This is a genomic window from Pseudomonas sp. OG7 (assembly GCF_014192825.1).
Classification (GTDB): Bacteria; Pseudomonadota; Gammaproteobacteria; order Pseudomonadales; family Pseudomonadaceae; genus Aquipseudomonas; species Aquipseudomonas monteilii.
The window spans coordinates 679,191-790,800 of sequence record NZ_JACHYK010000001.1; the positions used below are offsets into that span (position 1 = coordinate 679,191).

The 111,610-nt window shown below is 62.7% G+C and carries 107 protein-coding genes, 2 tRNA genes and 1 pseudogene (1 of these 110 running past the window's edge); 53 read left to right on the forward strand and 57 right to left on the reverse strand.

Annotated elements, in window-relative coordinates; translation table 11 throughout:
• From FHW75_RS03120 to FHW75_RS27075, 4 genes and pseudogenes are all read left to right on the forward strand, one after another.
• A protein-coding gene (locus tag FHW75_RS03120; protein ID WP_019097352.1) for an ATP phosphoribosyltransferase regulatory subunit crosses the window boundary here: on the forward strand, positions 1-612 show its 3' portion. Its footprint begins 576 nt before the window's first position; 612 of the gene's 1,188 nt are visible here — the last part of the coding sequence; its start codon lies beyond the left edge, outside the window; its stop codon occupies positions 610-612.
• A gap of 56 nt (positions 613-668) precedes the next feature.
• Positions 669-1,961: an adenylosuccinate synthase gene (locus FHW75_RS03125; RefSeq protein ID WP_016712316.1), complete on the forward strand. Its 1,293-nt coding sequence runs from the start codon at positions 669-671 to the stop codon at positions 1,959-1,961.
• 1,012 nt (positions 1,962-2,973) lie between these two features.
• A pseudogene (locus tag FHW75_RS27070) lies at positions 2,974-3,186 on the forward strand (methyl-accepting chemotaxis protein); the annotation flags it as partial.
• Positions 3,187-3,387: 201 nt separating this feature from the next.
• Entirely contained in the window at positions 3,388-4,092 is a 705-nt protein-coding gene (locus FHW75_RS27075; protein WP_371058791.1) for a methyl-accepting chemotaxis protein, read from the forward strand.
• 109 nt (positions 4,093-4,201) lie between these two features.
• Here the strand turns inward: FHW75_RS27075 and FHW75_RS03135 are convergent, their stop codons facing one another.
• The 4 genes from FHW75_RS03135 to FHW75_RS03150 all read right to left on the reverse strand — a co-directional run bounded on the left by FHW75_RS03135 (position 4,202) and on the right by FHW75_RS03150 (position 7,315).
• Positions 4,202-5,767, reverse strand: coding sequence for an iron ABC transporter permease (locus tag FHW75_RS03135; RefSeq protein WP_025752433.1), 1,566 nt, complete (start codon positions 5,765-5,767; stop codon positions 4,202-4,204).
• Positions 5,767-6,780, reverse strand: a complete 1,014-nt coding sequence (locus tag FHW75_RS03140) for an extracellular solute-binding protein (protein ID WP_025752435.1) — start codon at positions 6,778-6,780, stop codon at positions 5,767-5,769. The genes FHW75_RS03135 and FHW75_RS03140 overlap by 1 nt, the downstream gene beginning before the upstream one ends.
• Positions 6,781-7,054: 274 nt before the next feature.
• Positions 7,055-7,141: transfer RNA gene (locus FHW75_RS03145), tRNA-Leu, on the reverse strand.
• Between the two features lie 87 nt (positions 7,142-7,228).
• A tRNA-Leu gene (locus tag FHW75_RS03150) sits at positions 7,229-7,315 on the reverse strand.
• Positions 7,316-7,586: 271 nt separating this feature from the next.
• Between FHW75_RS03150 and rnr the strand changes: the two genes are divergently transcribed.
• The 7 genes from rnr to dnaB all read left to right on the forward strand — a co-directional run bounded on the left by rnr (position 7,587) and on the right by dnaB (position 14,782).
• On the forward strand, positions 7,587-10,172 hold the full coding sequence (gene rnr, locus FHW75_RS03155) for a ribonuclease R (protein WP_019098922.1): 2,586 nt from the start codon (positions 7,587-7,589) through the stop codon (positions 10,170-10,172).
• Positions 10,169-10,915 (forward strand): 23S rRNA (guanosine(2251)-2'-O)-methyltransferase RlmB, encoded by a 747-nt coding sequence (rlmB, locus tag FHW75_RS03160; RefSeq protein ID WP_016712311.1) that lies wholly within the window; start codon positions 10,169-10,171, stop codon positions 10,913-10,915. The genes rnr and rlmB overlap by 4 nt, the downstream gene beginning before the upstream one ends.
• 307 nt (positions 10,916-11,222) lie before the next feature.
• A complete protein-coding gene (gene rpsF, locus FHW75_RS03165) occupies positions 11,223-11,648 on the forward strand; it encodes a 30S ribosomal protein S6 (RefSeq protein ID WP_003249557.1) in 426 nt (141 codons plus the stop codon).
• Positions 11,649-11,676: 28 nt separating this feature from the next.
• Positions 11,677-11,907: a 30S ribosomal protein S18 gene (gene rpsR / locus FHW75_RS03170; RefSeq protein ID WP_003249563.1), complete on the forward strand. Its 231-nt coding sequence runs from the start codon at positions 11,677-11,679 to the stop codon at positions 11,905-11,907.
• A gap of 33 nt (positions 11,908-11,940) precedes the next feature.
• Positions 11,941-12,804: a hypothetical protein gene (locus FHW75_RS03175; RefSeq protein WP_019098921.1), complete on the forward strand. Its 864-nt coding sequence runs from the start codon at positions 11,941-11,943 to the stop codon at positions 12,802-12,804.
• Between the two features lie 20 nt (positions 12,805-12,824).
• Positions 12,825-13,271, forward strand: coding sequence for a 50S ribosomal protein L9 (gene rplI / locus FHW75_RS03180; RefSeq protein ID WP_003249568.1), 447 nt, complete (start codon positions 12,825-12,827; stop codon positions 13,269-13,271).
• 113 nt (positions 13,272-13,384) lie between these two features.
• Positions 13,385-14,782, forward strand: coding sequence for a replicative DNA helicase (gene dnaB / locus FHW75_RS03185; protein ID WP_025752446.1), 1,398 nt, complete (start codon positions 13,385-13,387; stop codon positions 14,780-14,782).
• A gap of 115 nt (positions 14,783-14,897) precedes the next feature.
• On the opposite strand, the gene FHW75_RS03190 is transcribed toward dnaB, so the two are convergent.
• Positions 14,898-16,565, reverse strand: coding sequence for an ATP-binding cassette domain-containing protein (locus FHW75_RS03190; protein WP_027614867.1), 1,668 nt, complete (start codon positions 16,563-16,565; stop codon positions 14,898-14,900).
• A 1-nt stretch (position 16,566) separates the two neighbouring features.
• Positions 16,567-17,721, reverse strand: a complete 1,155-nt coding sequence (locus FHW75_RS03195) for a YcaO-like family protein (protein ID WP_183673113.1) — start codon at positions 17,719-17,721, stop codon at positions 16,567-16,569.
• Between the two features lie 647 nt (positions 17,722-18,368).
• On the opposite strand from FHW75_RS03195, the gene FHW75_RS03200 reads away from it, so the two are divergent.
• Both FHW75_RS03200 and FHW75_RS03205 read left to right on the forward strand, forming a co-directional pair.
• Entirely contained in the window at positions 18,369-18,572 is a 204-nt protein-coding gene (locus tag FHW75_RS03200) for a DUF3077 domain-containing protein (RefSeq protein WP_025752451.1), read from the forward strand.
• Between the two features lie 247 nt (positions 18,573-18,819).
• Entirely contained in the window at positions 18,820-21,120 is a 2,301-nt protein-coding gene (locus FHW75_RS03205; RefSeq protein ID WP_025752453.1) for a YgiQ family radical SAM protein, read from the forward strand.
• 43 nt (positions 21,121-21,163) lie between these two features.
• On the opposite strand, the gene FHW75_RS03210 is transcribed toward FHW75_RS03205, so the two are convergent.
• The gene (locus FHW75_RS03210) at positions 21,164-21,751 is read right to left on the reverse strand and encodes a TIGR00730 family Rossman fold protein (RefSeq protein WP_025752455.1); all 588 of its coding nucleotides are present in this window, start codon (positions 21,749-21,751) and stop codon (positions 21,164-21,166) included.
• A gap of 349 nt (positions 21,752-22,100) precedes the next feature.
• Here FHW75_RS03210 and azu point away from each other — a divergent pair, with 349 nt between their 5' ends.
• Positions 22,101-22,550, forward strand: coding sequence for an azurin (gene azu / locus FHW75_RS03215; RefSeq protein WP_025752457.1), 450 nt, complete (start codon positions 22,101-22,103; stop codon positions 22,548-22,550).
• 33 nt (positions 22,551-22,583) lie between these two features.
• Here azu and nadE read toward each other — a convergent pair whose 3' ends face one another.
• Together nadE and pncB are read right to left on the reverse strand one after the other, a co-directional pair.
• On the reverse strand, positions 22,584-23,411 hold the full coding sequence (gene nadE / locus FHW75_RS03220; RefSeq protein WP_019098913.1) for an ammonia-dependent NAD(+) synthetase: 828 nt from the start codon (positions 23,409-23,411) through the stop codon (positions 22,584-22,586).
• Positions 23,412-23,414: 3 nt separating this feature from the next.
• Positions 23,415-24,620 carry a nicotinate phosphoribosyltransferase gene (gene pncB / locus FHW75_RS03225; RefSeq protein WP_019098912.1) on the reverse strand — a complete coding sequence of 402 codons (1,206 nt, stop codon included), beginning with the start codon at positions 24,618-24,620 and terminating at the stop codon, positions 23,415-23,417.
• 449 nt (positions 24,621-25,069) lie between these two features.
• Here pncB and FHW75_RS03230 point away from each other — a divergent pair, with 449 nt between their 5' ends.
• The 6 genes from FHW75_RS03230 to FHW75_RS03255 all read left to right on the forward strand — a co-directional run bounded on the left by FHW75_RS03230 (position 25,070) and on the right by FHW75_RS03255 (position 31,523).
• Positions 25,070-26,206 carry a branched-chain amino acid ABC transporter substrate-binding protein gene (locus FHW75_RS03230; protein ID WP_025752459.1) on the forward strand — a complete coding sequence of 379 codons (1,137 nt, stop codon included), beginning with the start codon at positions 25,070-25,072 and terminating at the stop codon, positions 26,204-26,206.
• Positions 26,207-26,360: 154 nt separating this feature from the next.
• A complete protein-coding gene (locus FHW75_RS03235; RefSeq protein ID WP_019098910.1) occupies positions 26,361-27,275 on the forward strand; it encodes an ABC transporter permease subunit in 915 nt (304 codons plus the stop codon).
• Positions 27,276-27,277: 2 nt separating this feature from the next.
• Positions 27,278-28,579, forward strand: coding sequence for a high-affinity branched-chain amino acid ABC transporter permease LivM (gene livM, locus FHW75_RS03240; RefSeq protein ID WP_016712245.1), 1,302 nt, complete (start codon positions 27,278-27,280; stop codon positions 28,577-28,579).
• The gene (locus FHW75_RS03245) at positions 28,576-29,451 is read left to right on the forward strand and encodes an ATP-binding cassette domain-containing protein (RefSeq protein ID WP_019098909.1); all 876 of its coding nucleotides are present in this window, start codon (positions 28,576-28,578) and stop codon (positions 29,449-29,451) included. The genes livM and FHW75_RS03245 overlap by 4 nt, the downstream gene beginning before the upstream one ends.
• Entirely contained in the window at positions 29,448-30,164 is a 717-nt protein-coding gene (locus tag FHW75_RS03250; RefSeq protein WP_016712243.1) for an ABC transporter ATP-binding protein, read from the forward strand. Before FHW75_RS03245 ends, FHW75_RS03250 begins: the two co-directional genes overlap by 4 nt.
• 591 nt (positions 30,165-30,755) lie before the next feature.
• Positions 30,756-31,523: an SDR family oxidoreductase gene (locus tag FHW75_RS03255; protein ID WP_016712242.1), complete on the forward strand. Its 768-nt coding sequence runs from the start codon at positions 30,756-30,758 to the stop codon at positions 31,521-31,523.
• Positions 31,524-31,604: 81 nt separating this feature from the next.
• On the opposite strand, the gene FHW75_RS03260 is transcribed toward FHW75_RS03255, so the two are convergent.
• From FHW75_RS03260 to FHW75_RS03270, 3 genes are all read right to left on the reverse strand, one after another.
• Positions 31,605-32,702 carry an AGE family epimerase/isomerase gene (locus FHW75_RS03260; RefSeq protein ID WP_025752464.1) on the reverse strand — a complete coding sequence of 366 codons (1,098 nt, stop codon included), beginning with the start codon at positions 32,700-32,702 and terminating at the stop codon, positions 31,605-31,607.
• A gap of 43 nt (positions 32,703-32,745) precedes the next feature.
• Positions 32,746-33,381, reverse strand: a complete 636-nt coding sequence (locus tag FHW75_RS03265; protein ID WP_019098907.1) for a TetR family transcriptional regulator — start codon at positions 33,379-33,381, stop codon at positions 32,746-32,748.
• A 121-nt stretch (positions 33,382-33,502) separates the two neighbouring features.
• Complete coding sequence (locus FHW75_RS03270) at positions 33,503-34,000, reverse strand: phage infection protein (protein WP_089229915.1); 498 nt, start codon at positions 33,998-34,000, stop codon at positions 33,503-33,505.
• Positions 34,001-34,342: 342 nt separating this feature from the next.
• Here FHW75_RS03270 and FHW75_RS03275 point away from each other — a divergent pair, with 342 nt between their 5' ends.
• Positions 34,343-36,409, forward strand: a complete 2,067-nt coding sequence (locus tag FHW75_RS03275) for an AsmA family protein (protein ID WP_183673115.1) — start codon at positions 34,343-34,345, stop codon at positions 36,407-36,409.
• A 66-nt stretch (positions 36,410-36,475) separates the two neighbouring features.
• Here FHW75_RS03275 and FHW75_RS03280 read toward each other — a convergent pair whose 3' ends face one another.
• Positions 36,476-37,006, reverse strand: a complete 531-nt coding sequence (locus FHW75_RS03280) for a bacterioferritin (protein WP_016712237.1) — start codon at positions 37,004-37,006, stop codon at positions 36,476-36,478.
• Positions 37,007-37,048: 42 nt separating this feature from the next.
• The gene (gene osmE, locus FHW75_RS03285) at positions 37,049-37,390 is read right to left on the reverse strand and encodes an osmotically-inducible lipoprotein OsmE (protein ID WP_016712236.1); all 342 of its coding nucleotides are present in this window, start codon (positions 37,388-37,390) and stop codon (positions 37,049-37,051) included.
• 123 nt (positions 37,391-37,513) lie between these two features.
• Here osmE and FHW75_RS03290 point away from each other — a divergent pair, with 123 nt between their 5' ends.
• The gene (locus FHW75_RS03290; RefSeq protein ID WP_020424232.1) at positions 37,514-38,404 is read left to right on the forward strand and encodes a triacylglycerol lipase; all 891 of its coding nucleotides are present in this window, start codon (positions 37,514-37,516) and stop codon (positions 38,402-38,404) included.
• On the opposite strand, the gene FHW75_RS03295 is transcribed toward FHW75_RS03290, so the two are convergent.
• Positions 38,401-39,273, reverse strand: coding sequence for a DMT family transporter (locus FHW75_RS03295; protein WP_019096785.1), 873 nt, complete (start codon positions 39,271-39,273; stop codon positions 38,401-38,403). The genes FHW75_RS03290 and FHW75_RS03295 overlap by 4 nt on opposite strands.
• A 124-nt stretch (positions 39,274-39,397) precedes the next feature.
• Between FHW75_RS03295 and FHW75_RS03300 the strand changes: the two genes are divergently transcribed.
• From FHW75_RS03300 to FHW75_RS03310, 3 genes are all read left to right on the forward strand, one after another.
• Positions 39,398-40,186 carry a helix-turn-helix transcriptional regulator gene (locus FHW75_RS03300; protein WP_183673117.1) on the forward strand — a complete coding sequence of 263 codons (789 nt, stop codon included), beginning with the start codon at positions 39,398-39,400 and terminating at the stop codon, positions 40,184-40,186.
• Positions 40,187-40,249: 63 nt separating this feature from the next.
• Entirely contained in the window at positions 40,250-40,537 is a 288-nt protein-coding gene (locus FHW75_RS03305) for a PsiF family protein (RefSeq protein WP_025754342.1), read from the forward strand.
• 70 nt (positions 40,538-40,607) lie between these two features.
• On the forward strand, positions 40,608-41,615 hold the full coding sequence (locus FHW75_RS03310; RefSeq protein ID WP_016712232.1) for an AI-2E family transporter: 1,008 nt from the start codon (positions 40,608-40,610) through the stop codon (positions 41,613-41,615).
• Positions 41,616-41,651: 36 nt separating this feature from the next.
• Here FHW75_RS03310 and FHW75_RS03315 read toward each other — a convergent pair whose 3' ends face one another.
• The gene (locus FHW75_RS03315; protein WP_016712231.1) at positions 41,652-42,923 is read right to left on the reverse strand and encodes an Hsp70 family protein; all 1,272 of its coding nucleotides are present in this window, start codon (positions 42,921-42,923) and stop codon (positions 41,652-41,654) included.
• Between the two features lie 164 nt (positions 42,924-43,087).
• On the opposite strand from FHW75_RS03315, the gene cbpA reads away from it, so the two are divergent.
• A complete protein-coding gene (cbpA, locus tag FHW75_RS03320) occupies positions 43,088-44,044 on the forward strand; it encodes a curved DNA-binding protein (RefSeq protein WP_019098567.1) in 957 nt (318 codons plus the stop codon).
• Between the two features lie 2 nt (positions 44,045-44,046).
• On the forward strand, positions 44,047-44,352 hold the full coding sequence (locus FHW75_RS03325) for a chaperone modulator CbpM (RefSeq protein WP_019098566.1): 306 nt from the start codon (positions 44,047-44,049) through the stop codon (positions 44,350-44,352).
• A gap of 68 nt (positions 44,353-44,420) precedes the next feature.
• Here FHW75_RS03325 and FHW75_RS03330 read toward each other — a convergent pair whose 3' ends face one another.
• The 17 genes from FHW75_RS03330 to cbiE form a co-directional block, all read right to left on the reverse strand.
• Positions 44,421-44,936 (reverse strand): GNAT family N-acetyltransferase, encoded by a 516-nt coding sequence (locus tag FHW75_RS03330; protein WP_019098565.1) that lies wholly within the window; start codon positions 44,934-44,936, stop codon positions 44,421-44,423.
• Positions 44,937-44,967: 31 nt separating this feature from the next.
• The gene (urtE, locus tag FHW75_RS03335; RefSeq protein WP_016712227.1) at positions 44,968-45,666 is read right to left on the reverse strand and encodes an urea ABC transporter ATP-binding subunit UrtE; all 699 of its coding nucleotides are present in this window, start codon (positions 45,664-45,666) and stop codon (positions 44,968-44,970) included.
• A 19-nt stretch (positions 45,667-45,685) separates the two neighbouring features.
• The gene (urtD, locus tag FHW75_RS03340; RefSeq protein WP_016712226.1) at positions 45,686-46,543 is read right to left on the reverse strand and encodes an urea ABC transporter ATP-binding protein UrtD; all 858 of its coding nucleotides are present in this window, start codon (positions 46,541-46,543) and stop codon (positions 45,686-45,688) included.
• Positions 46,540-47,619 (reverse strand): urea ABC transporter permease subunit UrtC, encoded by a 1,080-nt coding sequence (gene urtC / locus FHW75_RS03345; protein ID WP_019098563.1) that lies wholly within the window; start codon positions 47,617-47,619, stop codon positions 46,540-46,542. Before urtC ends, urtD begins: the two co-directional genes overlap by 4 nt.
• Positions 47,619-49,139 (reverse strand): urea ABC transporter permease subunit UrtB, encoded by a 1,521-nt coding sequence (gene urtB / locus FHW75_RS03350; protein ID WP_371105410.1) that lies wholly within the window; start codon positions 49,137-49,139, stop codon positions 47,619-47,621. Before urtB ends, urtC begins: the two co-directional genes overlap by 1 nt.
• A gap of 88 nt (positions 49,140-49,227) precedes the next feature.
• Positions 49,228-50,493, reverse strand: coding sequence for an urea ABC transporter substrate-binding protein (urtA, locus tag FHW75_RS03355; RefSeq protein WP_016712223.1), 1,266 nt, complete (start codon positions 50,491-50,493; stop codon positions 49,228-49,230).
• Positions 50,494-50,678: 185 nt separating this feature from the next.
• A complete protein-coding gene (cycA, locus tag FHW75_RS03360; RefSeq protein ID WP_183673119.1) occupies positions 50,679-52,085 on the reverse strand; it encodes a D-serine/D-alanine/glycine transporter in 1,407 nt (468 codons plus the stop codon).
• Between the two features lie 159 nt (positions 52,086-52,244).
• Positions 52,245-53,612 carry a PepSY domain-containing protein gene (locus FHW75_RS03365; RefSeq protein ID WP_183673121.1) on the reverse strand — a complete coding sequence of 456 codons (1,368 nt, stop codon included), beginning with the start codon at positions 53,610-53,612 and terminating at the stop codon, positions 52,245-52,247.
• Positions 53,613-53,670: 58 nt separating this feature from the next.
• A complete protein-coding gene (locus FHW75_RS03370; protein WP_027610059.1) occupies positions 53,671-55,737 on the reverse strand; it encodes a TonB-dependent copper receptor in 2,067 nt (688 codons plus the stop codon).
• Positions 55,738-55,803: 66 nt separating this feature from the next.
• Positions 55,804-56,235, reverse strand: a complete 432-nt coding sequence (locus FHW75_RS03375; RefSeq protein ID WP_016712219.1) for a DUF2946 domain-containing protein — start codon at positions 56,233-56,235, stop codon at positions 55,804-55,806.
• 22 nt (positions 56,236-56,257) lie between these two features.
• Entirely contained in the window at positions 56,258-56,743 is a 486-nt protein-coding gene (locus tag FHW75_RS03380) for a copper chaperone PCu(A)C (protein WP_019098902.1), read from the reverse strand.
• Positions 56,744-56,789: 46 nt separating this feature from the next.
• Positions 56,790-57,179, reverse strand: a complete 390-nt coding sequence (locus tag FHW75_RS03385) for a DUF2946 domain-containing protein (protein WP_019098903.1) — start codon at positions 57,177-57,179, stop codon at positions 56,790-56,792.
• Positions 57,180-57,324: 145 nt separating this feature from the next.
• On the reverse strand, positions 57,325-58,179 hold the full coding sequence (locus FHW75_RS03390; RefSeq protein WP_016712216.1) for an SPFH domain-containing protein: 855 nt from the start codon (positions 58,177-58,179) through the stop codon (positions 57,325-57,327).
• Positions 58,180-58,205: 26 nt separating this feature from the next.
• Positions 58,206-58,643 carry an NfeD family protein gene (locus FHW75_RS03395; RefSeq protein ID WP_016712215.1) on the reverse strand — a complete coding sequence of 146 codons (438 nt, stop codon included), beginning with the start codon at positions 58,641-58,643 and terminating at the stop codon, positions 58,206-58,208.
• A gap of 89 nt (positions 58,644-58,732) precedes the next feature.
• A complete protein-coding gene (locus FHW75_RS03400) occupies positions 58,733-59,452 on the reverse strand; it encodes a cobalt-precorrin-6A reductase (protein ID WP_019098904.1) in 720 nt (239 codons plus the stop codon).
• Positions 59,449-60,543: a cobalt-precorrin-5B (C(1))-methyltransferase gene (locus FHW75_RS03405; protein WP_183673123.1), complete on the reverse strand. Its 1,095-nt coding sequence runs from the start codon at positions 60,541-60,543 to the stop codon at positions 59,449-59,451. The genes FHW75_RS03400 and FHW75_RS03405 overlap by 4 nt, the downstream gene beginning before the upstream one ends.
• Positions 60,536-61,747, reverse strand: a complete 1,212-nt coding sequence (cbiE, locus tag FHW75_RS03410; RefSeq protein WP_183673126.1) for a precorrin-6y C5,15-methyltransferase (decarboxylating) subunit CbiE — start codon at positions 61,745-61,747, stop codon at positions 60,536-60,538. The genes FHW75_RS03405 and cbiE overlap by 8 nt, the downstream gene beginning before the upstream one ends.
• A 142-nt stretch (positions 61,748-61,889) precedes the next feature.
• Between cbiE and cobG the strand changes: the two genes are divergently transcribed.
• The 7 genes from cobG to FHW75_RS03445 all read left to right on the forward strand — a co-directional run bounded on the left by cobG (position 61,890) and on the right by FHW75_RS03445 (position 68,404).
• Positions 61,890-63,221 (forward strand): precorrin-3B synthase, encoded by a 1,332-nt coding sequence (gene cobG / locus FHW75_RS03415; protein WP_159266644.1) that lies wholly within the window; start codon positions 61,890-61,892, stop codon positions 63,219-63,221.
• Positions 63,214-63,840: a precorrin-8X methylmutase gene (locus FHW75_RS03420; protein WP_016489386.1), complete on the forward strand. Its 627-nt coding sequence runs from the start codon at positions 63,214-63,216 to the stop codon at positions 63,838-63,840. Before cobG ends, FHW75_RS03420 begins: the two co-directional genes overlap by 8 nt.
• Positions 63,837-64,571 (forward strand): precorrin-2 C(20)-methyltransferase, encoded by a 735-nt coding sequence (locus FHW75_RS03425; RefSeq protein WP_019099778.1) that lies wholly within the window; start codon positions 63,837-63,839, stop codon positions 64,569-64,571. Before FHW75_RS03420 ends, FHW75_RS03425 begins: the two co-directional genes overlap by 4 nt.
• A complete protein-coding gene (gene cobJ, locus FHW75_RS03430; protein ID WP_183673128.1) occupies positions 64,559-66,256 on the forward strand; it encodes a precorrin-3B C(17)-methyltransferase in 1,698 nt (565 codons plus the stop codon). Before FHW75_RS03425 ends, cobJ begins: the two co-directional genes overlap by 13 nt.
• A gap of 99 nt (positions 66,257-66,355) precedes the next feature.
• A complete protein-coding gene (locus FHW75_RS03435) occupies positions 66,356-67,045 on the forward strand; it encodes a hypothetical protein (protein ID WP_025754332.1) in 690 nt (229 codons plus the stop codon).
• Between the two features lie 62 nt (positions 67,046-67,107).
• Positions 67,108-67,794, forward strand: coding sequence for a hypothetical protein (locus tag FHW75_RS03440; RefSeq protein WP_019099781.1), 687 nt, complete (start codon positions 67,108-67,110; stop codon positions 67,792-67,794).
• On the forward strand, positions 67,781-68,404 hold the full coding sequence (locus FHW75_RS03445; protein ID WP_019099782.1) for a hypothetical protein: 624 nt from the start codon (positions 67,781-67,783) through the stop codon (positions 68,402-68,404). Before FHW75_RS03440 ends, FHW75_RS03445 begins: the two co-directional genes overlap by 14 nt.
• Here FHW75_RS03445 and FHW75_RS03450 read toward each other — a convergent pair.
• The 9 genes from FHW75_RS03450 to FHW75_RS03490 all read right to left on the reverse strand — a co-directional run bounded on the left by FHW75_RS03450 (position 68,401) and on the right by FHW75_RS03490 (position 79,458).
• Complete coding sequence (locus FHW75_RS03450) at positions 68,401-68,997, reverse strand: MarC family protein (RefSeq protein ID WP_183673130.1); 597 nt, start codon at positions 68,995-68,997, stop codon at positions 68,401-68,403. The genes FHW75_RS03445 and FHW75_RS03450 overlap by 4 nt on opposite strands.
• Positions 68,998-69,034: 37 nt before the next feature.
• Entirely contained in the window at positions 69,035-71,806 is a 2,772-nt protein-coding gene (locus FHW75_RS03455) for a hybrid sensor histidine kinase/response regulator (RefSeq protein WP_019099783.1), read from the reverse strand.
• A 135-nt stretch (positions 71,807-71,941) separates the two neighbouring features.
• A complete protein-coding gene (purD, locus tag FHW75_RS03460) occupies positions 71,942-73,237 on the reverse strand; it encodes a phosphoribosylamine--glycine ligase (RefSeq protein ID WP_019099784.1) in 1,296 nt (431 codons plus the stop codon).
• A 182-nt stretch (positions 73,238-73,419) separates the two neighbouring features.
• On the reverse strand, positions 73,420-75,027 hold the full coding sequence (gene purH / locus FHW75_RS03465) for a bifunctional phosphoribosylaminoimidazolecarboxamide formyltransferase/IMP cyclohydrolase (RefSeq protein ID WP_019099785.1): 1,608 nt from the start codon (positions 75,025-75,027) through the stop codon (positions 73,420-73,422).
• 81 nt (positions 75,028-75,108) lie between these two features.
• Complete coding sequence (gene fis / locus FHW75_RS03470) at positions 75,109-75,429, reverse strand: DNA-binding transcriptional regulator Fis (RefSeq protein WP_019099786.1); 321 nt, start codon at positions 75,427-75,429, stop codon at positions 75,109-75,111.
• The gene (dusB, locus tag FHW75_RS03475; RefSeq protein WP_019099787.1) at positions 75,426-76,439 is read right to left on the reverse strand and encodes a tRNA dihydrouridine synthase DusB; all 1,014 of its coding nucleotides are present in this window, start codon (positions 76,437-76,439) and stop codon (positions 75,426-75,428) included. The genes fis and dusB overlap by 4 nt, the downstream gene beginning before the upstream one ends.
• A 175-nt stretch (positions 76,440-76,614) precedes the next feature.
• Complete coding sequence (locus FHW75_RS03480; RefSeq protein ID WP_183673132.1) at positions 76,615-77,967, reverse strand: DUF3426 domain-containing protein; 1,353 nt, start codon at positions 77,965-77,967, stop codon at positions 76,615-76,617.
• Between the two features lie 42 nt (positions 77,968-78,009).
• A complete protein-coding gene (gene prmA / locus FHW75_RS03485) occupies positions 78,010-78,888 on the reverse strand; it encodes a 50S ribosomal protein L11 methyltransferase (protein ID WP_019099789.1) in 879 nt (292 codons plus the stop codon).
• 114 nt (positions 78,889-79,002) lie between these two features.
• Positions 79,003-79,458 carry a MaoC family dehydratase gene (locus FHW75_RS03490; protein WP_019099790.1) on the reverse strand — a complete coding sequence of 152 codons (456 nt, stop codon included), beginning with the start codon at positions 79,456-79,458 and terminating at the stop codon, positions 79,003-79,005.
• A gap of 143 nt (positions 79,459-79,601) precedes the next feature.
• Between FHW75_RS03490 and FHW75_RS03495 the strand changes: the two genes are divergently transcribed.
• From FHW75_RS03495 to FHW75_RS03505, 3 genes are read left to right on the forward strand one after another with little or no spacing between them, the layout of a single operon-like run.
• A complete protein-coding gene (locus tag FHW75_RS03495; protein WP_019099791.1) occupies positions 79,602-79,964 on the forward strand; it encodes a CidA/LrgA family protein in 363 nt (120 codons plus the stop codon).
• Complete coding sequence (locus tag FHW75_RS03500; RefSeq protein WP_025754329.1) at positions 79,961-80,677, forward strand: LrgB family protein; 717 nt, start codon at positions 79,961-79,963, stop codon at positions 80,675-80,677. The genes FHW75_RS03495 and FHW75_RS03500 overlap by 4 nt, the downstream gene beginning before the upstream one ends.
• Positions 80,678-80,686: 9 nt before the next feature.
• Complete coding sequence (locus FHW75_RS03505) at positions 80,687-81,277, forward strand: LON peptidase substrate-binding domain-containing protein (RefSeq protein ID WP_016712194.1); 591 nt, start codon at positions 80,687-80,689, stop codon at positions 81,275-81,277.
• 14 nt (positions 81,278-81,291) lie between these two features.
• Here FHW75_RS03505 and FHW75_RS03510 read toward each other — a convergent pair whose 3' ends face one another.
• The gene (locus FHW75_RS03510) at positions 81,292-82,608 is read right to left on the reverse strand and encodes a bifunctional DedA family/phosphatase PAP2 family protein (protein ID WP_089229913.1); all 1,317 of its coding nucleotides are present in this window, start codon (positions 82,606-82,608) and stop codon (positions 81,292-81,294) included.
• A gap of 2 nt (positions 82,609-82,610) precedes the next feature.
• Positions 82,611-83,279: a DNA-3-methyladenine glycosylase gene (locus FHW75_RS03515; protein ID WP_019099047.1), complete on the reverse strand. Its 669-nt coding sequence runs from the start codon at positions 83,277-83,279 to the stop codon at positions 82,611-82,613.
• Between the two features lie 295 nt (positions 83,280-83,574).
• On the opposite strand from FHW75_RS03515, the gene FHW75_RS03520 reads away from it, so the two are divergent.
• The 13 genes from FHW75_RS03520 (at position 83,575) to FHW75_RS03580 (ending at position 95,946) form a co-directional block, all read left to right on the forward strand.
• Positions 83,575-84,846, forward strand: a complete 1,272-nt coding sequence (locus FHW75_RS03520; RefSeq protein WP_025754326.1) for a glutamate-5-semialdehyde dehydrogenase — start codon at positions 83,575-83,577, stop codon at positions 84,844-84,846.
• Positions 84,815-85,507: a nicotinate-nucleotide adenylyltransferase gene (nadD, locus tag FHW75_RS03525; protein ID WP_019098025.1), complete on the forward strand. Its 693-nt coding sequence runs from the start codon at positions 84,815-84,817 to the stop codon at positions 85,505-85,507. The genes FHW75_RS03520 and nadD overlap by 32 nt, the downstream gene beginning before the upstream one ends.
• A 43-nt stretch (positions 85,508-85,550) precedes the next feature.
• On the forward strand, positions 85,551-85,970 hold the full coding sequence (gene rsfS / locus FHW75_RS03530; protein WP_016712189.1) for a ribosome silencing factor: 420 nt from the start codon (positions 85,551-85,553) through the stop codon (positions 85,968-85,970).
• A gap of 10 nt (positions 85,971-85,980) precedes the next feature.
• Entirely contained in the window at positions 85,981-86,448 is a 468-nt protein-coding gene (gene rlmH, locus FHW75_RS03535) for a 23S rRNA (pseudouridine(1915)-N(3))-methyltransferase RlmH (protein ID WP_003249722.1), read from the forward strand.
• A 16-nt stretch (positions 86,449-86,464) separates the two neighbouring features.
• Positions 86,465-88,354, forward strand: a complete 1,890-nt coding sequence (mrdA, locus tag FHW75_RS03540) for a penicillin-binding protein 2 (protein WP_089229912.1) — start codon at positions 86,465-86,467, stop codon at positions 88,352-88,354.
• A 38-nt stretch (positions 88,355-88,392) separates the two neighbouring features.
• A complete protein-coding gene (rodA, locus tag FHW75_RS03545; RefSeq protein WP_042131952.1) occupies positions 88,393-89,496 on the forward strand; it encodes a rod shape-determining protein RodA in 1,104 nt (367 codons plus the stop codon).
• A 17-nt stretch (positions 89,497-89,513) separates the two neighbouring features.
• Entirely contained in the window at positions 89,514-90,524 is a 1,011-nt protein-coding gene (gene mltB / locus FHW75_RS03550) for a lytic murein transglycosylase B (protein ID WP_025754323.1), read from the forward strand.
• On the forward strand, positions 90,524-91,525 hold the full coding sequence (locus tag FHW75_RS03555) for a septal ring lytic transglycosylase RlpA family protein (RefSeq protein WP_016712185.1): 1,002 nt from the start codon (positions 90,524-90,526) through the stop codon (positions 91,523-91,525). Before mltB ends, FHW75_RS03555 begins: the two co-directional genes overlap by 1 nt.
• Before the next feature lie 220 nt (positions 91,526-91,745).
• Positions 91,746-92,906 carry a D-alanyl-D-alanine carboxypeptidase family protein gene (locus tag FHW75_RS03560; RefSeq protein WP_016712184.1) on the forward strand — a complete coding sequence of 387 codons (1,161 nt, stop codon included), beginning with the start codon at positions 91,746-91,748 and terminating at the stop codon, positions 92,904-92,906.
• A gap of 73 nt (positions 92,907-92,979) precedes the next feature.
• A complete protein-coding gene (locus FHW75_RS03565) occupies positions 92,980-93,255 on the forward strand; it encodes a DUF493 domain-containing protein (RefSeq protein WP_003249736.1) in 276 nt (91 codons plus the stop codon).
• A complete protein-coding gene (gene lipB / locus FHW75_RS03570) occupies positions 93,255-93,902 on the forward strand; it encodes a lipoyl(octanoyl) transferase LipB (RefSeq protein WP_019098023.1) in 648 nt (215 codons plus the stop codon). Before FHW75_RS03565 ends, lipB begins: the two co-directional genes overlap by 1 nt.
• Before the next feature lie 2 nt (positions 93,903-93,904).
• Positions 93,905-94,921 (forward strand): lipoyl synthase, encoded by a 1,017-nt coding sequence (lipA, locus tag FHW75_RS03575; RefSeq protein ID WP_019098022.1) that lies wholly within the window; start codon positions 93,905-93,907, stop codon positions 94,919-94,921.
• A gap of 86 nt (positions 94,922-95,007) precedes the next feature.
• Positions 95,008-95,946 (forward strand): LD-carboxypeptidase, encoded by a 939-nt coding sequence (locus FHW75_RS03580; RefSeq protein WP_025754322.1) that lies wholly within the window; start codon positions 95,008-95,010, stop codon positions 95,944-95,946.
• Between the two features lie 36 nt (positions 95,947-95,982).
• Here the strand turns inward: FHW75_RS03580 and FHW75_RS03585 are convergent, their stop codons facing one another.
• The 5 genes from FHW75_RS03585 to leuS all read right to left on the reverse strand — a co-directional run bounded on the left by FHW75_RS03585 (position 95,983) and on the right by leuS (position 102,008).
• Positions 95,983-97,299, reverse strand: a complete 1,317-nt coding sequence (locus FHW75_RS03585) for a lytic murein transglycosylase (protein WP_019098020.1) — start codon at positions 97,297-97,299, stop codon at positions 95,983-95,985.
• 60 nt (positions 97,300-97,359) lie between these two features.
• Positions 97,360-97,524 (reverse strand): alternative ribosome rescue factor ArfA, encoded by a 165-nt coding sequence (arfA, locus tag FHW75_RS03590; protein WP_016712179.1) that lies wholly within the window; start codon positions 97,522-97,524, stop codon positions 97,360-97,362.
• Between the two features lie 132 nt (positions 97,525-97,656).
• A complete protein-coding gene (holA, locus tag FHW75_RS03595) occupies positions 97,657-98,694 on the reverse strand; it encodes a DNA polymerase III subunit delta (protein WP_183673134.1) in 1,038 nt (345 codons plus the stop codon).
• A gap of 40 nt (positions 98,695-98,734) precedes the next feature.
• On the reverse strand, positions 98,735-99,340 hold the full coding sequence (lptE, locus tag FHW75_RS03600; RefSeq protein WP_016712177.1) for an LPS assembly lipoprotein LptE: 606 nt from the start codon (positions 99,338-99,340) through the stop codon (positions 98,735-98,737).
• 61 nt (positions 99,341-99,401) lie between these two features.
• The gene (leuS, locus tag FHW75_RS03605; protein WP_019098018.1) at positions 99,402-102,008 is read right to left on the reverse strand and encodes a leucine--tRNA ligase; all 2,607 of its coding nucleotides are present in this window, start codon (positions 102,006-102,008) and stop codon (positions 99,402-99,404) included.
• A 229-nt stretch (positions 102,009-102,237) separates the two neighbouring features.
• Here leuS and FHW75_RS03610 point away from each other — a divergent pair, with 229 nt between their 5' ends.
• Together FHW75_RS03610 and FHW75_RS03615 are read left to right on the forward strand one after the other, a co-directional pair.
• Complete coding sequence (locus FHW75_RS03610; protein WP_019098017.1) at positions 102,238-102,552, forward strand: hypothetical protein; 315 nt, start codon at positions 102,238-102,240, stop codon at positions 102,550-102,552.
• Between the two features lie 135 nt (positions 102,553-102,687).
• A complete protein-coding gene (locus tag FHW75_RS03615) occupies positions 102,688-103,449 on the forward strand; it encodes a YdcF family protein (protein ID WP_027610063.1) in 762 nt (253 codons plus the stop codon).
• 64 nt (positions 103,450-103,513) lie between these two features.
• Here FHW75_RS03615 and lnt read toward each other — a convergent pair whose 3' ends face one another.
• The 4 genes from lnt to FHW75_RS03635 are packed head-to-tail and all read right to left on the reverse strand — an operon-like array spanning position 103,514 to position 107,369.
• Positions 103,514-105,031 carry an apolipoprotein N-acyltransferase gene (gene lnt, locus FHW75_RS03620; RefSeq protein WP_183673136.1) on the reverse strand — a complete coding sequence of 506 codons (1,518 nt, stop codon included), beginning with the start codon at positions 105,029-105,031 and terminating at the stop codon, positions 103,514-103,516.
• Positions 105,032-105,039: 8 nt separating this feature from the next.
• Positions 105,040-105,879 carry an HlyC/CorC family transporter gene (locus FHW75_RS03625; RefSeq protein ID WP_016712172.1) on the reverse strand — a complete coding sequence of 280 codons (840 nt, stop codon included), beginning with the start codon at positions 105,877-105,879 and terminating at the stop codon, positions 105,040-105,042.
• A 25-nt stretch (positions 105,880-105,904) separates the two neighbouring features.
• On the reverse strand, positions 105,905-106,378 hold the full coding sequence (ybeY, locus tag FHW75_RS03630) for an rRNA maturation RNase YbeY (protein ID WP_019098014.1): 474 nt from the start codon (positions 106,376-106,378) through the stop codon (positions 105,905-105,907).
• The gene (locus FHW75_RS03635; protein ID WP_016712170.1) at positions 106,371-107,369 is read right to left on the reverse strand and encodes a PhoH family protein; all 999 of its coding nucleotides are present in this window, start codon (positions 107,367-107,369) and stop codon (positions 106,371-106,373) included. The genes ybeY and FHW75_RS03635 overlap by 8 nt, the downstream gene beginning before the upstream one ends.
• Before the next feature lie 175 nt (positions 107,370-107,544).
• Between FHW75_RS03635 and FHW75_RS03640 the strand changes: the two genes are divergently transcribed.
• The gene (locus tag FHW75_RS03640) at positions 107,545-107,871 is read left to right on the forward strand and encodes a DUF1820 family protein (protein WP_016712169.1); all 327 of its coding nucleotides are present in this window, start codon (positions 107,545-107,547) and stop codon (positions 107,869-107,871) included.
• Between the two features lie 3 nt (positions 107,872-107,874).
• Here the strand turns inward: FHW75_RS03640 and FHW75_RS03645 are convergent, their stop codons facing one another.
• The 4 genes from FHW75_RS03645 to FHW75_RS03660 form a co-directional block, all read right to left on the reverse strand.
• Positions 107,875-108,420, reverse strand: a complete 546-nt coding sequence (locus FHW75_RS03645) for a tetratricopeptide repeat protein (RefSeq protein WP_016712168.1) — start codon at positions 108,418-108,420, stop codon at positions 107,875-107,877.
• 256 nt (positions 108,421-108,676) lie between these two features.
• Positions 108,677-109,960 (reverse strand): glutamate-1-semialdehyde 2,1-aminomutase, encoded by a 1,284-nt coding sequence (hemL, locus tag FHW75_RS03650; protein WP_019098013.1) that lies wholly within the window; start codon positions 109,958-109,960, stop codon positions 108,677-108,679.
• 16 nt (positions 109,961-109,976) lie between these two features.
• On the reverse strand, positions 109,977-110,600 hold the full coding sequence (thiE, locus tag FHW75_RS03655) for a thiamine phosphate synthase (protein ID WP_016712165.1): 624 nt from the start codon (positions 110,598-110,600) through the stop codon (positions 109,977-109,979).
• A 13-nt stretch (positions 110,601-110,613) separates the two neighbouring features.
• Positions 110,614-111,411: a hydroxymethylpyrimidine/phosphomethylpyrimidine kinase gene (locus FHW75_RS03660; protein ID WP_019098012.1), complete on the reverse strand. Its 798-nt coding sequence runs from the start codon at positions 111,409-111,411 to the stop codon at positions 110,614-110,616.
• Positions 111,412-111,610: the final 199 nt, after the last annotated feature.

Genomic DNA, 111,610 nt, shown 5'->3' on the forward strand with positions numbered 1-111,610 from the left:
AAGGCTGTCGATGAAGTGCAGGCGCTGACCGCCGACCTGCCGAAAGACCTGGGCAACATGCTGCGCGCCCTGGTCGAGCTGTGCGGTGGCCGTGAAGTGCTGGCCGAAGCCCGCGTGCGCCTGGGCCGTGCCCCGGCCAGCGTGCTGGCCGCGCTGGACGACCTGCTGGCGATCGCTGACCGCCTGGCGTCGCGCTACCCGGACCTGCCGCTGTACTTCGACCTCGGCGAATTGCGCGGTTACCACTATCACACGGGCGTGGTGTTCGCCGTGTTCGTACCGGGCGAAGGTCAGTCGATCGCCCAGGGCGGGCGTTACGACGACATCGGCGCCGACTTTGGCCGGGCGCGCCCGGCCACCGGTTTCTCCACGGATTTGAAGACCCTGGTCACACTGGGGCGAGCGGAGGTCGTATTGCCAGCGGGCGGCATCTGGATGCCGGACAGTGGTGATGCGGCCCTCTGGCAGCAAGTCTGCCAGTTGCGCAGCGAGGGCCAGCGTGTGGTCCAGGCCCTGCCTGGCCAGCCGTTGAGTGCTGCTCTCGAGGCGGATTGTGATCGGCAATTGATTCAGCAAGACGGGCGCTGGCAGGTTCTGCCGCTGGCCCAGTGAGTTTCTGCGTCGGCAACAGGCCGGCAACCAAGTTTGCGTGAATGAGGACCAATGTAATGGGTAAGAATGTCGTCGTCCTGGGCACCCAGTGGGGTGATGAGGGCAAAGGCAAGATCGTCGATCTGCTGACCGAACATGCTGCCGCCGTAGTGCGCTACCAGGGTGGCCACAACGCGGGTCACACCCTGGTGATCAACGGTGAAAAGACCGTTCTGCACCTGATTCCGTCCGGCATCCTGCGTGAAGGCGTACAGTGCCTGATCGGCAACGGCGTGGTCGTTGCCCCGGATGCCCTGATGCGTGAAATCACCAAGCTGGAAGAGAAGGGCGTACCGGTGCGCGAGCGCCTGCGCATCTCCCCGGCTGCGCCGCTGATCCTGTCGTACCACGTGGCCCTGGACCAGGCCCGCGAAAAAGCCCGTGGCGAAGCCAAGATCGGCACCACCGGCCGTGGCATCGGCCCTGCCTACGAAGACAAGGTTGCGCGCCGCGGCCTGCGCGTAGGCGACCTGTTCCACCGCGAGCGTTTCGCGGCCAAGCTGGGTGAGCTGCTGGACTACCACAACTTCCAGCTGGTGAACTACTACAAAGAGCCGGCCATCGACTTCCAGCAAACCCTGGACGAGTGCATGGCCTACGCTGAACAGCTCAAGCCGATGATGCTGGACGTCACCGCCGAACTGCACAACCTGCGCCGCGCTGGCAAGGACATCATGTTCGAAGGTGCCCAGGGCTCGCTGCTGGACATCGACCACGGTACCTACCCGTACGTCACCAGCTCCAACACCACCGCTGGCGGTATCTCCACCGGCTCCGGTGTTGGCCCGATGTACCTGGACTACATCCTGGGTATTACCAAGGCCTACACCACTCGCGTAGGTTCCGGTCCGTTCCCGACCGAACTGTTCGACGAAACCGGCGCTACCCTGGCCAAGCGTGGCCACGAGTTCGGTTCCACCACTGGCCGTGCCCGTCGTTGCGGCTGGTTCGATGCCGTGATCCTGCGTCGCGCCATCGACGTCAACAGCATCTCGGGCATCTGCCTGACCAAGCTGGACGTACTGGACGGCCTGGAAACCATCAACATCTGCGTTGGCTACAAGAACGAGAACGGTGCTGTCATCGACGCGCCGTCCGATGCCGACAGCTACATCGGCCTGGAGCCGGTGTACGAAGAGATGCCAGGCTGGAGCGAGTCGACCGTGGGCGTTAAAACCCTGGAAGAGCTGCCGGCCAACGCTCGCGCCTACATCAAGCGCATCGAAGACCTGATCGGCGCGCCGATCGACATCATTTCTACCGGCCCGGACCGCAACGAGACCATCGTGCTGCGCCATCCGTTCGCCTGATCTGCCCTCCAGGCTGATCTGACGCCGTGGCCCTGAAAGGGGCTGCGGCGTTTTCATTTCTGCGCCGAGCGAAAGCAGCTTACCACCTGGCTGAACCTTGGCGTTTATGCCTGCTGTCTCCGGCACAACCCTTGCTGTAAGAAGTTTCTGTAGATGCCATCAAAATAGTGGCGCCAGAAAACACGAGGGTTACACCGTGTCTGCCATCCTCTCACTGTTACGAAGCCGCCTTTTGCGGCCTGTGTTTGTTGCCCTTGGTATCGCTCTTTTGGTGCAGGTGCTGGTTGCCGTTGCGCTTACCCGAAGCACGGTCACTGCCCTGGAGGCCGACCTTGGCGAACGCCTGGGCAATGACAGCCGTCAGTTGGCCGGCGAACTGGAGCAAGCCGGGCAAGATGTGCGCTCGGGCCTGGACAGTCTGTCCAGCAGTACCCGTCAGCGCCTGAGCGCAGGGTTGTCGGCACGCCTGCAAAGCGAACAGCAGCAACTGCGCAGCACCCTGGAAAAGAACCTGAAGGACTCCGCCAACGATATGGCAGAGCTGCTGGCCTCGGTCGCCCCGCGTGCCATCTGGGACAACGATGTGCCGGTGCTCTCAGACTTTGCACGGCGTGCCCAGCGCAATCCCAACGTGCTGTTCGTGGTGTACGACGACGCCCAGGGCCAGCACCTCACCCGTTATCTGAACCGGCAAAACCCGATCAACCAGGCGTTGATGGAAAAAGGCCAGGGCGAGCGAGCGCTGGACAAAGTGATCGATGCAGCTCGGCGCGATCCTGCCGTTTATTTCGTCGAGGCTTCGATCAGCCCCAATGGCGCCGAAATCGGCAAGGTAGTGATGGGGGTTTCCACAGCGGGTATCGAGCAGGAACTGAAGGCGCTCGATCAGCGCTTCGCGGCCCTGATCGCCAGTGGCGAGCAACTGGTAGGTGACAGCCTGGTCGGTGCTGCCGCGGACAGCGGCAAAACCCTGCGTGAACGGCTGGAAAAAGCACAGGGCAGTGCTGCTGCCATGCAGGCCAACACCGCGCAAACCGTTCGCGATGCTGCCGGCGAGCTGCGCTGGCGCATTGGTCTGGGCCTGGTGCTGGTTGGCCTGGGCGTGTTGCTGGTGGTGGCCGTGGTGCTTGGTCGTCGTGTGCTGAGCAAGCTGCGCCTGCTGATTGCTGCCCTTGACGACCTGGCGGCAGGCGAGGGCGACCTGACCAAGCGTGTGCCACTCGACAGCCGGGACGAGATCGGCGACATGGCTTCGGCCGTGAACCGCTTTGTCGACAAGTTGCAACCGATCGTGCGCGAGGCGGGCGAGGTCGCCCAGCGTACCGGTGTGGAAATTGGCGCGATGGCCCAGCGTAATGCCGGTGCCGATGCTGCTGCTGCGCTGCAGCGTGACGAAGTGGCGGCCAGCCTGCGCGACCTTTCGAGCATGGCCGATGAAGCCCAGGCCGAAAGCCATGCGATGCAGGCAGCATTGAAACAGGTGGTGGATATCCGCCAGGCCACCGATGAAAACAGCCGCACCTCGACCCAGCTCGCAGGGCTGATCGAAAACCTGGCTGGCCAGGTAGAGACGGGCTCTCAGGTGATCGAGCGCCTGGCCAAGCAGAGTGAGCAGATCGAAGTAGTGCTGACGGTGATCCACGGCATCGCCGAGCAGACCAACCTGCTGGCGTTGAATGCGGCCATCGAAGCGGCCCGGGCCGGTGAGACCGGGCGCGGCTTTGCCGTGGTGGCTGATGAGGTGCGGGCGTTGGCGAGCAAGACGCAAAGCTCCACGGGGGATATCCAGGCGCATATCGCTGCGCTGCAGAAGGGCGCCAAGGAGGCCGTGGCGACGATCAGCCAGGCCGGTCTGAAGGCCAGCGAAGGGCTGCTGGTGCTGCGTGACAATGAGCGCCGTCAGCAGTCTGTGCAGGCGGCGGTGGAGCAGGTTCACGCAGCTATCGGCCTGGCTACCCGTGCGGCCGAGCAGCAGGCGAGCGGGGCGCAGGCGGTGCGTGGTCGGGTGGAGACTATCCATGCCCAGGCCGAGCGGTCGGCCGAAGTAGTGATGCAGACTACGGCCAGCAGCAAGGTGCTGGATGACCTGGCTGCGCAGTTGCGGGCGAGCCTGGGTCAGTTCAGGGCGTAACCCGGGCTTTGTGGGAGCGGGCGTGCCCGCTCCCGCAGGTATTACACAGGCCTTGAGGGCGGTGCTGTACCTGTGGGAGCTGGCTTGCCGGCGATGAGGGCTGCGAGGTTTATGCCTTGTTCAGGTACATCCGCGTGGTCAGCAGATAAACCGGCAGGCCTGACACCACGATCAGCAAGGCTGCATAGGGCGCCGCCGCCGCGAACTCGACGTTGGCCGTATGCGCCCACACCTCGGTAGCCAGGGTGGTCATCCCGGTCGGGCTGAGCAGCAGGGTAGCTGTCAGTTCTTTCATGGCATCCAGAAACACCAGCGCAAACGCTGCCGCCATGGCCGGGAAGATGATCGGCAAGGTCACCCGGCAGAATGCCGTGAAGCTGCTGGCACCCAAGGTGCGCGCGGCTTCCTCCAGTGATGGCGAGGCCTTGTTCAACGCAGTGCGCACCGGTGACTGCGCCAATGGCAGGAACAGCAGCGCATAAGCCAGCAGCAGCAACGCCGTGGTCTGGTACAGCGCCGGCACATAGTGCAGGGCGAAGAACACCAAGGTCAGTGCAATCACCAGGCCGGGCAGGGCGTGCAGCAGGTACGGCAAGCGTTCAGCCCAGATCGCCAGACGGCCTTTGTAGCGCACCACCAGGAAGCTGATCGGTAGCGCCAGCAGCACACAGAAACCGGCACCGCCAAGCGACACCGACAGCGAGGTGAACAGCGCCTTGGAGATGGCTCCCACCGGGAAGGCTGCCGACGAACCCACGCTCAGCCAGTAGCCGAGCATGGCCAGTGGGATACCGCTGCCCAGCACTGCCAGGGCCACGCAGAGTAGCTGCGCCGGTACGGCCCAGCCACGCAGTCGCACGGGCTGCGCGCGGCGTGCCACGCCCTGGCCGATGCGCACATGGCGGGCTTTGCCACGTACACGCAATTCCAGCCACAGCATCACCAGGCACATCGCCAACAGCACGGCAGACAGCATGGCCGCGTTGGCATTGCTGAATTCCAGTTCGAACTGCTGGTAGATCGCCGTGGTGAAGGTCTGCAGGCCGAGGATCGACAACGCACCGAACTCCACCAGCATGTGCAGGGCGATCAGCAGCGCTCCGCCGAGCATCGAGGGCCACAGCAGCGGCAAGGTGACCTTGATGAACACGCCCCAGCGGCTACAACCCAGGGTGCGCGCCGACTCCTCCAGCGAGGTGTCGAGGTTGCGCAGGGTGGCGGCCACCGGCAGGAACACCAATGGGTACTTGGACAGGGCCATGACCAGGATGGCCCCGCCCAGCCCTTCGAAGTCCGAGCTCAGCGACACCCAGGTGAAACTGCTGACGAACGACGGCACAGCGAAGGGCAGGCAAAGCACCACGCCCCACAGCCGGCGGCCAGCCAGGTTGCTGCGCTCCAGCAGCCAGGCCAGGGCCAGCCCGACCACCATGCAGGCCAATGTCACCCCGACCATCAGCATCAGGGTATTGCGCATCAGCCCCCAGACAAAGGGGCGCCACAGCAGGTGCAAGGCTTCACGCCAGCCGGCTTCCCAGGCTTTGATGGCGACATACAGCAGCGGCAGCAAGCTCATCGCCACCAGAAACAGCACAGGCAGCACCACCCAGATGGAGGGGCGCTTGCGGCGCGGTACGAAGCGTACCGGCGCCGGCTCGGACAGGGCGGCGGTCATCAGAGCAGGCCGACCTCGCGTTCAAGCTCGATGGCTTCCTCGGCATTGCCCAGGTCGGCTGGCGAGATTTTCGGCGGGCGCAGGTCCTCGAACGGCTTGAGGCCCCGGTCGGAAACCATGCCCTTGTGCAGCGGGTACTCGGCGGTGGTCTGGGTGATCACACGTTGGCCTTCTTCGCTGGCCATCCAGTTGAGCAGTGCCTGGGCTTCTTTCGGGTGCTTGCTGGCCTTGACCACAGCGGCGCCAGAGATGGTCACCAGGTTGCCGGCATCGCCATCTGCCAGGTAGTAGAGCTTGGTGTCGAGCTTGCCGCGTTCGCGCTCAAGTGCGTACCAGTAGTAGTTGTTCACCAGTACCGCAGCCACTTCACCTTTTTCCACGGCTTTGAGGGCGACCATGTTGTTGGTGTAGGTTTTGCCGAAGGCTTTCAGGCCGGTCAGCCATTCTTCGGTGGCTTCACGACCATGCATCTTCAGGATGGCCACGGCCTGCTCCTGGAATGCACCGCTGGTGGGTACGTAGCCGACGCGGCCTTCCCACTCAGGGTTGGCGAAGTCCATCACTGTGGTCGGCAGGTCTTTTTCATCGACCTTCTTCGGGTTGTACACCACGATGCGCGTGCGCGCGGTGATGCCCATCCAGGTGCCGTTGGCGCCCACATACTCCTTGGGCACCATGTTCGCGGTGGCGTCGTCGATCTTCGCCAGCAGGCCCAGTTCGCCCAGGTTGTTCAGGGGCGGGGACTCTTCGGTGTAGATGAGGTCGGCTGGCGAACGGTCGCCCTCCTCGATGATCTGGCTGGCCAGCTGGTTGCTGCTGCCCTTGCGGATATCGATGTGGATGCCGGTCTTGGCCTCGTAGGCCTTGGCGATGGCTTCGCCGATTTCCTTGTGCTGACCGTTGTACATGGTCAGGGTGACCGGTGCGTCTGCCATGGCGGCCGGAGCGCCGATGACCAGGCTCAGCACGGTGGCGGCCAAGGTACGCATCAGCGGTTGCGGGCGGATCGTCATGCGGGTACTTCCTCGCTTACGGCTACATATTTGGAAACAATGGTAAACGAAATCGTTTCTCAAGTGGCCGGGTGACGAGAAATTCATGGTCAGACCAAGGTGTAACAGTCTGAAGGTGTCAGGTATTTCACTACCCGGAAGGCCTGTGATGATTCTGTGGGAGCGGGCGTGCCCGCCAAGAGGGCGGCACAGGTTTGCACCTATGACCGAAAGAGGAGGGATACAAAAAACGCAGGCAAGAAAAAACCCACTAGCAAGCTAGTGGGTTTTTGTATGGTGCCCAGGAGAAGACTCGAACTTCCACGACCGTTAAGTCACTGATACCTGAAACCAGCGCGTCTACCAATTCCGCCACCTGGGCAAAGCTTTACATCATCTGCAGAAGGCGACTATTGTCAGCTTCACACAGCAGTAACAGATCCTTGGTCATCTATTACTTGAAAATATTTGGTGCCCAGGAGAAGACTCGAACTTCCACGGCCGTTAAGCCACTGATACCTGAAACCAGCGCGTCTACCAATTCCGCCACCTGGGCACACATTCGAGGTTACTTGATGCTTTACAGCGTCGTTCATCTCTACTACAACTTCGGGGTTGTCCGTCGTTGTGGTGCGCACTATACGGACGGTCCGGGGGGCTGTAAACCCCCCAAGCGAAAAAAATTTCAAAAAATTCAACTTGTTGATTCCGCAGGCCTATTCCTGTTCGCCGGAAGCGCCGGTGGGGCTGTCCAAGGCTGACATTTCCGGTTTCAATACGCCTATGCCAGAATTCATATCTATATACCCCAAGGTGAACCCCTTCTGATGGCCGATTGGCAATCCCTCGATCCCGAGGCCGCTCGCGAAGCGGAAAAATACGACAACCCTATCCCCAGCCGTGAGCTGATCCTGCAGCGCCTCGCCGACCGTGGCGAACCGGCCGCGCGTGAGGAGCTGGCGGCCGAGTTCGGTCTGTACGAAGAAGACCAGATCGAAGCCCTGCGCCGCCGCCTGCGTGCCATGGAGCGCGACGGCCAGCTTATCTATACCCGGCGTGGCACTTATGCCCCGGTAGACAAGCTGGACCTGATCTGTGGTCGCGTCTCCGGCCACCGCGATGGCTTCGGCTTCCTTATTCCCGATGACGGCAGCGAAGACCTGTTCCTCAGCCCGTCGCAGATGCGCCTGGTGTTCGACGGTGACCGCGGCCTGGCCCGTGTCTCTGGCGTCGACCGCCGTGGCCGCCGCGAAGGTGCGCTGGTCGAGGTCATCTCCCGTGCCCACGAAAGCGTGGTCGGCCGTTACTTCGAAGAAGGTGGCATTGGCTACGTAACCCCGGACAACCCGAAGATCCAGCAGGAAGTGCTAGTAACCGCCGGGCGTAACGGCGGCGCGAAGATCGGTCAGTTCGTCGAGATCAAGATCACCCACTGGCCAACCCCGCGCTTCCAGCCGCAAGGCGACGTGGTCGAGGTCATCGGCAACTACATGGCACCGGGCATGGAAATCGACGTTGCCTTGCGCAGCTACGACATTCCGCACGTCTGGCCTGATGCTGTCGTCAAGGAAGCGCGCAAGTTCCGCTCCGAAGTCGAAGAGAAGGACAAAGAGAAGCGCGTCGACCTGCGCCACCTGCCGTTCGTCACCATCGACGGTGAGGATGCTCGGGACTTCGACGACGCCGTCTACTGCGAACCGCTGGGCAAGCTGCGCCTGTTCTCCGGTGGCTGGCGCCTGTATGTGGCGATTGCCGACGTGTCCAGCTACGTTCGCCTGGGCTCGGCCCTGGACGTCGAGGCTCAGCAGCGCGGCAACTCGGTGTACTTCCCCGAGCGTGTAGTGCCGATGCTTCCCGAAGAGCTGTCCAACGGCCTGTGCTCGCTGAACCCGCACGTCGACCGTCTGGCCATGGTCTGTGAAATGACCATGAACAAAGCCGGCCAGATGGTCGACTACCAGTTCTACGAAGGCGTTATCCACTCCCACGCCCGCCTGACCTACAACAAGGTCAGCAGCATGCTCGAGCACGCCCGCACCCGCGAAGGCAAGGCGCTGCGCGAGGAATACAAGGAAGTCGTACCGGACCTGAAGAACCTGTACAACCTGTACAAGGTGCTGGTGGATGCCCGTCACACCCGTGGCGCCATCGACTTCGAAACGCAGGAAACCCGCATCATCTTCGGCGACCAGCGCAAGATCGCGGAAATCCGCCCGACCGTGCGCAACGATGCCCACAAGCTGATCGAGGAATGCATGCTGGCGGCCAACGTGGCCACCGCCGAGTTCCTGCAAAAGCACGGCGTGCCAGCCCTGTACCGCGTGCACGACGGCCCGCCGCCGGAGCGCCTGGAAAAGCTGCGCGCCTTCCTCGGTGAGCTGGGCCTGAGCCTGCACAAAGGCAAGGACCCTTCACCGAAGGATTACCAGGCCCTGCTGGCGAGCATCGCCGGGCGCCCGGACTTCCACCTGATCCAGACCGTGATGCTGCGTTCGCTGAGCCAGGCCGTGTACAGCACCGAGAACAATGGCCACTTCGGCCTGAACTACGAGGCGTACACCCACTTTACCTCGCCGATCCGCCGTTACCCGGACCTGCTGGTGCACCGCGCCATCCGCAGCATCATCCGTTCCAAGGTCGATACCCCGCACGTCAAGCGTGCTGGCGCCATGAGCATTCCCAAGGCGCGTATCTACCCGTACGACGAGAACACCCTGGAGCAGCTCGGCGAGCAGTGCTCGATGACCGAGCGTCGGGCCGACGAAGCTACCCGTGACGTGGTGAACTGGCTCAAGTGCGAGTTCATGAAGGATCGCGTGGGCGAGACCTTCCCGGGTGTGATCACCGCCGTGACCGGTTTCGGCCTGTTCGTCGAGCTGACCGACATTTACGTAGAGGGCCTGGTGCACGTCAGTGCGCTGCCGGGCGACTACTACCACTTCGACCCTGTGCACCACCGTCTGTCGGGCGAGCGCACCGGGCGCAGCTTCCGCCTGGGCGACACCATCGAAGTGAAGGTCATGCGTGTGGACCTGGACGAGCGCAAGATCGACTTCGAGGTGTCGGAAAAAACCCTCGCCGCACCGATCGGCCGCAAGCAGCGCGGCGCCGCGTCAGCAGCCGACAAGGTTGAACAGCAGCCGGTAACCGAAGCGAAAGCCACGCCTAAACCGCGTAGCCGCAAGAGCGAAACCGCTGAGGCGTACTTCCCGAAAGACGCCGTGCAGCGTAACGCCGAAGTGCGCAAGAGCCGCGAAATGAAAAAGGCGCTGATGAGCGAGGCACGCAGTGGCGGCCATGCCAGCAGCAAGTCGGACAAAGGTGGCAAGGCCTCCGGCTCCGGCAAGCCGACCAAGCACCGTAAAGGCCCGCCGAAGTCCGGTGCGCCACGCAAGAGCAAGAGCAAGTCATGAGTCAGCTGGAAAAGATCTACGGCGTGCACGCCGTGCAGGCATTGCTGAAGCACCATCCGAAGCGCGTCAAGCAGATCTGGCTGTCGGAAGGGCGCAGCGAGCCACGCCTGGAAACCTTGCTGGCGCTGGCAGCGGAGAACCGCGTGCCGGTCGGCCAGGCTGAACGCCGTGAGCTGGATGCCTGGGTAGAGGGCGTGCACCAGGGTGTGGTCGCCGAGGTCAGCCCAAGCCAGGTGTGGGGCGAGTTGATGCTCGAAGAGTTGCTTGAGCGCACCGAAACGCCGCCGCTGATCTTGGTGCTGGACGGTGTGACCGACCCGCATAACCTCGGCGCGTGCCTGCGCACGGCCGATGCGGCCGGTGCCACGGCTGTGATCGTGCCCAAGGACAAGTCGGCCACCCTGACGCCGGTTGTGCGCAAGGTGGCCTGCGGTGCGGCAGAGGTGATCCCGCTGGTGGCCGTGACCAACCTGGCGCGGACGCTGGAGAAGCTGCAGCAGCGTGGCCTGTGGGTGGTGGGCACTGCCGGCGAGGCCGAGCAGGAGATCTACCAGCAGGACCTGACCGGGCCACTGGTGATGATCATGGGCGCGGAAGGCAAGGGCATGCGCCGGTTGACCCGCGAACATTGCGACTTTTTGGTGAAGTTGCCGATGGGTGGCAGCGTCAGCAGCCTGAACGTTTCGGTGGCGACCGGGGTTTGCCTGTTCGAAGCGGTGCGCCAGCGGCAAGCCAAGCGCTGATCGCGTAAGCCTGTTCCGGCCTCTTCGCGGTTAAACCCGCTCCCACAGGATTTTCACTGTCTTCAAGGCTGTGGGATCCCTGCGGGAGCGGTTTTACCCGCGAAAGGGCCGGTAGCCTGAGAATATGTTTCAGACTGTTCAAATATTCACCAGCCTCCTTGCTTGTCCGCCCCGCCTTCTCTACAATTGCGCCCCTTGCCGAGCTGGCAGGCGCTCATGTGCCTCCCCTCCGTGCAAGACATACAGTGTCATTCACTCCTTGTCTGACCAGATTTCCTGGCAGACTACTAACCCGTAAGGAGCATTCATGCGTCATTACGAAATCATCTTCCTGGTTCACCCGGACCAGAGCGAACAAGTCGGCGGCATGGTTGAGCGTTACACCAAGCTGATCGAAGAAGATGGTGGCAAAATCCACCGCCTGGAAGACTGGGGCCGTCGTCAACTGGCCTACGCAATCAACAATGTTCACAAGGCTCACTACGTGATGCTGAACGTTGAGTGCACCGGCAAGGCCCTGGCCGAGCTGGAAGACAACTTCCGCTACAACGATGCCGTTATCCGTAACCTGGTCATCCGTCGCGACGAAGCCGTTACCGGCCAGTCCGAGATGCTGAAGGCTGAAGAGAACCGCAGCGAGCGCCGTGAGCGTCGCGAGCGTCCTGAGCATGCTGACTCCGCCGAAGGCGACGACAGCAATGACAGCGACTCCAGCGATAACGCTGACGAGTAATCCACGGACCTTTAGAGGAGCCTATTAAATGGCACGTTTCTTCCGTCGTCGTAAATTCTGCCGCTTCACTGCTGAAGACGTGAAAGAGATCGACTTCAAAGATCTCAACACCCTGAAAGCTTACGTATCCGAAACCGGCAAGATCGTTCCAAGCCGTATCACCGGTACCAAAGCTCGTTATCAGCGTCAGCTGGCTACCGCTATCAAGCGCGCCCGCTTCCTGGCCCTGCTGCCCTACACCGACAGCCACGGCCGCTGAGACCGGGTCGTCGACAAGCAGTAAGGGATTAGCATGCGAGCGTTAGCAAGTTTCATCATGCGCGGTCGTGTGCAGGCCACCCTGGTGGTGGTCATCAGCGCGGTACTGCCGCTGCTGTTCTGGTTGAGTGCCGCTGCCAGCAGCCTTGTGCTGCTGCGGCGTGGGTTCAAGGATGCTACAACGGTCATCGCCGGCGGCCTGCTGGCCGGGCTGGCCGTGTGGGTCATGGGCGATCCCATCACCTTTCTGGTGATTGCGGGTGCCCTGGCCCTGGCCGCCATGCTGCGTGCCGAGCATCCCTGGAGCCGGGTGTTGCTGGCCAGTGCCGTGTTCGCCGTGGCGTTTAGCCTCGTGCTTGATCTGGCGCTGGCGCAAACCTTCGATGTGCTGGCCAAGGCGTTTGCCGAGGCCATGCCCAAAATCGAAGGGCAACCGGTGCTCTCCGGTGAGCTGATCCGCCCTGTGCTGGTCGCTTCCACAGCAGTGACGGTGCAATTGTTCAGTGTGTTGGCGTTAATGCTGGCGCGCTACTGGCAGGCAGCGTTGTACAACCCTGGAGGCTTCGGTCGCGAGTTTCGCGAACTGAAGTTGCCGAAACAGACCATGGCGGTCTTGGTGGCAGTGATGGTGGTGGCGCCGTTTATCGGCCCGCAGTTCATCATCCTGGCATCGGCTTCCAGCCTGGTTCTGGTGCTGGCCGGCATCGCCTTGATGCACGGGCTGGTGGCACAGGGCCGACTGGCCGGTTTCTGGCTGGTGGGCATGTACGTGACGCTGCCGCTGATCATGCAGCTGATTTATCCGTTGCTGGTGGTTTTGGCCATTGTCGACAGCCTGATTGATTTTCGCGGTCGCAAGTCCCCCAAGGGGAATGACTCCGCGAACGGTGAAGGTTAAAAGTTAAGAGGTTTTACCAAATGGAACTGATCCTGCTGGAAAAAGTCGCTAACCTGGGCAACCTGGGCGACAAAGTAAAAGTTAAGGCTGGTTACGGCCGTAACTTCCTGCTGCCATTCGGCAAGGCCACCGTTGCCAACGCCGCCAACCTGGCTGCGTTCGAAGAGCGTCGCGCCGAGCTGGAAAAAGCAGCCGCTGACAAGAAAGCTTCGGCTGAAAGCCGCGCTGCCCAACTGGCCGAGCTGGAAGTGACCATCACTGCCACAGCTGGCGACGAAGGCAAGCTGTTCGGTTCGATCGGCACCCACGACATCGCTGACGCCCTGACCGCCTCCGGCGTTGAAGTGGCCAAAGCTGAAGTTCGTCTGCCGAACGGCACCATCCGTCAGGTTGGCGAATACGACGTAGCCGTGCACCTGCACAGCGACGTTGAAGCCACCGTACGCGTGGTTGTCGTAGCTGCCTAAGCTGCGCTGACTGGCTGGCTCCTTGCGAGCCGGGCGGTTAACATCGGGCACGGTCCTGTTTTCGACAGGCCGTGCCCTTTGTCTTTTTCATCCTCCAGAATTCTTTCGTGGCCATGAACGAGATCACCACCTCCGAACAGCTAGACCTGCAAACCGCAGCCCTGAAGGTGCCGCCGCATTCCATTGAGGCCGAACAGGCCGTGCTCGGTGGCCTGATGCTGGACAACAACGCCTGGGAGCGGGTGCTGGATCAGGTGTCGGATGGCGACTTCTACCGGCATGACCACCGCCTGATCTTCCGTGCCGTGCACAAGTTGGCCGACGCCAACCAGCCATTCGACGTGGTGACCCTGCATGAGCAACTGGACAAAGAAGGCCTCTCATCGCAAATCGGCGGCTTGGCGTACCTGGCCGAGCTGGCCAAGAACACCCCGTCGGTGGCCAACATCAAGGCCTATGCCGCGATCATTCGCGAGCGGGCCACGTTGCGCCAACTGATCAGCATCAGTACCGACATCGCCGACAACGCCTTCAACCCGCAGGGGCGTAACGCCGAAGAAATCCTCGACGATGCCGAACGGCAGATCTTCCAGATCGCCGAGGCGCGGCCGAAAACCGGCGGCCCGGTCGGCGTCAACGAACTGTTGACCATGGCCATCGACCGTATCGATACGCTGTTCAACTCCGACAGCGATATCACCGGCGTGTCCACCGGCTTTACTGACCTGGATGAAAAAACCAGTGGCCTGCAGGCTGCCGACCTGATCATCGTCGCGGGCCGTCCGTCGATGGGTAAGACCACCTTCGCCATGAACCTGGTGGAAAACGCCGTGCTGCGTACCGACAAGGCAGTGCTGGTGTTCTCCCTCGAAATGCCAGGCGAATCGCTGATCATGCGTATGCTTTCGTCGCTGGGCCGTATCGACCAGACCAAGGTACGTTCCGGCCAGCTGGACGACGATGACTGGCCGCGCCTGACCTCGGCGGTGAACCTGCTCAACGACCGCAAGCTGTTCATCGACGATACCGCCGGTATCAGCCCCTCGGAAATGCGCGCCCGTACCCGTCGGCTGGCCCGTGAGCACGGCGAAATTGCCATGATCATGGTCGACTACCTGCAGTTGATGCAGATTCCGGGGTCGGCCGGCGACAACCGGACCAACGAAATTTCCGAAATCTCCCGCTCGCTCAAGGCCCTGGCCAAGGAATTCAACTGCCCGGTCATCGCCCTGTCGCAGCTGAACCGCTCCCTGGAACAGCGCCCGAACAAACGCCCGGTGAACTCCGACTTGCGTGAATCTGGTGCAATCGAGCAGGACGCCGACGTGATCATGTTCGTGTACCGCGACGAGGTGTACCACCCCGAGACCGAGCACAAGGGCGTGGCCGAAATCATCATCGGTAAGCAGCGTAACGGCCCCATCGGCTTCGTACGCCTGGCGTTCATCGGCAAGTACACCCGCTTCGAAAACCTCGCGCCGGGTATGTACAACTTCGATGATGATGAATAAAGCGCGGTTTAATTAGGCTGCGAATATCTATCGGCTTAACAGGAACTCTGTGGGAGCGGCTCCAGCCGCGAAGAATCCATCGCGGAGGATGCACCGGCTATGCCGGTGTTCGCGGCTAAAGCCGCTCCCACAGGGTGTGCGGTGCGCCTGCTGGCTCAGTGTTCTGAGCGATCTTCGGTCTTGCTTGACTGATGATGCGCCCCTCGCTCAGGGTGATAACCCGGTCAAACCGCGACAACGCGCTCTGATCATGCGTCACGCAGATCAACCCCTTCCCTTGGAATGTTTCGAATAACAGGTCCCAGGTGCGCTCTGCCGACCCGGCATCAAGCCCAGCTGTGGGCTCGTCAAAGAAATTGAATTCGCCGGGCCGGTTAAGCAAGCGTAGCAACGTCAACCTGCGTGCTTCTCCACCCGAAATGGATTCTGCGCGTGCGTCCAGTTCAAGCTCGTACCAGTCTTTGCTTAGCCCCAGGCACTCAAGCCATCGTTCGATTTGAGCGCGATCATGAGCATGCTCGAACAATACCGCCCGGGGCATTGAACCGGGTATGAAGTGCGCATCCTGAGGGCAGAGTCGTAAACTATTGAACTGCTCACGCCCGTCGAGTGCAGCTAGGCACCTGCCGTGCAAGTGAACATGCCTGCGCAACTGGAATACCGTTCCTGCCAGCGCATGCAGAAGTGTGGACTTGCCGCACCCGCTGGGCCCAACCAGCGCAACCCGTTCTCCTGCACGAATTACCAAGGGCTCATCGATCAGCAGTTGCAGCGCGTTTCGAGCGCTGAGTTGGCAGGGGGTAATGCAAAGCCCTGCGTTTTCATCTGAGGGCTCTGCCTTTATGGATTCTGTCGGGCCGAACACCGGAAGTTGCAGCCAGTGTTCGAGCTTGCGTTTGTCGAGCCGGAACTGATCGAGCAATCGCCAGGCTTCCGCCAGTTGTGCAACGCCGGCGAGCAACCCACTCACCAGAGTAAAGAGGGCAACAAGCTCGCCCAGGCTCAGATGCGGTGTTGCCTGGGATTGATCATGGATACCCCACAACAGCAAACCACCACTGCCCAGGCCAATGAACAGGGTGCGCAGGCCCTGTAGCCATCCGCCACTGTAGGCAACCCCTACCGCCGAGTCGGCATAGCCCGATAGTGTCTGGTTGACCGGAATCATTGCGGCATCCTCGGCCTTTTCCAGCTTGACCGTTGACGCGCTGGCGAAGGTGTCAACCCATTGTTCCGCCAGTTCGTCTTCTCGCGAGTTGACTGCTTCGATACGGGGGCGACGCCAGCGCACCAGTCGATCGTTTGTCCACAGATACGCCAAGCTCAAGGGGACGAGGCCGATCAATACCGAGGTAGCCCCGAGGTACGCAAACAGCGCGACCAGCACCACTGCTTCGGCCAAGACCGGCCACGCCGAGCCAATCAGAAAGCCTAGCCACCGCTCCTGGGCCGTTATTCCTCTATCCAGTACCTTTACCAAGGTTCCGCCATGGAGTTGTCCATAAGCCTCGAAACGTTTGTCCAGCAACCCTCGGCACCAGCGCATGGAAAGCTGCTTCACGCGCTCTTGGCAGAGCCGCGCAAGGCACCAGGCTTGTAAAGGGGTCAACGAGGCTTGTAGTGCGACAAGGCATATGAAGGCACCGAGCAGAACGAGAGAAGACGTGGCCGAGGTAGACAGGTTGTCGATAATGTCAGCCAGGATCAGGGCAGGTACGACGGTCGCGACTTTGAGAATTAAGGTCGCGCTCAGGGCGGCGAGGAGGCCTCGGTAAATATGCATATCATTGCCTTATGCCTTTGAATGCGCTCTGCGGCGCGACTGGAATTCCGGACCTTATCAAGTGGAAGCGCTCCAGTCCGGGTATGAAAACTTGTACGACTGTGGCGAGGTTGGGGTGCTCATATAGTGTGCGGTAGAATACAGTTTTATTATCCTTGCCCAGGTTGATCAGCGTGCGCTTGATCTGTCCACGTACGCTTAGCTCTATACGAGGTGGATGATATTCAGGCACGTTGTACTTAGGGCATGGGTGCAGAAGTGAGGAAAGTTTTGCCGAGTAGGTGAGCACTTTCTCCGTGGTGAGATCTTCTTGTTTTTCTTTTGGTCCAGAAAGCTGTTCGCACTGCATCTGTTCAGTTACAGCGCGGTACATTGCAATGGATGGATTTATGGAACTTCCCGAGCCGACGCCGCTGAGAGAGCCTTCTTTTTTGCTGCGAGAAATAGCAATGCAAAATGGAACGTCATAGAAATCGTGGGTTAAGTATATATCTAGTTTTTTCGCATGGCAGAGAAGCTTGGTGTCATGTGCAAAAGTCTCTTCCAGGAAAGAATTGGAGGGTCGATAGATTTCTGGGGGTGAGTTCAGCTTGCAAAGCGATAGATAGTACATTGACAAGGCGTGACGTTCGATAGCTTCATTTATGGTGTGTAAGAGAGCTTCGCTCTCGGTGCAGCCAATAGCTGTTCCAGAGTTGCTCGCATATTTTGCAAGGAATCCTGCTGCAGTTTTCTCAATTGCTTTAAGGTTGCTGGAGGAGGGGGCTATCAATATCGCTGGGATTTTTATTTCATTGTGGCTGTCCAATGCGTGAAGTGCAAAATAAGGTATTTTGCAGCTAGGCGGGATAGACTTTAGTAGCCAGTCGTCGAAAGGAGCTATGGATTGTAGGATTTTGTCACTTTCGATGATGTTTGGAATGGCCTTGTCGACGAAGTAATGCTCTAGGCTCTCGGCAAGGGCTCCTAGCTCACAATGCTCCCCCTTTCCTGCTCCGCAAGAGATCTCCCTGTAGGTGCTGTCGTATAAGTGGCATGTGGCGACCAAGTTATTATTTTTTGATAGTTTTGTTTTCGAGTGAAAGCCTAGATGCTGATGTAGCTTTGTCAGGCGGTTGTAGGCTTCTTCTGTGGTCAACTCGCGTTCGGTGATCATCTTTAGCTCCTAGGTCAGGCTAGAAGGGGCAAAGCCCCTTCTGGCTTATTGCTTACAGCATGTTGAGGAAGTCAACCTCGGATTCGGTAAATGTGTAGTTCATCACGCGAGAGATCTGAGGCATGTTGATTTCAGAACGACGACGTCCCATGGCTATTGCTCCTTTAAGGTTGATTTGAGTGCGCTCGTTGCGCAGGGCTTTTGTATCACTTGTTTTTTTCTTGGTTCAAGAGCTGCCCGGAATTTGTTGCGGAAAGCTAGCGTAGGAATTTTTTCTGGTATTCGTAGTTCTATTCCTACAATTTTCCTGCGAGGTAGAAAAATCATCCATTAATTAATGGGTTAACGCTTATGGAGGGTTAAGGGGGATAAATGTTTTGTAAAATAATTAAAGGACTACGACCCTCCAGCAGAGGGGCGGGTCATGATTGGTCTTGGCGAATGTAGTTTTTCTGGTTAATCCCGATCAGGGAACGAATGCTGTGCACCGTAAGCCATTGGGCTTGCTTGATAGTGGCTGTGTACGGGAGGTTTTCGAACCTGCCATTTTTTGTTCTATGTGATGTAGGGGGAGGTGCACGCTGTAAGGCCTCATTGATATATCGCCTGGACGGGCCTTTCGCGGGCAAGACCGCTCCCACTGGTAGGTGCCAGTCGTAGAGTCTGTGGTAATCCAGTGGGTTTACCCACGAGATGCCCGAGAGCAATCTTCGGAGTGGATGGGGTATGTGCGCGAGTTGATCATCACCCGGGTGATGGATGAGAAGCCGATGATGATCTGGGCTACCCATTACCCGAGTGCGATGGCCAAGGCGCTGATGGATGATGCTGAGTTGGGGATGAGGCAGTGAGGGTTTGGCTTCAGGTGGTGTGAGGGCCGCCACGTGTTCGCCACAACATTTTCTGCGCCTATGAAATCGAGCGCCGCCCGCGCGGCGCTCGATGTGGGCGCCACCGCAAACCTCAAGCCAGGCACTTCGCAGCCCGCATCCAATGGTCGCCCCCCCACCAATCCCCACGAAGACAGTCGGATTTGGTCAAAATTTGTGCTATATTCCGCGCCCGCGATTTCCCTGCACACCAGAACCGGTCACTGACATGCAAGCAGCCAAACCACTCTACGACTATCCCAAGTACTGGGCCGAATGCTTCGGGCCAGCACCTTTCCTGCCGATGAGCAGGGAGGAGATGGATCTGCTCGGCTGGGATTCCTGCGACATCATCATCGTGACCGGTGATGCCTACGTCGACCATCCGTCGTTCGGCATGGCCATCATCGGCCGCCTGCTGGAGGCCCAGGGCTTCCGCGTGGGCATCATTGCCCAGCCGAACTGGCAGTCGAAAGACGACTTCATGAAGCTCGGCGAGCCGAACCTGTTCTTCGGTGTGGCCGCGGGCAACATGGACTCGATGATCAACCGCTACACCGCAGACAAGAAGATGCGTTCGGACGATGCCTACACCCCTGGTGGCCTGGCCGGCAGCCGTCCGGACCGTGCCAGCCTGGTGTACAGCCAGCGCTGCAAGGAAGCCTACAAGCACGTGCCGATCGTACTCGGCGGTATTGAAGCTTCGCTGCGCCGGATCGCCCATTACGACTACTGGCAGGACAAGGTCCGCCACTCGATCCTGATCGACGCCAGCGCCGACATCCTGCTGTTCGGCAACGCCGAGCGCGCGGTGGTCGAAGTGGCCCAGCGCCTGTCCAACGGCGAGAAAATCGAAAGCATCACCGACGTGCGCGGCACTGCCTTCGTGCGCCGTGATACACCGCAAGGCTGGTACGAGATCGACTCCACACGTATCGACCGTCCAGGCCGCGTGGACAAGATCATCAACCCGTACGTGAACACCCAGGACACCCAGGCCTGCGCGATCGAGCAGGCCAAGGGCGACCAGGAAGACCCGAACGAAGCCAAGGTGGTGCAGATTCTCGACAGCCCGAGCGTGACCCGTGAAAAATCGGTGATCCGCCTGCCGTCGTTCGAAAAGGTGCGTAACGACCCGGTTCTCTACGCCCACGCCAACCGCGTGCTGCACCTGGAGACTAACCCGGGCAACGCCCGCGCCCTCGTGCAGAAGCACGGCGAAGTGGATGTGTGGTTCAACCCGCCGCCCATCCCCATGAGCACCGAAGAAATGGACTACGTGTTCGGCATGCCGTACGCCCGTGTGCCGCACCCGGCCTATGGCAAGGAGCGCATCCCGGCCTACGAGATGATCCGTTTCTCGGTGAACATCATGCGTGGCTGCTTCGGTGGCTGCACCTTCTGCTCGATCACCGAGCACGAGGGCCGCATCATCCAGAACCGCTCGCACGAGTCGATCCTGAATGAAATCGAAGAGATGCGCGACAAGGTGCCGGGCTTCACCGGCGTGGTCTCCGACCTTGGTGGCCCGACTGCCAACATGTACCGCATCGCCTGCAAGAGCCACGATATCGAGAAGCACTGCCGCAAGCCGTCGTGCGTGTTCCCCGGCATCTGCGAAAACCTCAACACCGACCACAGCTCGTTGATCGAGCTGTACCGCAAGGCCCGTGCCTTGCCGGGTGTGAAGAAGATCCTGATCGCCTCGGGCCTGCGTTACGACTTGGCCGTCGAGTCGCCGGAGTACGTGAAGGAGCTGGTTACCCACCATGTGGGCGGTTACCTGAAGATTGCCCCGGAGCACACCGAGCGTGGCCCGCTGGACAAGATGATGAAGCCGGGCATCGGCACCTACGACCGCTTCAAGCGCATGTTCGAGAAGTTCTCGAAAGAGGCGGGCAAGGAACAGTACCTGATCCCGTACTTCATCGCCGCGCACCCGGGCACCACTGACGAAGACATGATGAACCTGGCCCTGTGGCTGAAGGGTAACGGCTTCCGCGCCGACCAGGTGCAGGCGTTTTACCCGTCGCCGATGGCTTCGGCCACGGCCATGTATCACTCGGGCAAGAACCCGCTGCGCAAGGTGACCTACAAGAGCGAAGGGGTGGAGATCGTCAAGAGCGACGAGCAGCGCCGCCTGCACAAGGCGTTCTTGCGCTACCACGACCCGAAAGGCTGGCCGATGCTGCGTGAGGCGCTGCAGCGCATGGGCCGTGCCGACCTGATCGGGCCGGGCAAGCACCAGTTGATCCCGCTGCACCAGCCGCAGACCGATACCTACCAGAGCGCACGCCGCAAAAACTCGACGCCGGCGGGCAGCCACAAGGTGGGCAAGGATCAGAAGATCCTTACCCAGCACACCGGCCTGCCACCGCGTGCCAGCGATGGCAGCAAGCCGTGGGACAAACGCGAGAAGGCCAAGGCCGAGGCGTTTGCGCGTAACGAGAAGGCGGCCAAAGAGCGCAAGGAAGCAGCCAAGGGTGGCAAGGGCAACAAGAAGCCGCGTCAGCCAGTGATCCCGCGCTGATTGATGAATTTCGGGGCTGCAAATCAGCCCCGAAATCTCAAGGTCAATCAGGCTTCTTGTCGACCCACTTCGGCGCCACCGGCGCAATGAAGCTGTCCATGCCATCCAGCAGTTCATCCGGCTGCTGCGCCAGCAGCAACATCGCCCGATGTTGCTGCCGCACAAAGCCTTCTTCGACGATATGGTCGAGGAACCCGCCCAGCTTGTCGTAGAAGCCGTTCACATCGAGCAGCCCCAGCGGCTTGGCGTGATAGCCCAGTTGCCCCCAGGTCCATACCTCGAACAATTCTTCCAGCGTACCCAGCCCACCCGGCAAGGCGATGAAGGCATCGCTCAGCTCGGCCATGCGTGCCTTGCGCGCGTGCATGCCATCGACCACTTCCAGGCGCGTCAGGCCTTTGTGGCCGACTTCAGCGTCCAGCAGGCTTTGCGGGATGATGCCGACCACCTCGCCACCTGCTGCCATGGCCGCGTCGGCCACCACGCCCATCAGGCCCACGGCGCCGCCGCCATACACCAGGGTCAGCCCACGGCGGGCAATGGCCTGGCCGAGCGCGACGGCAGCTTCACGGTAAGCAGGGTTGGCGCCAATGCTGGCACCACAGAACACACAAACGGAACGTACGGGCATTGCTCATCTCCTGTCACTCAGGTGCACAGGGTACGGCGCATGCCCGTTGCTTCCAAGGCCGCGTTCATTCCGGGCGGGAGAATTCGCAGATGGCGCCGGTAGCCCCGTGGGCATAGGCGGCGAGCAGGCTATTGAGGAAGGCAGAGATGGGCATTTGGTATTGCTCCTAAATGAGAGGTTGTCCCATCGTCTAATAAAAGGGCATGATGTGCCCTTAGATTGGTTGTATACAATCCATTGAACAATTCTACTGGCTGGCCTCTTGACACCCCCTTGACCCATATCAGCAAGGGGCTGAACGGTTTCAGGCAGTCTCGCAATTGATAAAACCCTGCCAAGGAGATTCATGATGTTTGCGAAAGCTGTAGCGGTATCCCTGCTGACCCTCGCCAGCGCCTCTGTCTTCGCCGCCGAGTGCTCGGTAACTGTCGACTCGACCGACCAGATGTCCTTCAACACCAAGGAAATCACCGTCGACAAGAGCTGCAAGGAATTCACCGTCAAACTGACCCACTCGGGCAACCTGCCGAAGAACGTGATGGGCCACAATCTGGTGATCAGCAAGACTGCCGACATGCAGGGCATTGCTACCGAAGGCATGAGCCAGGGCCTGGACAAGGACTACATCAAGGCTGACAACGCCGCGATCATCGCTCACACCAAGATGATCGGTGCGCCTGAGAAAGAAACCGAAGTGAAGTTCGACGCTACCAAGCTGGAAGCCGGTGGTGACTACAGCTTCTTCTGCACCTTCCCGGGCCACATCTCGATGATGAAGGGCAAGGTCGTCGTCAAGTAAGCGGGTAAGGGGCCGCAAGGCGGCCCCTTAGCTTCAGGGGGCGAACGGCAGTTCGCGCTTGTGCTGGGTCTTGCGGTAGGTGGCAACGATGATGTCGAATGCCGCCTGATCAACCGGCTGACCATGCAGGAAGGCATCGATCTGCTGGTAGGTCACGCCATGGGACGCTTCGTCCGGCTTGCCCGGCGCCAGGTCTTCAAGGTCTGCGGTCGGCACCTTCTCCACCAGTGACTCCGGCGCACCAAAGCTGCGCGCAATGGCCCGTACCTGGTTTTTCACCAGCCCGCTCAGCGGCGCCAGGTCGCAGGCACCATCACCAAACTTGGTAAAGAAGCCCATTACCGCCTCGGCGGCGTGGTCGGTACCGATCACCAGGCCCGCACGTGCGCCGGCAATGGTGTACTGGGCGACCATGCGCGTACGCGCCTTGACGTTGCCCACCACGAAGTCCACCAGGGTTGGCGAGCCATTCTTCAGTTCTACAACCTCAGCGGCCAGCGCCCTCACTGCCGGGGCAATGTCGACGGTGTGCACTTCATCGGCTTTGATCACGTCCAGGCAGGCCTGGGCGTCATGCTCGTCATGCTGCACCTGGTACGGCAGGCGCACGGCAATGAAGGTGTAGGCCTTGTCGCCGGTCTCGGCGCGCAACTCGTTGATGGCGCGCTGGGCGAGCAGGGCGGCGGTCAGCGAGTCGACGCCACCGCTGATGCCCAGCACCAGGGTCTTGAGCCGGGCGTTGGCCAGGCAGTCCTTGATGAACGCCACGCGCCGGGCGACTTCGGCCTCAAGCGCGGCAGTGTCGGCGAACGGCGGCTGTACCTTCAGTGCCTGTGCAATCTCTTGCTGAACCGCTTGCATGGGTTACTCCTTGCTGGGGACTTTGAATACGTGGCGCAGGTAGGCGACGAAGTTCTCGTCGCGGCATTGGGTCTTGGCGGCTTCGTCCGAGATCTTGGCCACTGGCGCGCCGTTGCAGTCGGTCATTTTAAGCACGATGCTCATCGGGGCCACACCCGGGATGTCGCAGGTCAGGTTGGTGCCGATGCCAAAACTGACGTTGATGCGACCGCGCAGGGCACGGAAGATTTCCAGCGAACGGGTGAGGTTGAGGCCATCGGAAAACACCAGGGTCTTGGTCATCGGGTCGATACCCAGTTTCTGGTAGTGGGCAATGGCTTTCTCGGCCCAGGCCACCGGTTCACCGGAGTCGTGGCGCAGGCCGTCGAAGAGCTTGGCAAAGTACAGGTCGAAATCGCCAAGGAAGGCATCCATGGTGATGCAGTCGGTAAGGGCGATGCCGAGCAGCCCGCGGTATTCGCGCACCCAGCAGTCCAGCGCGGCGATCTGGCTGTCGATCAGGCGTGGGCCGAGTTGCTGGTGGGCCATGATCCATTCATGGGCCATGGTGCCCAGTGGCTTGATATCCAGTTTCCATGCCAGGTCGACGTTGCTGGTGCCGACGAAGCGGCCCGGGAAGTCGTCGCGCAGTACCCGCACCACGTCTTCCTGCACACGGCTGGAAAAGCGCCGCCGGGTCCCGAAGTCGGCTACCTGCAGTTCGGCCAGTTCATCGTCACTGGCATGCGCGCGCAGCCAGTCGAACTTGCGGTACAGCTGGTCGCGGGCCTCAGCCAGGCGCATGCGTGGGTGCAGGTGGCGGTTGCGCACTTCGCTGACGATGGCCAGCAGCGGTACTTCGAACAGAATCACATGCAGCCACGGGCCTTTCAGGCGCAGGAACAGCTGGTCGTTTTCGATGCCGATGCGCACGTAGCGCAGGTTGAAGCGAAACAACCGCAGGAAACGCAGGAAGTCGGGCTTGAGGAAGCTGATGCGCTCGAGGAAGGCCGGCTGGCCATCATCCAGGGTGAGGTCGCTGAGCAGTTCGAGCTGGTGGCGGATCTCGCCAAGATAAGGGCGCAGGTCCTCACCGTTGCGGCAGCGGAATTCCCATTCGACGTCGGCGTCCGGGTAGTTGTGCAGCACACCCTGCATCATGGTGAGTTTGTAGAAGTCGGTGTCGAGCAGGTTGTGCACGATGCGCTCGGCGAATGCGCTCTCGCTCATCAAGTGGGGCTCCGGAAGCGGCGAATGGCGGACATTGTGCCAGCCTTTTGGGGCTTGTTGTGTCCGGGCTTGCCCGCGAAGAGGCCGGAACAGCCAAAACAGAGGTGTTTTTCCGTGCACCGGCTAGCCTTGAAACGGTGCCGCCTGTAGCAGTCGCGCACCAGCGGTGTGCAGTTCGGTGACGTCCGCTGTTACAGGCCGGTTGCACGTTAACACTTGGCGGGGTTGCAATGATGGCACCGGGCGGTTGCTCCTTGTCTGTACGTGCGGTGGCGCCTGCCGCGTGGCAGACGGTTGCACGCTCAATAAAGAAAAGGCCGCCGGTCGCCTGCTGGCGCCTAGCACAGTGTGTTTTCCCGGAAGACAAACCCTATGGCACGGCCCTTGCTCTGAGCACAGGGTTGAGAAGTTGTAGTGCCAACCAAAAAAAACTCTAGGAGCACCACCTCATGTCGCAGACGTTTTACAAGAAAGGTTTCCTGGCTCTGGCCGTAGCTACGGCCCTAGGTGTTTCTTCGTATGTTCAGGCCGACGTCAAGATCGGTGTAGCGGGCCCAATGACCGGGGCTAACGCCGCGTTTGGCGAGCAGTACATGAAAGGTGCGCAGGCAGCGGCCGACAAGATCAACGCCGCCGGTGGCGTCAACGGCGAGAAAATCGTCCTGGTCAAAGGCGATGACGCCTGCGAACCGAAGCAGGCCGTGGCCGTGGCCAACCGCCTGGCCGATCAGGACAAAGTGATCGGCGTGGTGGGGCACTTCTGTTCTTCCAACACCATTCCAGCCTCTGAGGTGTATGACGAAGCGGGCATCATTGCCATTACCCCGGGCTCGACCAACCCACAAGTGACCGAGCGCGGCCTCAGTGCCATGTTCCGCATGTGCGGCCGTGACGACCAGCAGGGTATCGTCGCCGGCGACTACATCGTTGACGTGCTCAAGGGCAAGAAAGTCGCGGTGCTGCACGACAAGGACACCTATGGCCAGGGCCTGGCCGACGCGACCAAGGCGCAACTGGAAAAACGCGGCGTGAAGCCTGTGCTGTACGAAGGCCTGACCCGCGGCGAGAAAGACTTCAGCGCCGTGGTCACCAAGATCCGCTCCACCGGTGCCGACGTGGTCTACTTCGGCGGCCTGCACCCAGAGGCTGGCCCGCTGGTCCGCCAACTGCGCGAGCAGGGCCTGAAAGACGTCAAGTTCATGTCCGATGACGGCATCGTCACCGACGAACTGGTGTCCACCGCTGGCGGCGCGCAGTACGTCGATGGCGTGTACATGACCTTCGGCGCCGACCCGCGCCTGCTGCCCGACAGCAAAGCGGTGGTAGAGGAGTTCCGCAAGGCCGGTACCGAACCTGAAGGTTACACCCTGTACGCCTACGCCTCGCTGGAAGCCCTGGCGGCTGCATTCAACGGCGCCAAGTCGAACAAGGGCGAAGACGCGGCCAAGTGGCTCAAGGCCAACCCGGTCAAGACGGTGATGGGCGAGAAGAAGTGGGACAGCAAGGGTGACCTCACCGTGTCCGACTACGTGGTCTACCAGTGGGATAAAGACGGTAAATACCACCAGCTGGAAAAACAAAAATAACAACGGCCCACGGCCCGGGCTGATGCTCGGGCCCAAGCCCCGCGGTACCTGTCTTTATTCGTAGATCTGCACAGTTCTGCGCTGCGAGGGCCCCGCACCGGTGGCCCGCGCCGTGGTCGGCGCTCGTGCAATCTCAATCAGGTGAGATTGCGTTATGGATGGTATTTTCCTGCAGCAACTGGTCAACGGCCTGACCCTCGGGTCGGTCTATGGCCTGATCGCCATCGGCTACACAATGGTCTATGGCATTATCGGCATGATCAACTTCGCGCACGGCGAGGTGTACATGATCTCCGCCTACCTGGCGGCGATCAGCCTGGCATTGCTGGCTTACTTCGGTATCGAGTCGTTCCCCCTGCTGATGCTGGGCACGCTGTTGTTCACCATCGTCGTTACGGGCGTATACGGCTTCACCATCGAGCGCATCGCTTACAAACCCCTGCGTAACTCTACCCGCCTGGCACCGCTCATCAGCGCCATCGGCATTTCGCTGATCCTGCAAAACTATGCACAGATCAGCCAGGGTGCCCGCCAGCAAGGTGTTCCAACCTTGCTTGAAGGTGCCATGCGTGTCGAAGTCGGCACCGGCTTCGTGCAACTGACCTACACCAAGATCTTCATTCTGGTGGCCGCCTTCGTCGGCATGGGCCTGCTCACCTACGTAATCAAGTACACCAAGCTCGGCCGCATGTGCCGCGCCACCCAGCAAGACCGCAAGATGGCCTCGATCCTGGGCATCAACACCGACCGGGTGATCTCCTACGTGTTCGTCATCGGCGCAGTCATGGCCGCGCTGGCCGGCGTGCTGATCACCATGAACTACGGCACCTTCGACTTCTACGCCGGCTTCATCATCGGCATCAAGGCGTTCACCGCCGCCGTGCTCGGTGGTATCGGCTCGCTGCCTGGCGCCATGCTCGGCGGGATCATCCTGGGTATTTCCGAGTCGCTGTTCTCTGGCCTGATCAACTCCGACTACAAGGACGTGTTCAGCTTCTCGCTGCTGGTGATGATCCTTATCTTCCGCCCACAAGGCCTGCTGGGTCGCCCGCTCGTGGCTAAGGTGTGAACATGTCCGTTGCCAAAACTGCCGCTGTTACCGAAACCAAGGGTTTCGACCTTAAACGCAGCCTGCTGGAGACCATCGTCGCCGGCCTGCTGGCACTCATTGTGTTTGGCCCGGTCGTCGGCGTGGTGCTCGACGGCTACAGCTTCAATGCCGAGCCGCGGCGCGTGGCCTGGCTGGTGGGCGGGGTGATGCTGGGGCGCTTCCTGCTCAGCCTGTACCTGCAGACCGCCGCTGGCACGCGCATGCTCCAGGGCTTTGAAAGCGGTGGCTCGGGCGTGCATGTGAACGCACCGGACTACAAGTCGCGCTTGCGTTACATCATCCCCGCGCTGATCGTGATTGCCATTGTGTTCCCGGTGTTTGCCAACAAGTACCTGCTGACCGTGGTCATCCTTGGGCTGATCTACGTGTTGCTGGGCCTTGGCCTTAACATCGTGGTCGGCCTGGCCGGCCTGCTCGACCTGGGCTACGTGGCGTTCTATGCCATTGGTGCCTACGGGTTGGCGCTGGGCTACCAGTATTTGGGCCTGGGCTTCTGGAGCGTGCTGCCGCTGGCGGCGATTGCCGCAGCACTGGCGGGGTGCATTCTCGGCTTCCCGGTGCTGAGGATGCACGGTGACTACCTGGCGATCGTGACCTTGGGCTTTGGCGAAATCATCCGCCTGGTGCTGAACAACTGGCTGTCGTTCACCGGTGGCCCCAACGGCATGCCGGCGCCGTCGCCAACCTTCTTCGGCCTGGAGTTCGGCCGTCGGGCCAAGGACGGCGGCGTACCGATCCACGAGTTCTTCGGCTTCGATTACAACGCCAACCTCAAGTTCGTGTTCATCTACGCGGTGCTGTTCATCGTCGTGCTGGCGGTGCTCTACATCAAGCACCGCCTGACCCGCATGCCGGTCGGCCGGGCCTGGGAAGCACTGCGTGAAGACGAGATCGCCTGCCGTTCGATGGGCCTGAACCACGTACTGGTCAAGCTGTCGGCCTTTACCCTGGGTGCTTCCACTGCCGGCCTGGCCGGGGTGTTCTTTGCCACTTACCAGGGCTTCGTCAACCCGTCGTCGTTCACCTTCTTCGAGTCGGCGCTGATCCTCGCCATCGTCGTGCTGGGTGGCATGGGCTCGACCGTGGGCGTGGTGATTGCTGCATTCGTGCTGACCGTTGCGCCGGAACTGCTGCGCAGCTTCTCCGAATACCGGGTACTGCTGTTCGGCGTGCTGATGGTGCTGATGATGATCTGGCGACCGCGTGGGCTGATCCGCATCAGCCGTACCGGTGTGACCCCGCGTAAAGGAGTGGCGCCATGAGCGACGATATCATTCTCTCGGTCGACAACCTGATGATGCAGTTCGGTGGCATCAAGGCGCTCAGCGACGTCAGCCTCAAGGTCAAGCGCAATCAGATCTTCGCCCTGATCGGCCCCAATGGCGCGGGCAAGACCACGGTGTTCAACTGCCTGACCGGCTTCTACAAGGCCAGCGGCGGGCGCATCGAGCTGAACGTTCGCGGCAGCCACACCAACGTCATCCAGCTGCTGGGCGAGCGCTTCCAGGCGGCGGACTTCGTGTCGCCGGCGCGCTTTGCCAACCGGCTGTACTACAAGATGTTCGGCGGCACTCACCTGGTCAACCGCGCAGGCCTGGCCCGTACCTTCCAGAACATTCGCCTGTTCAAGGAAATGTCGGTGGTGGAAAACCTGCTGGTGGCCCAGCACATGTGGGTCAACCGCAACCTGCTGGCCGGGGTGCTCAACACCAAGGCCTACCGCAAGGCCGAGAGCGATGCGCTGGACCACGCCTTCTACTGGCTGGAAGTGGTCGACCTGGTCGACTGCGCCAACCGCCTGGCCGGTGAGCTGTCGTACGGTCAGCAGCGTCGCCTGGAGATTGCCCGGGCCATGTGTACGCGGCCCAAAATCATCTGCCTGGATGAACCGGCAGCAGGCCTGAACCCGCAGGAAACCGAGGCACTCAGCCGCATGATCCGCGTGCTGCGTGACGAGCACGACATCACCGTGGTGCTGATTGAGCACGACATGGGCATGGTCATGAGCATTTCCGACCATATCGTGGTGCTGGACCACGGCAACGTGATTGCCGAAGGCGCCCCGCAAGACATCCGCCACAACCCGACGGTGATCGCCGCCTACCTGGGTGCAGACGAAGAGGAACTGGTATGAGTGCGCCCATTCTCGAACTGAAGGACCTGGACGTGTTCTATGGGCCGATCCAGGCGCTGAAAAAGGTGTCGATGCACATCAACGAAGGTGAGACGGTCAGCCTGATTGGTGCCAACGGTGCGGGCAAGTCGACCCTGTTGATGTCTATTTTCGGCCAGCCTCGGGCAGCGTCGGGGCACATCGTTTATCGCGGCACCGACATCACCCGCAAGTCGTCGCACTACATCGCCTCCAACGGCATCGCTCAGTCGCCGGAAGGGCGCCGGGTGTTCCCCGACATGACCGTCGAGGAGAACCTGATGATGGGCACCATCCCCATCGGCGACAAGCATGCCGACGAAGACATGCAGCGCATGTACGAGCTGTTCCCGCGCTTGAAGGAGCGGCGTAACCAGCGGGCCATGACCATGTCCGGGGGTGAGCAGCAGATGTTGGCCATTGCCCGGGCGCTGATGAGCCGGCCGAAGCTGCTGCTGCTGGATGAGCCGTCGCTGGGGCTGGCGCCGATTGTGGTCAAGCAGATCTTCTCGACCTTGCGCGAGCTGGCCAAGAGCGGGATGACCATCTTTCTGGTGGAGCAGAACGCCAACCATGCGCTGAAGCTGTCGGACCGGGCGTATGTGATGGTCAACGGGCAGATCCGCATGACCGGGACCGGGCAGGAGTTGCTGGTCAACGAAGAGGTGCGTAACGCCTACCTTGGCGGGCACTGAGTTTCATTCGGGGCCGCTGAGCGGCCCATTCTCAATGTGGACAACTTGCCACGGACCTGTCTCCACATACCCCGGTTTCCTTCCTGGCCCCATCTTTCCACAGGCCGGATCTTTTCCACGGATAATGTGGAACCGCCTGTGGAAAACATGGTGGCATCTCGCTCAATCCCTTTGATACCAAGCCCTGCACAGGGTTGATCGTTTTTTGATCAGGCGCTCTTTGTGGATGATTTTTCAAGGTTTTTCAAAGCCCCGCAAGGACTTGGATGTCGCTGAAACGCCTGTGGATAACTCTGTGAAGAAACGTTGGACAGACCGCTGCAGGCGGCATGCTTGAAAGCCTTGCGCCATCACTCAAAAGATATCCAACGACCACCTGTCGCTGAAAGGGTTCCGCACCGTGGACAAGTTGCCCCCAATCCGTGGGGAAAGCCTTGTGGATAACATGCGCATAGCTGGCGCCGGGCCCTCTGCTGCAAGGGTTTGCCGTAGATGAACAAAAAATGAACAGCCGCCAGACTGGCTTGCTGCCAGCGCCCGGCGCGGGCATGCTGCAAAGCTGCCATGACAACCTACCGTGAGGAACAGAGCATGACGTCCACCGTATTCATCACTGGCGCCACGTCCGGTTTCGGCGAGGCCACCGCCCGCCGCTTTGCCGAGGCCGGCTGGAAACTGGTGCTCACTGGCCGTCGCAAGGAGCGCCTGGACGCCCTGTGCGCGGAACTGTCGGCCAAGACCGAAGTGCATGGCCTGGTGCTGGACGTACGTGACCGCAAGGCCATGGAACAGGCCATCGCCACCCTGCCGGCCGGTTTCGACAAGCTGCGCGGCCTGGTGAACAACGCTGGCCTGGCGCTGGGCGTGGACGCAGCGCAGAACTGCAGCCTGGACGACTGGGAAACCATGGTCGACACCAACATCAAGGGCCTGATGTACACCACCCGCCTGCTGCTGCCACGCCTGATCGCCCACGGCCGAGGTGCATCGATCCTCAACGTGGGTTCTGTGGCGGGCAACTACCCGTACCCGGGCAGCAACGTGTATGGCGGCACCAAGGCCTTTGTCGGCCAGTTCTCGCTGAGCCTGCGCTGCGACCTGCGCGGGACTGGCGTGCGGGTGAGCAACATCGAGCCGGGCCTGTGCGAGAGCGAGTTCTCGCTGGTGCGCTTCGGCGGTGACCAGGCCAAGTACGACGCTACCTATGCCGGTGCGGAGCCGATCCAGCCGCAGGACATTGCCGAGACCATCTTCTGGATCCTCAACCAGCCGGCGCACATCAACATCAACAGCCTGGAGCTGATGCCGGTGAGCCAGGATTGGGCAGGGTTCTCCATCGACCGTACGGTCAAGGGTTAGATTTGATGGCCTATTCGCGGGTAAACCCGCTCCCACAGGGCTTGTGCAATACCTGTGGGAGCGGGTTTACCCGCGAAAGCGTCAGCTCAGGCGCTGCAAACCTTCCAGGCAGGTCGCCAAGTGGTAGGGCGTAGTCGAAGGCATATCATGCCGGCTGACATTACCTTCCCCATCCCGGCATTCATACCAGCCCGCTTCCCGCAGGAACCGCGCTTCCAGCGCCTGCATCTGGGTAGCCAATTTCGCCTCACCCGCCTCACGTAGCACCAGCGCTCGCAGGTACTCCGCCTGCGCCCAGATCCGCTGGGTGGCGTCGATCACCTTGCCCTCCACATCCAGCATCGCCAATACCGCCCCTTCTTTCACCCCGTATTGCTCGGCAAAGCCGAATGCCCGGTCGATGGACGCATGCAGCGGCGTATCACGCAGCAGCGGCGAGGTATGCAGCAGGTAGAACCACTCGAACTGGTGCCCCGGCTCAAACCAGTTATCCACAGCCCCGCGTGGCTTTTCCAGCATCAGGCCGTGGGCCGGTTCGATGAAGTGTGTTTGCAGTGCCTCGCACAGTTGCAGCAGCGACTGTTGGGTATGCCCGTCATCACGCACCGCCAGCACTTGCAGGAACGCTTCGGCCAGGTGCATCTGCGGGTTCTGCAGCGGGCCGCTGCCCAGGTCGGCCCAGTCTTCGCCCAGGCTGGCTTCGTACAGGCCGTCGTCACGGGCGAACTGCTGATCGATGATGTCCAGCGCGGCGTTCAGGGTGGACTCGACCAGGTTTTCGCGTACCTTGCCCCAGTAGTGCGCGCAGGCGAAGACGATGAATGCGTGGGTGTACAGATCCTTTCGGCGGTCCAGCGGTTTGCCCTGGGCATCGATGCTGTAGAACCAGCCACCGTGCTCGGCGTCGTGGAAGTGCTTTTGCAACGAGCGGAACAAGGCGGCTGCGCGCTCGGCTGCGCCCGGTTGGCCGATACGGCTGCTGAACAGGTACAGCTGGCGTGCGCAGGCCATGGCCCGGTAGCGCTGCACTGGCAATGGCTGATGCTGATTGTCCAGCGCCTCGTAGGGCAGGGCCATGTCGGCATTCCAGCCCGGGCCTTGCCACAGCGGTACGATGCGCTCGGCGAAGTGCTGGTTGAAACGGGCCAGTTCGGGCAGGGTGTGGCGGGGGTTGGACATGTCGGCGCTCGTCGCTGTCGGGCAGGGCGCCATGGTAGCAGAACTAGGGTTGTGGGTTGCCCAGCCCTTGCCAATGCCGCGCCCCGACAAAGATGAAGCGCAATTGCTGGGTGATTTTTTCCTGCGGCGTCAGTGCCTGTGGATAACCCGGTTCCGGGCTGTCGATAAGCTCTGGCAGGGTGGCAAACACCGTTTTCACCACCAAGTCGGCCATCACCGCCAGCGCGGCGCTGTCCAGGTGCTGCCAGCGTTTCATGCGCGCAAGGTCGGTGGCCAGGTCGTCGCTGATGTCCTGGCGCAGGCGGGCAATGGCTTGGCGCACGGCTTGTGAACCTCCGTACTGCTCGCGGGCCAGGAACAGGAACTGCGCGCGGTGGGCGGCCACCACGTCGAGGAAGATGCGCACCGAGGCGTCGGTGATGCCGCCCAGTTCGAATTCGTTTTGCCGTACCAGGCGGATGGTCTGACGGAAGGTTGTGTCGATTTCGGCCACCAGGGCCAGGCCCAAGGCGTCCATGTCGGAAAAATGCCGGTAAAACCCGGTGGGCACGATGCCTGCCGTCTTGGCCACTTCACGCAGGCTGATACTGCCGAACCCCCGGCCGCTCTCCATCAGCAGGCAGGCGGCATCGAGCAGGGCCTGGCGGGTCTGTAGCTTCTGTTCGGCGCGCGGCAGCATGGTGCGGGCTTCTGTGACGGTAAGGCTGGGCACTCTAGTTAAAAAAACAAAGCCCGGTCAATGACCGGGCCTGGAGGGGAGCAAGCGTTGTGACATGAGTTGTTCTTTTCGACCATGGCGATCAGCTCACACGGCTGAGTTCAACCAGGCGATCCGAACCACCTTCAGCGACGCGGCCACTGCGTTCGATCAGGCGATCAGAACCACCTTCGGCGACGCGACCACTGCGTTCGATCAGGCGATCAGAGCCACCTTCGGCGACGCGACCACTGCGTTCGATCAGGCGATCAGAGCCACCTTCGGCGACGCGACCACTGCGTTCGATCAGGCGATCAGAACCACCTTCAGCGACGCGACCACTGCGTTCGATCAGGCGATCAGAGCCACCTTCGGCGACGCGGCCACTGCGTTCGATCAGGCGATCAGAGCCACCTTCGGCGACACGGCCACTGCGTTCGATCAGGCGGTCAGAACCACCTTCGGCTACGGTTTTCAGCGGTTGGGCGATTTCGGCAGCGCTGGAGCGCGATTCAGCGGTCAGGTGTTGTTCGGCGGCTGGCAGGGCAAACGCGTTGGCAGCCAGGATGGACAGTGTCAGGGTCAGCAGATGACGTTTCATGATTTCGGTGCTCCTCTCGGGGGCTGGAAAGTGGGTACGGAGCCAATGCTACGCCGCGTAACGCCAGAGAGAAGTTCATACGGGTAATGGTAACAATCGACCGCATTGATAGAGGTGGGAAAACGGCTCTATTCCGTACCTTGCAGGGATAGGCGCGGCGAGTTTCCCCTGCTGCGGGCGGGTAACAGGTAGGGCCTGGCGCGACAAATTGCTGAGCAAAAGGCCAGGAAAAACTTCGCTATCATGGCGCCATCGATAAAACCCTGCGGGTTTTCATCAGTCCCAGATATCAAGTGCCACCGCTGCGCCCGTTTTGTGCCATGCCGCAAGGAGAACCCCGCAATGACGCGTCCCGCCAGAATTCTCGTCTGGACCCTCACCAGCCTGCTGACACTGCTGGCGATCCTGGTGGTTGTGATTGCCACCTTTGACTGGAACCGCGTCAAGCCGCTGCTGAACGAGAAGGTGTCCGAGGCCCTGCACCGGCCTTTTGCGATCAATGGCAACCTTGCCGTCCAGTGGCATACCGAGCCCGAAGAAGGTGGCTGGCGTGCCTGGGTGCCATGGCCGCACTTCATCGCCGAAGACCTGACGTTGGGCAACCCCGACTGGCTCAAGGAGCCGAAGATGGTCGGCCTGGAGCGTGTCGAGTTCCGCCTGGCGCCGCTGCCGTTGCTGTTCCAGCAGATCAGCATCCCGCGCATCAACCTCACCAAACCGACGGCCAGCCTCACCCGCCTGGCCGATGGCCGGGCCAACTGGACCTTTGACCTCGGGCCAAAAGACGAAAACGCAGAACCTTCAAAATGGCAGCTGGACATCGGCGCCATCGGTTTCGACCAAGGTAATGTCAGCTTCGACGACCAGACCCTGCAAACCAGCATGAAGGTGCAGATCGACCCGCTGGGCAAACCGATCCCGTTCAGCGACATCGTCGGCAAGGCCAGCGCCGAAAAAGTCGGTGGTGCCCAGGACTACGCCTTCGGGCTCAAGGCCCAGGGCCGCTACAAGGGCCAGCCGGTGTCCGGCACCGGCAAAATCGGCGGCCTGTTGGCATTACAGGACGCCAGCCAGCCGTTCCCGCTGCAGGCCGACGTGCGGATTGCCGATACCCATGTGGTGCTCGCCGGCACCCTGACCGATCCACGCAACCTCGGCGCCCTCGACCTGCGCCTGCGCTTGTCCGGCGCCAGCCTGGGTAACCTCTATCCATTGACCGGCGTGACCCTGCCAGACACCCCGGCCTACTCCACTGACGGCCGCCTCAACGCCAACCTGCACGCGGCGCAAGGGGCGACATTCAACTATCAGGGCTTCAACGGCAAGATCGGTGACAGCGATATTCACGGTGACCTGGCCTTCGTCGCCAGCCAGCCACGGCCCAAGTTGTCCGGCAACCTGGTTTCGAACCAGTTGCTGTTCAAGGACCTGGCACCGCTGATCGGCGCCGACTCCAACGCCGAACAGAAGGCCCGTGGCGGTGCCAGCAAGCAGCCGACGGGCAAGGTGCTGCCGGTGGAAGAGTTCCGCACCGAGCGTTGGCGCGCCATGGACGCGGATGTCACCATTGCCGGCAAGCGCATCGTGCACAGCGCGCAACTGCCGTTCAATGACTTGTCGGCCCACGTGATTCTGGAAGACGGCCTGCTGCGTCTGGAGCCCCTGCGGTTTGGCGTGGCGGGCGGCAACCTGGCCTCGAAGATCCGCCTGGACGGGCGCAACGTGCCATTGCAGGGGCGTGCCCAGCTGACTGCACGTGGTTTCAAGCTCAAGCAACTGTTCCCTTCCTTTGCACCGATGCAGACCAGCTTTGGCGAGCTGAACGGTGATGCCGACATCAGCGGCCGTGGCAACTCGGTAGCGGCTTTGCTGGGCACGGCCAATGGTGACCTGCGCATGCTGATCAACGATGGCGCCATCAGTCGCAGCTTGATGGAGATTGCCGGTTTGAACGTGGGCAACTACGTGGTCGGCAAACTGTTTGGTGACGAGGATGTGAAGATCAATTGCGCGGCGGCAGATGTGGGGATCAAGGATGGCCTGGCCACAACGCGCCTGTTCATCTTCGATACCGAGAACGCCATCATCTACATCAACGGCACGGCCAATTTCGCCAGCGAGCAGTTGGACTTGAAGATCACGCCGGAATCGAAAGGGCTGCGGCTGTTCTCGCTGCGATCGCCGCTGTATGTGCGCGGGCCGTTTGCCAAGCCCAGTGCCGGGGTGCAGGCGTTGCCGCTGGCGCTACGCGGTGCGGGAATGGTGGCGCTCGGTGTCGTGGCGGGGCCGGCGGCGGGGTTGCTGGCGCTGATTGCGCCCAGCAGTGGGGATGATCCCAACCAGTGCACGCCGCTGTTGCAGCAGATGAAGGCGGGCAAGGCGCCGGCTGCGGTGAAAGGCAAGAAATGATAGGGGGCCGCGTTGCGGCCCAATCGCCGGCAAGCCGGCGATGGGCTGCAGAGCAGCCCCTTGCGATTACAGCCCTTGTAGCAGATCGGACATATCGTCCGCGTGCTCTTCTTCCTGCGCCAGGATGTCCTCGAAGATGCGCCGCGTAGTCGGGTCTTTATCGCCGATGTACTGAATGATCTCGCGGTAGCTATCAATGGCAATTCGCTCCGCCACCAGATCCTCCAGCACCATCTCCTTCAATGAATTACCCGCGACATATTGGGCATGGGAATTCTTGCTCAGGTTATCCGGGTTGAAATCTGGCTCCCCGCCCAGCTGCACGATGCGCTCCGCCAGTTTGTCGGCATGCTCGGCTTCTTGGTTGGCATGCTCCAGAAACTCGCTGGCCGCCACACTGGCCTTGATGCCGCTGGCCATGAAGTAGTGGCGCTTGTAGCGCAGCACGCAGACCAGCTCGGTGGCCAGTGACTCGTTCAGCAGGCGCAGGATCTCCGTGCGGTCGGCGTTGTAGCCCTCGGTCACCGCGCCTTGCTCGACATGCTGGCGGGCACGCTCGCGCAGGGTTTGCACATCGGTCAGTTCAACGTTGCTCATGGTTATCTCCAGACGGGTCAGGACGGTAGATCAGGGTGGGACTCAGGCGCCATGCAAGGCGTCGCTGTCCTCTTGGCGTTGTTTGCAGGTTTTGAAGCCCTTGGCGTCGACATGGCCGGTGGCGTCGAAGCGCACGTAGTAGGGCTGCTGTTTGCCGTCGCGGTTGAGGATGTAGTCGTTGCAGGTGCCCCCGTGCGGCAGGTCGATTACGTTCGACGGGCTGCCGCCGATGGCGATGACCTTCTGCATGGTCATGCCGTGTTCCACTTGTTTGACCAGTGGTTCGTCGCGGTAGGTGACGTAGTCCACCGGGTTTTCCGGGCGGCTGCCGCAGGCGGCCAGGGTGGCACTTGCCAGAAGGATTGCCAGGGTCTGCTTGTACATGGTCCCGCTCCTTGCAAAGGGTCTGTGTGGTTTGGAACCACAGCGCGCGCCAGGAGTTCGATTGCGATGGTCATGATGGCCGCTGTAGTGTTGGCCGGTCGTCCACGGAAAGGGGCTGGGGCAATGCAGCAGGAATTGGCCACGCGATACCCGTTGGTGCTGGTGCCGGGCATGCTCGGGTTTGTCCGGTTGGTGCTCTATCCGTACTGGTTCGGCATCGTGCCGGCCCTGCGCAAGGGCGGGGCACGGGTGTTTCCGGTGCAGGTTTCGCCGCTGCACTCAAGCGAGGTGCGTGGCGAGCAGTTGCTGGCGATCATCGAAGACATTTGCCAGCGCACCGGCGCCGCCAAGGTCAACCTGATCGGCCATAGCCAGGGTGCCCTGAGTGCGCGCTACGCTGCGGCCAAGCGGCCGGATCGGGTGGCTTCGGTCACCTCGGTGGCTGGCCCCAACCACGGCTCCGAGCTGGCTGACCACCTGGAGCGCACGGCACCGGGCGATTCCCCCCAGGGCCGTATTCTCAAGGCCGTATTGCATGGTTTTGCCGTGTTGCTGGTGTGGCTGGAAACCGGTTGGCGCCGCGACCCGCTGCCGGTTGATGTGCACGCCTCGCACCAGTCGCTGACCCGCGCCGGGGTGGGGCTGTTCAACCAGGCTTATCCACAGGGGCTGCCGCAGACCTGGGGTGGGGAAGGGGCATATGAAGTCGATGGCGTGCGCTATTACTCGTGGTCCGGCACCTTGCAGCCCGGCCTGACCGACCAGGGGCGCAACCGCTTTGACGGCAGCAACCGCTTCTGCCGCCTGTTCGCGCGCAGCTTCGTCAAGGAAAAGGGCCAATGTGACGGCATGGTCGGGCGTTTCAGTTCGCACCTGGGTCAGGTGATTGGTGACGACTACCCGTTGGACCATCTGGATATCGTCAACCAGTCGCTCGGCGCCGTGGGTAAAGGTGCAGAGCCGGTGCGGCTGTTCACTGAACATGCCGCCCGGCTCAAGGCTGCAGGGCTTTAGCGGCGAATGGGCGTGGTCCAGCGCTCGGCCAGCACCACCCCGGCCAAGGTCAGCAAGCCGCCGACCAGGTGATAGCGGGCCAGTTGCTCGTCGAGCACCACGGCGGCGATCACTGCGGTGACAACCGGCAGCAGGTTGAAGAACAGCGTGGTGCGACTTGGCCCCAGGCGATGCACAGCTTGCATCCACACCAGCGGCGCGATCATCGAGGCCAGCACGCAGGCGTACAGCACCAGGCCGATGTTGTGGCTGTTCAGGCCGGTCTTGTCCGACAGCAGGAACAACGGCAGCAGCACGACGATGGCCACCAGCACCTGCAGGTACAGCAACTGCAGGGGCGGCAGGCGCAGCTGCCATTTCTTCAGCAGGAAGCTGTACAGCGCGTAAGCCAGGGTGGCCACCAGCATCAGCAGGTCGCCGCTGTTCAGGCCATGCGCCAGCAGGCTGGCGGGATGGCCGGCGCTGACCACTTCCAGTACGCCAAAGAACGACACCACTGCGCCCAGCAGGGCACCGTAGCTCAGGCGCTGGCCCAGCCAGGCGATGGAAAGTGCCAGTGACATCAGCGGCATCAGCGAGAGGATGATGCCCATGTTGGTGGCGCTGGTAATGCCGGCGGCGAAGTAGGCCAGGCTCTGGTACAGCGCCATGCCCAGCACGCCCAGCACGAACACCTTGCCCAGGTGCGGGCGGATCGCCGCGCGGTTGCGCCACACGGCAGGCAGCAGGAACGGGGTGAACAGCAGGGCGGCCAGCAGCCAGCGGTAGAAGCCGATTTCGGCGGGGTGGATGGCACCGGCGGACATCTTGGTGACCACGGTGTTGCCGGCCCAGATGAGGATGGCGGTGAGGGGGAACAGGTAGTTCATGTAGCGGCTTACTCGTGTAGGACTGAAAGGGCGTGCACAGCAGGCCCCGATGTCAGCCATTATCAACTGTCTGTCTACAAGGCTATACTTCTATCCAGACAACCCGCCCCGCAAGACAGTCAGCATGCCGCCCAAACACCTCGACATCCCCCAGTTCACCCAGCTCCCGGCCCCGGTGTACTTCCGCCACGACGAGTTCGGTGCCGACACCCTCAGCGCCCCGCACCGTCACACCTGGGGCCAGCTCAACTACTCCGCCCATGGCGTGATGCAGCTGGACGTCGCCGGCCAGCGCTTTCTGTCGCCGCCGCACTACGCCGTGTGGGTACCGCCCGATACCGAACATGGCTGCTACAACCCCCAGGCCATCGTCTACCGCTCGGTCTACCTGGACCGCACCCTGTGCGCCGGCCTGCCGCAACAACCGTGCAGCCTGATGATCAGCGACATTCTCAAGGCCATCCTCGCCGACTTTGCTCGGCGCGACCTCAAGGTGGCGGAGGACGAGCGCGACCAGCGCCTGGTGCAGGTGCTGCTCGACCAGTTGCTGCTGGCGCCCACCCAGGCCTGTTACCTGCCGTTTGCGCATGGCGAAAGCCTGCGTCGGGTGCTCGACGCCCTGGGTGCCGAGCCCGGCGACAACCGCCCGTTGGCCGCATGGGCCGCGCAGGTGCATGTCAGCGAGCGTACCCTGGCCCGCCAGTTCCTGCGTGAGCTGGGCATGAACTTTGGGGAGTGGCGCTTGCGGCTGCGGTTCTTGCGTGCGATCGAAGCGTTGGAGGCCGGCCTGCCGATTCAGGCCATCGCCTTCGACCTTGGCTACAGCAGTGCCTCGGCGTTCATTGCCATGTTCCAGCGCCAAGCCCAGTGCTCGCCGGAGCAGTACCGTAGGCACGCACGGGCAGGGCGCTGAAAAATCTTGGCTACACTCAGCTCGACCCCCGTGCATCGGGCGCGGAGCGAAGGAGACCACTCCATGAAAGTGCTGCACATTCCATTACTGGTGCTGGCCGTGCTGTTCAGCGCCCAAGGCTTCGCGGCCAACACCGCGCAGCAAGAAAAGATGAAAACCTGCAACGCCGACGCCACCGCCAAGGCCCTCAAGGGCGATGAGCGCAAAGCCTTCATGAGCACTTGCCTGAAAAAGGACGTGCCGCAAACCCAGCAAGAGAAGATGAAAACCTGCAACGCCGACGCCACCACCAAGGCCCTGAAGGGTGACGAACGCAAAGCCTTCATGAGCGACTGCCTGAAGAAGAAATGACCTGCGCCTATGCCTGCAGGCGCAAGGCTGGCAGACTGCGGGCATTCCCGCTGTCTGCCGTCGAGGCTGTATGACCTTTACCCCCCGTCAGATCACCCTGGCCAGCCTGATCATCGTCATGGCCGGGCTGCTGCTGGCCTTGCCCCTGAAGTTGCTGCCCAGCCTGCTTGCCGGCCTGCTGGTGTTCGAACTGGTCAACATGCTTACCCCGCGTCTGCAACCGCTGCTGGCCGGCCAACGCGCCCGCTGGCTGGCCGTGGCGCTGCTCGGTACGCTGGTGGTCAGTACCCTGACGCTGCTGATTGCCGGTGCCTTCAGCTTCCTGCTGCACGAGGCGGAAAACCCCGGCGCCTCGCTGGACAAGTTCATGGCGTTGGTCGAGCGCGCCCGTGGCCAGCTGCCGCCGTTCATCGAGGGCTACCTGCCCGCCAGCGCCGCCGAGTTCAAGGTGGCCATCGGTGACTGGATCAAGAGCCACCTGAGCGATCTGCAACTGGTGGGCAAGGGCATGGCGCACATGTTCGTGACACTGCTGATCGGCATGATCCTGGGTGCCATCATCGCGTTGCAGCGCATTCCCGATGTTTCCCGGCGCAAGCCCCTGGCGGCGGCGCTGTTCGAGCGCCTCAATCTACTGGTGAAGGCGTTTCGCAACATCGTCTTCGCGCAGATCAAGATCTCGCTGCTCAACACGTTTTTCACCGGCATCTTCCTGGCGGTGGTGATGCCCCTGTTCGGCGTGCACCTGCCGCTGACCAAGACGCTGATCGTGCTGACCTTCCTGCTGGGCTTGCTGCCGGTAATCGGCAACTTGATGTCCAACACCCTGATCACCATTGTCGGCTTGTCGCTGTCGATCTGGGTGGCGGCGGCGGCGCTGGGCTACCTGATTGTCATCCACAAGGTCGAGTACTTCCTCAACGCGCGGATCGTGGGGGGGCAGATCAGTGCCAAGGCGTGGGAGTTGCTGCTGGCGATGCTGGTGTTCGAAGCGGCGTTCGGGCTGCCTGGTGTGGTGGCGGGGCCGATTTACTATGCCTATCTGAAGAGTGAGCTCAAGCGGGCTGAACTGGTCTGACAGATTGCCGGGGCTGCAAAGCAGCCCCAAGATGCTTCAGGCCGCCCCGTACCGCTTGCGCGCCTCGATGGCCAGCCCGCTACCAATGCTGCCAAAGATATTGCCTTCCACATGCCGCGCATTCGGCAGCATCGCCGCAACGCTGTTACGCAGCGCCGGAATACCGCTGGAACCGCCAGTGAAGAACACCGTGTCCACCTGGCCTTCGCTCACGCCAGCCTTGGCCAGCAATTCGGTCACGCTACCCCGCACTCGCTCCAGCAGCCCTTCGATCGCTTCTTCGAACAGCACGCGAGTCAGCTCTGCCGTCAGCTCAGGCTCGACACGGCGCAGGTCGATGTGGCGGCTTTCACTGTGGGTCAGCTCGATTTTGCTGGCCTCGACCTCCATCGCCAACCAGTGCCCGGCGCGCTGTTCGATCAGCTTGAACAGGCGGTCGATGCCGAAGCTGTCTTCGATGTCGTAGCGCATGCTGCCCAACGCCAGTTGCGACTTCTGTGAATACAGGGCGTTGATGGTGTGCCAGGTGGCCAGGTTGAGGTGATAGCTGGTGGGCATCAGCGCGCCGCTCTTCATGCGGCTGCCGTAGCCGAACAGCGGCATCACGCCCTGCAGGCTCAACTGCTTGTCGAAGTCGGTACCGCCAATGTGCACACCGCCGGTGGCGAGGATGTCACTTTGGCGCTCGGCGACCAGGTGGCGCTCGGGCGACAGGCGGATCAGGGTGAAGTCGGACGTACCACCGCCGATGTCGACGATCAGCACCAGTTCTTCGCGGCTGATGCTTGACTCATAGTCGAAGGCTGCGGCAATCGGCTCGTACTGGAACGACACATCCTTGAAACCGATCTTGCGCGCGACATCGGCCAGGGTGTCTTCGGCTTCCTGGTCGGCAGCCGGGTCTTCGTCGACGAAGAACACCGGGCGGCCCAGCACCACCTGGTCGAACTCGCGACCCGCGGCAGCCTCGGCGCGCTTTTTCAGCTCGCCGATGAACATGCCCAGCAGGTCCTTGAACGGCAGGGCGCTGCCCAGCACGCTGGTGTCGTGCTTGATCAGCTTGGAGCCCAGCAGGCTCTTCAGCGAGCGCATCAGGCGGCCTTCGTAGCCTTCCAGGTACTCGTGCAGTGCCAGGCGGCCATAAACCGGGCGACGTTCCTCGATGTTGAAGAACACCACCGAGGGCAAGGTGATCTTGCCGTCTTCCAGGGCGATCAGCGATTCCACGCCAGGGCGGTGCCAGCCGACCGTGGAGTTGGAGGTGCCAAAGTCGATGCCCAGGGCACGGGCCGGGGATACGTCAGACATGGGGAATGAGCTTCCGGAGGCAAAACGGCCGCGCAGTGTATGCCAGTTGGCTACAGAATCAAGACCAGTCGTCTGCCATGGAGCAAACCCAAAGCGGCCTTGAAAGGCTATGCTTGACCCCTATCTTCAGTGGCAACACGCACATTTACATTGGTGATCCATAAATGGACTTCAAAGACTATTACAAGATACTCGGCGTAGAGCCCACGGCGGACGACAAGGCGATCAAGGCCGCGTACCGCAAGCTGGCCCGCAAGTATCACCCCGATGTCAGCAAGGAGCGCGACGCCGAGGATAAATTCAAAGAGGCCAACGAGGCCTACGAAGTGCTGGGCGACGCGCAGAAACGTGCCGAGTTCGACGAAATCCGCAAGTACGGCGGCCAGCATGGCCGGCCGTTCCAGGCACCACCTGGCTGGGAAAGCCGTGGCGGTGGCGGCGGCTTCGAGGGTGGCGACTTCTCCGACTTCTTCAGCTCGATCTTCGGTGGGCGAGGGGGTGGCAACCCTTTCGGTGGCGCCCGTCAGCAACAACGCAGTGCCGGCAGGCGAGGGCAGGACGTGGAGCTTGAACTGGCGGTATTCCTTGAAGAGACCCTGAGCAAGGAGTCCAAGCAGATCAGCTTCCAGGTGCCGCAAACCAATGCCATGGGCCAGCGCACCGGCTTCACCACCAAGACGCTGAACGTGAAGATCCCGGCCGGGGTGACCGACGGCGAGCGTATCCGCCTTAAAGGCCAGGGCGCCCCGGGCAGCGGTGGTGGGGCCAATGGTGACCTGTTCCTGACCATCCGCATGGCACCGCACCCGCTGTTCGATGTCGAAGGCCATGACCTGATCATCACCGTGCCACTGGCACCGTGGGAGGCGGCCTTGGGCACCAAGGTGGCGGTGCCGACCCTGGACGGCAAGATCAACCTGACCATCCGCCCCGACAGCCAGAGTGGCCAGCGCCTGCGCGTACCGGGCAAAGGCCTGGCGAACAAGCAGGGCGAGCGCGGCAACCTTTACGCGCAGCTCAAGGTGGTCATGCCGACGACTTCTGACGAATCTACCCGTGAACTGTGGGCCAAGCTTTCCGAAAAGGCCGCGTTCAACCCGAGGGCACAATGGAGTAAGTGATCATGAGCAGCACCCTGATCGTTCAACTGGACATGCGTACCCTGTGTCAGGAAGCCGATGTCACGGCGGACTGCGTGATCGAAATCGTCGAGCACGGCATTGTCGAACCCTCCGGGCGAACGCCTGAGGACTGGTTGTTCGACGATCAGGCGCCGTTAGTGGCCAAGCGCGCGGCGAAGCTGCATCAAGAGCTGGAACTGGAATGGGAAGGGGTGGCGCTGGCGCTGGAGTTGCTGCAGGAGGTGCAGCAGTTGCGCAGCGAGAACAACATGTTGCGCCAGCGGCTGGGCAGGTTTACTCAGATGTGAGTGTGTTTGCCTGCACTGGCCTCTTCGCGGGCGTGCCCGCGAAGAGGCCAGTTTAGGCAACATCAATCTCAGGATGGCTCTGCACCTGGGTTCAGCACCAGCTGCATGAAAGTCAAATCCAGCCAGCGGCCAAACTTCACCCCCACCTGCGGCATCTGCCCGGTCACCACAAAGCCCAACCGCTCATGCAGGCGCACCGAGGCTGCATTGCCACTTTCGATGGCCGCGACCATCACATGCTTGCCGCAACCGCGTGCCCGCTCGACCAGCGCCGCCATCAACACCGGCCCCAACCCCTTGCCACGCTGGTCACCCCGGACATACACCGAGTGCTCCACGGTCAGACGAAAACCTTCGAACGGCCGCCAGTCGCCAAACGAGGCATACCCCAGTACACCCGTCTCATCCACCGCCACCAGGATCGGATACCCCTGCTGCGCGCGTGCATCGAACCAGGCCTGGCGGTTGGCCAGGTCTACCGGGGTTTCGTTCCAGATCGCCGTGGTGTTGCGCACGGCGTCGTTGTAGATGTCGAGGATGCCTGGCACGTCGGCAGGCAGGGCATCGCGTATTTCGTAACTCATGACAGCGTCTCGCAGGGGCGTTGCTTGCAGATTAAATGGTTACCAGCCCACGCACACCTTCGGCCTGCATGTTTTCGCCACGCCCGCGCTGGACGATCTCACCCCGTGCCATGACCAGGTACTGGTCGGCCAGTTCTTCGGCAAAGTCGTAGAACTGCTCCACCAGCAGAATCGCCATGTCACCACGCTCGGCCAGGCGGCGGATGACAGCACCGATTTCTTTGATGACCGAGGGCTGGATGCCTTCGGTCGGCTCGTCGAGGATCAGCAGGCGCGGGCGGCTGGCCAGGGCGCGGCCGATGGCCAGCTGTTGTTGCTGGCCGCCCGACAGGTCACCGCCACGGCGTTGCTTCATCTGCTCCAGTACCGGGAACAGCTCGTAGATGAAAGCGGGGACTTCGCGGGCTTCACGGGCCGGGAAGCGGGACAGGCCCATCAGCAGGTTTTCCTCGACGGTGAGGCGCGGGAAGATCTCGCGGCCCTGGGGTACATAGGCGATACCGGCATGTACCCGTTGCTGGGGCTTGAGGCTGGTGATGGGCTTGCCTTCCCATTCGATGCTGCCATCGCGGGCAGGTACCAGGCCCATCAGGCAGCGCAGCAGCGTGGTCTTGCCCACACCATTGCGGCCCAGCAGGCAGGTGACTTCGCCAACCTTGGCTTCGAAGGACAGGCCCCGGAGGATGTGGCTGCCGCCGTAGTATTGGTGCAGCGTGTCGATTTTCAGCATGTCATGTCCTTGGAATAGATCATCGGCCCAAATACACCTCAACTACCCGCTCATCCGCCTGCACCTGCTCCAGCGAACCTTCTGCCAGCACACTGCCTTGGTGCAACACGGTCACATGGTCGGCAATGCTCCCCACAAACCCCATGTCATGCTCCACCACCATCAGCGAGTGCTTGCCGGCCAGGCCTTTGAACAACTCGGCGGTGAACTCGGTCTCGGCATCGGTCATGCCGGCCACCGGTTCGTCCAGCAGCAGCAATTGCGGCTCTTGCACCAGCAACATGCCAATCTCCAGGAACTGCTTCTGCCCATGGGACAGCAAGCCGGCCTGACGTTGAGCCAGGGGCAGCAGACGCAAGGTGGTCAGCACCTCTTCGATGCGCTGGCGCTGCTCACCGCCCAGGCGCGCCGCGAGGCTGGCCCACACCGACTTGTCGGTCTTCAGCGCCAGCTCCAGGTTCTCGAACACGGTCAGCGCCTCGAATACCGTGGGCTTCTGGAACTTGCGGCCAATGCCGGCCTGGGCGATCTGGTATTCGCTCATGCGGGTCAGGTCGAGGGTGTCGCCAAAATAGGCGCTGCCGGTGTCGGGGCGGGTCTTGCCGGTGATCACGTCCATCATCGTGGTCTTGCCGGCGCCATTGGGGCCGATGATGCAACGCAGTTCGCCCACGCCGATGTACAGGTTCAGCGCGTTGAGTGCCTTGAAGCCATCGAAGCTGACGCTGATGTCCTCCAGGCTCAGCACCGTGCCGTGGCGGGTATCCAGGCCGGCCTTGCGGCTCTGGCCCAGGCCGATGGCATCACGGCCGGCGCCCAGGTTGTCGAACACAGGTTCCAGCATGAATTCCGGGTGGACCGGGGGCACGCCTCTCATGGCTGGCTCCTTTTCTTCAACAGGCCGACCACGCCCTTGGGCAGGTACAGGGTGACAAGGATGAACAGTGCGCCAAGGAAGAACAGCCAGAACTCAGGGAAGGCCACGGTGAACCAGCTTTTCATGCCATTGACCAGGCCGGCACCGAGCAACGGGCCGATCAGCGTGCCACGCCCGCCCAGGGCCACCCACACGGCGGCTTCGATGGAGTTGGTCGGCGACATCTCGCTGGGGTTGATGATGCCCACCTGTGGCACGTACAGCGCACCCGCCAGGCCGCACAGCACAGCGCTCAGCACCCACACCAGCAGCTTGAAACCACGCGGGTCGTAGCCACAGAACATGAGGCGGTTTTCGGCATCGCGCACGGCGGTGAGCAGGCGGCCGAATTTGCTACGGGTCAGGCGCCAGCACAGGTACAGGCTGGCCAGCAGCAAACCGACGGTAAGCAGGAACAGCACGGCCCGGGTGCCTTGCGCGGTAATGTCGAAACCGAGAATGGTGCGGAAGTTGGTGAAGCCGTTGTTGCCACCAAAGCCGGTTTCGTTGCGGAAGAACAACAGCATGCCGGCGAACGTCAGGGCCTGGGTCATGATCGAGAAGTACACGCCCTTGATTCGCGAACGGAAGGCAAACCAGCCGAACACCAGCGCCAGCAGCCCCGGCGCCAGCACCACCAGGCACAGAGCCCAGGCGAAATGCTGGGTGCCGGCCCAGTACCACGGCAGCTCGGTCCACGACAGAAAGGTCATGAACCCCGGCAGGCCGTCACCGGCCGCCTGGCGCATCAGGTACATGCCCATGGCGTAGCCGCCCAGGGCGAAGAACAGGCCGTGGCCCAGCGACAGCAAGCCGGCGTAGCCCCAGACCAGGTCCAGGGCCAGGGCGACGATGGCGTAGCAGAGGATCTTGCCGACCAGGGTCAGGGTGTAGGCCGACACTTGCAAGGCATGGTCCGCCGGCAGCAGTGACAACAGCGGCAGGGCGACCAGCAGCAGGACGACGAGGGCGCCGATGGCCAGCGTCAGGCGCGGCCCGGCCTTTTGCGTAGCGGTGACAAGCAGTGGCTGGTTCATCAGTCGATTACCCGTCCCTTGAGGGCGAACAGGCCTTGCGGGCGTTTCTGGATGAACAGAATGATCAACGCAAGGATGAGGATCTTGCCAAGCACGGCACCGATCTGCGGCTCCAGCAGCTTGTTGGCGATGCCAAGGCCGAAGGCGGCCCAGAGGCTGCCGGCCAGTTGGCCGACGCCGCCCAGCACCACCACCAGGAACGAATCGATGATGTAGCTCTGGCCCAGGTCCGGGCCGACGTTGCCGACCTGGCTCAGGGCCACGCCGCCGAGCCCGGCAATGCCAGAGCCCAGGCCGAAGGCGAGCATGTCGACGCGCCCGGTGGACACGCCGCAGCAGGCAGCCATGTTGCGGTTCTGGGTGACGGCGCGCACGTTCAGGCCCAACCGCGTGCGGTTGAGCAGCAGCCAGGTGAGCAGCACCACGGCCAGGGCAAAGCCGATGATGACCAGGCGGTTGTACGGCAGCACCAGGTTGGGCAGCAGCTGGATGCCGCCCGACAGCCAGGCCGGGTTGCTGACTTCGACGTTCTGCGCGCCGAACAGCAGGCGGATGGCCTGGATCAGGATCAGGCTGATGCCCCAGGTGGCCAGCAGCGTTTCCAATGGGCGGCCGTAGAGGTGACGGATGACCGTGCGCTCCAGCGCCATGCCGACCCCGGCGCTGATGGCGAAGGCCACCGGCAGGGCGATCAGCGGGTAAAACTCGATGGCGTCCGGGGCGTAGCGCTGCACCAGCACCTGGACCATGTAGGTGCTGTAGGCGCCCAGCATCAGCATTTCGCCGTGGGCCATGTTGATCACCCCGAGCAGGCCGAAGGTGATGGCCAGGCCGAGTGCTGCCAGGAGCAGGATCGAGCCCAGCGACAGGCCACTGAAGGCCTGGCCGAGCAGCTCGCCGACCAGCAGCTTGCGCTTGACCTGGGCCAGGCTGGTTTCGGCAGCGGTGCGCACCCCTGGGTCGCTTTCTGCATCGGGTTGTAGCAGGGCTTCGAGGCGGGTGCGGGCCAGCGGGTCGCCGGTTTCGCCCAGCAGGCGCACGGCGGCCAGGCGTACTGCCGGCTCGCTGGCGCCCAGTTGCAGGTTGGCCAAGGCCAGGCCGAGGGCGGCGTGCACGGCGGTGTCGGTTTCGCTGGCGAAGCGCCGGTCGAGGAAGGCCATTTGCGCAGGTTGTGCGCTTTTTTGCAGTTGCTGGGCGGCGGCCAGGCGGGTGTCGCTGTTGTCGCTGAGCAACCGGTGGCTGGCCAGGGCGTTGTCGATCAGGCCGCGCAGGCGGTTGTTCAGGCGTACTTTGCGGGTGTCGTCAGCGGCGATGCGACCTTGGCGCAGGTTTTCGAGCAGCGGCAGGCGAGTGGCATCGGGTTGCGCCGCCCAGCTTTCGAGCAGTTGGGCTTGCTCGGCGGGCTTGGCGGTGAGGAAGAATTCGCCCTCGCTGGCCTGGGTTGCCAAGGGCAATAGCAGGAGAAGGGTGAGCAGGAGTCTGAGCATGCGGGTAATCCTGGAAATCGGCGGTGGATTCATCGCGGATAAATCCGCTCCTACACGGTCGGCGCTGAACCTGTAGGCGCGGATTTATCCGCGAAAGGGCTGCAAAGCAGCCCCAATGCACTCAGTTACCTTTCACTGCATAGTCCGGGCGCTTGTCATTCCCCGGAATGAACGGGCTCCACGGCTGCGCCCGCAGCGGCTGTTCGGTTTCCCACACCACGCTGAACTGCCCGTCATCCTGAATTTCGCCGATCATCACCGGCTTGTGCAGGTGGTGGTTGGTCTTGTCCATGGTCAGGGTGAAGCCCGATGGCGCCTTGAAGGTTTGCCCGGCCAGCGCTTCGCGCACCTTGTCCACATCGGTGGACTTGGCTTTTTCCACGGCTTGCGCCCACATGTGGATACCTACGTAGGTGGCCTCCATCGGGTCGTTGGTCACGGCCTTGTCGGCGCCCGGCAGGCCCTTGGCCTTGGCGTAGGCCTTCCAGTCGGCAACGAACTTCTGGTTCACCGGGTTATCCACCGACTCGAAGTAGTTCCAGGCGGCCAGGTGGCCCACCAGCGGCTTGGTGTCAATGCCGCGCAGCTCTTCTTCGCCTACCGAGAACGCCACCACCGGCACGTCGGTAGCCTTCAGGCCCTGGTTGGCCAGTTCCTTGTAGAACGGTACGTTGGAGTCGCCGTTGACCGTTGAGATGACCGCCGTCTTGCCGCCTGCGGAGAACTTCTTGATGTTGGCGACGATGGTCTGGTAATCGGCGTGGCCGAACGGCGTGTACACCTCTTCGATGTCCTTGTCGGCCACGCCTTTGCTGTGCAGGAAGGCGCGCAGGATCTTGTTGGTGGTGCGCGGGTAGACGTAGTCGGTGCCCAGCAGGAAGAAGCGCTTGGCACTGCCGCCGTCTTCGCTCATCAGGTATTCCACGGCCGGGATCGCTTGCTGGTTGGGCGCGGCGCCGGTGTAGAACACGTTCGGCGACATCTCTTCACCCTCGTATTGCACGGGGTAGAACAGCAGGCCGTTGAGCTCCTCGAACACAGGCAACACCGACTTGCGCGACACCGACGTCCAGCAGCCGAACACCACCGCCACCTTGTCCTGAGTCAGCAGCTGGCGGCTCTTTTCGGCGAACAGCGGCCAGTTGGAAGCTGGGTCGACCACTACCGGCTCCAGCATCTTGCCGTTCACACCGCCCTTGGCGTTGATCTCGTCGATGGTCATCAGCGCCATGTCCTTGAGCGAGGTCTCGGAAATGGCCATGGTCCCGGACAGCGAATGCAGGATGCCGACCTTGATGGTCTCGGCGGCCTGGATACTCCAGCTCAGGCCCATCGCCGCAATCGATGCGCTGAGGGTAAAGGCCTTGATCAGACTGCGACGCTTCATGTGCTCTCTCCGCTGAGTTTTTATGTGTTGGGCAAGCGGGGAGGGGGGGTGCAAGGGGTGTGCCTAGTGGCGGAAGGTGCGTAATAGAGGGGTTGTGCGAGGTGTTGGGGCGTTGGTTGGATCCAGATTGGTGCCTGGGATATTTGTGTGCACAGGATTGGGGCTGCAAAGCAGCCCCAGGGCTATCAGCCGTTACGCACAGCCGAGCGTGGATGACGTCTGCTGCGCACACCCTGATAAGTCACTGCCAGCAGCACGAACCAGATCGGCGTCACCAGCAGCGCCGAACGCGTATCTGCCTCCAGGCTCAGCAACACCAGGATGAAAGCGAAGAACACCAAACACACGTAGCACATGAAGCGCCCGCCCGGCATCTTGTACTTCGACGCCTGGTGCAGCGCTGCACGATGCTTGCGGTACTTCAGGTACGACAGCAGGATCAGCGTCCACACGAACATGAACAGCACCGCCGAAACGGTGGTCACCAGGGTGAACGCCTCGACCACGTTCGGTACCAGGTAGATCAGCACCGCACCCAGCAACAGGCAGGTGCAGGAGAAGTACAGGCCGTTGGCTGGCACCGAGCGGCTCGACAGTTTTTCGAACGCCTTGGGTGCGTCACCTTCCTGGCTCAGGCCATAGAGCATGCGGCTGGTGGAGAACACGCCACTGTTGGCCGAAGAGGCCGCCGAGGTCAGTACCACGAAGTTGATGATGCTGGCTGCCGCCGGCAGGCCGGCCAGTACGAACAGTTCCACGAACGGGCTCTTGCCCGGCACCACGTCGCGCCACGGGGTCACGGCCATGATTGCAATCAGCGCCAGCACATAGAAAACGATGATCCGTACCGGGATCGAGTTGATAGCCCGTGGCAGGGTGCGCTCCGGGTTCTTCGCTTCGGCTGCGGTGGTGCCCACCAGTTCGATACCGACGAACGCGAACACGGCAATCTGGAAACCGGCGAAGAAGCCCATCAGGCCATTAGGGAACATGCCGCCGTCATTCCACAGGTTGGCCAGTTGCGCCGTGCGCCCGCTGGGCGAAGTGAAGCCGGTGATGACCATGTACAGCCCGGTGGCGACCAGGCCGAGAATGGCGACGATCTTGATCAGCGCGAACCAGAATTCCATCTCGCCGAACATCTTCACGGTGACCAGGTTCAGCGACAGCAGCAGCCCTACACAGGACAGCGCGGGTATCCACTGTGGAAGGTCCGGGAACCAGAACTGCGTATAGGCCGCGATGGCCACCACGTCGGCAATACCAGTGACCACCCAGCAGAACCAGTAGGTCCAGCCGGTGAAGTAACCTGCCCAGGGGCCGAGCAGGTCGGCCGAGAAGTCGATGAACGACTTGTAGTTGAGGTTCGACAGCAGCAGTTCGCCCATGGCACGCATGACGAAGAACAGCATGAAGCCGATGATCATGTAGACGAAGATGATCGATGGCCCGGCCAGGCTGATGGTTTTGCCCGAGCCCATGAACAGGCCGGTACCGATGGCGCCACCGATGGCGATCAGCTGGATGTGGCGGTTGGTCAGGTTGCGTTGCAGGTGTTGCTCTTCGGGTGGTGTGGATGAGGTTTGCGTCATAGGCTGCATTCCCTTGTAAGGTCGGTCTTCTTGTCTGAGGTAGCCGGTTAGGCTAACACGCGCGTTCCAGTTCGGGGCGCGACAGATCGACTCTACATTTGGGTAGCAGTGTTCTGCCTGTGCCGGCCTCATCGCGGGTAAACCGGCGCAGGCTAAAACTCAGGCGCTGGCCAGCACCCGACGACGGCGTACCACCAGGCTATCCACCACCCACATCACCACCATCGACACCCCCACCAGCGGGAACATCACCCCCAGCACCAGCATCACCCCCACCGCCGTCTTCCACCGCGGCAGGTCATGGCGCAGCGGCGGTACGCCCAGCCCACCCGTTGGCCGGCGCTTCCACCACATCACCAGCCCGCTCATCGAGCCCAGCAGGATCATCAGGCACACCAGCAGGATGATGATCTGGTTGAGGGCGCCGAACATCTTGCCTTCGTGCAGCATTACCCCCAGCTCGGTGGCGCGGGCGACCGGGCTGTAGTCCTGCCAGCGCACATCAGCCAAGACCTTGCCGGTATATTGGTCGACATGCAGGGTGGCGTCGTTGCGCGGGTCGTCGGCAAACACGGCAATGGTGAACACGCCGTCTGCCGTGGTCGGCAGGGTGATGCTGTAACCCGGCTCGACCTGGCGGGCAGTAGCGATGTCTTCGACCTGCTGCACGCTCACCTGGGGGGCTGCGGGCATGTCCGACATCATGTGGTGCCCGGCGTGTTCGGCGTGCGCGCCGGACTGCGGCATCGGCGTGTTCTCCATCGCCCAGGGCACGGTCTGGCGGTGCGCACTGTTCAATTCACCCGCCTGCTGGTCCGACTTGGGCACGTCGTTCCACATGGCCGCCGGGAAGCGGTTCCACACATCGGCGTACTGCTTGCCCCACAAGCCGGTCCAGGTCATGCCGCTGACCAGCATCAGCAACAGCAAGGCCGAGCCCCAGAAGCCGGTTACCGCATGCAGGTCGCGCCACAACAGCCTGCCGCGTGACGACAGCCGTGGCCATAGCACGCCGGCACCGTTGCGTCCGCGCGGCCACCACAAATACAGGCCCGACACCACCAGCACGATGCCCCAGCCGGCCGCCAGCTCCACCAGGCGGTCACCAACCGTGCCGACCATCAGTTCGCCATGCAGGGCGCGGGCGATGGCTTGCAGGTTTTGCTTGCCGTCCTGCTCGCCGAGGACCTTGCCGCTGTACGGGTCGACAAACACATTCAGTTCACGCCCGCCGTCATGCACCACGAACTGCGCACTGCGCTCCGCGTTCAGCGGCGGCAGGTACTGGCCGACGTGAGCCTTGGGGTAGGCCTGGCGCACTTCGGCCAGCATTGCATCGGCGCCCTGTCGGTGGTGGCCGGCTTCGACCACCATCAGGTCGCGGTACAGCAGCGGGTCGAGCTGCGGCTTGAACAGGTAGATGATCCCGGTGATCGCCAGCAGGATCATGAACGGGGCCACGAACAGCCCCGCATAGAAATGCCAACGCCAGGCCAGGTTATAGAAATTGATGCGTGTTCCTCTCATGGGAACCTCCTGTGTGACCAGCTGATGGGCGCAACCGAAGTTGCGCCCGTTGTTGTTGTCAGAAGCTGAAATCGACCTTGGTCCAGAAGGTCCTGCCTGGCTCATTGACCGGCTGTGGATCTGTAGCCGGGTAGCCGAACCCGGCGTTCCCGGCCAGGTTCAAGTGCTCGGCGTAGGTTTTGTCGAACAGGTTGTCGACCCCCGCGCTGAGCTTGAGGTTGTTGTTCACCTTGTAGGCGCCATTGAGCGAGAACACGCCGAAGCCGGCGCTCTTGTCGTAGTCCTTGCCGACCACGTTGCCCTGGTTCTCGGCAATGCGGTTTTGCGCCGCCACCAACCGCCACAGTGCGCCGACGCTCCACACATCACGGCTGTAGGTCAGGCCCAGGCGGCTCTCCAGGGGTGGCATTTGCGGTAGCGCTTTGCCATCACTGCTGTTCTTGCCCCAAGCGTAGGCCAGCGTGCCGTCGGCCTTCCAGTTTTCGGTCAGCTGGTAGGCCGCGCCCAGTTCGCCGCCCATGATGCGGGCGTCGATGTTCTGTGCCTGGGAGGTGCTCATGCCCATCATGCCGGTGCGGTAGTCGAACAGGATGTAGTCGCGGATCTGCCCGACATAGCCCGAAGCCCAGGCTTCCAGGCGCTCGGTGCGGTACTGGATGCCGAAGTCGAGCTGGGTGGTTTTCTCCGGCTTGATACCGTCAAAGGCGTTGGCCGCCCCCGGTGGTGCCAGCTTGGGCGAGAACAGCTCCCAATAGTCGGGGAAGCGCTGGGCGTGGCCGAGGCCGATGTAGGTGGTGGCCGGGATGGCTGCCAGGTCGTGCTCATAACGGACGAAGCCGCTGGGCAAGGTGTCGGCGCGAGTGTCGCCTTCGGTGGCGCTGCCTTTGCGCAAGTCACGGGCCGAGGCGCGGTCCAGGCGGGCACCGGTAATCAGCCGGTCCTCACCGCTGACGTACCAGGTCAGTTCGCTGAAAGCGCCGTAGTTGTGGAAGTCGGCGTCCTTGGTCCAGGCCTGGCCCTTGTGCGCGTCCACGCCCATGCCACCGCGCTTGCGGTGTTCGTTGGTCTGCGCGTCGATGCCGCCGATCAGTTGCACGTCGGCCCAGCGCCAGGTGGCCTTGATGCGTGCGCCCATGGTGCGGCGGTCGACGTTGCTGACCATCGGCATGCCCATCATGCCGCTGCCCGATGGGGTGCGCAGGCTGTAGTTGTCCATCACATGGTCGGCGTAGTTGTAGTAGACCTGCGCCTCGACCTTGTCGAGCACCTCGCCGAGGTTGGACTTTTCAAAGCGCAGGCCCAGGCTTTCGCGCTTGAACTGCGAGCCGTCCATACCACGCCCGGCATAGCGGGCCTCGCCATCGCCCTTGCCGGCAGTCAGCTCCAGCAGGGTGTCCTGGTCGGGCGTCCAGCCGAGGGTGACATCGCCGTTCCATTTTTCCCAGCGCGACGGCACGGTGTCGTTGTTGCCGTCGTGGTAGTCGTCCGAGCGAGACTGGTTACCGACGAAGCGGGCATAGGCCTGGCTGTTGCCGGCGGCGGCATCCAGCACCTTGTCGAAGCGGCCGTTGGAGCCGGCCAGCAGGCTGGCGTTCACCCGGCTGCCGAGGGTGCCGAATTTCTCTGGTTCGCGTTCGAAAAGGATGGTGCCTGCCGAGCCGCCCGGGCCCCAGATCACGCTTTGCGGGCCTTTGATCACGGTGAGGCGGTCGTAGGTTTCCGGCGAGATGTAGGACGTGGGCGCGTCCATGCGGTTGGGGCAGGCGCCCAGCATCAGGCCACCGTTGGTGAGGATGTTCAGGCGCGAGCCGAACATGCCGCGCAGTACCGGGTCGCCGTTGGTGCCACCGGCACGTATTGCCGAGAAGCCGGGGATGGTCTTCAGGTAGTCGGCGCCGTCGCTGGCCGGTACGGGCTGGCGCGGGTCTTTCGGGTTGGTGACCACGGTCAGCGGCGAACTCGGGGCCACGGCGGTGATCACCGTCGGGCTCAGCTCGGGGGCTTCGTGCACATGGCCCTCATGGCCAGGGTCGGCGGCCAGGGCCACGGGCGCGAGCAGCGAGCCGCACAGGGCGGCGATGGTCCCACGCAGGGACAAGGCAAAAACAGGGGTGCAGCCGGACATAATGATTCCAGTCGATCAGTCATGAGTTAGCGCGAAGCCTCCTGGCTCCGTGCGCAAAATGTGGGTTCAGACGCTGATCGCGGAAGGTGGGGCGCGGCTGCGCGCACCGGGGAATACAGCCTGCCGGGCATGGCCCTGGTGCGTTGGCGCAAGCAGGTGGGGGGTGGGGACGACACTGCCGGCACTGAGCGGGCTGAGGGCCTGGGGCAGGGCCGGGCAGTTGAACAACAGGCTGCAGTAACCGCACTTTTCCCACATCACATGCAGCTGGCCATCGTTGCCGTGGCCGTGATGGGTGTCGCCGCCATGCTGATGGGCAGCCGTCATCGGCATGTCCATCGGCATGCTCATGCCGGCATGGTGGTCCATCGGCATCGACTGGGAAATCAGTGGGCCGATGAAGATCATCCACATGGCGAACAGGCTCAGCCATCCACCACCGGCGCGCCTGCGGTCAGGGCGGGTGGTACGGCTGATGCTGTTGCGCGGCAGGCTCATGGCGAGTGCCTGTCAGCAGGTGTCAGTGCGCGTGTTCGTGGGCTTGCGGCTGGTCCGCTGGCGCCTGCTTCTGCACGGCCACCTCAACAGTGATGTTGCCGGCCTTTTCGAAGTGCAGGGTCAACGGGAAGCGCTTGCCGTCGGTGAGCAGGCTGCGCTCCTTGGGCTGCATCAGCATCACGTGGTAGGCGCTGGGGGCGAAGGTCAGGTCCTTGCCGGCAGGTACCACCACGCTGGGCACCTGCTGCATCTTCATGGCGCCGCTGGCGCTCATGACATGCTCGTGCAGTTGCGCGTCATCGCTGATGGGGCTGTTGACGCTGAGCAGGCGGTCATCGGTCTTGCCATTGTTGTGCACCACGAAATACGCCGCGACGTTCGGCGCGTTGGGTGGTAACTGCAGTGACCAGGGGTGGGCGATGTGCAGGTCGCCCACGCTGTATTCGTGGGCATTGGCAAAGGCGCCAGGCAGCAGCAGGGCGGCCATGACGAGGGCGTGCTTGAGCATGGTGAATCTCCGTTCTGTTCAGGTTCAGGCAGACAACGTGATGAACTCAGGCCAGCGGAGAGGCACGGGGGTTGAGCGCAGGCCAAAGTTGGCGCGGCGAGGGTTGGTAGTCAGCCGGTGGCGACAATAGCCCGGCGAGCAGTGTCGGCGGGTTGTGCAACTGTGGCGGGTAGCCGGGCAGGGCCAGCAGCGGTGCGGCGCCCGAGCAGCACCAGCAGTTCATCATGCTGGCGCTGTCGTCGTTTTGCGTGCCGAGGTCGATCTTGGCCAGGGCCTGGACGTCGACTTTGGCCTTGTTGGCCATGCTGGAACAGAAAGCCCCCCACAGCAACTGCTCGGCCGGGCCCTTGGGCGCAGCAGAAGACAGCGGCATGGCCAGCAGGTTGAACAGCACTGCAAGGCAGGCTATCCAGGCAATGTGCCGACGTGGGGGCATGGAGAGATCCGGTCAGGAATCGTGGTGGGTATTGTAAGGCGGAGTATAGGTAAAAATGGCGGGGTGCGGTGAAGTGACGCAGGTGGGCAGTTGAAGCGGTGTCGTCTGCTTCGCGGGCGTGCCCGCGAAGCAGGTCAAATCAATCTCAGGCCTTGTTGCGGCCCATCAACCCCCGCACGGTCTCTTGCAGGTCAGCTGGCAACACCACCACCTTGGCATTGCTGCTGCCCGCCAGGTTCTCCATGGCCCCGACATAGCGCTCGCCCAGCAGGTACATGGCCGGCACGGTCTCGTTGCCCACCGCTTCCTTCACCAGCGAAATCGCCCGCGCCGAGGCCTCGGCCAGGCTGATCTGCGCTTCGGCATCCAGCCTGGCGGCCTGCAAGCGTGCTTCCGCTTCAAGGATCGCCGCCTGCTTGGCGCCTTCGGCACGGGTTACATCGGCCTTGCGCTCACGCTCGGCTGCCGCCTGACGCTCCATGGCGAGCTGCATGTTCTCGGAGGGCTTGATGTCCTGGATTTCCACCGAGCGCACGGTCACGCCCCAGTCTTCGGTTTGCTCCGACATCGCATCGCGCAAACGTGCCTTGATCTGCTCACGGCTGGACAAGGCTTCGTCCAGGTCCATGGCACCGACGATGGCGCGCAGCGAAGTCATGGTCAGGCTGGTGACGGCGAACGAGAAGTTCTGCACGCCGTAGGAGGCCTTCTGCGGGTCGACCACCTTGGCGAAGCACAGCGCGTTGGCGACGATGACTGCGTTGTCCTTGGTGATGATTTCCTGTTGCTGCACATCGAGGATGATGTCTTTGGTCGGCAGGCGGTAGGCGACCACATCCATGTAGGGGATGAGGATGTTCAGGCCGGGCTTGAGCGTGCTGTGGTAGCGGCCCAGGCGCTCGACGATCCATTCCTCGCCCTGGGGCACGATACGCACCCCCTTGAACACGGTGATCAGGACGAACAGGGCGATGGCCGCGACGACGATAAGGCTGGTCATGATGCGAAATTCCTTTTAGTGCAGGTTCAGGCCCGGATGACGCGGGCGGTGTTCCCCTCGATGGCGGTAAGGCGCACCCGCTCGCCAGCAGGGATCTCGCTGTCGGCGATGCAGGTCCATTCTTCGTTACCCAGAATCGGCTTTTGGAAGCGCACGCGGCCTTTCTGGAACTCCGAAACGCCAGCGGTCAGCAAGCCCACTTCACCGATCACGCTGTCGGCGGTCCAGCGCACATCCGGCTGCTTGCGCCGGAACAGCTTGAACCAACACGCGGTGGTGACCGACGACAGCAACACCCACAGCAATACCTGCATGTCCAGTTGCAGACTGGGGGCGGCCAGCGAGGTGAGCGAGACCAGCACGGCACCGATGCCGAACCAGAGGATGAAGAACGTCGGCAGGACCAGTTCGAGCAGGATCAGCGCGATGCCGAAGACCAGCCAGATCCACCATTGCATTTCCATATGGGTGAAACCTTCCGGGGTGGGGGAATTGAGTTTAAGGCAGTAGGGCGGTATCGGGCCACTTGGCAGGCTGGAAGAAAAATCTGAAATCAGTGTAGGAGCGCTGTTGCCAGATCAGTCAGTGAGCCGAATTGTCGGTCAACTTCCGGCAGCACCGGGCGCTTCAGGATCAGTACCGGCACATTCAACTCCCGCGCCACTTCGAGCTTCGGTTCGGTCGCCACACTGCCGCTGTTCTTGCTGATCAGCACATCGATCCTGCGGCGCCGGAACAACGCCCGTTCATCCTCGATATGGAATGGCCCGCGGGCACCAATCACTTCGCAACGCTCGTTGCCAGGGCATGCCTCCAACGCCCGCAAGGTCCAGAACTGTTCCGGCGGTATTTCGTCCAGATGTTGCAGCGGCTCTCGCCCCAGCGTGAACAGCGGCCTGCGAAACGGCTTGAGCGCCTCGATCAACGCCGCCCAGTCCTCGACCTCGCGCCAGTCGTCCCCCGCTTGCGCCTGCCAGGCCGGGCGTCGCAAGGCCCAGCACGGGATGCCGGCAATACGCGCAGCACTGGCGGCGTTGCGGCTGATCTGCGCGGCGTAAGGGTGGGTGGCATCGATCAACAGCGTGATACCGGCCTCGCGCAGGTAGCTGGCCAGGCCTTCAGCGCCGCCAAAGCCACCGACCCGCACCTGGCATTGCAGGTCCTGCGGCACGCGGCCGATACCCGCCAGGCTGTAAACGTGCTGCGGGCCGAGGCGACGGGCGATGGCCAGGGCCTCGGTGACGCCGCCCAACAGCAGAATGCGCGCAGTCATTGCACGCCCGCCCGGCCAACGATGCCGCCTTGGCGGTCGATGGCGAACACTTCCACTTGCACCTGTGCCGGCACCACGCTGCGGGCGAAGGCCAGGGCGTGGGCACACACGGCATCACCGAGGGCAACGCCGGCCGCATGAGCGAGAGCGAGTGCTTGCTGGCTGGTGTTGGCGCCGATGATGGCGGCCTGCAACGCTTCGTCAGCGCCAATGTCTGCAGCCCAGCCAGCCAGTTGCGGCAGGTCGATGCTGGAATGGCGGCTGTGCAGGTCCATGTGCCCGGCCGCCAGTTTGCTGATCTTGCCGAAGCCACCGCACAGGCTCAGGCGTGGCACCGGCACCTTGCGCAGGTGCTTGAGCACTGCGCCAACGAAATCACCCATTTCGATCAGGGCGATTTCTGGCAGGCCGTAGACGCGGCGCATGGTGTCTTCGCTGGCGTTGCCGGTGCAGGCGGCGATATGCGTGTAGCCGTTGGTGTGGGCCACGTCGATGCCTTGATGAATCGAGGCGATATAGGCTGCACAGGAAAACGGCCGCACGATGCCGCTGGTGCCGAGGATCGACAGCCCGCCCACTATGCCCAGGCGCGGGTTCATGGTCTTCAGGGCCAGTTGCTCACCGCCCTGCACATTGACCGTGACCTCGAAACCGCCGGGATAGCCACACTCATCGGCCAGGCGCTGCAGGTGTTCAGTGATCATGCGCCGAGGTACCGGGTTGATGGCCGGTTCGCCAACCGCAAGCACCAGCCCCGGCCGGGTCACGGTGCCGACGCCGATCCCCGCGACAAAGCGGATGCCCGTCTCGGCCAACAGACGCACCTGGCTGTAGAGCAAGGCGCCGTGTGTCACATCCGGGTCGTCGCCCGCATCCTTGAGGGTGCCGGCTTCGGCGCCTTCGCCGATCAGGCGGCAGAACTCCAGGCGCATCTGCACCACCTTGCCCTTGGGCAGGGTGATATCCACTGCATCGTCTTGCTGGCCGGTGAGCAGCAGCTTGGCCGCTGCCAGGCTGGTGGCGGTAGCGCAGCTGCCGGTGGTCAGGCCGCTGCGCAGGGGCGCCGGCTGTTCGCGGGTTTCTTCACGCATCGGCGGGCTTCATCACTTCCAGCAGGGTGATCGGCAGCGCCTGGCGCCAGGTGTCGAACGTGCCCAAGGGTTGGGCATGGGCGACATGCAGGCGGGTCAGTTCACCCCCGTGCTGTTCGCGAAAGTGCGCCAGGGCCAGTTCGCTTTGCAAGGTCACTGCGTTGGCCACCAGCCGGCCGCCGGGGCGCAGGTTCGCCCAGCAAAAGTCCAGCACGCCTTCACGGGTGACGCCGCCGCCGATGAAGATGGCATCGGGCTGTTCCAGGCCTTGCAGTGCCATTGGCGCCTTGCCGCGAACCAGTTGCAGGCCAGGTACGCCCAGCGCATCGCGGTTATGTTCGATGAAGCCCTGGCGGCCTTCGTCGGCCTCGATGGCCAGTGCGCGGCAGGCCGGGTGGGCACGCATCCATTCGATGCCGATCGAGCCGCAGCCGGCGCCCACGTCCCACAGCAGTTCGCCGGGCTGGGGCGCCAGGCGCGCCAGTGTGATAGCGCGGACATCGCGCTTGGTCAGCTGGCCGTCGTGCCGGAAGGCACTGTCCGGCAGCCCGGCCAGGCGATGCAGGCGTGGCGCTTCGGGTGAGGCCAGGCATTCGATGGCCACCAGGTTGAGCGCTGCGGTTTCGGCGTGCGGCCAGTTTTGGGCGGTGCCCTCCAATGCGCGTTCTTCCTGGCCACCCAGGTGTTCGAAAACCCGCAGGCGGCTTGGCCCGAAGCCACGTTCGCGAAGCAATGCTGCAACGGCCGCCGGGCTGTCGCCATCGTTGCTCAGCACCAGCAAGCGCACACCGCTGTGCAGGTGGGCATTGAGCGCCGCCAAGGGGCGGGCGACCAGCGACACCACTTGCACGTCCTGCAGCGGCCAGCCCAGGCGCGCAGCAGCCATGGCGCAGGAAGAGGGCATCGACAGCACGCGCATTTCATCGGCAGGCACCTGGCGCGCCAGGCTGGCGCCGACGCCGTAGAACATCGGGTCGCCGCTGGCCAGCACGCACACCGGCTCGCCGCGCAAGGCCAGCACCGGGGCCAGCGAGAACGGGCTTGGCCAGCCCAGCCGTTCGCCGGGCACGCAGCGTGGCAGCAAGGCCAGCTGGCGCGGGCTGCCGAAGATCCGCGCAGCACCCAGCAGCGCGCGCCGGGCCTGTTTGCCCAGGCCACTGAAGCCGTCTTCGCCGATGCCTACTACTGTCAGCCAGGGTGCCATGTATACCTCTTCAAGATTTTGGGGCCGCTGCGCACCCAAAAATCTGCTCAAACTCGAATGATGCTCGACCACCGGCTTTTCATGCCGCCGGACAAAGCAGGCATAATACCGCGCCTTCTACACTCAAGCGCATTTTCACAGATTGCCGGACGCCCCTTTGACGCAGGCCCATGCTCCCAACGTTTCGCCCCGCCCCTCGGCCTGCCCGGGGTTGTGGCGCATCGTCAGTGCCCGTGACGGCGGCATCTGCCGCATCAAGCTGCCGGGCGGCCTGCTGCTGGTCAGCCAGGCCGAAGCGGTGGCGGCGGCGGCCGAGCGCTTCGCCGGCGGTGTGATCGAGGCCACCAACCGTGGCAACCTGCAAATTCGTGGCATCGGCAGCGAGCACCGTGCGCTGATCGACACGTTGCTCGTTGCCGGCCTGGGCCCGCGCGAAGCGGCCGGTGATGATGTGCGCAACCTGATGCTAAGCCCGCTGGCCGGGCATGACCCAGCCATGCTGCTGGATGCGCGGCCGTTGGCCGAGCAGATCCTCCTTATGCTGGAAAGCACCCCGCGCTTCCATCAACTGTCGGCCAAGTTCGCCGTACAGCTGGATGCCGGCGAACGCCTGGCCATGCTCGAACACCCTCACGACCTGTGGCTGTCGGCCCTGCGCCTGGAGCAGCAGACCTGGCTGGCGTTCGGCCTGGCGGGTTGCCCGGCAGATGGCCAGGCGCTCGGTGCGGTGCCGCTGGAGCAAGGCCTGGCGCTGGTGCGTGCCGTGCTGGAACGCTTTCTCGACCTGGCAACCCCTGCGCAGGCGCGCATGCGCCAGTTGCTTGAGGTATACCCGGCAAGCGATTTCGTCGATGGGCTCGGGCTGGACATCCGCCGCGACGACGCCGTGCTCACATGGCGACGCGAACCACACCGTGCTTCTTGGCTGGGGGTGATACCCCAGGTTCAAGGCCTTGCCCTTGGCGTTGCCCCACCCCAAGGCCGCCTGACCCCAGCCATGTTGCGCGGTGCCGCATGTATTGCCCGTGAATGGGGCGATGGCAGCCTGCGCCTTAGCCCCTGGCAAAGCCTGGTGGTGACCAATCTGCAAGAACGACACATCGATCAGGCCCAGGCCGAACTGTCTGCGCTGGGCTTGCTGTGCCACGACCATGAACCCCTGGCGCGCATCAGCGCCTGCACCGGCGCCAGCGGCTGCGCCAAGGCCCTTGGCGAGACCAAGGCCGACGCCGTTGCCTTGGCCGCGCTGCTGGGCCCAGGTGTACCCGCCAGCGTGCACCTGTCCGGTTGCCCCCGTTCCTGCGCCGTGGCTCATGTAGCCCCGGCCACTTTGCTGGCCCGTTCACCGGGCCGTTATGACCTGTACCTGCGTGATGCGCGCCATCCGGGCTTCGGAGCCCTGCGCGCCACCGACCTTACCTTGAATGAAGCAGGCGCCATGCTCGACCTGCCGACGGAGCACCTTGATGATTGACTACATCCGCGATGGTCAGGAGATCTATCGCAATTCCTTCCGGATCATCCGTGAGGAAGCCCGGCTCGAGCGGATTCCCGCAGACCTCGAAAAGCTCGCCGTGCGCGTGATCCACGCCTGCGGCATGGTCGATGCCATCGACGGCCTGCAGTTCTCCGAAGGTGCCGGCCGGGCCGGGCGCGAAGCGCTGCTTAACGGCGCGCCGATCCTTTGCGATGCGCACATGGTGGCTGAAGGCATTACCCGGGCACGCCTGCCCGCAGACAACAAGGTTATCTGCACCCTGCGCGACCCGAGCGTGCCAGGCCTGGCGAAGGATGCTGGCAATACCCGCTCCGCCGTAGCCCTCGAGCTGTGGCGCCCATACCTGGAAGGCAGCGTGGTGGTGATCGGCAACGCGCCTACCGCGCTGTTCTACCTGCTGGAGATGATTGACGCGGGCGCTCCCAAGCCGGCGCTGATCCTCGGCTTCCCGGTCGGTTTCGTCGGCGCCGCCGAGTCCAAGGCGATGCTCGCCGCCGACAGCCGTGGCGTGCCGTTCGTGATCATGCAGGGCCGCCTGGGCGGCAGCGCGATGGCCGCCGCCGCGGTCAACGCCCTGGCCACGGAGGTGGAATGATGGCGCCGCGTGGACGACTGCTGGGCCTGGGCGTGGGCCCTGGCGACCCTGAACTGATCACCCTCAAGGCCCTGCGCCTGTTGCGCGAAGCGCCTGTGGTCGGTTACTTCGTGGCCAAGGGCAAGCGTGGCAACGCCTTCGGTATCATCGAGGCACACCTGCAGCCTGAGCAGACCCTGCTGCCACTGGTCTACCCGGTTACCACCGAAGCCCTGCCAGCGCCGCTGTCCTATGAACAGGTGATCAGCGACTTCTACGACGAAGCCAGCGTGCAGGTGGCCGAGCACCTGGATGCCGGCCGCGACGTGGCGGTGATCTGCGAAGGCGACCCGTTCTTCTACGGCTCCTACATGTACCTGCACGATCGCCTGGCGCAGCGGTATGAGGCCGAAGTGATCCCGGGCGTCTGCTCGATGCTCGGTGGTGCTTCGGTGCTGGGCGCGCCGTTGGTCTACCGCAACCAGAGCCTGTCGGTGTTGTCGGGTGTATTGCCGGCCGAAGAGCTCAAGCGCCGCCTGGCCGACGCCGATGCTGCGGTGATCATGAAGCTTGGTCGCAACTTCCCCAAGGTGCGCGAGGTGCTGGCCGAACTGGGCCTGGACGGGCGTGCGCTGTATGTGGAGCGGGCCACCATGGCCAACCAGAAGATCGTGCCGCTGGACCTGGTTGACCCGCAGTCGTCGCCGTACTTCTCGCTGATCATCGTGCCGGGTGAAAAATGGCAGGGTTGAACATGCACAAGGCACCCGCCATCGTCATCCTTGGCCCAGGCAGCCTGGCCACCGCGCAGCGAATCCAGAAGCGTTACCCGCAGGCGTCGATCCATGGCCTGGAAGGCCGGGTCGAAGGTGTCGACCTTCACTACACCGCGTTCGGCGACACCCTGCGCCGGCTGTACCAGCAGGACACGCCGATCATCGCCCTGTGCGCTGCAGGTATCGTCATCCGTAGCCTGGCCAGCCTGCTCAGCGAGAAGGGCGTCGAGCCGCCGGTGCTGGCCGTGGCCGAAGATGGCAGCGCGGTAGTGCCGTTACTCGGTGGCCTGAGCGGCGTGAACGTGATGGCGCGTGAACTGGCTGAAGCACTGGGGGTTGCCGCTGCCATTACCACCAGTGGCGAGCTGCGTTTTGGTACCTGCTTGCTGAACCCGCCACAGGGCTATGCCCTGGCGGATATCGAGCAAGGCAAGCGCTTTGTCTCCGACCTCCTGGCCGGCGAATCGGTGCGCATCGAAGGTGATGCCCCCTGGCTGCAGCAGGCGCAGTTACCCGCCAGCGAGGCGGCTCGGCGCACCATTCATGTGGGGCATCAGGCGCGCCCGGCCAACCGCGACGAATTGCTGATTCACCCGCGTTCGGTGGTTGTGGCTGTTGCAGGCGGTAACCTGCACGGTATTCGTGCCGCACTGCAGCAGGCTGGCATCGCCGAGCCATCGGTAGCCTGTCTGCTGGCGGACGAGCAGGCCATGGCCGACAGCGGCTTGCATGAGGCCGCGCAGGCGTTGGGTGTGGCCTTGCGCTTCGCTGCCAATCCAGACGGGGTGGCCAGCATGCTTGCGGCGGCGTTGCCCGATGCCCGGCTGACCGAGCTTGAGGGTGCGGCCATTGCCGTGGCGCCTGCCCCGGTCGAGGTGGCGCAGGTTGGCCGCCGTCGTGGTCGTCTGGCCGTTATCGGCCTGGGGCCGGGCGCTGCCGAACTGATGGTGCCGGCGGTGAAGGCAGAGCTGGCGTGTGCCGAAGACGTACTTGGCTATGAAACCTACGTGCGCATGGCCGGGCCGTTCCGTGACGACCAGGTGCTGCACTGCACCGACAACCGTGAAGAGATGCAGCGCGCCCGGCATGCCTTCGAGCTGGCGGCCCAGGGCCGTTCGGTGGTGGTGGTGTCGTCGGGTGACCCGGGCGTGTTCGCCATGGCTGCTGCGGTGCTTGAAGCGTTGCATGAGTCCAGTGACCCGGCGTGGCACCGCGTCGACCTCGAGATCCTGCCTGGCGTTTCGGCCTCGCTTGCAACGGCCGCCCAGGCAGGTGCACCGCTAGGTCACGACTTCTGCGTGATGTCGCTGTCGGACAACCTCAAGCCCTGGTCCATCATCGAGAAGCGCCTGGACCTGGCGGCTCAGGCTGACCTGGTGCTGGCCTTCTACAACCCGATCTCCAAAGCCAGGCCTCATCAGTTGGGTGTGGCACTGGAGGTTGTGCGCCGGCATCGCGATGGCAACACCCCTGTAGTCCTTGGCCGTGACATCGGTAGGCCGGGGCAGACGCTGAAGGTAGTCACATTGGCCGAGCTGTTGCCAGAAATGGTCGACATGCGCACCATGGTTCTGGTCGGCTCGTCCACGACCTGCCAATTCCCCAGCGCCGACGGCAAGCAGTGGGTGTATACCCCGCGCTGGTACCCGTCTGCCGAGTGAGGCACCGAGGGAACCGGTTCATGCCTGTTCCCTCGTCGTTTACGGCATAGGGTGAATGTCCCTCGATGATTCCCATCGGGGCATTCAAGGACCCTGTACATGAACGATATCAACGCTTCCAGTGGCGATAGCATCGCTGTTGTCGAACAATCTCTTCTGGCGCTGAGCGCAGGCATGTCGGCGCAAAGCCGACGCGATGCCAAGACCACCTTCCAGTTCGCTTCTCGCGTGGCGTCCAAGCTGCATGACCGTGACGGTGAGTCCGAAGCCTGGTTCAACAAGTTTCTGGAGGTGATGCGCACCCTGGGCTGGGTGGCGGGCCGACGCTCTTACGAACGTGACTACGACCAGAGCGCATCGCTGACCCTGGGCCCGATTGCCTTCAAGGTCGCCAGTGCCGCAGGTAAGGCCTTGCTCGGCGGGCCGGTAGGCGAGGCCATGGCCAAGCTGGCCGGCGATGCCATCAATGCGCTCGGTAACATTGAAGAAGCACAGAAGGTCTACAAGCAGAACGTCAAAGGCAACCCGGTCTCGACCACAGGGTTGGGAACGTGCATTGAAACGCCTGAGGGCGAACTGTTCATGCTGGTGAACGCATTCAGTGCTTCGCCAAGTGAAAACGACCTGAATACCACGGTGTTCGAATGGAAGAGTTCAAGCAAAGACCGCTACTGCGGTTCGGCAGTACTTGCCTTGAATGAAGTGGTCTACACCGACCAGGTGCGCGCAACGATCGAGCAGAAACTCGCTGACAAGGCCGTCAAGGCCGCCGACGAATACGAGATTTGAGAGCAAACGGGGCCTGCGGGCCCCGTTCTTCATTCTGCACGTTTGAAATTCGAGGTATTGCAATGAGTAAGGAAGGCTACTCCTTGTGGCTCGTTGGTGGCACCGCGCTGCTGGTCGCGGACGCGGCGCAGCCCTTGAGGCAGTATGCGCTGGACTCGATTCTGTTTGCCCAGCTGCGCTCGGACAAATTGAACGGCTCACGGTTTATCCACTACGGGCGCTGGTACAGCGGGTACCGCACGGCACTGGAGGAGCGAGGCTGGGTGGTCGTGCGCAGCCGCAGTGATCACCAGCAGGCGCAGGCTGGGCAATCACTGGTGCCGGTTCAGCGGCTCAGCGACGATTTGCAGGCCCGTCATCCCAGCCTGGCGGGTCATTTGCGGGCTGCCATTACCCTGCTCTCGCAGGTGGTGGTGCAGAAGCACCTGCAACCCTTCACGCTGGCGGAGCAGGACAAGACCACACACTGCGCCTACGAGCTGGGCGTGATGCTGCCTGATGCGTCTCTGGATATGTGTGGGTTGGCGTTCAAGAGTGCCTTGCCTGCATCACAGATTCGTCCCGATACCCGTTTGCAGCCCATACCGGCCGAGGGGATAGACCTGCGGGCCAGTGCCGGAACATTGAGCGAATACCTGACTGTCGCTCATCGCCAAGGCCTGCACGATCTGCTTGAGCGAACACAGCATGTTGGAAAAATCATTGATCTAGGGGTGTTGAAGCCGGAGGGTGGCGATGCAACAGCATGAAGCCGTAGTCGTAGGCGCAAGCCTGGTTTCGTTCATTCCCGGCGTCAGCCTTGAGCAGCGTCAGGCCGTGAAGCTTGCTTCGTTATGGGCCGAGACCGTGACGTTGCAAGACATGGCCAAAGCAACGCAGCAGGAACAATACGATTACTACCGCAAGAAGTTGATGTACCTGGGGTGGGACGCGAAGTCTGCTGAAGAAGTCCATTGGCCGGACCCGCAGCGGCCCAGAATTGTCGATCAGGCGTTGAGCAAGATCGACGCCGTCGCAGGGGCTCAGCATTCCAGCAGCATGGCGCTGGCGTTCGAGGCGCTAAAGAGAAACGGCAAACCCTTGCTGCATTTCGAGTCTCGCAGCAGGGACCGAGCGCAGTTTCAACTGTTGTCCTGTGCGCCAGTCAGTGGCAACTACGTGGACATTGTGGTGTACCACGAGGCTGGCAACACGGCGGTATTCACCAATGGCTTTCTGTTTCGCGAGCGCCGCAACATGCAGGTGGCCGCAGAGCTGGTGCGTTTCAATACACGCCTGTTCAATCAGGAACGTCGCAGCGGTGTCGAGCGGGCACTGGTGAAGATTGCCTTGAAGGAAATCCATGAAATGGAGGTTTAGGGCATCAGGTATCCCTTGATACCGGTAAAGATGATCTGCGCTGCCAATGCGCAGACAAACAGGCCCATCAAGCGGCTGACGATCTGCAGGCCCTGCTCGCCAAGAATGCGTTCGATACCGTGTGACAGGTACAGCACCAGGCCCACGGTGAAACTGGCCAGGGCAATGCTGATGATGGCGAGCAACTTGTCATCCCAGTGCGGCTGGCCGACGCCCATCACCAGCAGGGCACCAATGGTGCCGGGGCCGACGGTCAGCGGAATGGTCAGCGGCACGATGGTCACATCTTGCTGCACGTAATCGGCCTGCACGGCCGGTTTGCCCTGGGCCATGCCCAGGGCCGAGATGAACAGCACGCTGCCGGCTCCGATGCGGAAGGCGTCAGCGGTGATGCCAAAAATACCGAAAATCACCCGACCGAACAGGTACAGCAGCACGCTGGCGACCAGCGCCGCGAAGGCCACCTTCCAGGCCAGTTGCTTGCGCTCCTTGCTGGAGTGGCCGCGGGTTAGGCTGATGAAGCACGACAGCACGAAGAACGGGCTGTAGAGCACGAGCATTTTCAGGTAGACGCTGAACAACTCATGGAGCATGGGGCGTAGTCCTCAGCAATACTGATGCTTGTGTCAGCTAGGAAGTATGCGCTGGATCTACCAGGGTTTCCCGCTGGTTGGCCCAGTACTGGATCAGCTCGCGCAACTGTGACAATTCCACCGGCTTGGCCATGTGCCCGTCCATGCCCGCCAGCCGTGCGCGCTCCTTGTGTTCGGCCAGAATGTGCGCCGTCAGCGCCACCACCGGCGTGCGCTGGCGCTGGTTGGCCGCTTCCCAGGCGCGCAGTTGCTGGGTAGCGGAGAAGCCGTCCAGTATCGGCATCTCGCAGTCCATCAACACCAGGTCATAGCGCTGCGCTTTCATCGCCTGCAGGGCTTCTTCGCCATTGCAGGCCGTGTCGGGCTCGAGGTTGAGCTTGCCGAGCATGCCGCGGATCACTTTGGTCGAAATGCTGTTGTCCTCGGCGACCAGCACGCGGAAGTTGCCAGGCAGGTCCAGCGCCTGCGGGATGCCTGGCAGGCTGGCAGGCACCGCCTGCTCGCGGCCGCGCTGTGCCAGTTCCTCGGCCAGGGTGGTTTTCAGCGTGTAGCCGGCCACCGGCTTGGCCAGTATCCGCTTGACCCCGGCGTTACGCGCAATGACCTTGCTCGGCGCATTGCTGATACCGGTGAGCATCACCACCAGGATGTCGTGGTTCAGGCTCGGGTCTTCCTTGATTTTGGCGGCCAGCTGCATACCGGTCATGCCGGGCATGTTCTGGTCCAGCAGCACGGCGTCGAAGTAGTCCCGCAGGTGCGCCTTGGTACGCAGCAGCGCCAGGGCTTCTTTGCCCGATGGCACCGCGCTGACGTTCATGCCCCAGGCGCTGCACTGCTGTACCAACACCTTGCGGCAGGTGTCGTTGTCGTCCACCACCAGCACACGGGCATCGCGCAGCGGGCCTTCGAGGTCGGCCGGTGGTTGCTCCAGGCGTGAAGGGTCCAGCGGCAGGGTCAGCCATAGGGTGTTGCCCATGCCCGTGCTGCTCTTGATGCCGAACTCGCCCTGCATCAGGCCGATCAGCTGCTTGGCAATGACCAGGCCAAGGTGGCCGCCCAGCTTATTGCTGGACAGGAAGTGGTGGCTGTGCAACTCGGCCTGCAACAAGGCTTCGCGGTCGGCGGCGGGCAACGGCTCGCCGCTGTCCTGCACGGCAATGCGCAAGCGTGGTACCTCGCCGCGCTGGTCCAGCGCCACCACCAGCAGGATCTCGCCCTGGTCGGTGTTTTTCAGCGCATTCTCCAACAGGCTCGACAAGGCCTGGCGCAGGCGCGTCGGGTCGCCACTGATCACGCGCGGCACCTGTGGCTGGGTGAAGCTGATCAGCTCGATGTTCTGTTGCTCGGCCTTGGCGCGGAAGATGTTCAGGCAGTCCTCGATCAGCGCGTTAAGGTCGAACTGCACATCATCCAGCTCGATCTGCCGGGACTCCAGCTTGGAAATGTCGAGAATTTCGTTGATCAGCGTGAGCAGCTCGTTACCGGCACTGTGGATGGTCTGCACGTAGTCGCGTTGCTTGACCGACAGCGGTGTGCCCAGCAACAGTTCGGTCATGCCCAGTACACCATTCATAGGGGTGCGGATTTCGTGGCTGATCTTGGCCAGGAACTCGGCCTTGGCATTGATTTCGGCATCGCTGGCGGCCAGCGCACGGCTGGCGCTGAAGCGCTCCTCGCTCATGCGCCGCAGGCGTTCGCTGACGGCCAGGTTCAGCAGCAGCCCGCTGACCACGGTCAGACCCAACAGGATGCACAGCAACCAGGGCGTCGAGGTGCGGGTCAGGCCCAACAGGGCCGGCAGCAGCACCAGGCCACCCAGGTTGAACACCACCATGGCCAGGCTGAACAGGCGCCCCGGTGCATAGCCACGGTACCAGTGGTAGCTGCTGACCAGCAGCATGCTCACGCTGCCCAAGGCCAGCAGGGCGTAGGTCATCAGGTTGAGGGGCAGGGTGTCGACGAACAGCAGCACCAGGCCGCTGACCCCGACCACCAGCATTTCACCTTGCAGCAGGCGGTTAAGCCGTGGCGAATTGCACGGCGTGAAGAAATGTTGGGTGAAATACAGCCCGGCCAGGCCTGCCAGCACCAGTGTCAGGTAGGCGGCGGGTGTTTGCGCGTTGTGCCACACATGCCACCAAGGACCGCTGAGGTTCAGCAGGATCAGGCCGCTGAGCAGCATCAGGCCGTGGTACAGCGCCAGGATCAGGGTGGTGGTGGAACGGCTGTAGAGGAAGCGGATCAGGTTGTGCATGATCAGCATCACCAGGCCGCCGAACAGCATGCCGAACAGCAGGGGCTGGCTTTGGTCTGAGGCCGCTACGGCTGCCGGTTCCAGGCTGATGGCCGGGCGTAGCTGGTGTTCTGAGACCAGGCGCAGGTAGATGTCCAGCGGTTGTTTGCTGTTGGGCAGGGGTAATACATGGTCGCTGCCACGCAGGGTGGGGCTGGCGTTGCCGGCCAGGCGCCCGTGGTGCAGCTGACGCAGAAGCTGGTTGCCCTCGAGGGCGTAGAGGTCCAGGCCAGAAAGGTCCGGGGCAAATACCCGCAGCAGTTGTTCCTGGTCGCCGGGTTGCAGGCGATAGTGCAGCCACAAGGCCTGTTCCGCAGGCGCTGCATCCAGCTCGGCGAGAATCAGAGGGCTGAACTGGTTGCGGTAGCGCTCGGAGCGCACATCGCTCAGTTGCAGGTTGGCCTGTTCGTCGAGCAGAACGGTCCAGCCTCCGTCATGTTCGGCAGCTGCCGGGAACATGCAGAGCAAGGTCAGCAAGCTGACGATCAGAGCTGAGGCAATCCGAAGCCGACGCACTACGAAATCCCTTCTTGGTCGATGTGCCGGGTACTCACTATGCGCGGCGCGCCAAGTCGAAGGCAAGGCCCGTGGCGGGCCTTGTCGACGAGCCGGATGCCGTGCGCTGAAAGCGCTACGGCGCTCCGGTAGTACTTACTGCTGGTGCTCACCGCGCTCGCGGGCGATGGCCCGATAACCGATGTCGGTACGGTAGAAGCTGCCGTTCCAGCTCACTTCCTTGGCCAGACGGTAAGCTTGCTGCTGCGCGTCAGCAACGGTGCTGCCCATGGCGGTGGCACACAAAACGCGGCCGCCGTTGGTGACCACTTGGCCATCCTTGAGCGAAGTACCGGCATGGAACACCTTGCCTTCGATCTTGGCCGCAGCGTCCAGGCCACTGATCGCCTCGCCCTTGGCGTAGTCGCCAGGGTAACCGCCAGCTGCCAGCACCACGCCCAGGCTTGGACGCGGGTCCCACTGAGCTTCGACTTTGTCCAGCGCCTTGGCGAAAGCGGCTTCGATCAGCAGCACCAGGCTCGACTCCAGGCGCAGCATGACCGGCTGGGTCTCTGGGTCGCCGAAGCGGCAGTTGAACTCGATGACTTTGGGGTTGCCCGCCTTGTCGATCATCAGGCCTGCGTAGAGGAAGCCGGTGTAGACGTTGCCTTCCTCGGCCATGCCGCGCACGGTCGGCCAGATGACTTGGTCCATCACGCGCTGGTGCACGTCGGCGGTCACCACCGGGGCAGGGGAGTAGGCACCCATGCCGCCGGTGTTCGGGCCGGTGTCCTGGTCGCCGACGCGCTTGTGGTCCTGGCTGGTGGCCATGGGCAGCACGTTGTGGCCGTCGACCATGACGATAAAGCTGGCTTCCTCGCCGTCGAGGAACTCTTCGATTACCACACGCGAACCGGCTTCACCAAAGGCGTTACCGGCCAGCATGTCACGCACGGCGGCTTCGGCTTCTTCGAGGGTCATGGCGACGATCACGCCTTTGCCCGCAGCCAGGCCGTCGGCCTTGATCACGATCGGTGCGCCTTTCTCTTGCAGGTAGGCAAGTGCAGGCTCGATTTCGGTGAAGTTCTGGTAGTCGGCGGTCGGGATCTTGTGGCGTGCCAGGAAGTCCTTGGTGAAGGCCTTGGAGCCTTCCAGCTGGGCCGCGCCCTTGGTTGGGCCGAAGCAGTCCAGGCCACGGCTGCGGAACAGGTCCACCACGCCGATGACCAGCGGTGCTTCCGGGCCGACGATGGTCAGGTCGACGTTCTTCTCGGCGAAGTCGGCCAGTTGCTCCAGCGCGCAGACGTCGATGGCGACGTTTTCGCACTTGGCTTCAATGGCAGTGCCGGCGTTGCCCGGGGCAACGAAGACTTTCTCGACGCGTGGGTCCTGGGCGACTTTCCAGGCCAGGGCGTGCTCACGGCCGCCGCTGCCGATGATCAAAACTTTCATGTCAAAACCTCGAATTCTTTCGGGCGTAAGGCAAAGCTTCACGCTGTACGAGGTCGCACTGGAGCAGGTAGATGCAAGGCGGGGCCGATTCCGATGAGCGGAGTTGCCTTTTGGCAATGAGCATCAGCGGAACCGGCCCCAACGCAGCAGATGCCTGCTTCAGTGCGGCCGATTGTCGTAAATCAGTGGCGGAAGTGGCGCATACCGGTGAACACCATTGCAATGCCGGCTTCATCGGCAGCAGCAATGACTTCAGCATCACGCATCGAACCACCTGGCTGGATCACGGCGCTGATACCCACTTTAGCCGCATTGTCGATGCCATCACGGAACGGGAAGAACGCGTCCGAGGCCATGACCGCACCCTGCACCTGCAGGCCAGCATGCTCGGCCTTGATTGCAGCAATGCGCGCGGAGTTGACGCGGCTCATCTGGCCAGCGCCTACGCCGATGGTCTGGCGCTGCTTGGCGTAGACAATGGCGTTGGACTTGACGAACTTGGCCACTTTCCAGGCGAACACCAGGTCATGGATTTCCTGTTCGGTCGGGGCGCGCTTGGTGACGATTTTCAGGTCATCAGCGGTGATCATGCCGATATCGCGGCTCTGCACCAGCAGGCCACCGTTGACGCGCTTGAAGTCCCAACCGGCGGCGCGCTCGGCAGGCCATTCGCCGCACTCAAGCAGGCGTACGTTCTGCTTGGCGGCAACCACTTCACGGGCAGCCTGGGAAATTTTCGGCGCGATGATCACTTCGACGAACTGGCGGTCGACGATGGCCTTGGCGGTTTCGCCGTCCAGCTCGCGGTTGAAGGCAATGATGCCGCCGAATGCCGACTCGGTGTCAGTGGCATAGGCCAGGTCGTAGGCCTTGCGGATACCGCCTTCGTCTTCAGGCACAACGGCCACGCCGCACGGGTTGGCGTGCTTGACGATGACGCAGGCCGGCTTGACGAAGCTCTTCACGCACTCCAGCGCGGCGTCGGTGTCGGCCACGTTGTTGAACGACAGTTCCTTGCCTTGCAGCTGGATGGCGGTGGAAATGCTGGCTTCGCCTTTCTTGGCTTCTACGTAGAACGCCGCGCTCTGGTGCGGGTTCTCGCCATAACGCATTTCCTGGGCCTTGACGAACTGGCTGTTGAAGGTGCGCGGGAATTCGCTGCGATCGGCAGTCGAAAGGGTGTCCTTGGCCTGGTCGATGGTGCCCATGTAGTTGGCGATCATGCCATCGTAGGCGGCAGTGTGCTCGAACGCCTTGAGCATCAGGTCGAAGCGCTGGGCGTAGGTCAGGCCACCGGCTTTAAGGCCTTCGACGATGCCGGCGTAGTCGCTGGCGTTGACCACGATGGCCACGTCTTTGTGGTTTTTGGCAGCCGAACGGACCATGGTCGGGCCGCCGATGTCGATGTTCTCGATAGCGGTCGGCAGGTCACAGCCCGGCTTGGAAATGGTGGCTTCGAACGGGTACAGGTTGACCGCGACCAGGTCGATCGGCTTGATGCCGTGCTCGTTCATGATGGCGTCGTCGGTGCCGCGACGGCCGAGGATGCCGCCGTGGATCTTCGGGTGCAGGGTCTTGACCCGGCCATCCATCATTTCGGCGAAGCCGGTGTAGTCGGCCACTTCCACCGCGTTCACGCCGTTGTCCTTGAGCAGCTTGTAGGTGCCGCCGGTGGACAGGATCTCGACACCGAGCTGTTGCAGCTCACGGGCGAATTCGAGGATACCGGTCTTGTCGGAGACGCTGATCAGGGCGCGGCGGACTGGCAGGCGGGTAGTCTGGTCGGTCATTTCGGGTTCCAATAACGCGGTGGAGTCAGCAAAAAAGGCGCCTCTGTTCAGGGAGCCGCCTTTTCTGGTTGGGATTCTGGCTTACAGCAAGTCGTACTGCTTGAGCTTCTTGCGCAGGGTGCCTCGGTTCAGCCCGAGCATCTCGCTGGCCTTGGTCTGGTTGCCCTTCACGTAGTTCATCACGCATTCGAGCAGGGGCGCCTCGACTTCGGAGAGCACCAGGTTGTACACGTCCGTCACGGTCGCGCCTTCCAGGTGGGCGAAGTAGTTGTGCAGCGCCTTCTCGACGCTGTCGCGAAGGGTCTGGCCCTCTTCGCTCGGCGTGTTGAGGTGCTGTTTCAGGTTGGCGTTGTCGCTCACGGGCGTTGTTCCACTCACAAATGTCTCGGTCATCATCGTCATGCGGCCACCCCTTGTCCGTCCTCTGTCTCAAGGCTCTGTCGACGTTCACCGAAAAACGCGCGAACGTTGGCGCACTGCGCTTGTGTGTCTTCCAAAGCGTTGAACCGGGAGCGAAACTCCTTGCCGCCGGGTCGTGTTGCCAGGTACCAGCCAACGTGCTTGCGGGCGATACGTACGCCCATCACATCGCCATAGAAGGCATGCAGCGCGGCCAGGTGCTCCAGCAGGATGCGTTCCACTTCGTCCAGCTGCGGCGCTGGCAGGTGTTCGCCAGTGCGCAGGTAATGCTCGATCTCGCGAAAGATCCACGGCCGCCCTTGGGCGGCGCGGCCGATCAACAGGCCATCGACCCCGGTGGCATCCAGCACCGCCCGGGCCTTTTCTGGCGAAGTGATATCGCCGTTGGCAAAAACCGGGATCGACACCGCCTGTTTGATGGCAGCGATGGTGTCGTATTCGGCCTCGCCGGTGTACAGGTCGGCGCGTGTACGGCCATGCACCGCCAGCGCCTGGATGCCGGCCTGTTCGGCGATCTTCGCCACGTTCAGGCCGTTCTTGTTCGCCCGGTCCCAACCGGTGCGGATCTTCAGGGTCACCGGAACATCCACGGCGCCTACAACGGCGTGGAGGATTTCGTGGACCAAGGCTTCATCTCTCAATAAAGCAGAGCCTGCAGCTTTGTTGCAGACTTTTTTTGCCGGGCAGCCCATGTTGATATCGATGATCTGGGCGCCCGCTTCGACGTTGGCCTTCGCCGCCGCTGCCATCATCTGCGCATCACCGCCGGCGATCTGCACCGAGCGTGGCTCGGGATCACCTTCATGGATGCGGCGCAGGCTCGACTTGCGGCTGTTCCACAGGCTCATGTCGCTGCTGACCATTTCCGACACCACCATGCCCGCGCCCAGGCGCTGGCAAAGTGTACGGAAAGGCTGGTCCGTGACCCCGGCCATGGGCGCGAGGATCAGGTTGTTACGCAGTGTGTATTGGCCGATGCGTACCGCCGACATAGGTGATCCCTGTTGTGGGGCCGAATCTTGGAGTTCGAAAAAGGGTTGGCATGATACCCGCTCTCGGTGACCGGATAAAGATGGATCTGGATAAAATCTGAACAGTTGTCGGCTTATGACTTTTGGTGCGACATATGGACAGCGGGGCCGCCTGGCAGCCCCGCTGGTGCACTGCCTATTCCGGGGAACGGAAGCTCAGGCTGTAGTTGACGGCCTTCGGCCCCGGGTCGAGGATGTCCAGGGCAATATGGATCGGCGTCTGGCTGGGCATGTCGCCACGCCCTGCCAATTCGCCTGAAAGGTACTCGCTGGGCTTGAAGCGACGGCTGGCGATCAGCTGGCCATTGAGGTCGGCAAAGCGCAGTTCCAGCAGCGGGAACGGCTGGGAGAAGGGGGCGCGGTTGTAGATGATCGCATCGACGATCAGTGCACCCTTGAAGTCGGGGTGGCTGCGCACCACCAGGTTGCTGCTCTTGATGCGTGCAATATCGACGCGGGTGGGCACCTGGCAACCGACCATCGGGCAGATCTGCTGGAAAATTGGCCGGTATTGGTCCTGGCGGGCCATTTCGTCGAAGTGGAACCACACGTACTGGAAGGCCAGCAGGCCAGCAGCCAGCAAGGTCAGAAAACCCCACAGCAAACGCTTGCCCCAGTTGGGGGCGGGTTTTTCCCAGCCCAGCTGCAGCGGGTCGTCGACCACGTCGACCAGCGGTTCCTTGCGTGCCGGGCGCTCGGGTTTACTGGCAAGGCCTGGTTCAAGGCGGTCGCCGGGTAGTGGCTCGTCAGGTTCATCGTCGCGGGCCGACAGATGCAGCGCCAGCGGCTCATCGTCGCGGGCGCTCAGGCCTTTTTCCGGTATTTCGTCATCGCTGGCGCGCAGTGGCTCGCTGAAGGCAGGCTGCTTATCGATTTCGGGCGCGCGGTGTACGGGCGGCTCGTCATCGATATCCAGGTCGAGGTTGCTGCCCAGGGTCGGCTCGGTGCGCTCGCCGGGTGCCGGTTCCAGGTCCAGCGCCAGGGGCTCTGGCTCCGGCAGCACCGGGGCGGCTTCTGTCGGCTGTTGGGGTTCGAAGGGCTCGTCGGTGGCCGTGCCAAACAGGTCGTCTGCGTGCTCGTCCGGGTGCAGCTCGTCGCGCCGTGCCTGCAGCCCACCCTCCAGGTTGGCCGGGCGTGTGGGTGCCGGTTGGCCACGACGTTCCAGGCGCTCCAGTTCCTTGTCGAGGTCAAGCTCATCCAGGGCCTGGGCGGTAAGCGCCCAGGCATCGTCAGCGCTATCGTTGCGTACTTCGATGGTGGGCTCAGGGGTGACCGCCTGTTCGATCAGCGGTTCGGCCGGCACAGCGGGTACTGGCGCAGGCACCACCGGAGCATTGGCGCGGTTCTGCTCCAGCAACTGCTTGGCGGCATTGAACACCTGCAAGCAGTGACCGCAGCGCACCACACCGCGAGCCACGTTCAACTGGTGGTGGGTGACGCGAAAGCTGGTCTGGCAATGCGGGCACTGGGTGACGAAACTGTCGGTCATGCGGCAATCCGGGAGCTGTGCAGAAGACTATTCTAGGCCCGCTTAACGGCGGCGACCACTGATGCGCACCCAGCCGTCGCGCACGACGATCGGGTCCAGCTCGAAGTCGGCGGCGTAGGCGGCAGCCACTTCTTCGCCCTGCTCGGCGAGGATGCCCGACAGGGCCAGCAGGCCACCTGGGCGGACCAGGCCGGACAACTGCGGCGCCAGCGATACCAGCGGGCCGGCCAGAATATTGGCGACCAGCACGTCGGCCTGCATGGCCGGCATGTGCTCGGGCAGGTACAGCGCCAGCTTTTCATCGGCAATGCCGTTGCGCTGGGCATTGTCGCGCGAAGCCTCGATGGCCTGCACGTCGATGTCGGTGCCGACAGCTTCACGGGCGCCCAGCAGCAGCGCGGCAATGGCCAGGATGCCCGAGCCACAGCCGAAGTCCAGCACCTGGGTGCCTTCCATTTGCTGGGCATCCAGCCACTCCAGGCACAGGGCCGTGGTGGGGTGGGTGCCAGTGCCGAAGGCCAGGCCCGGGTCGAGCAGCAGGTTGACGGCGTCCTTTTCCGGGGCATCGTGCCAGCTCGGCACGATCCACAGACGTTGGCCGAAACGCATCGGCTGGAAGTTGTCCATCCAGCTGCGTTCCCAGTCCTGGTCCTCGATCACTTCGGCCTGGTGCTCGGGCAGCTCGGCGCCGGTCAGCAGGCGCAGGTGGGAAAACACCTGCTCAGGCTCTGCATCGGCCTCGAACAGGGCCAGCAGGTGGGTGTGCGACCACAGCGGGGTGGTGTTGAGGTCTGGCTCGAAGATCGGTTGATCTTCGGCGTCCATGAACGTGACCGAGACGGCGCCTACTTCAAGCAGGGCGTCTTCGTAGGTTTCGGCTTGTTCCGGGCTGATGGCCAGGCGTACTTGCAGCCAGGGCATGGCGGGCACCTTTGGTAAATCGACAGGGGCAGCCCTAGGCTGCGCGAAGGCTGGCAGTTTACGCGAGTGCGGGGGATTTGTGGATCGGGGCGCACGCGGCGCCCCCGGAATGCGTCAGACAAAACACAGGGAAAGCGACTCAGCTATATAAGCAGGCTTCTCCTCACCCTCAATTTCCAAGGTGGCAATCGCCTTCAGCAACCACTGCCCCGGCTTTTTCTCTGTCACCTCGGCCAGCTCCACTTTCAACCGCACCTGGCTGTCGACCTTGACCGGCTGAATGAACCGCACACTGTCCAGCCCATAGTTCACCACCATCTTAAGCCCTTGCGGCAGGACCAGGATGTCCTCGATCAGCTTGGGAATCAGCGACAACGTCAGGAAACCGTGGGCAATCGTGCCGCCAAACGGTGTTTTTGCCGCCTTCTCAGGGTCGACATGAATGAACTGAAAATCGCCGGTTGCCTCGGCGAACAGGTTGATGCGCTGCTGGTCGATCTTGAGCCAGGCAGAGCGGCCCAGTTCCTTACCAACGTACTGCGAAAGCTCTGTAACCGGTACATAGGGCATCGCGGACTCTCCGGGTTGTCAGTTGGTACGAAAGTGCAAGATCAGCACGGCTAACCGTTTCAGTCAAGTTGCCCGCTTTTCGGCGAATATCGGTCTATAGCCGGGCGTGCTTATAATGGCCTCCATGCCCGAGGGAGATGCTTATGCTGTTGCGTGGTTTGACCTGGCTGGTGCTGTTCCAGCTGCTGGGGACGGCGATCAATCACCTGTTGGTGCCGGTTTTGCCGGGGCCGATTATTGGCCTGTTGCTGCTGTTGTTCTTTCTCATGGCTCGCGGTGAAGTGGGCAAGCCGTTGAACGAGGCCGCCAGTAGCCTGTTGCGCTACCTGCCGCTGTTGCTGGTGCCGCCGGCGGTAGGGGTGATGGTGTATGCCAAGGACATTGCCGCTGATTTCTGGGCCATTGTCGGTGCCTTGCTGATTTCCTGTCTGGTGACGCTGGTGTTTGTCGGGGTGCTGATGCAAAAGCTCATCCAGCGCCAGGGCAAGCGTGAGGAGCAGCCATGATGCTCGACTGGCAAGGCGCGCTTGACGCAGTCGTCCATCACCCGTTGTTCGGTATCGGCATTACGCTCGGGGCCTACCAGGTTGTGCTGGCGGCCTACGAAAAGACCCGCTTGATCTTTCTGCAGCCGGTGCTGGTGTCGATGTTGCTGGTAATCGGTGTATTGCTGCTGTGCGGTATCGACTACAGCGAGTACCGCAAAAGCACCGAAATCATGAACATCCTGCTGGGGCCTGCCACTGTCGCCCTGGCTGTGCCGCTCTATCTCAACCTGCGGCGTATCCGCCAGCTGTTCTGGCCCACATTTACTACGCTGGTAGTCGGGGGCCTGTTCGCCACCCTGTTCTGCCTGTTGCTGGGCTGGTGGTTTGGTGCCGAACACATGATCCTGATGACCATGGCGCCGAAGTCCGTGACCTCGCCGATCGCCATGCTGGTGGCCGAACAGATTGGTGGCGTGGCGGCCTTGGCTGCGGTGTTCGTATTGATTACCGGGGTGATCGGGGCCATCTTCGGCCCGGCACTGCTGAATCGCTTCGGGGTACACAGCCCTGAGGCGCGAGGGATGTCGCTGGGGGTGACCGCGCACGCGGTGGGCACTTCGGTGGCCCTGCAGGAAAGTGATGAATGCGGCGCCTTTGCCGCGCTGGCGATGAGCCTGATGGGCGTGGCCACGGCGGTGTTCCTGCCGCTGGCGGTCAGCCTGGTGGCTTGAGGACTTGTCATGACGCTACCGCTGTTTCCGCTCAATACCGTGCTGTTTCCTGGCTGCTTTCTCGACTTGCAGATTTTCGAGGCGCGCTACCTGGACATGATAAGCCGCTGCATGAAGCAGGGCGAAGGTTTTGGTGTGGTGTGCATCCTTGAGGGCGAGCAGGTTGGCAAAGCGCCGCCGATGGTCGCCTCGATTGGCTGTGAGGCGGTCATCCGCGACTTCGTGCAGCAGGACAACGGGTTGCTGGGTATCCGGGTTGAAGGCGTTCGGCGCTTTAACCTCGACAGCACCGAAGTGCAGAAGGACCAGTTGCTGGTGGGGCAGGTGCAGTGGTTGCCGGAGCAGGCAGACAGCCCGTTGCTGGAGGCGGACGACGATCTGCTGGCGTTGCTGGTGGCGTTGGGTGAGCACCCGATGGTCGAAGCGCTGGACATGCCGAGGCCAGTGGACGGGCGTCAGGCGCTGTCCAATCAGCTGGCGTACCTGCTGCCATTCATGGAAGAGGACAAGCTGGACTTGTTGACCCTGGATTCACCGCAGCAGCGGCTGGGGGAGATCCAGAAGCTGCTGGAGCGGATTCAGGGCGAACTGTTTGCCTGAGGGTACTGGCTACATCAATATTGGTATCGAAGCAAAGCCTGCGGCAGCGCATGCATGGCAAAGAACGCCAGCAGCGCCACGCAGGCCGGCAACACCAGCCACCACGCCCGCTGCGGCAAGGCTGGCAGTGTCTGGCGCCGTTGCACCAGGGTCAGGCTAAGCGCACACACGCAACACGCCAGCAGTGCTCCGGCCAGAATGTCTGTCGGCCAGTGAGCCCCCAGGTAAACCCGCGACAGGGCAATCGCCAGGGCCGGAATGCAACCCAGCATCACCCAAGTCAGGCGCATCCGCGGCGGCTGCCCACGCCCCGCCAGCACGGCCATCACCAGAAAGAACGCAAACGACGCCGAACTGTGCCCGCTGGGCATGCTGTAGCTGGTCAGCGGGTCGGTCAGCACTTCCGGCCGTGCCCGGGCGAACAGCCATTTGAGTGTGCCGTTGGCAATCGCCGTGCTCATCAGGGCGCCGGCAGCGAACATGGCGTGTCGCCACTGCCGGGCAAGCAGCAACAGGCCTGTCAGCAGCCCGCCGAGGAACAGCTGGGTACGAAAATCGCCCAGCCGGGTCACCAGCACCACGCTGCCATCGATGGCCTGGCTGCGGTGCTCCTGCACCAGTGTCATCACGCCCTGATCGAACTCATGCAGGTAAGGCCAACCGATAAATATCCCGGCCAGGGCGATGAAACTGAGGCCGGCAACCAGCCGGGTGCCGTGGCGCTGGTCACGCAGGCTGCTGTTGAGGCTAAGGCCAATCAGTACGGCCAGGGTGCCGGCGATGATGCCCGCATCCAGCCAGAAGCCTTCCGGCAGCGGCAGGCGCATGGCTGCGCCAGTGGCCCAGCCGGGCAGCAGGTAGGCGACCGACCAGCCAGCGCCGGCCACCAGGCTGACGGCAATGAAGCGCGGCAGAGGCATGTCGAACATGCCGGCCACCATCGGCAGCATCGGCCGCAGAGGGCCGATGAAGCGGCCTACCAGCAGGCTGGCAATGCCATAACGCTGGAAGTAGGTCTCGGCGCTGCCAATCCATTCCGGGTGGTGCCGTAGTAAGGGCAGACGGCGGATGTTCTGGTGAAAGTACTTGCCCACCGTGTACGACAGCACATCACCCAAAAGGCCGCCAAGGAAGCCCAGCAGCAAGGTTTCACCCAGGCTGAAGGTGCCACTGCCGGCCAGTACCGCAACGGCGAACAGCAGCACGGTGCCCGGCACGATGATGCCGGCGATGGCCAGGCATTCGATGCAGGCCACCAGGAAAATCGCCAGGCCAAGCCACTGCGGGTTGGCGCTGAGCCAGCCGGTCAGGCTGTCGAGCCATTGGCCCATGTTCAGCTTCCTTGTTCGAGAATGAAGAAGTCACGGCCTTCGACTTGGCCGCGACGTAACGGGTTCCGCGTGCAGAAGCGGGCATAGTCGGCGTCGACGAAACGGTAGGGCAGGTGTTCGTCGCGCCCGTGCGGGATGCCCAGGCGCGCGGTCTGGATGACCCGTGGTACGGCGTTGCCGCAATCGTCCACATACAGCCGCTCGGCGTCGAAGCGCTGGGCATCCCAGTGCGGCACTTTCAGGCCCAGGGCCCGGCATAGCAGGGTCTGGCCCGCGCACAGGCGCTCATCCGGGCGCAGCTTGCCACTGGCATCGGGGTTGTTCAGTTGCATTTGCGCCAGGCTGTTGGGGCCTGAAAGGGCATCCTGCCAAGGATAGGCGGACTTGATCAGCACCGCGTTGCCCGGCCCGTGGGCGCTGAAGTTCAGCGAGTCTCCGCCGCGGGCGTAGTACATGTAGATGTGACCACCATCCAGGAATAGCGCCTTGCGCTTTTCGGTGTAGCCGAGCGAGGCGTGGCTGCCTTTGTCGGTGAGGTAGTAGGCCTCGGTCTCGATGATGCGCGCGGCAAGCCACAGGTCGCCGTGGCGATGGCGGATAACCTTGCCTAGCAGGGCTTTGGCCAGGGTCTGGGCATCGCGGTCGAAAAAGCTGTCGGGCAGGGCTGGCATGCGGGCGGTTCGTGGCTGGGGAGGCGGGATGATAGCAATGAATGGCTTAATCGAGGCTGAACCAGGGGCGCGATTGAATGGTATCTGTATGTTTCATTGGTGGGGCTTCGGTGTGCTCGCCGTGGTGTATTCGTTGTCGTTGAAATCGAGCGCCGCCCGCGCGGCGCTCGATTTCACAGGCGCAGATAATCGTGAGACGAACTACCATTTTCTACCATCCGCCACCCGCCGCTGGGCGTACACCTGCGCGGCAGTTATAATCAGCCGATTTCCCCTTCGCCAAGACACCGAACCCATGACTGAGTCCGTTCTTGACTATATGACCCGCCTGGGTCGCGCTGCCCGTGAGGCTTCCCGGGTGATCGGCCGTGCCAGCACCGCGCAGAAGAACCGCGCCCTGCAAGCCTCCGCCGATGCGCTGGATGCTGCCCGTGCCGAGCTGACGGCCGCCAACGAGCTGGACCTGGCCGCCGGCCGCGCCAATGGCCTGGAGCCGGCGCTGCTCGACCGCCTGGCGCTGACCCCGGCACGCATCGACAGCATGATCACTGGCCTGCGCCAGGTGGCCAGCCTGCCGGACCCGGTCGGTGCGATTCGCGACATGAGCTACCGCCCATCGGGCATTCAGGTCGGCAAGATGCGCACACCGCTGGGGGTGATCGGGATCATCTACGAATCGCGCCCGAACGTGACCATCGATGCCGCCAGCCTGTGCCTGAAGTCGGGTAACGCGACCATCCTGCGCGGCGGCTCCGAAGCCATCCATTCCAATCGCGCCATCGCCACCTGCATTCAGCGTGGCCTTGCTGAAGCCGGCCTGCCGGCAGCCGTGGTTCAGGTGGTCGAGACCACTGACCGCGAAGCCGTGGGCGCGCTGATCAGCATGCCGCAGTTCGTCGACGTCATCGTGCCGCGCGGCGGCCGTGGCTTGATCGAACGCATCAGCCGCGATGCCCGGGTGCCGGTCATCAAGCACCTGGACGGTATCTGCCACGTCTACGTCAGCCAGCATGCCGACCTGGACAAGGCCTGGAACGTGGCCTTCAACGCCAAGACCTACCGCTATGGCATCTGTGGCGCCATGGAAACCTTGCTGGTCGACCAGCAGGTGGCCGAGCGCTTCCTGCCGGAAATGGCCCGCCGCTTCCAGGAGAAGGGCGTGGAGCTGCGTGGCTGCGAGCGTACCCGTGCGCTGATCGAGGCCAAGCCTGCCAGCGAAGACGACTGGCACACCGAGTACCTGGACGCGATCCTGTCGATCCGCATCGTGGACGGCCTGGACCAGGCCATCGAGCACATCAACCACTATGGCTCGCACCACACCGACTCGATCATCAGCGAACACCAGGGCGAAGCTCGCCAGTTCATGGCTGAAGTCGACTCGGCGTCGGTCATGCTCAACACCCCGACGTGCTTTGCTGACGGCTTCGAGTACGGCCTGGGTGCGGAAATCGGCATTTCCACCGACAAGCTGCATGCCCGTGGCCCGGTCGGCCTGGAAGGCCTGACCTGCGAGAAGTACGTGGTCATCGGCGATGGCCAGTTGCGCGGCCAGGGGTCGTGCTGAGTTGAGCAAGGCCCAGGCAGTCCGGCGCATCGGCATTCTAGGCGGCACCTTCGACCCCGTGCACATCGGCCACCTGCGCAGCGCGCTGGAAGTGGCCGAGTTCATGGGGCTGGATGAGTTGCGCCTGCTGCCCAACGCCCGGCCGCCGCACCGCGACACCCCGCAGGTGGCCGCCGAGGATCGCCTGGCGATGGTTCGTGAAGCGGTGCAAGGCGTTGCCTGCCTGAGCGTCGATGCCCGCGAGCTGGAACGTGACAAACCGTCGTACACCATCGAAACGCTGGAGTCGATCCGCGCCGAACTGGCCGACAACGACCAGCTGTTCCTGGTGCTGGGCTGGGATGCCTTCTGTGGCCTCCCTACCTGGCATCGCTGGGAAGAATTGCTGCAACACTGTCACATCCTGGTGCTGCAACGCCCGGATGCCGACGTAGAACCCCCTGACGAGCTGCGCAACCTGCTGGCTGCGCGCTCGGAGAGCGATCCTGCCGCCATGTCCGGCCCGGCGGGAAATATTTCGTTCGTCTGGCAGACGCCGCTTGCGGTGTCGGCTACACAGATCCGACAGCTGCTGGCCAGCGGCAAATCGGTGAGGTTCCTGGTGCCGGACGCCGTACTGGCCTACATCGAGGCGCACGAACTGTATCGTGCGCCCAACTGACGGTGCCTCTGGCGCCTCATCCAACGAGTTGAACGAGTTTTATATGACCAAGCAGAAAATTTACGGCGAAGAACTGGTCGCCCTGACCAAGGCAGCGCTGGAAGACGTCAAGGCCCAGGACATCCAGGTCATCGACGTGCGCGAAAAGCACAGCCTGACCGACTACATGATCATTGCCACCGGTACCTCCAACCGCCAGATCAACGCGATGCTGGAAAAGGTCCGCGAAGCCGTGAAGGCCAAGGGCGCCCAACCACTGGGTGAAGAAGGCAAGGGCGACAGCGACTGGGTGCTGCTGGACCTGAACGACGTCATCGTGCACATGATGACTGCCGCTGCCCGCCAGTTCTACGACCTGGAGCGCCTGTGGCAGGGTGCCGAGCAAAGCCGTGCTGCCGATGGCAAGCACCACAGCCCGGACCACGCTCACGAGTACTCCGACAAGCTCAAAGACCGCGAATAAGGGCAGCGCTGTGCGTTTGCGCCTGATCGCGGTCGGCTCGCGCATGCCGAAGTGGGTCGAGGAAGGCTGGCATGAATATGCCAAGCGCCTGCCTGCCGAGCTGTCGCTGGAGCTGGTGGAAATCCCGCTGAACACCCGTGGCAAGAATGCCGACGTCGCCCGCCTGATCCGTCAGGAGGGCGAAGCCATGCTGAGCAAGGTGCAGCCTGGGGAACGCATTGTCACCCTCGAGGTCCATGGCAAGCCCTGGAGTACCGAGCAGCTGGCGACCGAGCTGGACCGCTGGCGCCTGGATGCGCGCACGGTGAATTTGATGGTGGGGGGCCCGGAAGGCCTTGCGCCTGAGGTCTGTGCGCGCGCCGAGCAACGTTGGTCGCTGTCGCCGCTGACCCTGCCGCACCCGTTGGTAAGGATACTCATCGGCGAGCAGATCTACCGCGCCTGGACCGTGTTGTCCGGGCACCCTTACCACAAATGAGTCTGTAAGCAGTCCGATGTCGCAGCCGATCCGTCTCAAGGACCACGAGAAAGACGCCCGCCTGGTGCGCAACCGCGTCGTGGTTGGCGCGGTGGCGATCATGCTGCTTATTTGTGTGCTGATCGCGCGGCTGTATTACCTGCAGATCATCCAGTACGACTACCACTCGACGCTGTCGGAGAACAACCGGGTGCATGTGCAGCCGATTCCGCCGACTCGCGGGCTGATTTTCGACCGCAACGGGGTGATCGTTGCCGACAACCGGCCCAGCTTCAGCCTGTCGATGACCCGCGAACGTGCAGGTAACTGGCAAGAAGTGCTGGATACTATCGTCGAAGTGCTGGAGCTGACTGCCGACGACCGGGCGCTGTTCGAGAAGCGCATGCGTCAGGGCCGTAGGCCTTTCGAGCCCGTGCCGATCCTGTTCGAGCTGAATGAAGAGCAGATCGCCCGGGTGGCAGTAAACCAGTTCCGCCTGCCAGGTGTGGAAGTGGTTGCGCAGCTGGTGCGGCATTATCCGCAGGGGGCGCATTTCGCCCATTCGGTGGGTTATGTGGGGCGCATCAACGAGAAAGAGCTGAAAACCCTCGACCCGGTGAACTACAGCGGCACCCACCATATCGGCAAGACCGGCATCGAGCGCTTTTACGAAGACGCCTTGCACGGCCAGGTCGGCTACGAGGAAGTCGAGACCAACGCCCGTGGCCGTGTGCTGCGAGTGCTCAAGCGCACCGACCCGAAACCTGGCAAGGACATCGTGCTGAGCCTGGACATCAAGCTGCAGGAAGCCGCCGAAGCCGCGCTGGGCGGCCGACGTGGCGCAGTGGTGGCGCTCGACCCGCGTACTGGCGAGGTGCTGGCGATGGTCAGTCAGCCAAGTTTCGACCCCAACCTGTTCGTGACGGGCATCAGCTTCAAGGCCTATGCCGAACTGCGCGACTCGATAGACCGGCCGCTGTTCAACCGCGTGCTGCGTGGCCTGTACCCGCCGGGTTCGACCATCAAGCCGGCCGTGGCGATTGCCGGCCTGGACAGTGGCGTGGTCAACGCCAGCAGCCGGGTGTTCGACCCGGGCTACTACCAGTTGCCCAACTATGACCACAAATACCGTAACTGGAACCGCTCCGGCGATGGCTGGGTCGATCTGGACACCGCGATCATGCGTTCCAACGACACCTACTTCTATGACCTTGCGCACAAGATGGGCATCGATCGGTTGTCCAGCTACATGAACAAGTTCGGCATCGGCCAGCGGGTTTCCCTCGACATGTTCGAGGAGTCCGCCGGGTTGATGCCATCGCGTGAATGGAAGCGTGCCACGCGCCGCCAGGCCTGGTTCCCGGGTGAAACCCTGATTCTCGGCATCGGCCAAGGCTACATGCAGGCCACGCCACTGCAACTGGCCCAGGCCACCGCATTGATCGCCAACAAGGGCGTGTGGAACCGCCCGCACCTGGCCAAGACCATCGAAGGCCAGGCGCCGGTGGACGAAAACCCCATGGACAACATCGTGCTGCGTGACAAGTCCGACTGGGCCAAGGTCACCCACGGCATGGAGCAGGTGATGCACAACGCCCGTGGTACCGCACGCAAGGCGGCTGCTGGCGCCCAGTACCGCATTGCCGGCAAGAGCGGTACCGCCCAGGTGGTGGCGATCAAGCAGGGTGAGAAGTACGACCGCAACAAACTTCAGGAGCGCCACCGCGACCACGCCCTGTTCGTCGCCTTTGCCCCGGCCGATGACCCGAAGATCGTGGTCTCGGTGATGGTCGAGAACGGTGAGTCCGGCTCTGGTGTTGCTGCCCCCGTGGTACGCCAGATCATGGACGCCTGGCTGCTCGACGAAAACGGCCGGCTCAAGCCCGAGTTCGCGCCTGCCACCGTGACCCAGGAATCGGCCCTGTGATGAACAATTTCGATCGCATGCTCTCCAGCGAGGATGTGATGCGTCGGCGCGCCAGCTTTCTGCAGCGCATTCATGTCGACGGCCCCTTGCTGGTCATTCTGCTCACCCTTGCGGCCGGCAGCCTGTTCGTACTGTATTCGGCCAGTGGCAAGAACTGGGACTTGCTGCTCAAGCAGGCCACCTCGTTCGGCATCGGCCTGGTGTCGATGTTCGTCATCGCCCAGCTCGAGCCACGCTTCATGGCCCGTTGGGTGCCGCTGGCCTACCTGACCGGTGTGCTGTTGCTGGTGGTGGTGGACGTGATGGGCCACAACGCCATGGGGGCCACGCGCTGGATCAATATCCCCGGGGTGATCCGCTTCCAGCCCTCGGAATTCATGAAAATCATCATGCCGGCGACCATCGCCTGGTACCTGTCCAAACGCACCTTGCCACCGCATTTGAAGCACGTGGCCATCAGCCTTGTGCTGATTGGCGTGCCGTTCATATTGATCGTACGCCAGCCCGACCTGGGCACCGCGCTGCTCATCCTTGCCTCCGGTGCCTTCGTGCTGTTCATGGGCGGCCTGCGCTGGCGCTGGATCCTCAGCGTGCTGGCAGCGGCAGTGCCGGTGGCGGTGGCGATGTGGTTCTTCGTGATGCACGACTACCAGAAGCAGCGGGTACTGACCTTCCTCGACCCGGAGAGCGACCCGTTGGGCACGGGCTGGAACATCATCCAGTCCAAGGCCGCAATCGGTTCGGGCGGAGTGTTCGGCAAGGGCTGGCTGCTCGGTACCCAATCGCACCTGGACTTTTTGCCCGAAAGCCACACCGACTTCATCATCGCCGTACTGGGCGAGGAATTCGGCCTGGTCGGCATCTGCCTGTTGCTGATTGTCTATCTGTTGCTGATCGGCCGTGGCCTGATGATCACAGCCCAGGCGCAGACCCTGTTCGGCAAGCTGCTCGCGGGCAGCCTGACCATGACCTTTTTTGTATACGTGTTCGTCAATATCGGAATGGTCAGCGGCCTTCTCCCCGTGGTGGGCGTGCCGCTGCCGTTTATCAGCTATGGCGGAACATCGTTGGTGACGCTGCTGTCAGCGTTTGGCGTTCTGATGTCGATCCACACGCACCGCAAATGGATCGCACAGGTTTGAATAAGGTGAAGAATTTCATGCAAGCAGTGCGTAACTGGGCTGCCCGTTGTGCGCCGTGGATCGGCGCGGTGGGCCTGTTCGGCGCTGTACAGCTGGCCCACGCCGGTGATTACCAAGGCTCGCCGCAGGTGGCCCAGTTTGTCGGCGAAATGAGCCGCGACTATGGCTTTGCCCCTGAGCAGCTGATGGGCGTGTTCGCTGACGTGCAGCGAAAGCAGTCGATCCTCGACGCTATCTCGCGCCCGGCCGAACGGGTCAAGCCGTGGAAGGACTACCGGCCTATGTTCCTCACCGACGCGCGCATCGCCCGTGGTGTGGACTTCTGGCGCCAGCACGAGGCGGTATTGGCCCGTGCCGAGCAGGAATACGGCGTGCCGGCACAGTACATCGTCGCCATCATCGGTGTGGAAACGTTCTTCGGCCGCAACACCGGCAACTACCGGGTGATCGATGCCCTGTCGACCCTGGGCTTCGACTACCCGCCTCGGGCTGAATTCTTCCGCAAGGAACTGCGCGAATTCCTGTTGCTGGCCCGCGATGAACAGCTCGACCCGCTCACGCTCAAAGGCTCCTACGCCGGCGCCATGGGCCTGCCGCAGTTCATGCCGAGCAGCTTCCGCAACTTTGCGGTGGACTTCGACGGCGATGGCCACATCAACATCTGGAACAACCCGGACGATGCCATTGGCAGCGTCGCCAGCTACTTCAAGCGCCATGGCTGGGTGGCCGGTGGGGGCGTGGTCAGCCGCGCCTGGGTGGATGGCGCGCGCGCCGACGAAGGCCTGACCACAGGCATCGAGCCTGTGAAAACCGTCGGGGAGTTGCGCACGCTCGGCTGGTCGGTTCATGATTCGCTGCGCGATGATCTGCCGGTTACCGCTTTCCGCCTTGAGGGTGACAATGGCCCCGAGTACTGGGTGGGCCTGAAGAACTTCTACGCGATCACGCGTTACAACCGCAGCGTGATGTATGCCATGGCGGTGCATCAGCTTGCGGAACAGCTGGTTCAAGTACGGGGCGTCAAGTAATGCGCGCAATCATCTCTGCCAATTCTTTCAAGCTGCTCACCTGCCTCGCCGTTGGCGTGGTGCTGGCCAGTTGCTCCTCCAACCGCCCGGCCCAGCAAAGCAGTGGCAACGTCGTGCGCAGTCAGCCAGGCCTGGACATCAACCGGGCACACAAGGACGGCGCGCCGTGGTGGGACGTGGATGTGAACAAGATCCCCGATGCCACGCCGACCGTGCATACGGGCAACTACAAGGCCAACCCGTACACGGTGCTGGGCAAGACCTATTACCCGATGCAGGACTCGCGCAACTACCGCGCCGAGGGCACCGCGTCGTGGTATGGCACCAAGTTCCATGGGCAGAACACCGCCAACGGCGAGCTGTATGACCTGTACGGCATGAGCGCAGCGCACAAGACGCTGCCGCTGCCGGCCTATGTGCGGGTGACCAACCTGGCCAACGGTCGCAGCGTAATCCTGCGTGTGAACGACCGTGGCCCGTTCTATTCCGACCGTATTATCGACCTGTCCTATGCGGCTGCGAAAAAGCTGGGTTACGCCGAGATCGGCACCGCGCATGTGCGCGTCGAGGGTATCGACCCGCAGCAGTGGTGGGCCCAGCGTGGCCAGACGCCGCCGATGGTGCTCAAAGAACCGCAGGTAGCCCAGACCCAGGCGATCCCGGCCAACACCGGGCGTGTCGAGCAATGGACCCCGCCGCCGCAGCAGCACGCAGCGCCGGTGGTGCCGGTGCAGGTGGGGGGCAACAACGTGCCGGCGGGCAACGGCGGCAGCTTCCTGCAGGTAGGCGCCTTTGCCAACCCGGACGCAGCCGAGCTGCTGCGCTCCAAGCTCAGCACCATGGTCAATGCGCCGGTGTTCATCAGCTCGATCGTGCGTAACCAGCAGACCCTGCACCGCGTACGCCTGGGGCCGATTGGCAGCCAGGGCGAGATCCAGCAGGCACAAGACAGCATCCGCCTGGCGAACTTGGGGCAGGCCAAGCTGGTCACAGCAGACTGACCGTTTATATGGGGCGGCCATCAGCGTGGCCGCAACCAAACTGTCGGTTTTGTCATGAATTGCCGGGCGCGCCCATGTACAATGACGGCTTTTGCCCGCAGCGACATAAAGCCGCACGTTCGTGGGCCAGGCCGACGGCCAAAAAACTAGACTGACTGGCGCTGGGCACACGATCTTGCCCAGGGAACATCTCAGACCATTAGCGATTTTCGAGAGACGGATGAACATCACCAACCTTGCCAAACGACTTTGCCTGCCTGTACTGCTGATGATCACGCCTGCCGCCTTCGCGGCTGAGCAGATGACGCCGGCACCACCTCAATTGGCAGCCAAGTCCTACGTACTCATGGACGCGTCCAGCGGCAACGTGCTGGTCGAGAACAACGGTGACGAGCGCCTGCCGCCGGCCAGCCTGACCAAGCTGATGACCGCCTACATCGCCACCCTGGACATCCGCCGTGGCCAGATCGGTGAAAACGACCCGGTCACCGTCAGCGAAAACGCCTGGCGTACTGGCGGTTCGCGCATGTTCATCAAGGTGGGCAGCCAGGTGACCGTCAGCGACCTGCTGCACGGCATCATCATCCAGTCCGGCAACGACGCTTCGGTCGCCCTGGCCGAGCACATCGCCGGCAGCGAAGATGCCTTCGCCGACATGATGAACAAGACGGCTGCCGACCTGGGCATGACCAACAGCCACTTCATGAACCCGACCGGCCTGCCGCACCCGGACCACTATTCGTCTGCGCACGACATGGCCACCCTGGCCCGTGCGATCATCACCGTCGACCCGGCCCACTACGCCATCTATTCGCAGAAGGAATTCTTCTGGAACAACATCAAGCAGCCGAACCGCAACCTGCTGTTGTGGCGTGACAAGACCGTCGATGGCCTGAAAACCGGCCACACCGACGAAGCTGGCTACTGCATGGTGGCTTCGGCCGTTCGCGACGGCCAGCGCCTGATCGCCGTGGTGTTCGGTACCAACAGCGAGCAATCGCGTGCTGCCGAAACCCAGAAGCTGCTGACCTATGGCTTCCGCTTCTTCGAAACCCAGACCTTCTACCAGAAGGGCACCGAGCTGACCCAGGCTCCTGTCTGGAAGGGCGCCACCGGCCAGATCAAGGCTGGCCTGGCCGACGACCTGACCATGACTATGCCTAAAGGCCAATTGAAGCGCCTGCAGGCTTCGATGACCATGAACCCGCAGCTCACCGCACCCATCGCCAAAGGTGACGTGATCGGCAAAGTGGAAGTCAAACTGGACGAGAAAGTGGTTCACAGTGCCGACCTGATCGCCCTCGATGGCGTCGAGGAAGGTGGTTTCTTCCGCCGTATGTGGGATAGCATCCGTCTATTCTTCTACGGGTTGTTCAACTGATACGTGACCTGCATGCCCCCGCGTATCTCGCGGGGGCATTGTTGTTGCCACGGCTTACGAGGCCGTTTCCGCCATGAGCGAACCAGACGTCAAGTCGCATAAAATCGAATTCCCTTGCGACGATTATCCGATCAAGGTAATCGGCGATACCGTTGTCGGCTTCAAGGACACCGTGATCGAAATCCTCAGCAAGCACGCCAAAGTCGACCTCTCCACCCTGGCCGAGCGCCAGAGCAAGGAAGGCAAGTACACCACCGTGCAATTGCACATCGTTGCCGAAAGCGAGAACCAGCTGCACGATATCAACAGCGCCCTGCGCGCTACCGGCATCGTGAAAATGGTGCTTTGATGTCCGCCTGCCTCGGTTTTCGCGAGCTCGGCCTGCAGCCCTACGAACCGGTGCTGGAGGCCATGCGTCGCTTCACCGAGCAGCGCACCCCGGACAGCCAGGATGAAATCTGGCTGGTCGAGCATCCCGCGGTCTTCACCCAGGGCCAGGCTGGCAAGGCCGAGCACCTGCTGGTGCCGGGCGACATCCCGGTGGTGCAGACCGACCGCGGCGGCCAGGTGACCTACCATGGCCCCGGGCAGTTGGTGGCCTACCTACTGCTGGATGTGCGCCGGCTGGGCTTTGGCGTGCGCGAGCTGGTCAGCCGTATCGAGCAGACGCTGGTCGACCTGCTCGCCAGTTACGACGTGCAGGCTTCTGCCAAGCCCGACGCCCCGGGCGTCTATGTCGATGGAGCGAAAATCGCCTCCCTCGGCCTGCGAATTCGCAACGGCCGTTCGTTCCACGGCCTTGCCCTGAACGTGGACATGGACCTTGCGCCATTCCGCCGAATCAACCCCTGCGGCTATGCGGGGCTGGCGATGACCCAGCTGCGCGACCTGGCAGGTCCGATCGAACTCGACGAGGTCAGGACAAGGCTGCGCGGACAGCTGGTCAAGCACCTCGACTACGCTGAGCAGACGACCCTCACGGGCGGAATCGACTGAATATGACAACTGTGCAAGAAGCCGTGCCGAACCTGATACCCACCCAGGATGTCACCCCGCGCCCAGCGCCGAAGAAGGTGGAAGCTGGGGTAAAACTGCGTGGCGCCGATAAGGTGGCGCGCATCCCGGTGAAGATCATCCCCACCGAAGAGCTGCCGAAAAAGCCTGACTGGATTCGCGTGCGTATTCCGGTATCGCCCGAGGTAGACCGCATCAAGCAACTGCTGCGCAAGCACAAGCTGCACAGCGTGTGTGAAGAGGCTTCCTGCCCGAACCTGGGCGAGTGCTTCTCCGGTGGTACCGCCACCTTCATGATCATGGGTGACATCTGCACCCGTCGTTGCCCGTTCTGTGACGTGGGCCACGGCCGGCCGAAGCCGCTGGACCTGGACGAGCCGAAAAACCTGGCGGTCGCCATTGCCGACCTGCGCCTGAAGTACGTGGTGATCACCTCGGTGGACCGCGACGACCTGCGTGACGGTGGTGCCCAGCACTTTGCCGACTGCATCCGCGAGATCCGCGCGCTGTCGCCGGGCGTGCAGCTGGAAACCCTGGTGCCGGACTACCGTGGCCGTATGGACGTCGCGCTGGAAATCACCGCGCAAGAGCCGCCAGATGTGTTCAACCACAACCTCGAAACCGTACCGCGCCTGTACAAGGCCGCGCGCCCGGGCTCGGACTACGACTGGTCGCTGGACCTGCTGCAGAAGTTCAAGCAGATGGTCCCGCATGTACCTACCAAGTCGGGCCTGATGCTCGGCTTGGGCGAGACCGACGAGGAAGTGATCGAAGTGATGCACCGCATGCGCGAGCATGACATCGACATGCTCACCCTCGGCCAGTACCTGCAGCCGTCGCGCAGCCACCTGCCAGTGCAGCGTTTCGTGCACCCGGACACCTTCGCCTGGTTCGCCGAGGAAGGTTACAAGATGGGCTTCAAGAACGTCGCCTCCGGCCCGCTGGTGCGTTCTTCGTACCACGCTGACCAGCAGGCCCACGAAGCCAAGATCAAGCTCTGAGCCTGGTCCGAGGCACGCATGCCGATGCACGCCGAAGGGCGGCATCGGCATTTTTGTTTGTGTACCAAGCGCTGCAAGGAGCCGCAATGAACTGCGCCGAAACCTTACTACCGAGCCTGCCAGCCGCGTTGCCGGCTAACGCCTGCTTTGCCATTGTCGCCCCGGCAGGCGCGGCGCGGCTGGATACGCACAAGGTCAGCCAGTGGTTTGCCGACCGTGGCTACAGCTGCCGCCTTTACCCCGGTGTACACCAGGCCCAGGGCTACCTGGCAGGCTCGGACCAGCAGCGCTTGCAAGACTTGCACGATGCCTTTGCCGATCCGGCCATCGACGCCATCCTGTGCATGCGCGGTGGTTACGGCAGCATGCGCCTGCTCGACCGGCTCGACTTTGACCTGATTCGGCGCAACCCCAAGCCGTTGATCGGCTACAGCGACATTACCGCGCTGCACGCTGCGATCTATCGGCATAGCGGGCTGGTTACCTTCCATGGTGGGATGCTCAATGCCGACCTTCTGGGGGCGAAGTTGCCTCCAACTGAATCGTCGTTGCTGGCGCAGCTGGCTGGGCATGTGCGGGCAGGCGAGCAGATCGTGCACCCGACGGACTATGCCTTGAGCAGTGTATTGGCAGGTGTGGCCAGTGGTCCGCTGCTGGGCGGCAACCTGTCGATGCTGGGTGCGACCATGGGGACGCTGGCCGAGCTGGATACGCAGGGCTGCATTTTGTTTATCGAGGACGTCAACGAGCCGTTGTATCGGGTGGACCGGTTGCTGACCCAGTTGCGCCTGGCAGGCAAGCTGGAAGGGGTCAAGGGCGTGCTGGTGGGGGATTTTGCCGGGATTACCACGGCGGCGCTTGCACCGTTGTTGGTGGAAACCTTTGCGCCTCTGGGGATACCGGTGCTGGCGGGGTGGCGCAGTGGGCATTGTGACCCGAACGTGTGCTTGCCGCTGGGGGCTCGGGTGAGGCTGGACAGTGATCGGCAGGTATTGGTGCTGGAACAGGACCTGTTCAAGGCTTGAGATTGCCGGGGGGCGCAACGCCCCCCCCCGGCAATCTCACTGTTGGCGCAGGCTTTCCAGCAGCTTGTGGGTCGGATACCCATCCGCCGGCCACCCCAGCCCCTGCTGGGCATTGCGAATGGCCTTGCGGGTATTGGCGCCGATAATGCCATCAGCATTTCCGGCCTCATGCCCGTTGCTGTTCAGCAGGTTCTGCAATTCCATACGCTCGCTGCGGCTCAGCGGCAGGTCTTCCTTCGGCCAGCTGCCGGCAATGAAGCCCCAGCCGCTGAAGCGATCCCCCAGCAAGCTCACCGCCAGCGCGTAGGACGACGAGTTGTTGTACTTGAGGATGGCGCGGAAGTTGTCCAGGACCAGGAACGCCGGCCCACGCGCACCCGCCGGCAGCAGCAGGGCTGCAGACAACTGGTTGCTGTTGGCGGGCAGTTGCGTGCCTGCAGGCAGTTTCACGCCCATCGCCAGCCATTCGCTCACCGGTTTGCGCAGCGCGCCATCAGCTTGCCAGAAATCGAAACCAGTCGGCACCTGTACCTCGAAGCCCCACGGTTGGCCACGTTTCCAGCCCGAGCTCTGCAGGTAGTGCGCGGTCGAAGCCAGGGCATCCGGTTTGCTGTTCCAGATATCGCGGCGGCCATCGCCGTCGAAGTCCACGGCATGGGTGTTGTAGGTGGTCGGGATGAACTGGGTCTGGCCCATGGCGCCGGCCCACGAGCCGCGCATGGCTTCAGGCTCGATATCACCATGCTGGATGATTTGCAGCGCAGCGATCAGCTGGTCTTGGGCGAACTGTGGGCGGCGGCCTTCGTAGGCCAGGGTGGCCAGTGAGCGGATCACCGACTTGTTGCCCTGGAACTGACCGAAGTTGCTTTCCATGCCCCACACCGCGACCAGCACCTGGCGGTCCACGCCATAGCGTTGTTCGATACGTGTCAGCAGCTCGGCATTCTGCTCCAGCAGCTTCTTGCCGTTGCGCACGCGCAGGGGCGACAGGGCGCCTTCGAGGTATTCCCATACCGGGCGTGTGAACTCCGGCTGGCTACGGTCGGCCTTGATCACGTCCATGTCAGGGGTGACGCCGAGGAACGCGCGGTCGAAGGTGCTGGGTGAAATCCCGGCTTGCAGGGCCTGTTGGCGGAAGCCGGCCTGCCACTGGGCGAAGGTTTGCAGAGGCTGGATTTCAGTGCTGACGTCAGGCGTCGCGCCGGGCACGGTTACCACGGGAGCGGGTTGCGCAGGGGCCAGCGGCAGTGCGTCGGCGGCGGTGGGTTTTTCCGCGCAGGCCACAAGCAGGATGAAGCTGGAGGCCGCGATCAGCTGGCGGGTTTCCCAACGGGGGAGAAGACGGAAGAGCATGCACAGATCCAGAATTGCAGGTCAGGTGACGACCATACCATGCCTGCGCTTGCGATGCTTTCATGCAGCCAAAAAGTAGGAAGCCTCCCAATCTCTCGATTGGAAGGCTTCGCGGCGGTAGCTGCCTTTGCCCTTGGCCGGTTGTTCCTGGCGGCAGCGGAACAGCGGTTGGGCGATGATGGACTTGGCCTTGTTGGGGCCGTGCTTTTTCGGCTTTTTGCTCATGGCGGGGTTCCCGGGTTGGGTGGTTTTCGGGGCGCACTTTAGGGCTTGGTGCGGGTAGGGGCCAATTGATAATGTTTATGGTCGATCACAGTCTTGTGGGAGCGGGCATGCCTGCTCCCACCGCGACCCCAGTTATTCTGGAGGTAGCGCCAGGCGCTGACCAGCCATCAACAGGGAAAGCCGAGACAGCCCCGTCCAGGGCGACCCCTCGGCCTGCCCCTTGATCTGCGCGTCGATACGCTGGGCATCCTGCAACAACTGAGCCCAGCGTTGCGCCGACAAGCGCTGCAGGGCTTTGCTGACCAGCGGTCGGCGTTTGTCCCAGATCGGCGGGCGGGCCTGGCTGAAGGCCTTGTCCAGCGGTACACCCTGGCTGAACTGTTGGGCTAGCCCAGCCAGCTGGCGCAGCTCACGGGCCAAAGCCCAGAGGATGACCGGCGGTTCTACCCCCTCGCCACGCAACCCCTCAAGCATACGCAGGGCATGTGCAGCTTCGCCATTGAGAATGGCGTCCACCAGGCCGAAGACATCGAAGCGGGCGCTATCAGCAACAGCGGCCTGCACGGTTTCCACGGTGATCTGGTTGCCATCGGCCAGCAGCTTGAGCTTTTCGATTTCCTGCGCGGCTGCCAGCAAGTTGCCTTCCACGCGCGCGGCAATCAGCTCGACAGCGTCACGCTGTGCCGACAGGCCGGCCTGTTGCAGGCGCTGGTTGATCCACTGCGGCAACTGATGCACATCCACCGGCCAGATCTGGATGAACTGGCAATGCGCGCCTTCGATCAACGCCTTGCCCCACTTGGTCTTTTGCGCACTAACGTCGAGCTTGGGCAGGCTGACCAGCAGCAGGGTATCTTCGGCGGGGTTGGCGCAGTATTCCATCAGCGCCGCGGCGCCTTTGTCACCAGGTTTGCCCGAAGGCAGGCGCAGTTCCAGCAGGCGGCGTTGTGCGAACAGGGACAGGCTCGCTCCAGCCTGGAGCAGGGTGCCCCAGTCGAAGTTTGCGTCGGCACTGAACACCTGGCGCTCGTCGAAACCTTGTTGACGCGCGGCATTACGAATGGCGTCTGCGGCTTCCTGGCATAGCAACGGGTCGTCACCGCTGACCACGTAGACCGGTGCCAAGGTACCTTGCAGGTGCTTGTTGAGTTGGGCGGGGGCGAGTTTCATGGGAAACAGGGGGGGGCACCCGAAGGTGCCCCACACGGGCTTAGTTGCCCGGTACTTCCAGCGGCGACTGCTGAGGCGTTTCGGCCTGCTGACGGCGGGCAGCTTCCAGCGCGGCGGCTTCGGCCTGGGCGCGTTCGTCGGCTTTGCGCTGCAGCTCGTCCAGTTGGGACGGGCTCAGCATCTGTAGGCGAACGACCATGGCGTTGACCAGATCGCGGCGCATTTCTTCACGGGCGCGGTTGGCTTCCTGCTCGGAACCGGTGATGTTCGAGCCGTCGCGCAGGTAGATTTTGCGCACTTCCAGCTTGTCGCTCATCAGCTCCAGGTTGTTCAGGCCCTGAATGCTGTAGTTCAACACCGTGGTCAGCTCGTACTCGGCGGTGCGGTTACCACTGTTGTAGGTGGCCGCGCGCTCGCGCTCCTGTTCGTTGGTCAGTACCAGGCGATACGGTGCGCCAGCATGTACGTTGACGCCGCTACGCTCCAGTACTTCACGCAGCTGGACCACGGTCGGGCCATAGGCGTTGCGCGCGCTAACGTCCATTTCCTTCACGCTCAGCTCGGTAGAGCCGGTGCCGCGCAGCTGGAAACCGCAGGCGCTGAGCATGACCGCCAGGCCGATTACCAGCAAATTGCGTTTGATCATGTTGTTGCTCCCTTGTGGGCCTTTTACGCCCGCCCGCAGTGACTGCGAGCGGGCGCTGCCATCAGTTGGCGACGATGTTGACCAGCTTGCCCGGTACCACGATAACCTTGCGGATGGTCAGGCCATCGATGAAGCGCAAGACGTTCTCGTTGCTGCGGGCAGCGGCTTCGACTTCTTCGCGGCTGGCAGCAGCCGGCATTTCGACCTGGCCACGCAGCTTGCCGTTGACCTGCACCACCAGGGTGATGGTGTCCTGCACCAGGGCTGCTTCGTCGACAGCTGGCCAGCCAGCGTCGATCACGGCCTGCTGGTGGCCCAGTTGCTGCCACAGCTCGTGGGAAATGTGCGGGGTGATCGGTGCCAGCAACAGGGTGACGGCTTCAAGGCCTTCCTGCAGCAGGGCGCGGTCCTGTTCGCTGGCCTGCGGGGCCTTTTCCAGCACGTTCATCACGGTCATCACCTGGGCGATGGCGGTGTTGAACTTGTGGAACTGGCCCACGTCGTTGCTGGCCTGCTTGATGGCTGCGTGGATGGCGCGGCGGATGACCTTCTGCGCGTCGTCCAGTGCGGTGACATCCAGCTTGCCCGGCAGGCCCTGGCTGACGTGAGCCTGAGCCAGGCGCCAGACGCGGCGCAGGAAGCGGCTGGCACCTTCGACGCCGGAGTCGGACCATTCCAGGCTCATGTCGGGCGGCGAGGCGAACATCATGAACAGGCGGCAGGTGTCGGCACCGTAGGCTTCGATCATCGACTGCGGGTCGACGCCGTTGTTCTTCGATTTCGACATTTTCTCGGTGCCGCCGATTTCCACCGGCAGGCCGTCGGTCTTCAGGCGAGCACCAATGATCTTGGCCTTGGCATCGCGCTCGATCTCGACATCGGCCGGGTTGAACCAGTCCTTGCCGCCGTTGCTGGCCACGCGGTAGTAGGTTTCGGCCACGACCATGCCCTGGGTCAGCAGGTTCTTGAACGGCTCGTTCGAAGTAACCAGGCCTTCGTCACGCATCAGCTTGTGGAAGAAGCGCGCGTACAGCAGGTGCAGGATCGCGTGCTCGATACCGCCGATGTACTGGTCGACAGGCAGCCAGTGGTTGGCGGCTTTCGGGTCTACCAGGCCCTTGTCGTAGTTCGGCGAAGCGTAGCGGGCGAAGTACCAGGACGACTCGACGAAGGTGTCCATGGTGTCGGTTTCGCGCTTGGCCGCAGTGCCGCATTTCGGGCAGGTGCACTCATAAAATTCCGGCATGCGCGCCAGCGGCGAGCCGGCGCCATCCGGCACCACGTTCTCGGGCAGGGTGACCGGCAGCTGGTCTTCCGGCACCGGCACGTCGCCACAGGACGGGCAGTGGATGATCGGGATCGGGCAGCCCCAGTAGCGCTGGCGGCTGATACCCCAGTCACGCAGGCGGAACTGGGTACGCGACTTGCCCAGTTCCTTGCGGATCAGGGCGGCTTCGATGGCATCGAAGGCGCCGGCGAAGTCCAGGCCGTCGAACTCGGCGGAGTTGATCAGCTGGCCGTGCTCGCCATAGGCGGCCTGCCACTCGCTGCCCACTTCATCGCCCGCGCTGGTGCGCACCACGGCCTTGACCGGCAGGTTGTACTTGTGGGCGAACTCGAAGTCGCGCTCGTCGTGGGCCGGCACGGCCATCACGGCGCCATCGCCATAGTGCATCAGCACGTAGTTGGCGACCCATACCGGCAGCTTCTCGCCGGTCAGCGGGTGCTCTACCAGCAGGGAAGTGGCCATGCCTTTCTTCTCCTGGGTGGCCATGTCGGCCTCGGCAACGCTGCCGCTCTTGCACTCGTCGATGAACGCCTGCAGCGCCGGGTTGCCCTGGGCCGCCTGGGTGGCCAGCGGGTGCTCGGCGGCGACGGCGACGTAGGTGGCGCCCATCAGCGTGTCGGGACGGGTGGTGAAGACTTTCAGGGTGCCTTCGTGGCCGATGGTGGCCTGGTCGTACGGGAACTGTACTTCCATGCCGCGCGACTTGCCGATCCAGTTGCGCTGCATGGTCTTGACCTGCTCAGGCCAGCCCGGCAGCTCGTCGAGGCTTTCCAGCAGCTCGTCGGCGTAGTCGGTGATGCGGAAGTAGTACATCGGGATTTCGCGCTTTTCGATCAGCGCGCCCGAACGCCAGCCACGGCCGTCGATGACCTGTTCGTTGGCCAGTACGGTCTGGTCTGCCGGGTCCCAGTTCACGGTACCGTTCTTGCGGTAGATGATGCCTTTCTCGAACAGGCGGGTGAACAGCCACTGCTCCCAACGGTAGTAGTCGGGTTTGCAGGTGGTGACTTCACGTGCCCAGTCGATGGCCAGACCCAGGCTCTTGAGCTGGGTCTTCATGTAGTCGATGTTTTCGTATGTCCACTTGGCCGGGGCGACGTTGTTTTTCATCGCCGCGTTTTCCGCGGGCATGCCGAATGCGTCCCAGCCCATCGGCTGGAGGACGTTCTTGCCCAGCATACGCTGGTAACGGGCAATCACGTCGCCGATGGTGTAGTTGCGAACGTGGCCCATGTGTAGCTTGCCGCTCGGGTACGGGAACATCGAAAGGCAATAGTAGGTGTCTTTGCCTGGCTGTTCGGTAACAGCGAACGATTGTTGCTCGTCCCAGAACTTCTGGGCGGCGGCTTCGATATCACGGGGCGTGTATTGTTCGTGCATGGCTACTTTTGGCTGAGAGAGAAGAGACCTTGTTCCAGGCAGCGGAACCTCGCTGCGTCCGGCACTCCGGTGTCGTTTAGAGTGAACGCCGTAGCATACAGCAGCGCTGCGCATCGTGGGAAACCTTCGTTGCGAATGGCCGCTGGTCGCAGCACCCGGCTGCTTTTCATGGCGCCGCTAAGCTCAGGTGTGGGGGGAGATATTCTTTATCTTCAATTGAGGTGAACGGATGGGAGAGACGCAGCTACCCGCAATGAAACCGGAGCTTTACGAGCGCCTGATCGACCGGCTTGGCCTGGCACTGGAAGTGGCAAGGACCTCGGTACGATTGCGCGACGAGATGCCAGCCGAGCTGGAGTTGCGTGGCCTGAGCCACGCAGAGTTCGAAGTGATCAAGGCTTACCTGGAATCCCTCCCGGAGCGCCACAATGCCTCTGTCGGCAGTTACCCGCAAGCGGAGCCGACATCGGCCAAGATCATCTGGCTCAAGGACAAGAAACGCCCCGCCAATACGGCGAGATCCAGGACGCTGCCACATCGCTAGCCGTTCAGGACGCCAGGCGCGGGCGATCGCGCGCCGGTTCTTCACTATCACACAACTCACGATCGGCGCCGGCCGCACCCTTGTTGACCGGCGCCGATCCTTCTAGGCTGCACGCCTGCCAAGGAGGTGTGGCCGATGCCGATCCGATTCTTCATCAAACAATGGCTGATGCCGCCGGGCATCCTGTTTCTGCTGCTGCTTGCGGCGTGGTGGTTGCGTGCCCGACGGCCACGGTTGGCGGCGTTTTGCTTTGCCGTGGGGCTTGGTGGCCTGTGGCTCATGAGTTTGCCGCTGGTGGTGCAGGAAATCGCCCATAGGCTGGAAAGCGAGCCTCCCTTGGCCGTAAACGACTGGACCGCGCTTGCGCGGCGGGCGGATGCCATTGTGGTGCTGGGCGCAGGGCGTGAGCGCGGCGACCCGGCCTGGGGCGGTAGCGACCAGCCCACGGCCACGGCTTTGGAGCGCCTGCGTTTTGCTGCGCAGTTGGCCAAGGCGTCAGGCCTTCCGGTGCTGACCAGTGGTGGGTTGCACTATGGCACGCCGCCGAGCGAAGCGCGGTTGATGGCGGATCGCCTTCACGAAGACTTTGCTGTTGAGGTGAAGTGGCGTGAAGAGGCCAGCCGCACGACCTGGGAAAATGCCCAGTTCACGGCCAAGGTGCTGCAGCCGTTGGGGATTCGTCGTGTGGTGGTGGTGACCCAGGCCTGGCACATGCAGCGCTCGCGCTGGAGCTTTGAGCAAGCGGGGTTCGAGGTGGTGCCGGCGCCGGTGGGGTTCCTGGGGCAGGATCATGCGCGGCCGTTTGGCGGGTTGCTGCCGGAGAGCCGGGCGATGTGGCAGAGCGGGCAGTTGTTCAATGAGGCGGTGGGGTTGGTGGGGTATCGGGTTTTCTATTGAGCCTTGCACTGCCTGTCCCGGCCTCTTCGCGGGCTTGCCCGCGAAGAGGCCGGGACAGGATAACTCAGACGGTTTTGGCGATGCGGCCTGCCAGCAATGCCCAGCCCAGCAGCAATGCGCAGACAATCGCCAACGGCCACGAACGCCATTGCAGGTAAGGCGTCAGTTGTTGCATTGGCACCACCTCACCATACAGCACCGCCTGCTGGAACTGCGGAATCTGCGTGGTAATACGGCCAAACGGGTCGATCAGCGCTGTCACGCCGTTGTTGGTGGCGCGGATCATCCAGCGGCCGGCTTCCAGTGCGCGCATCTGCGCCATCTGCAGGTGCTGCAACGGGCCGATCGAGGTGCCGAACCAGGTGTCGTTGCTGATGGTCAGCAGCAGGTCGCTGCGTGACGCCAGGCCAGCAGCAAACTCGGGGTAGACCACTTCGTAGCAGATGTAGGGCGCAATCTGATAACCCTTGGCCTGCAGCAGTGGCTGGTCTTCCGGCCCACGGGCGAAGTCCGACATGGGCAGGTTGAAGAACTCGATGGCGCCACGCAGCATGTCCTGCAACGGGACGTACTCGCCAAACGGCACCAGCTTCTGCTTGAGGTAGGTGCCGTCACCCTCACCGGTCACGGTGATGCCGTTGTAGTAGCGGCGCTGATGGTGCACCACTTCCCGCACTGGCACGCCGGTGATCAGCGCTGAATGCCGCTCGGCAGCAAAACGGCCCATTACGTCGATGTAGCCTTGGGCCTGGTCCTTGAGCACCGGCACCGCCGTTTCTGGCCATACCAGCAAATCCACGGGCTTTGAGCTGAAACTCAAGTCACGGTACAGCGCCAGTTGCGCGTCGATGTGCGCAGGGTCCCATTTCAGGTCTTGCTCGACGTTGCCCTGAATGGCCGCCACTTTCAACGGGTCACCTACCGGTTTGGTCCAGGCGTGGCCCTTGAGCGCCTGGCCCAGTGCCCATGGGGCCAACAACAGCAGGCAGCCCACGGCCAGGAACGAGGGGCGGGCACGTAGGCGGTGCAGGTTGCACAGCAGGGCAGCAGTGAGCGCCAGCGTGAAGGAAATCAGCCACACGCCGCCCAGCGGCGCCAGGCCGGCCAACGGGCCGTCCAGCTGGCTGTAGCCGGCGTAAAGCCAGGGGAAACCGGTCAGGAACCAGCCGCGAAAGGCCTCTTGCAGCAGCCACAGCGCCGCGAAGCACAGTGCATCGGCCAGCGGCGCTTCGTTGCGCCGTAGCCAGCGTGCCCACAGCCAGGTGGGCAAGGCAAAGAACCAGGCCAGCGCGGCGAAGAACGCCAGCAGCAGCAGAATCGCCAGCAGCGGCGAGGCACCGCCGTAGGTGTTCATGCTGACGTAAATCCACCAGGTGCCGGCGCCATACAGGCCAAAACCGAACCACCAGCCACGCCACATGGCCTGGCGCGGGCTGAGCTCGCGCAGGCCAAGGTAGAGCATGGCGATGGACAACACGGCCAGCGGCCAGATGTCGAACGGCGCCAGGGCCAGGAGTGTGGAGGCACCGGCCGCCAGGGCCAGCAGGTTACCGGGCCAGCCGGGGCGGGTGATCCAACGCATGTTTGTCCTTAACGGGTGATCGGGGTCAGGCGCAGCAAGTGTATCCGCCGGCTGTCGGCGTTGAGAATACGGAACTTGTAAGACCCGATCTCGGTAGTTTCGTTGCGCTTGGGCAGGTGGCCGAAGGCGCTCATCACCAGGCCGCCAACCGTGTCGAACTCGTCATCGGAGAACTCGCTGTCGAAGAACTCGTTGAAGTTGTCGATCGGGGTAAGCGCCTTCACCAGGAAGTCACCGCTGGGCAGTGGTTTGATGTAGCTGTCTTCCTCGACGTCGTGCTCGTCCTCGATGTCGCCAACGATCTGCTCCAGCACGTCCTCGATGGTCACCAGGCCCGCCACACCGCCGTATTCGTCGATGACGATGGCCATGTGGTTATGGTTGGCACGGAACTCGCGCAGCAACACGTTCAGGCGCTTGGACTCGGGCACGAAGGTGGCCGGGCGCAGCAGGTCCTTGATGTTGAAGCTGTCGCCGTTTTCCTTGAGGATCAGCGGCAGCAGGTCTTTGGCGAGCAGGATCCCGAGTACGTCGTCATGGCTTTCGCCGATCACCGGGTAGCGCGAGTGCGCGGCGTCGATCACCGCCGGCAGGAATTCGCGCGGCGACTGGCTGGCCTTGATGCTGATCATCTGCGAACGCGGGACCATGATGTCGCGAACCTGCAGGTCGGCGACCTGGATGGCGCCTTCGACGATGGTCAGTGCTTCGCTGTCCAGCAGCTTGTTCTGGTGGGCTTCGCGCAGCAGCTCAAGCAGCTCCTGGCGGTTTTTCGGCTCATGGGCAAAAGCCTGGGTCAGTTTACCCAGCCAGGACTTCTGCCCGTTGCTCGATCGATCTTCGCTCATGGCGGTTCTCGTGATCCTTCGTGTATCAGTGTGTGATTGAGTCGGTTTCATCGTCGGCATACGGGTCGGGGTGACCCAGTTCTGCCAGCAATTCTCGTTCCAGGCCTTCCATTTCCTCGGCTTCCTCATCTTCGATGTGGTCGTAGCCGAGCAGGTGCAGGCAACCGTGGATGACCAGGTGTGCCCAGTGCGCTTCGAGCGATTTGCCCTGTTCGGCCGCTTCGCGCTCGACCACCGCCACGCAGATGACCAGGTCGCCCAGCAGCGGGATATCGAGCAGGTCGTCAGGCACGTCGGCCGGGAACGACAGCACGTTGGTCGCGTAGTCCTTGTGCCGGTAGGTGTGGTTCAGCTCGCGGCCTTCGGCTTCGTCGACCAGGCGAATGGTCATTTCCGAGTCGGCACTGCGCTGGCGCAGGGCCAGTTCGCACCAGCGGCGGAAGGCGGCGTCATCCGGGGCGGCAGCGTCCGTGGCCCGTTGAATATCAAGTTCAAGCATCTTTGCCGGGCGCCTCGGGCTTGGCCTGGCGGGCTTCGAAGCGGTCGTAGGCTTCGACAATGCGCTGCACCAGTGGGTGACGAACCACATCTTTGGGTTGGAAGTGGGTAAAGCTGATACCTGGAACGTCTTTCAGCACCTCGATGACGTGTGCCAGGCCCGATTTGGTGCCGCGCGGCAGGTCGACCTGGGTGATGTCGCCGGTGATCACCGCCGTGGAGCCGAAGCCGATGCGGGTGAGGAACATCTTCATCTGTTCCAGCGTGGTGTTCTGGCTTTCGTCGAGGATGATGAAGCTGTTGTTCAGGGTGCGGCCACGCATGTAGGCCAGCGGGGCGATCTCGATCACCTGGCGCTCGATCAGCTTGGCCACGTGTTCGAAGCCAAGCATTTCGTACAGCGCGTCGTACAGCGGGCGCAGGTACGGGTCGATCTTTTGCGCCAGGTCGCCGGGCAGGAAGCCGAGCTTTTCGCCCGCCTCGACCGCCGGGCGTACCAGCAGGATACGGCGTACCTGTTCACGCTCGAGCGCGTCCACGGCGCAGGCCACGGCCAGGTAGGTCTTGCCGGTACCGGCCGGGCCGATGCCGAAGTTGATGTCGTTGGCCAGGATTTCCTTCACGTAGCGCTGCTGGTTGAGCCCGCGCGGGCGAATGTTGCCTTTGCGCGTACGCAGCGACACGCTGACCTCGTTGACGGCCGGGTTGTCGATGTTCTCGACGGCCGACTCCTGCAGGTACAGGTGTACGGTTTCCGGCGACAGGTCGGTGGCCTTGGTCTCGCGGTAGAGACGGCGCAACAACTGTTCGGCAGCGGAAGTGGTCTTGGGTTCGCCGATCAGTTCGAACTGATTGCCGCGGTTGCGGATTTCGATGGCCAGGCGCTGTTCGATCAGGCGCAGGTGCTCGTCGAACTGGCCGCACAGGTTGGCGAAACGGTGGGCCTCGAAGGGCTCGAGGATGAAACGATGGGGTTCTATGGGTGCGTTCAAGGTCGTTTTTAGCCGCTCGACGGCAATGGATGTGAACTCAAGAATAACCCTTGAATGGCAGTGGCGAAAGCACTGAAACGTTCAACGGTATGAAGGGCCGGTACAGCCGACCAGATCAGCAAACCTGTCTGCTATGATGGCCGCCTTTTCTTACGCATGTGTTATCCCGCCGAACATGAGCAAACGCGAACCTGCCATCTATAAAGTGATCTTCCTCAACCAGGGGCAGGTCTTCGAGATGTATGCCAAGCAGATCTACCAGAGCGACCTGTGGGGCTTTCTGGAAATCGAGGAGTTCGTGTTCGGCGAGCGCTCGCAACTGGTGGTGGACCCGAGCGAGGAAAAGCTCAAGAGCCAGTTCGAAGGGGTAGTCCGCAGTTTTGTGCCGATGCACTCGATCGTGCGCATCGATGAGGTGGAGCGTCTGGGCACGGCCAAGATCAGCGAAGCCAAGGGCGGCGGCAATGTCATGCCGTTCCCGATGCCGATGCCGGAAAGGTAAGCCTCAGGGGAGCGGCGAGAACGGCGTACGCCCTTCGGCGTTCTGCAGTTCCAGCAGGTACTTGCGGAAGATCTGGCCGAGCACTTGAGTGGCGTGCTCAAGCTCGTCGCGGGGCATTTGCTCGGTCACTTCGTCGGCCATGTCCAGTGCATCTTCTGCGCCGTTGACGGCGGCCATCTTCAGCAGGATGTAGGCCTGCACGTTGTTGGCCTTGACCCCTTCGCCATGGAAGAACATGGCCCCCAGGCGGTACTGCGCGTCAGCGTGGCCTTGCAGCGAAGCCTTCTGGAACCAGTCCAGGGCTTTGTCGAGGTTTTTCGGCGTTTGCGTGTAGAAGTACTCGCCCAGTTCGAACTGCGCCTGGGCATCCCCTGCGGTTGCCGTCTGCTCGCAGGCCTTGAGGGCGTTTGCCAGGTCTTCAGGCTGAACGTTCAAGGTGCAGCGGCCCGTCGCTGGAATGAGCAACGAGTTACCGCCCTCCGCCAGGGCCAGCAGGGGCTGAAGAAGCAACAGGCAGCCCAGGGTCAGGGCGCGGCCGGTGCGGTTCATGGGGATCGACTTACCTCTGCAAAGCTGCGGCCAAGGTCTCTGGTGGCACATTATGGGATAAGCAGCGCCAACCTTACAAAGTTTTACTCGAATTTCTGCTTGGTTGGGGAAGTCAGCTGATTGTGCATGAATATTTCTTGCCTCCACCGGCCTCTTCGCGGGTAATCCGCTCCTACAATGACCGCGCCACCCGTGAAAGCGACGCAGCCCCTGTAGGAGCGGGTTTACCCGCGAAGAGGCCGGTACAGGCTGACCGTTACTTCAGGGCTGCAAAGGCCTTTTCAGCCGCATCGAGGGTGATCTGCAACTCTTTGTCGCCATGGGCGATGGAGGTGAAGCCTGCCTCGAATGCGCTTGGTGCCAGGTACACGCCACCGTCCAGCATCAAATGGAAGAAGCGCTTGAAGCGCTCGGCATCGCTGGCCATCACGTCTTCGAAGGTGACGATGTCGTCGGCACCGCTGAAGTACAGGCCGAACATGGCACCGGCCTGGGTGGTGACGAACGGTATGCCAGCGGCATCGGCGCGCTGTTGCAGGCCGTCGAGCATGCGGCTGGTGTAGTCGGTCAGCTCGGCGTGGAAGCCCGGACGGCTGATCAGCTTCAGCGTGGTCAGGCCGGCGGCCATGGCCAGCGGGTTGCCCGACAGGGTGCCGGCCTGGTAGACCGGGCCGAGCGGGGCGATGCAGCCCATGATTTCACGCTTGCCACCGAAGCAGCCGACCGGCATGCCGCCACCGACGATCTTGCCGAAGGTGGACAGGTCCGGCTTGATGCCGTAGTGGCCCTGGGCGCCGCCCAGGGAAACGCGGAAGCCGGTCATCACTTCGTCGAAGATCAGTACCACGCCGTGCTTGTCGCACTGCTCGCGCAGGCCTTCGAGGAAGCCCGGTGCCGGCGGTACGCAGTTCATGTTGCCGGCCACCGGCTCGACGATGATGCAGGCCACGGTCTGGCCGACGTCGGCCAGGGTCTTCTCGACGGCGGCGATGTCGTTGAACGGCAGGGTCAGGGTGTGCTTGGCGAAGTCAGCCGGTACACCCGCCGAGCTTGGCACGCCCTGGGTCAGCAGGCCGGAACCGGCTTTTACCAGCAGGCTGTCGGAGTGGCCGTGGTAGCAGCCTTCGAACTTGATGATGGCATCACGGCCGGTGTAGCCACGGGCCAGGCGGATGGCGCTCATGGTGGCTTCGGTGCCCGAGCTGACCATGCGCACCATTTCCATGGACGGCACCAGCGAGCAGACCAGGTCGGCCATGTCGGTTTCCATGGCGGTCGGTGCGCCATAGGACAGGCCGTGCTCCAGCTGCTTGCGTACCGACTCCAGCACGTCCGGATGGCCGTGGCCGAGGATCATCGGGCCCCAGGAACCGACATAGTCGACGTAGCGCTTGTCGTCCTCGTCAACAACGTAGGCGCCTTCGGCATGCTTGAAGAACAGCGGCGTGCCGCCCACGCTTTTGAAAGCGCGCACTGGCGAGTTGACGCCACCGGGGATGTGCTTCTGGGCTTTGGCGAACAGGTCTTCGGAACGGGACATGAAAGTTCTCTCGAAATCAGGATGCGAACAAGGCGTTGAAGGCGCGGGCGCGGCGGGTAACTTCCTGCGCGCTGTCGGCACCGAACAGGCCGTGGATCACCGCCAGCAGGTCGGCGCCGTGGGCGACCAGCGGGGCGGCGTTGTCGAGGGTGATGCCGCCGATCACCGCGATCGGCAGTTTCACCTGGGCGCGTGCCTGCTCCAGCAGTTGGACGTTGGCAGCGGGCGCACCCGGCTTGGTGACGGAATTGAAGAAGCGGCCGAAGGCCACGTAGCTGGCCCCTTCGCTGGCGGCCTGGGCGGCGAGGTCGAGGCTGGCGTGGCAGGTTGAGCCGATGATCGCCTGGCGGCCAAGCAGGGCACGGGCCGGGGTCAGCGGGCCATCGGTCTGCCCCAGGTGCACGCCGACGCCCAGGCGTGCGGCCAGTTCGGCGTCGTCGTTGATGAGCAGTTGGGTGCCGTAGCGCTCGCAGAGCTTCATCAGCCCTTCGGCTTCGCGCAGGCGGCGCGCTGCGTCGTCGCTTTTGTCGCGGTACTGCAGCAGGCACACGCCGCCTTCCAGTGCCGCCTCGACATGGGACAGGAAACGGCCGGCGAGCAGCTGGCTGTCGGTGATGGCGTACAGACCGCGTAGCTTCATGGAAGGCCTCGTATCAGGAGCAGAAGTCCAGGGGCAGGCGGCGCGGCACGTACTGGCCTTTGCCCAGCTGTTCGGCGTCACGCAGGGTGCGCCAGGTGTAGTCCAGTGCGCTGCGTACGGCGCTTACCAGTTGCTCGCCGAGGGCCAGGCGGCCGGCCAGGGCGCTGGCCAGGGTGCAGCCCGAGCCGTGATAGCTGCCCGGCAGGCGCTGGCAGGTCCAGGTGTGGTGCTTGCCGTCCTGGGTGTACAGGCGGTTGTGGATTTCGTCTTCGTCGCCGTGACCGCCGGTAATCAGCAGGTGTCTACAGAACGGCAAGAGTTTCTCGGCACACTCGTCGGCGGTGCCCTCGGGCAGTTCGGCGAGGATGCGCGCCTCAGGCAGGTTTGGCGTGGCGATGGTCGCCAGCGGCAGCAGGCGTTCGCGCAGGGCATAGCCCACTTCGTCCTTGCCCAGGCGGCCACCGCCACCGGCACGCAGCACCGGATCGCACACCAGCGGCAGGTGCGGATGGGCAGCTAGCAGCTCGGCCACGGTGTCGACCATCTCGATCGAGCCGAGCATGCCCAGCTTGACGGCGGCCACGGTGGAGTCGGCCAGCACGGCATTGGCCTGGGCCAGTACCCACTCGCGGTCGAGCACGCGGAAGTCGGAAACGTTGACGGTATCCTGCACGGTCAGGGCGGTCACGGCGGGCGCGGCGTGACAGCCTTGGGCGATCAGGGCTTCGATATCTGCCTGCAAGCCGGCGCCGCCACTTGGGTCGTGGCCGGAGAGACAGAGGACAACGGGGCGGGAGCTGTAGGTATTCATGGTCGGCGAGCTTACCACCAAACCTGTTTGGGCGGATCGTCCGACAAACGAGTTTTGTTGATCGTTCGGTCAGAATTGTTTGTTGAATTTTTCTGAAAGTATTGATTTAGAGCCTTTTCTTTGATTTTTGATATGGCCGATTGCCAGGTTGCGAAGCTATGCTAGAGTGCTCGGATAACTCGATAAACGGGTTCTGCAG

Coding starts and splice junctions, on each gene's coding strand:
- FHW75_RS03515 (WP_019099047.1), bottom strand. CDS start 83,279: ATGCCAGCCCTGCCCGACAGCTTTTTCGACCGCGATGCCCAGACCCTG.
- fis (WP_019099786.1), bottom strand. CDS start 75,429: ATGACGATGATGACCGAGACATTTGTGAGTGGAACAACGCCCGTGAGC.
- lnt (WP_183673136.1), bottom strand. CDS start 105,031: ATGCGTTGGATCACCCGCCCCGGCTGGCCCGGTAACCTGCTGGCCCTG.
- rodA (WP_042131952.1), top strand. CDS start 88,393: ATGCGTCGGCGCGCCAGCTTTCTGCAGCGCATTCATGTCGACGGCCCC.
- FHW75_RS03265 (WP_019098907.1), bottom strand. CDS start 33,381: ATGCTGCCGCGCGCCGAACAGAAGCTACAGACCCGCCAGGCCCTGCTC.
- FHW75_RS03390 (WP_016712216.1), bottom strand. CDS start 58,179: ATGACCAGCCTTATCGTCGTCGCGGCCATCGCCCTGTTCGTCCTGATC.
- FHW75_RS03505 (WP_016712194.1), top strand. CDS start 80,687: ATGACGCTACCGCTGTTTCCGCTCAATACCGTGCTGTTTCCTGGCTGC.
- urtA (WP_016712223.1), bottom strand. CDS start 50,493: ATGAAGCGTCGCAGTCTGATCAAGGCCTTTACCCTCAGCGCATCGATT.
- FHW75_RS03135 (WP_025752433.1), bottom strand. CDS start 5,767: ATGACCGCCGCCCTGTCCGAGCCGGCGCCGGTACGCTTCGTACCGCGC.
- leuS (WP_019098018.1), bottom strand. CDS start 102,008: ATGCACGAACAATACACGCCCCGTGATATCGAAGCCGCCGCCCAGAAG.
- FHW75_RS03260 (WP_025752464.1), bottom strand. CDS start 32,702: ATGTCCAACCCCCGCCACACCCTGCCCGAACTGGCCCGTTTCAACCAG.
- FHW75_RS03375 (WP_016712219.1), bottom strand. CDS start 56,235: ATGAGCCTGCCGCGCAACAGCATCAGCCGTACCACCCGCCCTGACCGC.
- FHW75_RS03250 (WP_016712243.1), top strand. CDS start 29,448: ATGAGTGCGCCCATTCTCGAACTGAAGGACCTGGACGTGTTCTATGGG.
- FHW75_RS03245 (WP_019098909.1), top strand. CDS start 28,576: ATGAGCGACGATATCATTCTCTCGGTCGACAACCTGATGATGCAGTTC.
- FHW75_RS03495 (WP_019099791.1), top strand. CDS start 79,602: ATGCTGTTGCGTGGTTTGACCTGGCTGGTGCTGTTCCAGCTGCTGGGG.
- prmA (WP_019099789.1), bottom strand. CDS start 78,888: ATGCCCTGGCTGCAAGTACGCCTGGCCATCAGCCCGGAACAAGCCGAA.
- FHW75_RS03195 (WP_183673113.1), bottom strand. CDS start 17,721: ATGATCACCGAACGCGAGTTGACCACAGAAGAAGCCTACAACCGCCTG.
- FHW75_RS03615 (WP_027610063.1), top strand. CDS start 102,688: ATGCCGATCCGATTCTTCATCAAACAATGGCTGATGCCGCCGGGCATC.
- FHW75_RS03480 (WP_183673132.1), bottom strand. CDS start 77,967: ATGACCGACAGTTTCGTCACCCAGTGCCCGCATTGCCAGACCAGCTTT.
- lipA (WP_019098022.1), top strand. CDS start 93,905: ATGACAACTGTGCAAGAAGCCGTGCCGAACCTGATACCCACCCAGGAT.
- ybeY (WP_019098014.1), bottom strand. CDS start 106,378: ATGCTTGAACTTGATATTCAACGGGCCACGGACGCTGCCGCCCCGGAT.
- FHW75_RS03255 (WP_016712242.1), top strand. CDS start 30,756: ATGACGTCCACCGTATTCATCACTGGCGCCACGTCCGGTTTCGGCGAG.
- FHW75_RS03565 (WP_003249736.1), top strand. CDS start 92,980: ATGAGCGAACCAGACGTCAAGTCGCATAAAATCGAATTCCCTTGCGAC.
- FHW75_RS03660 (WP_019098012.1), bottom strand. CDS start 111,411: ATGAATACCTACAGCTCCCGCCCCGTTGTCCTCTGTCTCTCCGGCCAC.
- azu (WP_025752457.1), top strand. CDS start 22,101: ATGTTTGCGAAAGCTGTAGCGGTATCCCTGCTGACCCTCGCCAGCGCC.
- purD (WP_019099784.1), bottom strand. CDS start 73,237: ATGAAAGTTTTGATCATCGGCAGCGGCGGCCGTGAGCACGCCCTGGCC.
- FHW75_RS03440 (WP_019099781.1), top strand. CDS start 67,108: ATGAGTAAGGAAGGCTACTCCTTGTGGCTCGTTGGTGGCACCGCGCTG.
- thiE (WP_016712165.1), bottom strand. CDS start 110,600: ATGAAGCTACGCGGTCTGTACGCCATCACCGACAGCCAGCTGCTCGCC.
- urtE (WP_016712227.1), bottom strand. CDS start 45,666: ATGCTGAAAATCGACACGCTGCACCAATACTACGGCGGCAGCCACATC.
- FHW75_RS03585 (WP_019098020.1), bottom strand. CDS start 97,299: ATGCTCTTCCGTCTTCTCCCCCGTTGGGAAACCCGCCAGCTGATCGCG.
- FHW75_RS03300 (WP_183673117.1), top strand. CDS start 39,398: ATGCCGCCCAAACACCTCGACATCCCCCAGTTCACCCAGCTCCCGGCC.
- holA (WP_183673134.1), bottom strand. CDS start 98,694: ATGAAACTCGCCCCCGCCCAACTCAACAAGCACCTGCAAGGTACCTTG.
- FHW75_RS03510 (WP_089229913.1), bottom strand. CDS start 82,608: ATGGGCCAATGGCTCGACAGCCTGACCGGCTGGCTCAGCGCCAACCCG.
- livM (WP_016712245.1), top strand. CDS start 27,278: ATGTCCGTTGCCAAAACTGCCGCTGTTACCGAAACCAAGGGTTTCGAC.
- FHW75_RS03625 (WP_016712172.1), bottom strand. CDS start 105,879: ATGAGCGAAGATCGATCGAGCAACGGGCAGAAGTCCTGGCTGGGTAAA.
- dnaB (WP_025752446.1), top strand. CDS start 13,385: ATGAACGAGATCACCACCTCCGAACAGCTAGACCTGCAAACCGCAGCC.
- mltB (WP_025754323.1), top strand. CDS start 89,514: ATGCAAGCAGTGCGTAACTGGGCTGCCCGTTGTGCGCCGTGGATCGGC.
- FHW75_RS03420 (WP_016489386.1), top strand. CDS start 63,214: ATGATTGACTACATCCGCGATGGTCAGGAGATCTATCGCAATTCCTTC.
- FHW75_RS03270 (WP_089229915.1), bottom strand. CDS start 34,000: ATGAAACGTCATCTGCTGACCCTGACACTGTCCATCCTGGCTGCCAAC.
- cbiE (WP_183673126.1), bottom strand. CDS start 61,747: ATGGCACCCTGGCTGACAGTAGTAGGCATCGGCGAAGACGGCTTCAGT.
- FHW75_RS03380 (WP_019098902.1), bottom strand. CDS start 56,743: ATGCTCAAGCACGCCCTCGTCATGGCCGCCCTGCTGCTGCCTGGCGCC.
- FHW75_RS03445 (WP_019099782.1), top strand. CDS start 67,781: ATGCAACAGCATGAAGCCGTAGTCGTAGGCGCAAGCCTGGTTTCGTTC.
- FHW75_RS03175 (WP_019098921.1), top strand. CDS start 11,941: ATGCGAGCGTTAGCAAGTTTCATCATGCGCGGTCGTGTGCAGGCCACC.
- FHW75_RS03405 (WP_183673123.1), bottom strand. CDS start 60,543: ATGCGTGAAGAAACCCGCGAACAGCCGGCGCCCCTGCGCAGCGGCCTG.
- FHW75_RS03210 (WP_025752455.1), bottom strand. CDS start 21,751: ATGCCCGTACGTTCCGTTTGTGTGTTCTGTGGTGCCAGCATTGGCGCC.
- nadD (WP_019098025.1), top strand. CDS start 84,815: ATGGCCAGTTGCGCGGCCAGGGGTCGTGCTGAGTTGAGCAAGGCCCAG.
- FHW75_RS03560 (WP_016712184.1), top strand. CDS start 91,746: ATGAACATCACCAACCTTGCCAAACGACTTTGCCTGCCTGTACTGCTG.
- FHW75_RS03580 (WP_025754322.1), top strand. CDS start 95,008: ATGAACTGCGCCGAAACCTTACTACCGAGCCTGCCAGCCGCGTTGCCG.
- urtC (WP_019098563.1), bottom strand. CDS start 47,619: ATGAACCAGCCACTGCTTGTCACCGCTACGCAAAAGGCCGGGCCGCGC.
- FHW75_RS03520 (WP_025754326.1), top strand. CDS start 83,575: ATGACTGAGTCCGTTCTTGACTATATGACCCGCCTGGGTCGCGCTGCC.
- FHW75_RS27075 (WP_371058791.1), top strand. CDS start 3,388: ATGGCCGATGAAGCCCAGGCCGAAAGCCATGCGATGCAGGCAGCATTG.
- rlmB (WP_016712311.1), top strand. CDS start 10,169: ATGAGTCAGCTGGAAAAGATCTACGGCGTGCACGCCGTGCAGGCATTG.
- FHW75_RS03305 (WP_025754342.1), top strand. CDS start 40,250: ATGAAAGTGCTGCACATTCCATTACTGGTGCTGGCCGTGCTGTTCAGC.
- lipB (WP_019098023.1), top strand. CDS start 93,255: ATGTCCGCCTGCCTCGGTTTTCGCGAGCTCGGCCTGCAGCCCTACGAA.
- FHW75_RS03125 (WP_016712316.1), top strand. CDS start 669: ATGGGTAAGAATGTCGTCGTCCTGGGCACCCAGTGGGGTGATGAGGGC.
- FHW75_RS03425 (WP_019099778.1), top strand. CDS start 63,837: ATGATGGCGCCGCGTGGACGACTGCTGGGCCTGGGCGTGGGCCCTGGC.
- FHW75_RS03330 (WP_019098565.1), bottom strand. CDS start 44,936: ATGAGTTACGAAATACGCGATGCCCTGCCTGCCGACGTGCCAGGCATC.
- FHW75_RS03205 (WP_025752453.1), top strand. CDS start 18,820: ATGCAAGCAGCCAAACCACTCTACGACTATCCCAAGTACTGGGCCGAA.
- FHW75_RS03400 (WP_019098904.1), bottom strand. CDS start 59,452: ATGACTGCGCGCATTCTGCTGTTGGGCGGCGTCACCGAGGCCCTGGCC.
- FHW75_RS03450 (WP_183673130.1), bottom strand. CDS start 68,997: ATGCTCCATGAGTTGTTCAGCGTCTACCTGAAAATGCTCGTGCTCTAC.
- FHW75_RS03290 (WP_020424232.1), top strand. CDS start 37,514: ATGCAGCAGGAATTGGCCACGCGATACCCGTTGGTGCTGGTGCCGGGC.
- arfA (WP_016712179.1), bottom strand. CDS start 97,524: ATGAGCAAAAAGCCGAAAAAGCACGGCCCCAACAAGGCCAAGTCCATC.
- FHW75_RS03140 (WP_025752435.1), bottom strand. CDS start 6,780: ATGACGATCCGCCCGCAACCGCTGATGCGTACCTTGGCCGCCACCGTG.
- FHW75_RS03325 (WP_019098566.1), top strand. CDS start 44,047: ATGAGCAGCACCCTGATCGTTCAACTGGACATGCGTACCCTGTGTCAG.
- osmE (WP_016712236.1), bottom strand. CDS start 37,390: ATGTACAAGCAGACCCTGGCAATCCTTCTGGCAAGTGCCACCCTGGCC.
- FHW75_RS03640 (WP_016712169.1), top strand. CDS start 107,545: ATGAGCAAACGCGAACCTGCCATCTATAAAGTGATCTTCCTCAACCAG.
- FHW75_RS03280 (WP_016712237.1), bottom strand. CDS start 37,006: ATGAGCAACGTTGAACTGACCGATGTGCAAACCCTGCGCGAGCGTGCC.
- cobJ (WP_183673128.1), top strand. CDS start 64,559: ATGGCAGGGTTGAACATGCACAAGGCACCCGCCATCGTCATCCTTGGC.
- mrdA (WP_089229912.1), top strand. CDS start 86,465: ATGTCGCAGCCGATCCGTCTCAAGGACCACGAGAAAGACGCCCGCCTG.
- FHW75_RS03645 (WP_016712168.1), bottom strand. CDS start 108,420: ATGAACCGCACCGGCCGCGCCCTGACCCTGGGCTGCCTGTTGCTTCTT.
- FHW75_RS03230 (WP_025752459.1), top strand. CDS start 25,070: ATGTCGCAGACGTTTTACAAGAAAGGTTTCCTGGCTCTGGCCGTAGCT.
- rplI (WP_003249568.1), top strand. CDS start 12,825: ATGGAACTGATCCTGCTGGAAAAAGTCGCTAACCTGGGCAACCTGGGC.
- lptE (WP_016712177.1), bottom strand. CDS start 99,340: ATGATCAAACGCAATTTGCTGGTAATCGGCCTGGCGGTCATGCTCAGC.
- nadE (WP_019098913.1), bottom strand. CDS start 23,411: ATGCAAGCGGTTCAGCAAGAGATTGCACAGGCACTGAAGGTACAGCCG.
- purH (WP_019099785.1), bottom strand. CDS start 75,027: ATGACCGACCAGACTACCCGCCTGCCAGTCCGCCGCGCCCTGATCAGC.
- FHW75_RS03500 (WP_025754329.1), top strand. CDS start 79,961: ATGATGCTCGACTGGCAAGGCGCGCTTGACGCAGTCGTCCATCACCCG.
- rsfS (WP_016712189.1), top strand. CDS start 85,551: ATGACCAAGCAGAAAATTTACGGCGAAGAACTGGTCGCCCTGACCAAG.
- FHW75_RS03555 (WP_016712185.1), top strand. CDS start 90,524: ATGCGCGCAATCATCTCTGCCAATTCTTTCAAGCTGCTCACCTGCCTC.
- FHW75_RS03490 (WP_019099790.1), bottom strand. CDS start 79,458: ATGCCCTATGTACCGGTTACAGAGCTTTCGCAGTACGTTGGTAAGGAA.
- FHW75_RS03385 (WP_019098903.1), bottom strand. CDS start 57,179: ATGCCCCCACGTCGGCACATTGCCTGGATAGCCTGCCTTGCAGTGCTG.
- hemL (WP_019098013.1), bottom strand. CDS start 109,960: ATGTCCCGTTCCGAAGACCTGTTCGCCAAAGCCCAGAAGCACATCCCC.
- FHW75_RS03365 (WP_183673121.1), bottom strand. CDS start 53,612: ATGAGAGGAACACGCATCAATTTCTATAACCTGGCCTGGCGTTGGCAT.
- cycA (WP_183673119.1), bottom strand. CDS start 52,085: ATGACGCAAACCTCATCCACACCACCCGAAGAGCAACACCTGCAACGC.
- FHW75_RS03190 (WP_027614867.1), bottom strand. CDS start 16,565: ATGCATATTTACCGAGGCCTCCTCGCCGCCCTGAGCGCGACCTTAATT.
- pncB (WP_019098912.1), bottom strand. CDS start 24,620: ATGAGCGAGAGCGCATTCGCCGAGCGCATCGTGCACAACCTGCTCGAC.
- FHW75_RS03310 (WP_016712232.1), top strand. CDS start 40,608: ATGACCTTTACCCCCCGTCAGATCACCCTGGCCAGCCTGATCATCGTC.
- FHW75_RS03435 (WP_025754332.1), top strand. CDS start 66,356: ATGAACGATATCAACGCTTCCAGTGGCGATAGCATCGCTGTTGTCGAA.
- rnr (WP_019098922.1), top strand. CDS start 7,587: ATGGCCGATTGGCAATCCCTCGATCCCGAGGCCGCTCGCGAAGCGGAA.
- FHW75_RS03275 (WP_183673115.1), top strand. CDS start 34,343: ATGACGCGTCCCGCCAGAATTCTCGTCTGGACCCTCACCAGCCTGCTG.
- dusB (WP_019099787.1), bottom strand. CDS start 76,439: ATGTCGGCGGTACGCATCGGCCAATACACACTGCGTAACAACCTGATC.
- FHW75_RS03395 (WP_016712215.1), bottom strand. CDS start 58,643: ATGGAAATGCAATGGTGGATCTGGCTGGTCTTCGGCATCGCGCTGATC.
- FHW75_RS03295 (WP_019096785.1), bottom strand. CDS start 39,273: ATGAACTACCTGTTCCCCCTCACCGCCATCCTCATCTGGGCCGGCAAC.
- rpsR (WP_003249563.1), top strand. CDS start 11,677: ATGGCACGTTTCTTCCGTCGTCGTAAATTCTGCCGCTTCACTGCTGAA.
- urtB (WP_371105410.1), bottom strand. CDS start 49,139: ATGAATCCACCGCCGATTTCCAGGATTACCCGCATGCTCAGACTCCTG.
- FHW75_RS03235 (WP_019098910.1), top strand. CDS start 26,361: ATGGATGGTATTTTCCTGCAGCAACTGGTCAACGGCCTGACCCTCGGG.
- FHW75_RS03315 (WP_016712231.1), bottom strand. CDS start 42,923: ATGTCTGACGTATCCCCGGCCCGTGCCCTGGGCATCGACTTTGGCACC.
- cbpA (WP_019098567.1), top strand. CDS start 43,088: ATGGACTTCAAAGACTATTACAAGATACTCGGCGTAGAGCCCACGGCG.
- rpsF (WP_003249557.1), top strand. CDS start 11,223: ATGCGTCATTACGAAATCATCTTCCTGGTTCACCCGGACCAGAGCGAA.
- FHW75_RS03370 (WP_027610059.1), bottom strand. CDS start 55,737: ATGTCCGGCTGCACCCCTGTTTTTGCCTTGTCCCTGCGTGGGACCATC.
- urtD (WP_016712226.1), bottom strand. CDS start 46,543: ATGAGAGGCGTGCCCCCGGTCCACCCGGAATTCATGCTGGAACCTGTG.
- FHW75_RS03610 (WP_019098017.1), top strand. CDS start 102,238: ATGGGAGAGACGCAGCTACCCGCAATGAAACCGGAGCTTTACGAGCGC.